The organism is Pelagibacterium sp. 26DY04 (genome assembly GCF_031202305.1).
Classification (GTDB): Bacteria; Pseudomonadota; Alphaproteobacteria; order Rhizobiales; family Devosiaceae; genus Pelagibacterium.
This window is the reverse complement of the sequence record NZ_CP101731.1, coordinates 1,026,408-1,137,613: the sequence shown is the minus strand read 5'-3', so window position 1 is coordinate 1,137,613 and position 111,206 is coordinate 1,026,408. Positions and strand designations below refer to the sequence as shown.

Genomic DNA, 111,206 nt, shown 5'->3' with positions numbered 1-111,206 from the left:
GATCTCTCCGACAACGAGGTCGCCAAGCTCCACATCCGCTACATGGTCGGCGGCCGCGTCGAGGGGCTGGAAAACGAACTGCTCTTCCGCTTCGAATTCCCCGAACGCCCCGGCGCGCTGCTCAAATTCCTAGAAGGCCTCGCGCCGGACTGGAACATCTCCCTGTTCCACTACCGCAACCACGGCTCCGACTATGGCCGCGTCCTTGTCGGTGTCCAGGTCCCGCCTACCGAACGCGACGCGTTCGAAGCCTATCTTGACACCCTGGGCTATCCCCACTGGGACGAAAGCGAAAACCCCGCCTACGCCATGTTCCTGGCGCCCGCCTGATCCGGCAGCCGCCAAGGCCCCTCAGGCAATGGCGAGGATTTCAAGCTCGTGCTCGCCGAGCGCCACCACGTCCCCCACGGCCTTGCCCATCAATGCCGCGGCGACCGGCGACACATAGGAAATCGAGCCCGTCGCCGGGTCGGCCTCGTCCTCTCCGACGATGCGGAAGCTCTGCCGCCGGCCGTCCTCGCGCTCATAGGTCACCCTATGCCCGAACGCCACCACATCATTGGTGTCGGGAGCCGGAACGAGCTGCGCCGTGCGCACGCGTTCGGCGAAATATCGGGCATCGCGCAACGGCACCGCGGCCTGCCGTCGCCGCTCGTTGATGTCGTCGAGCCCATTGGCCGCCTCCAGCGCCGCCTGGGCCTCGGCCAGTTCCTTGTTCAGCCGCGCCAGCCCCTCCTGGGTCACCAGGTTGGGATAGATGGAAATCGGACGGTCGGGCAGGACGGTTTCCGACGCCGCTTCCGCGCTTTCTTCCTTGACGAATGCCACGCTCATTTCAGTGCCATAATCCTTTTAGCTCGTCCCAAACGGCCCGAAACATCACCCATCGCCGATTTCCGGCCCTGCTCACAACCGGCCATATCCTCATGGGTTCCCTGCCGCACCGCGTATATGGGATTTCTTGATCGCAATGACGAGAGCCCTTTACGACTGCCTGCCCGGCGCGCCAAAGCCTCGCGGTCGCTGCGCTGCTCCCGACCGCCGCCTTTCATGAACTTTCAATGACATAACCCCCCCGCCCCTTGCCAGCGCCGACCCTTTTGACGCACACATCGCCTGCACAGGGGAGACGCCGATGACCGGGCACACCGACGATCCATCCAGACCAGCCGGCAACGCCGTCGAAGTTCTCCTTGCCTTCCTCAAGCTCGGGCTCACCGCCTTCGGCGGGCCCATTGCCCATCTTGGGTATTTTCGTGACGAGTTCGTCACTCGCCGCCGCTGGCTTACCGAGGCGGCCTATGCCGATCTCGTCGCGCTCTGTCAGTTCCTTCCCGGTCCCGCCTCCAGCCAGGTCGGCTTCGGCCTGGGGCTGATGCGCGCCGGTCCCTTGGGTGCTCTCGCCGCCTTCCTGGCCTTCACCTTGCCTTCGGCCCTCCTCATGGTCGCCTTCGCATTCGGCGCCGCCATGATCGATGGCCCGATCGGCTCGGGCATCCTCACCGGGCTCAAGATCGTCGCCGTCGCCATCGTCGCCCAGGCCGTTTGGGGCATGGCGAAATCGCTCACGCCCGACCGCCAGCGCGCCACCATCGCCGTCCTCGCCGTCCTTCTGGTGGTCGCGCTCGGCGGCTCTGCCGGCCAGATCGCCGCCATCGTCTTCGGCGCCGTCGCAGGTTACACGGTCTGCCGCGATCTCCCCTTGCCCGAAGCCGGCCCGGTCGCCTTTCCGGTCAGCCAGCTGGCCGGGTTCATAGCGCTCGCGCTGTTCTTCGTCCTCCTTTTCGCCCTCCCGCTCCTTTCGGCCACCAGCCAGCCCCTCGCCATGTTCGATGCCTTCTACCGCTCCGGCTCGCTGGTTTTTGGCGGCGGTCATGTGGTGCTGCCGCTGCTGCAAGCGGAAACCGTCGCGCCCGGCTGGGTCAGAGAGGATGCGTTCCTGGCCGGCTATGGCGCCGCCCAGGCCATGCCCGGCCCGCTCTTTACCTTCGCCGCCTATCTCGGCGCCGTCCTCGGCCCCGAACCGAACGGGGTTGCCGGCGCAGCCATCGCGCTCGCCGCCATCTTCCTTCCCGGCTTCCTGCTGCTGGTCGGCATCCTGCCGTTCTGGAACCAACTCAGCGCCCGCCCCTGGGCCCGCGCCGCCATGGCCGGCACCAATGCCGCCGTGGTCGGCATCCTGGGCGCCGCACTCTATGATCCGGTCTTTACCTCGGCCATCACCAGCCCCGGCGCTTTCGCGCTGGCGCTGGTGTGCTTTGCATTGCTGATGGTGTGGAAAGCCCCACCCTGGCTGGTCGTCATCGTCGCAGCCCTGGGCGGGATTTTGATCTAGCTCCCAATCAACCTGCGCAGCTTGCCCAACGCCGTCTCGGACCCTTCCTCATAGGCGATGGTGCCGAAGAAATCGCCGTTCTCGTCGAGCAGGAACACCGAGGCTGTGTGGTTGACGTTGTACCCGCCGCCCTCGAGCGGCTCGCGCTCGGCCATGACGCCCCAGGCATCAACCATCTTCTCGATGTCGGCCGGCTCACCCGTAAGACCCGTGATGCGGTCGGAAACCCAGCTCACATATTCGCCCAGCACCTCGGGGGTATCGCGTTCGGGATCGACGCTGACGAAATAGGCATCGACCTTGTCGGCATCCGCGCCCAGTTCGGCATACCAGTGCTGCATGTCGCCGAGCGTGGTCGGGCATACGTCAGGACAATGGGTGAAGCCGAAAAACACCATGGACGGTTTGCCCACGAACACGCTGTCGTCCACCGCCTCGCCCTCATGGGTCACGAGCTGGTAGTCGCCGGCTCCGTACCGCCCCTGGGCACCGGCCAGCGCCTGAGTCACCGAACCGCCCTGCTGCCCCGCACCACCGGGTCCCGATGGCGAGGTGTACCAGATCCAGCCCGCGCCCACCGCCGCTACGGCAACCAGCGTCCACAAAACAGTGCGTATCGTCTTGAGCATGGTCAGTGCCCCTCATGTCCGGAACTCATGCCCGAGGCGCCAAACGCCTGGACCGCAAGTTCGATTTCAACGTCTCCGGCCCGCTCGAAGCTCAGCGTCACCGGCACGGTTTCCCCTTCCACGAAGGGCTGCGAGATATCCATGAACATCAGATGCAGTCCGCCCGGCTCCAGCGTCACCGTCTCGCCCGCTGGGATTTCCAGCCCATCGGGCAGTTGCGACATCTGCATCACGTCGTTAACCACCGCCATTTCGTGAATCTGCACGTCCGGCGAGAACGAGGATTGCGCATCGAGCAGCCGGTCGGCCTCGTCGCCAGTGTTGGTGATGGTGACATAGCCGCCGCCGACCGGCGCGTTGGGCAGCGTCGCGCGGGTAAATGCCCCGGAGATCATGAGATCCCCCACGGTCACGCCGTCCTGCGCATGCGCATGAGCATCCGCCCCCCCTTCGCCCAGGCTCACCACCGGATCCCAGCCAAGGGCCACGTCGCCGCAATATTGCTCGACCGGGAAGACGATATCGGCGTCGGGCGCGTCCTCGGCGAAGGTGCCGGTAAAGGCGAAGGTCTCCACCGCGTCATCGGCAACCGAACCGCCCGACCATTCGATATGGCCTTCGCCCGCGTCCAGGGTCCAGCCCTCCTTGGCTTCGGCCTGCACATCGGCAAAGCCCTGGGGGATATTGACGCGCACCCTGTCGGTCGGCGCGCCGTCGCAGCCATGGGGCAGGATGAGCACGCCGCGGAAGCTTTCGCCCGGCGCCGAGGTGCCGTTCTGGAAGGTCATATGGGCGAAGGCCGGGGCCGCGAATACGGAAACGGTGGCTGCCGCCAGGGCAGCGCGGGAAAGAATGCTGATCATTTCGATCTCCAGCAAGAATGTGGTCTGAAAAGCTTTGGGATTCAGACCAGTGCCGGCGGCGCTCGCGGATTGGCCGAAGAATAGGCCTGCTGGAGAACGACGAGATCGTCGGAAAGCTCGAATCCCGCCTCCCCGAGCGCCACATAGGCAGGCTCGGCCACGCAGGGCGCCGGCGGCAGATCGGCGATGCCGGCGCGGCACGCATGACAGGGTGCATGTCCCGCATCCCCGTCATCGGGCCCCGACCCGCAGAAGGAAAGATCGGCCACCGCCCATTGCGGCCCGTCATCGACCTGGGCAACGGCAACCGGCTGATGCGCGAACGAGAGGAACACCAGCGCCAACACCGCCAGCGCCTTTACGATTTCCCCGCCGATGTCGCGCACAAGGCCCATGGCCCGGCATCCTTCGGTTTCTGCGTCGCGAGCCTTTTACACCATTCCGCCCCCAGGCCAATGCGTCATCTTGCTTGCGCGGCCGCAGCCCTGACGTCAGCGCCGTGCTCCCGGCTGTGCGGCACCCTGCCCTCGCAGCCATTCCAGGATCGCCCGGTTGGTTTCTTCCGGCCGTTCCTGCTGAATCCAGTGACCGCAATCGAAGCTGATGGCATCCACGTTGGGCACGAATTGCTGCAGGTTTCCAGATTTCGCGACCGTATCCCGGTCGCCATAGATCATCAGCGTGGGCTGCTGGATGACCGGATCGGCGTCCGCCAGCAGATGCCAGTTGCGGTCAAGGTTCCGATACCAGTTTATGCTGCCGGTAAATCCCGAGGCTTCAAAGGCGGAAACCAAGACAGCCAGTTCACCGTCGCTCATCACTGGCTCTCCCGAGGGTGTTTCGGCCTTGGCGAGGTTGATCATCGTCATTCCCGGTGCCGGCTCCGCAGGCGGCACGTTCTTGCGGTAGAGATTGCGTAGGAACCGGAACGCGTTCGCGTCCAGGATGGCGTCCGCCACACCGGGATATCGGTTGAAATGAACGAAGTAGAAATCGTCGCCAAGGACCCGTTCCATGCTCTCGATCCATGGAACTGCGCCGCGCTCCTGGTATGGCAGGCTCAAATTGATTACCCTGCTGACCCGCGCTGGATGAAGCAGGGTCAGACCCCAGACAACCATTGCGCCCCAATCGTGGCCGACAAAAATGGCATCGTCGTATCCATAGTGATCGAGGAGCGCGACAAGATCGCCCGACAAATGCTCGATGTCATAGTCCGTCACCTCGGTTGGACGGGACGATTTGCCATAACCGCGCTGGTTGGGGACGATGACGTGGTAGCCCGCCGAGGCAAGGGCGGGCACTTGGTAACGCCAGGAGAAGGCATGCTCGGGCCAACCATGGCAGAGCACGATGGGTTTTCCCCGGTTCTCCCGACCTGCCTCGAAGACTTCGAGGACCACCCCGTTGACCGGGACAAGGCTGGGTTTGGGAAAGTCGATCATATTGGGCATGGTTCGTTCTCCTTGCTGACAGGTGAGACCACTGCCTAGGGTCCAATGGTGACAAACTTTGACACCATTCCGTAGCAGCATTGCCCAATGACATCCCGCATTAGACAAGACGCCATCGTGCGCAGCCTGCGCCGTACGGGCACCGCGACAGTCGCTGACCTCGCCGAAGCGGTCGGCGCGTCGAGGCGCACCGTGTTGCGCGACATCGGTGCACTGCGCGATATGGGTTTTGTCATTCATTCCGAACCCGGGCGCGGCGGCGGGCTGCAACTCGATCCGCAATCGGTTCAGACCACGGCACGGCTCTCGGTCGCCGAGGTTTTCGCGCTCCTCATCAGCGTTGCATCCATGCGCGCTGCCGGAATCCTGCCCTTCTCGAGCCTAGCCGATGCCGGACTGTCCAAGATCGAGCAGGCCCTGCCCCCGGACAAGCTGCGCGACCTGCGCCGGTTTCTCGATTGCCTCTATGTCGGGCAACTTTCGCCGCTGGTCGACATCTCGGATTTGGGCCCGATCGACCCGGCGCTGCTCCCGGCTTTCGAGACCGCCTTCCTTCAGCGGCGGCAATTGCGATTGCGGTATCGCGATGCAAAAGGGGCGGTGACCAACAGGATTGTCGAACCGCAAGCCATGCTGATCCTGCCGCCGCTTTGGTATCTTGTGGCCTGGGATCCGGCGCGCCAGGCTTTCCGACATTTTCGGATGGACCGGATCAGCAAGCCGGCAATAGACGAGGGTGCCACATTCCGGCGCCGCCACGTGCCGTTCGAAGATCACGTCCGCCCGGTTCGCGACCTGTCCCGCTGACCTTCCGGCCAGAGTGATCGAGCCCGCACGGCAAAATCGCGAGCTGCGGGGTCCGATAAACCCGTAACCGTTTAGTCATACTTATGTGCACGCGGGAAGCCTCCGAGCCCTGCGGCCTGCGGTTTCCACATGCCGTGCCGAGCCCTTGGCAACAATCCCATATGGCACGGCGTTGAGTTGCCCCAACCACACCACAACCTCAGCCTGCCATCATCCCGAGAGGCTTGCCCCCAACCGCCCCCAATTCCCCCGCCAGTCATTCCGGGACTTGCTCCCGGACTCCAGCAACAGCGCCAGCCAAACCGCACCACCCTCCACGCTTGGCCCCCAACACTCCCCCCCTCCATCCCTTTCCACACCCTCCTCACACCAACTTTCCGCCTTTACATATAGTAATACTATATGCAATTGTTCCCTCCGCGAGCCGGAACGGAGGGAGGCTTCGGGACCGGCGCCAAAGGAGGAAAATCAATGAAATTCTTAAAGCAGCTCGCGCTGGGCGTGAGCACTGTCGCCATGATGGGCTCGGCGGCGATCGCCCAGGACGGCCTTTCCGGCATGACCATCGGCTTTTCGCAGATCGGCTCGGAATCGGGCTGGCGCGCCGCCGAAACCTCGGTCACACGTGCCGAAGCCGAGGAACGCGGTATCAATCTGCAGTTCTCCGATGCCCAGCAGCGCCAGGAAAACCAGATCCGCGCCATCCGCTCCTTCATCGCCCAGGGCGTCGATGCCATCCTGCTCGCACCGGTCGTCGCCACTGGCTGGGAAGAGGTTCTGACCGAGGCGCGCGATGCCGAAATCCCCGTCGTCCTCATGGACCGTGGCATCGACGCGCCCGATGACCTCTACCTCACCGCAGTCATGTCCGATCAGGTCCTCGAAGGCCGCGTGGCCGGCGAGTGGCTGGTCGAAACCGTGGGCGAGGAGGAATGCCGCGTCGTCGAACTCCAGGGCACCGTCGGCTCCTCCCCGGCCATCAACCGCAAGCAGGGTTTTGAGGAAGCCATCGCCAACTCCCCCAATATCGAGATCGTCCGCTCCCAAACCGGCGACTTCACCCGCGCGCTCGGCAAGCAGGTGATGGAAGGGTTCCTGCGCGCCGAAGGCGGCGGCCAGGACATCTGCGCCCTTTACGCGCACAATGACGATATGGCCGTGGGCGCCATCCAGGCCATCAAGGAAGCCGGCCTCCAGCCGGGCGAGGATATCCTGGTGGTCTCCATCGACGCCGTGCCCGACATCTTCACCGCCATGGCCGCCGGCGAAGCCAACGCCACAGTGGAGCTGACCCCCAACATGGCCGGCCCGAGCTTCGATGCGCTGGAAGCCTATCTCGTCGACGGCGTCGAGCCCGAAAAGCTCATCATCACCGAATCCACCCTCTACACCCAGGAGGACGATCCCGAAGGCGAAGCCGAACGCCGCCGCGATCTGGGGTATTGATCAAAGGATAGCAACGCCTGCCCAAGGCCCCTCTCCGCTCAAGGGAGAGGGGTCGGGGCTTCTCCGACTCTTGCGGCCCAAGGCTCTTGCCGAAACGCTGCCACAGACTACCCTTCTCCCCCGGTGGGAGAAGGTGGCCGCGAAGCGGTCGGATGAGGGGGCGCTGAGATTGCGCCGAGCGCCTCACCCGCCGCAAATCGCCAATTGCTCGAACCGCGACGAAGATTGAAACAATGCCCGAACCCAGCCCCCTCCTCGCCGCCGCGCAAATCGACAAGTCCTTCCTCTCCCATAAGGTTCTCGACAATGTCGGCATCGAGCTCTATCCCGGCGAGGTCCACGCGCTGCTGGGCGAAAACGGCGCCGGCAAATCAACCCTCATCAAGATTCTCACCGGCGCCTACACCCACGATGCCGGCACCATCACGCTCGAGGGCAGGCCCATCCATCCACGCGACACCCGCCACGCGCAGGAGCTGGGCATCGGCACGGTCTATCAGGAGGTCAACCTCCTCCCCAACATGACCGTCGCCGAAAACCTCTATATCGGTCGCCAGCCCATGCGGATGGGCTTCGTCGACACCCGCAGGATGGAGCGCGACGCCCGCGACCTCCTTTCCCGCTACGATCTCGATATCGATGTTGGCGCCCAGCTTGACACCTATTCGGTCGCCATCCAGCAGATCGTCGCCATCGCTCGCGCCGTCGACATTTCCGGCAAGGTGCTGATCCTGGACGAACCCACCGCGAGCCTCGACAGCCACGAGGTGGAAATCCTCTTTTCCATCATCCGCCAGCTCAAAACGCGCGGGCTGGCGGTCGTCTTCATCACCCACTTCCTCGATCAGGTCTATGAGATCTCCGACCGCGTCACCGTGCTTCGCAACGGCCGCCGCGTCGGCTCGCGCCCCATCGCCGGGCTCTCGCGCATGGATCTAGTCACCATGATGCTGGGCGAAGCGCTCGAGCACGAGGACGCCATGCGCATCGGCGCCACCCGCCAGCCCGGCGAGCTATACGCCGCGTTTCGCAATTATTCCCTCGCCGGCAAGGCCGCGCCTTTCGATCTCGACCTTCACAAGGGCGAAATCGTCGGTGTTGCCGGTCTCCTGGGTTCCGGCCGCACCGAAATGGCCCGGCTGCTGTTCGGCATCGACAAACCCGATACGGGCGAATTGACCGTCGCGGGCAAGCCCGCCCGCCTCAACGAGCCGCGCGACGCCATCGCGCTCGATTTCGCCTTCGCCCCGGAAGACCGCAAGCTCGACGGCATTGTGGGCGATCTCTCGGTGCGCGAGAACATCATGTTGGCGCTGCAGGCCCATCGCGGCTGGATGCGCCCCATGTCGGGCGCCGAGCAGGCCGAACTCGCCGACCGCTTCATCAAGGCCCTCGATATCCGCTGCACCGGCCCGGAACAGCCGGTCAAATTCCTCTCGGGCGGCAACCAGCAGAAGGTCGTCCTCGCCCGCTGGTTGGCCACCAATCCCAAGCTGCTGATCCTGGATGAACCCACGCGCGGCATCGATGTGGGCGCCCATGCCGAGATCATCCGCATGATCAACCGCCTGTGCGACGAGGGCATGAGCCTGTTCGTCATCTCGTCCGAGCTTGAAGAGATCACCGCCTATTCCTCCCGCGTCCTCGTCCTGCGCGACCGCGCCATCGCAGGCGAGTTGACGGGCGAAGCCATCAACACCACCGCCATCATGGAAATGATCGCCAGCGAGCCGGAGGCCGCCCAATGACTCGCTCGCTCATCAAGCCGCAATTCATCGCCCTCGCCGCGATCCTGCTGATCAACTGGGTTCTCTTTCCCGGCTTTTTCAATCTCTTCATCCGCGACGGCCGCATCTACGGCTCGCTGATCGACGTCCTCAATCGCGGCGCCCCGGTCGCCATCCTCGCCATCGGCATGACGGCGGTGATCGCCACGCGCGGCGTCGATCTGTCCGTGGGCGCGGTGATGGCCATTTCCGGCGCCGTCGCCGCCACCATGGTCCAGGGCGATGGCAACGCGCTGATCCTGGTGATCCTCGCCGCGCTCGGAGTGGGCCTTCTCTGCGGGCTGTGGAACGGCGTCCTCGTCTCGGTCCTCGATCTGCAACCGATCATCGCCACTCTGATCCTCATGGTTGCCGGGCGCGGCATCGCGCAAACCATCACCGAGGGCTTCATCGTCACCTTCAACGATCCGGGCCTGATCTTTTTGGGCTCGGGCTCCATCCTGGGCCTACCCACTCCCATCATCATCATGGTCGTGCTCGCCGCCGTCACCACCGCCGTGATGCGCATGACCGCGCTGGGCCTGTTCATCGAATCGGTGGGCATCAACCGCTCGGCCTCCTCCTATGCCGGCCTGCGTGCCCGCTCACTGCTCGTCGGCGTCTATGCCTTCGCCGGCTTTTGCGCCGCCATTTCCGGTATCATCGCCGCTGCCGACATCCGTGGCGCCGATGCCAACAATGTGGGCCTCTGGCTCGAGCTCGACGCCATCCTCGCCGTGGTGATCGGAGGCACATCGCTCATGGGCGGGCGGTTCTCGATTCCCATGTCGGTCATCGGCGCGCTCATCATCCAGGCCATGAACACCGGCATCCTGGTTTCCGGCTTCCCGCCAGAATTCAATCTGCTGGTCAAGGCGGCGCTGATCATCGTCATCCTTATCGTCCAGTCGCCTCTCGCCAGCCGCATCTGGCATTTCGCCACCCGCTCCCGCGCCCCGCGCCCTGCGGCCAAGCCTTCGGAGGCCAGCCCAAGATGAATCCGCGCTACTGGCCGCTCGTCGCCACCATCACCATCTTCGTCCTCGCCTATGGGCTGGCGGTGATGCAGTTCCCGGCCCTGTTCTCCACCCGCGTCCTGGGCAACCTTCTGACCGACAACGCCTTCCTCGGCGTCGCGGCGGTCGGCATGACCTTCGTGATCCTTTCGGGCGGCATCGACCTTTCGGTGGGCTCGGTCATCGCCTTTTCCTCGGTGCTGATCGCCGTGCTGGTGACGCAAGCCGGCATCCATCCGCTGCCCGCCTTTGCGCTAACGCTGCTGGTCACCACCGCCTTCGGCGCCACCATGGGCGCCATGATCCACTACCTCGAAGTGCCGCCCTTCATCGTCACCCTCGCAGGCATGTTCCTGGCGCGCGGCGCGACATTCCTGCTCACCCAGGATTCCATCTCGGTCGATCACGAATTCTACGATTGGATCCGCCAGCTCTATTACGTCATGCCCGGCGGCGGACGCCTCACCTTCAACGGCGTTCTGATGCTGGTCGTGTTCCTGGTCGGCACCATCGTCTGCCACCGCACCCGCTTCGGGTCCTATGTCTATGCGCTTGGCGGCAATCCGCAGTCCGCCGCCCTGCTCGGGGTCCCCGTCGCCCGCACCACCATCGGCATATACGCTGTTTCGAGCTTCCTCGCCGGCGTTTCGGGGATCGTCTATTCCCTCTACACCTCCTCGGGCTACCCTCTGGCCGCCGTCGGGGTCGAGCTCGACACCATCGCCGCCGTGGTCATCGGCGGAACGCTGCTTTCGGGCGGTTTTGGCTTCATGCTCGGTTCGCTGGTCGGAGTGTTCATCCAGGGGATGATCCAGACCTATATCGTCTTCGACGGAACGCTCTCGAGCTGGTGGACCAAGATCGTCATCGGCGGCCTGCTGTTCGGCTTCATCGTCATGCAGCGCGTCATCGTCGCCGCATCCAAGCGCCGCTGGCGGCGGGGAAGCCCCGCCGCCGCCTGAGCCGCCCTCAGGCGCTGTTCAAATGCAGGATGTTGCCGTCCGGGTCCTTGAACCAGGCCATGCGGAAATTGTCGGCCTTGTGGATGCCATCGGCATAGTCGGCGCCCATCTCCGGGTAGTGCTCGAAGCGCACGCCCTTGCCGCGCAGATCGGCAACGATCGCTTCGATATCCTCGCCGCAATCCCACACCACCGCATTGGCCTTGTTGGTCCCCGCGAAGTCGGACGGATAGACCAGCAGATAGGTCGAGCCGGTCCTGTAGACCAGCACGCCGCCCATACCGTCCTCTTCGAGTTCGAGTCCCAGCGTGTCGCTGTAGAACGCCCTGGCCCGGTCGATATCGCTGACGGCGACCATGGCGGAGGAGGCCTTGTCCTTGAGTGTACTCATGATGGTTCTCCTTGTGCTTGACCCCACAAGGACGCACCCGCACCCCCAGTTCCGACACCGCACCAAAAAAAGAGGCCGGATACGCTCCCGCCTCTTTCAGAACTCGCAACTATTTCCCAGCGATCAGCGCGCGGCAGCAACCTGTTCGGTGGTCAGAACACCGAAATCATTGCCCCAATTGTTGCGGATGAAGGTGCCGATCTGGGCGATGTCGTCGTCGCTGAGCTGATTGCCGAAGGCCGGCATGTAGCCAAAGCCGTGGACGATCGTGTTGGCGACGAATTCGGCATCGGCCAGTTCGCCATTGCCGGCGAGCACCGCGCCCGCGCCGCCCTGGCCGGCAGGGCCGTGGCACATGGCGCAGTTGGCGGCATATTTCGGGGCACCGAGATTGGCCACTTCGGTCACGTCGGACTCTTCGGTCACGCCAGCAGCGGCGGCTTCGTCACCAGCGGCCTCTTCGCCTTCGGCGGGAGCCTCGTTGCCGGTGTTGGGGTCTTCCCATTCCTGCACGTTCTCGCCACCGCCGGTCGCCGTGGCGCCCGCATAGTTGCCCGTGGTCACGCCCAGCGAACCGCCCTCTTCACCATAGGTGAACATCAGGATCGAGCCGGGGTTGTGCAGCACCGAAGTGTTGAGCCCTTCGCCGAACTTCTGGGCCGCCGAACCGAAGGCGTCGGTCGCGATGAACACCGTGCGCCCGTCGGGCGAAACGATGACGTCACGATAACGGTTCTGGGTCGAAAGCCAGGCTTCGGGCAGCCCATCGGCTTCCTGGCCGTCTTCGGTCAGGTGCTGCACATAGAGCGTGCCGTGCTTCAAAGTCGGGATCAGGATCGAATTGTCCCATTCGGCAATGCCGTCTTCCCCGGCCTCGTAATAGAGCACCGAGGAGGGCGCGACGGTGGGATCGCAGATATAGCCGCAGATCTGGCCGAACTCATACCCATCCTCGACTGTGAAATAGGTCGCGATCGGATCGACCATCTCGCCCTCGAAATCGCTTTCGGCGAATTGCGGCACATCGTCGGGCAGCGGATCGGTGTTGGTGTCCACGCCTTCGGGCGCCTCGCTCCAGTTGATATAGGTGTAGGCCTGGTCGTCGATGAACCCGGCGACATTGGGCCAGCCATAATTGCCGCCCGGCTGGATGATGTTGAACTCGTCGTCCGAGGCCGGACCGTGTTCGACTTCATAGAGCGTGCCGTCCGGCCCGAAGTTGATGCCCTGCGGGTTGCGGTGACCATAGCTATAGACATGGCTCTGGACGCCCTCGATCTCGGGATTGTCCTCGGGGATCGAACCGTCGAGTTCCATGCGCAGGATCTTGCCCGAATAGGTGTGCCAATCCTGGGCTTCGACCTCTTCGGCGGTCGGCAGAACCTGAGCCATGTTCGGACGGCGCAGATTGCGGCCGAAATTGGCGCCCTGCTCACCGATCGAATAATAGAGCTTCATGTCAGGCCCGATCACGACGCGCCCGGCATTGTGGTCGTTCCAGGCCGGCAGGCCCTCGATCACGATCTGCGGGTCGACGAGCTGCTGGAGAGTGTTATCCCAGGTATAGCGCACGATCTGCGCGGAAGGATCGGGTTCCTCGGCGGTGCCGTTGTTCACCGTATAGGACAGGTAGATATAATCGTTGCCGGTGTCCTGGAGCAGTTCGGGGTGCAGCGCCAGGCCGAGCAGGCCCTCGTGCTGGGGACCGGTATAGACGTCCTCGATGGTGAGAAGAAGCTGCTGTGCGCCGGTCGTCGGATCGATCCGCGTCACTTCCCCGCTGGTGCGCTCGGTCACCCAGACCTGGTTATCGGGCCCCCAGCGCATTGCCCAGGGGTTGGACAAGGCAGTGGTCAAAACGCGAGAGGAGAAGAGGTCGTTCTGCCCCTGGGGAACCTCGACCGGGGTCACCTGCGCCGTTGCGAGACTCGTTGAGAGCATGAGAGCGGCCGCGACGGCGCCCCCGGCAATGATCCGTGCAATCGAAGCCCGGCCCGCGTCTGATTTGTACCGCGTCGCCATGAGCAATCTCCTATCGAAAATGGATTTAGTCTGTGAGGAATCGCCGTCGCGGAGGCAACGGCGATCGCTTTGTAACGCCGCTGAACCGTTCGGTGTTCCTCAATCTTATAGACCCACTGTCAAACTAATGTGAAGCAATCTTATACCCCGCAGGCGTCCCGCACCGGCTCGATCGCCGCCTCGATTCCTTCCATCAGAAAGCTGATGGTCACCGACCGCTGGGCCTGGGGCGTGGCGCGCACATAGAGCCTTTCGGTCTGCAGCAATTGGTCGATCACCGCCCGCGCCGCGTCGGGCTCGTAGAACCCGATCGCCATGCGGTCGGGGCTCAATTGAAGTGATTGGCTGCGCGGCGGCTGGCGGTCGTATTGCAGCGTGATCGTCCCGCTCTGGGAGGTGGGTGTGCCCATGAACTGGCCGGCAAAGGCGAACTGAACCACCGGCGCATCGTCCTGGCAAAGGATCGTCAGCCGCGCCGGCGCCCGCCCGCGCGGCATGGCCGGGATAAGCTGTTCCGATTGCAGTGTGGCAAAGGGCAGCTCCGTCCCCTCGATCTGGGACACTTCCACACCGCTCGCCCACATGCCCTGGGCGGGCGTATCCTCGGTCTCGTCCCCTCCCGTGAACTGATCGGACCGGAACAGGGAATCATAGCATGCCAGCCGTTCGGTGGCCGGCCCGATGGCCGCGCAGCGCTCGGGCGAAGGCTGGGCAATTGCCGCCATGGGCGCCACTGCTCCCGTCAGCGCCATCAGGGTTGCGACCAGCCGTCGTCCCGCCATACTCTCACGCTCCCACTTTTTGCATTGCCCACAATGTGATGGCCGGGGCGGCCCAAGTCCATACAGTTTCACGATGTTGTTTGCGTTCACCGTGGCAGCCGGCGTGCATTCCTCTGCCCCCGTTTCACACTTAGATAAAAGCTTACGCTTGCGGTTAGGGTTCTGCTCGCCAGATCGGTTGTACTCCAATCAGGCGATCGCTCCGCGCCCCTCGGTTATCGGACCGGGACAAGGAATTGGATTCCGGCACAGCATGCAACTCGACTTCGTTACCCTGTACGTCATCATCCTGCTCAACTCGGCAAGCTTTGCCGTCGTTTGGCTGCTCTTCGCTTACAAACATCCCTCCATAAAGGCCGCCCGCTATTGGCTCGCCGGATTGCTGATGAGTTGCTGCAGCGGGCCATTGCTCTTTCTGGGAGGTGCGGGCGGCCTGGCCAACATGGGCTTGGCCCTCGTCGCCGGCAGCTTTGCCATCATGTGGCAGGGACTCGAGGTTTTTTACGGCCGGCGCTTCAGCGCCGCCGTGGTCGGCGCAGTTCTTGCAACCACATGGGCCGCCTTGGCCGCATTCGGATACAGCCAGATCACGATCAACATCATCGCCGCGATCAGCCAAATCGTCCCGCTGGCGATGGCGGTCGCCACCCTCTGGCGTCATGGCAGGGGTTCGGCGGGAGCAAGCGTGGCTATCGCAGCCCCGGCGATCGCCATCCTCGGGCAAAGTGGGGAAGCGGTTTCCAATACGTTGCGCCTTTTCGGCCTGCTTTCGACGGACTCCTATTATGATTTCGCCGCATGGTTTCTGGTTTGCGCCATCATCGGCGGCAGCATCTGGCATCTGGGCTTCCTTCTCATGGTGGTCGATCAGATGAGATCGAACCTCATCAAGCTCGCCACCAGCGACGATCTGACCGGCCTGCCCAACCGGCGCGGCCTGCGCGAAAAAATGTTGATCTGCGAGAAATCGGCGCGGCACACGAACACCGGCGCAGTGCTGATGATGATCGACCTGGACAAGTTCAAGTCGATCAACGACCGGTACGGCCATGCAGCAGGCGACGCCGCCCTGATCCATATCGCCAATCTCACCCGCGACCTTTTGCGCGCCGATGACATCCTTGCCAGGCTGGGAGGCGACGAGTTTTGCGCCCTGCTTCCCGATATCGACCGCAGCGAGGCGGTACGGATCGCCCAACGGTTCACAGACACCCTTGCCGATACGCCTCTCAAGTGGAAAGGTCGGGACGTACCGGTATCGGCGAGCGTGGGCATCACCGAATGGCGCCCCGGTGGCCGGTTGAGCTTGCCGGAGAGTCTCGAGCGGGCCGATGAGCGCATGTTCGGCATCAAGCGCAGCAATCATGCCGCGCTGGCGCTGAGCGCCTAGAAGCGAGGACTTGTCGCGTGTCCGAACCGCAGAACCGTGCCCATTCCCGGCCAAGCCGAGGACATGCTTTTTGCTGGACACGTTTTAGCTGCGCCTTCAGCACCATTGTGCCGGTTGCCTTGTCTTTAATTTAACGAAGTTGCTCCACGTTGCGCCGCGGGGGAGGCTCGCGGGGTTCGGCGGGCCAGCTTCGGTCGACATCGTCGTCCGAGGCCATCGGTCGAACTCCAATCTTCGTTCGGAGCCATACGGCTCATTTATAGAGTTTGACTATGCTCAAGATCGTCACCGGCAGCATCGGCCGCCGCATGTCGTTTTTGCTCGTAATGTTTGTCGTCGGCCTCGTCGCACTTGCGAGCTTCCAGCTTTCCAGCACCCACCGCAATCTGATCGAGCTTAAAAAGCAGGAGATCCAGAGCGTCGTCCAGGCGAGCGTTTCCATGCTCGATAGCTTCAACGCCCGTGTCCAATCCGGCGAATTGACGCTTGAGGAGGCCCAGACGCAGGCCAAGGCCGCTCTGACCGCGATCAACTATTCGGGCGACGACTACGTCTTCGCCGTGACCCACGACTACATCATGGTGGTCAACCAGAACCCCGACGTCGTGGACACCAACATGCGCGACCGCACCGATTCCAACGGCAAGCGGTTCATCGAGGAATATACCGACGGCGCCCGTCTCAACGGCTCGATCTTCACGACCTTCGGTTTCTCCGGCAACGGCGAGATCGGTGAAGTGGACAAGCTCACCTATGTGCAGAATTACGCGCCCTGGGAATGGGCCATCGGCACCGGCGTCCTCCAGACCGACATCGACGCGATCTACACCAACAACGTGATCACGAGCGGCGGCATCGCCATTGCGATCATCGCCTTCCTCTCGGTTGCCGGCTGGCTACTCTCGCGCAGCCTCACAAAGCCCATCAACGCGCTCAACGCCCAGATGGTCCAGATCGCCGACAACCAGTTCGACGTGGAAGTGACCGGCACCGGTCGTGCCGACGAACTGGGCACCATGGCCCGTGCCGTCGAGGTGTTCCGCGAGAACGGCAAGAAAGTCGCCGAGATGACCGAGGCCGAAGCCGCCCGCATCTTCGCCGACCAGAAGGCCCGCACCGAAATGATGGCCGAGCTGCAGCAGGCTTTCGGCGATGTTGTCGATGCCGCCATCGCCGGCGATTTCTCCAAGCGCGTTCCGGCCAAGTTCCCCGATGCCGAGCTCAACGCGCTCGCCGGCTCGGTCAACACCCTGGTCGAGACCGTCGATGAGGGCCTTGACGAAACCAGCCAGGTTCTGGGCGCCCTCGCCAATACCGACCTCACCCGCCGCATGGAAGGGAACTATCAGGGCGCCTTCTCCAAGCTCAAATCCGACATCAACTCGGTGGCCGACAAGCTCGGCGAGATCGTCGGCCAGCTCCGCGAGACCTCCAACGCCCTGAAACTGGCGACCAGCGAGATCCTCTCGGGCGCCAACGACCTCTCCGAGCGCACCATCAAGCAAGCGGCGACCATCGAGGAAACCTCGGCCGCCATGGAGCAGCTCGCCACCACCGTGGTCGACAACGCCAAGAAGGCCGGCAATGCCAGCGAGAAGGCCAACGCCGTCTCCCGCGCCGCCGAGGAAGGCGGTCAGGTGATGACCGACGCCAACCACGCCATGGAGCGCATCACCACCTCTTCGGCCAAGATCTCCAACATCATCGGCATGATCGACGACATCGCCTTCCAGACCAACCTCCTGGCCCTCAACGCTTCGGTCGAAGCGGCACGCGCCGGTGAGGCGGGCAAGGGCTTTGCCGTGGTGGCCGTGGAAGTGCGGCGCCTCGCCCAGTCCTCGGCGGAAGCCTCCAGCGAGGTCAAGGCGCTGATCGACCAGAGCGCCATGGAGGTCAATGCCGGCACCAAGCTCGTGGCCGAAGCTGCCGGTAAGCTCTCGACCATGCTCGAAGCTATCCGCGCCACCAACACGCTGATGGACGGCATCGCCCGCGACAGCCAGGAACAGGCCGCCGCCATCGAGCAGGTCAATGTCGCGGTCCGGCAGATGGACGAGATGACCCAGCACAACGCAGCCCTGGTCGAAGAGATCAACGCCTCGATCGAGCAGACCGAACGCCAGGCGGTCGAACTCGACCGTGTGGTCGATGTCTTCACGCTCACCGAAACCCGCCGCCAGGCCGAGCCCGAACCGGCTCCGGCCGCCGGCGCCAAGAGCCTGCAGCAGAACGTGCGCACCGCCGCCAAGACCTACCTCAGTCACGGCAACGCGGCCGTCAAGGACGACGACTGGTCCGAGTTCTGATCCAACCTTTAAAGGGCGCCCACCAGGCGCCCTTTTTCAATGGGCGGGCACCGACACGCAGACCAGCTCGGTATCGGCCTCCACCGCCACCTCCCCCGGCGTATCCGCCGGCACGTGAAGCACCTCCCCCGCCCCGGCCGTGAACGTTTCCCCGCCCGAGTGGAGGGTGAGCGCGCCGCTCATCACCACCCATATTTCAGCGTAGGGGACGGGCAGATCGGCGGTTTCGTCCTTGCCGAGCCTTGCAAAATACGCGCTGAGGTCACCGCCGTCCTCCTCGGCGACCGCTTGGGCAATGGCAATGGCCTTGCCTGGAAACGACTGCCAATCAAGGCGATCGGCGGTGAATTTGCGCAGTTTGGACATCATTGCTCTCCCCGAGGGTCTTCGATCCAGTAGCGCGGTCCCGAGCCGCCCTGGAATGCGGCATCGTCGGGATTGAGCACCTTGCACGATTTGAGCGACAGGCAGCCGCAGCCGATGCAGGTGGAAAGCCCCTCCTTGAGGCGCTTGAGCTGGGCGATCTGCGCATCGATCCGGCACGTCCAGGGCTCGGACAGCCGCGACCAGTCGCGGCCGGTGGGAACGTGATCTGTCGGCAGCTTGTCGAGTTCGGCCTTTATCTCGTCGAGCGTCATGCCGAGCTTTTGCGCGAAGACAATGAAGGCCAGCCGCCGCAGGGTATGGCGCGGAAAGCGGCGGTTGCCGCTCCCGATGCGTTCGGCGGCGATCAGCCCGCGTTCCTCATAATAGCGCAGCGCCGAGGCCGCGACGCCGGAGCGCCGCGAAACTTGGGTGATGGTGAGAACGTCTTCGGGCATGCTCCCCTCTCCTTCAACCAGCCGGCGCGTTGTCGAGCCGTACGTTTCGCAGCCCTCCCAACGTTACGGCGATAAAGCCGAGATAGAGAACTATGGCATAGAGATAGACCGTATAGGTGGCGTCGGTGAAGGCATGCCGCGCTGCTTTGAGCAACGCCCGTCCCTCGGCGCCGGGCAGGGTTTGGGCCAGCGCCACGGCCCGACCCACGCTTTCGATTGCTTCCCGTGCGTCCGGCCCGACCGTCAGCGACGCCTGATAGACGATCACCGCCAGGCTCCCGCCCACCGCCAACCCCAGCGCATTGCCGAGGCTGCCCGCCACCTCCTGCGCGCCGCTCGCCGCACCCGTGCGATTAACGGGAGCGCTGGCGATGATGATTCCGGCGCTGAGCGCAAAGATCGGACCGCCGCCCACCGAGGTTATCGATTCCCCCAGCACCAGAACCACGCTCGCCACCTCGCGCGGCAGCGACATACCGACCAGAACGATGATGGCGCCGGCAAGAGCGAGCACCGCCCCGCCGGCAATGGCGGTCGCCGGCCGCATCCAGTCGAGCAGGCGCGGCGCCAGAACTGTCGACGCGACCTGCAGCGCTGCCGGAATGGTCAGCAGCACTCCCGCCTCCAGCGGAGAAAAGCCCAGCACCGATTGCAGGTATTGCGCGAACTGCATGTAGCAGGCGCCCAGCGCCATCAGGAACAGCAGCAGCATCGTCAGCGCCGCCGCAAAGCCCGGATTGGCGAAAAGGCGCATGTCGAACATGGGTTCGGAAAGCTTCAGTTGCCGCCGCACGAATACCGCGCCGATCAACACCGCGGTCGCGATCATCAGCGCGTAGGACCAGGCAAAACCCGCCGCCGCCATTTCCTGCAATCCATAAACCAGAAGCGCGATGGCCGCGAGCGAGAGGCCTACACTCAAGAGATCTATGGGTCCGCCTTTGCCCGTTCCGATCGCGGGCAGAAGCGGCATCGCCGCCAGGACAAGGATGCTTACCGGCACGTTGGCCAGGAAGATGGCGCCCCAGGAGAAATGTTCGAGCAACACTCCGCCAATGGGCGGCCCGAATGCGGCGCCTCCCGAAAACGCGGCCATGAACACCGCCACTGCCGTCGCGAGCTGCCGGTCGGTTGGGAAAGCATGGCGCAACAGCACCATGGTTGCCGGCGCAACGGTGACCGCGGCGATCCCGATCAGCCCGCGCGCCAGGATCAGGGTCTCTGCGTTGGGCGAAAACGCCGCCAGCAGCGAAAAACTGCCATAGGCGATCATGCCGATTGCCAAAAGCCGGCGCGGCCCGATCCGATCCGCCAGCGTGCCCGCCGTAAGGACGAGCGAGGCACTCAAGAGGTCGCCGATATGGAGCGTCCAGAGTTGCTGTGTCGCCGTGGGCGCCAGATCGGCGGCAATCGATGGCAGCGCAAGAAACAGCACCGACATGTCGATGGCGACCATGAAAATCGGCACGGTGAGGACAGCCAGCGCGAGCCAGGCACGCGCATCCGGTCCCTGCTGGGTGAGGGTTTCATTTGGTTCTGTAACGGACATAAGGCGCTCCGGTTTTTACCAAGGAGCAGCCTTATAAAAGTTCAAGTCCACTTGAGATCAAGCGGTTTCCAATCGCAGCACTACGCCGCCTCGGTATGGGCGCCGTCCCCGGCCTCAGCCTGCCGCAACGGCTTGAGGGCCGCCGCCCATTTATGAAGCTCCTCGAGCATGCCTGCGGCCCCTTCCTCCATCGGCTGGTTGGGACGGAACACCCCGTCCTCCCCGATGAACTCGGCAAAGTTCGGAATCGGCACCATCTGCGCCAGGGCGTGCACGTTGACGTTGCCCAGAAGCTGGCGCAGTGCCTGGGCCGACCGCAAGCCGGCCGAGATCCCGCCATAGCTCACGATCCCGGCCGGCTTGCGCCCCCATTCGGCCAGCAGCACCTGGATGGCGTTCACAAGGCTGGCGGGCGGGAAAAAATTATACTCAGGTGTGACGAAGACGAACGCATCGGCCTGCGAAACAATCGTGCTCCAGCGTTTGGTATGCTCATGCTGGTACTGCCCGAAAAACGGTATTGCCGCTTCGTCCAGCAGCGGCAGCCCGACCTCCGCCAGATCGACGAGTTCGACGTCGAATTGTTCCCGTTCCGAAGCGAACGCTTCCACCCAGCGCGCGATTGTCGGGCCGACGCGTCCGGGCCGCGTGCTGCCGATGATGATCTTGAGATTGACGGTCATTTGGTCCTTTCCGGCGCGAGCGAACACACCCGCGCAAACAGGCACGTTTTCATCTTTGCTCTCGCCATGAGTGCTTGTATCGGTTGGCAACTGTGGTATCGATTGGATACCACACCCTAGGTACAGCATGTAATCGCCGACGCAAGACGGCACTTTTTCGATACCGAGGTATCCTTGGCGAAACCGATCCATCTCGACGGAGCACATCCCGACTGCCGCGCGGCACGGGACCTGCTCATCATCATTGGCAGCAAATGGGCCGTCCTGGTTGTGTCCATGCTGGCGATCCGCCCCATGCGCTTTTCCGAACTCAAGCGCGAGATCGGCGACATCACCCAGAAATCGCTCACCGCCGTACTGCGGGAGCTGGAAAAGGACGGCATCGTCGAGCGCACCGTCACCCCCATCATCCCGCCTCGCGTCGATTACGGCCTCACCGATCTAGGCAAATCCCTCCTCGGCCCCATCAACGCGCTGGCCGACTGGGCCGCCGAAAACCAGTCAGCCGTTGCCGAGGCAAGGGCCAGGTTCGAACAAGCCTGAGGGCCAAACCGACAGTCTCCTCATCAATAGCCTGCCGATGGAGTACGGGACTTGCTCCCTGAATCCAGCGGTAGCCCCGGCCAGAGCCACCAGCCTCAATGCAAACCCACGACTCACCGCAGCAATAGGTCGAGGATATCGTCGTGGATATCCCGCCACTGGTCCTCGCCGATGGGATGGAAATCGAAGCCGCGCAAAAGGAATGCGCCCTCGGCGGCCAGGAGCGCCAGCCGCACCTTCCGTCCGCGCGGCGTGGACGTATCGAGCTGCCCCAGCAGCTTGCCGTAATATTCGTTGGCGCTGGCCCGGTATTGCGGCGAACGCATGAAATTGACGATCAGCGCGATGCTGCGCTCGGTCATGGTGTCGGCGGCGTCCCGGCTGGCCTCCACATACCCCCTTATGCGGGCTTCGGGCGTGTCGCCCGAGCGCGCCACCACCGCCTCGGCGATCCTGTCGCCGGCCGCGAAGACGCGGTCGAACATGGCGTCGATCAGCGCATCCTTGGTGGGAAACGCATATAAAACCCCGCCCTTGGAGACCCTCGCTTCGGCCGCCACCCCGTCGATGGTCAGTTGCCCCGCGCCTTCCCTCATCACCACGCGTTCGGCCGCGTCCAGCAACGCGCCTCGGTCGATTGTCTGCCTTCTGCCCATTTCGCCTCTTTTCAATCCGTCTGGACGGTTTTATATACCCCGCAGTCCGACAATGCAAATCGCTACCGCTTAGAGGTTCTCATGTCTGCCCCCCGCAATCGATGGCTGGTTCTCCTTGCCGTGATGCTGGCCTTTATCCCGGTGGTCATCGATATGACCATCCTGCACATCGCCGTTCCCTCCCTCACCCTGGCGCTGGGCGCCACCGGCACGGAGATCCTGTGGATCATCGACATCTATCCGCTGATGATGGCCGGCCTGCTCGTCCCCATGGGCACGCTGGCCGATCGCATCGGCCACCGCCGCATGCTGCTCACCGGCCTTGCCGTCTTCCTGGTCGCCTCCGCCACCGCCGCCTTCGCGCCCTCGGCTGCAGCGCTCATCGGCGCACGGGTCTTCCTGGCGATCGGCGCCGCGATGATCATGCCCAACATTCTCGCCATCATCCGCCAGAGTTTCGAGGATGAGAAGGAGCGCGGCATCGCGTTCGGGCTGTGGGGCACGGTCGGGGCCGCCGGCGCCGCCATCGGTCCGTTGACCGGCGGGTTCCTGCTCGAGCATTTCTGGTGGGGCTCGGTGTTCCTCGTCAACGTGCCGATCATGCTGCTGGTTTGGCCGCTTGCCTATTTCACGGTGCCGCGCACCGCGCCGCAAGGCCGGGGCCGCTGGAGCATCGGGCAGGCCCTTGTGCTGATCGCCGGCCTCATCGCCACGGTCTATGCCATCAAGTCCGGCTTCAAGCCGTCGGGTGATCTGCTCGTCACCTTCGCCAGCCTTGCCGCCGGTCTCGCCCTGCTCGGCTGGTTCGCCCGCCAGCAGATGCGCTCGCGCCAGCCGATGCTGGATCTGGGGCTCTTCGCCCGGCCAGCCATCACCATGGGCATCGTCATGGCCATCGTCGTTTCCGGCGCGCTCGCCGGCGTCGAGTTGACCATCGCTCAGGAGCTCCAGTTCGTTGTCGGTCGCTCACCGCTCGAGGCGGGCCTGTTCATGATGCCGCTGGTTGCTGCCACCGCCATCGGCGGCCCCATCGCCGGATATATCACGGCGACCCTGGGCCTGCGGTCGGTGGCGTCCTTCTCACTGCTCGTTGCCGCCGCAAGCCTCGCCGGTCTGGGGCTGAGCGATTTTCACAATCCCGGCTGGGAGGTGATCGCGCTCATGGCTGTGCTCGGCCTCGCACTCAGCATTGGGCTTACCGCCTCGTCCATCGCCATCATGAGCGGCGCCCCGGCCGAAAAGGCCGGTGCCGCCGGGGCGCTGGAAAGCACCGGCTATGAATTGGGCGCTGGGCTCGGCATCTCCATTTTTGGGGTCCTGCTCTCTTCGGTCTACGCCAATGCCATACGCATCCCCGCCGTCCTGGCCGATCGTGTGGAGGCAGGCGCGGCCAATTCCATCGGCGAAACCATGATCGCCGCCGAGCGCCTGGGCGCCGATGGCGAGTTGCTGGTCCAGGCCGGCCGCGCCGCCTTCTCCGATGCCCATGGCATCGTGCTGCTCACCGCCGCCGCGATCATCGCCCTGCTCGCGGTCGTCGTCTTTCTCGCCCTACGCAACCATCGCGCCGCAAATGCCTCGGCTGCCGCTCACTGAGCGGCAGCGCCTTGGCAACGCCATGCAGGGCTCTTAAGTGTTAGCGACACATCCCGCCAAAGAGGAGCCCGTCATGCCCCATCACGCCGCTTTCGACCTTTTGACCGAAGAACAGATCGGGGAGGTCAACGCGCTGGCGCGGCTCTACCGGCACAAAAAGACCGGGGCGGAAGTGCTCTCGCTCATCGCCGATGACGAGAACAAGGTGTTCGGTGTCTCCTTTGCCACCCCGCCCGAGGATTCCACCGGCCTGCCGCATATCCTCGAGCATTCGGTGCTCTGCGGCTCGGAAAAATTCCCGGTCAAGAAGCCCTTCGTCGAAATGCTCAAGGGCTCGCTGCACACGTTCCTCAACGCCATGACCTTCCCGGACAAGACCGTCTATCCGGTGGCGTCGCAGAACCTTGCCGATTTCTACAACCTCACCGAAGTCTATCTCGACGCGGTGTTCTTCCCCCTGCTCTCGCGCGAGACCTTCCAGCAGGAGGGTTGGCATTACGAGGTCGAGAACCCGGCCGAGCCGATGATCTTTAAAGGCGTGGTCTTCAACGAGATGAAGGGCGCCATGTCCTCGCCCGACCAGGTCAACTACGCCTATGCCCTGCAGTCGCTCTTTCCCGACACCACTTACGCCAATTATTCCGGCGGTGATCCAAGGGTGATGCCCGACCTCACCTATGAGCAGTTCAAGGCTTTCCACACCCGCTATTATCATCCGTCCAACGCCCAGATCGTTTTCTATGGCGACGACGATCCGGCCAAGCGCCTCGAACTGCTCGACGCCGTGCTTTCGCGTTTCGAGCGCGGCGAGAGGGCGCCCGCCATTCCGCCCCAGCCGCGCTTTGCCGAGCCGCGCCACATCGAAAAGACCTATCCTTCCGACACGGAAAATCCACGTTCGAGCTTCGTCACCCTCAACTGGATGCTCGAGCCCAGTGGCGATATCGAAACCCAGCTCGCCCGCACGGTCATGCGCCGCGCGTTGGTCGGCAATTCCGCCGCGCCGCTCCATAAGGCCCTGACCGAATCCGGGCTGGGCGAAGCGGTGATCTCGACCGGCATGGAATTGGCCCAGCCCGTCCTCAATTTCGGCCTGCGCAACACCTCTGCCGAAGACGCCGAAAAGGTCGAAACCCTGATCCTCAACACGCTCGCCCATCTGGCCGAGCATGGCATCGACGACGCCACCATCGAAGCCACCCTCAACTCCCTCGAATTCGAGCTGCGCGAAAAGAACACCGGCGGCCAGCCGCGCGGGCTGATCTATTTCTTCGGCGCGCTTTCCGAATGGCTCTATGGCCGCAATCCGCTTGACGGCCTGCGCTTTGAAGACGCGCTTTCCTCTCTCAAGGCGCGCATCGCGTCGGGCGAAAAGGTCATCGAAGCGATGATCCGGTCCGAACTGCTCGACAACACCCACCGCACCACCCTCGTGCTGCGCCCAGACCGCGAGCAGGCCGAGCGCGAGGATGCCGCCGAGCGCTCGCGCCTCGACGCCGCCCGCACCGCGATGAACGACAACGACATAGCGGCCGCCGTCGAAACCACGCGCAAGCTCAAGCAACTCCAGAACGCCGCCGACAGGCCCGAGGATCTGGCGAAGATCCCGACCCTCACCGTCGGCGACCTGCCGCGCCAGGGCGCGACCATTCCCACCGAGGAGCTGGCCGTCGAGGGCGTGCGCACCCTGTTCCACGACCTTGCCACCAATGGCATCGTCTATCTCGATCTCGGCTTCGATCTCAAAACCCTGCCGCGCGAGCTGCTGCCCTATCTCCCGATCTTCTCGCGGGCACTGAAACAGACCGGCACCTCCAGCCAAGATTTCGTCGCCCTCACCCAACGCATCGGGCGTTCTACGGGCGGGGTCGCGGTCTCGCGCCTCACCTCCCCCATCCTGGGGAGCAATGAAGCCGCTGCCTATCTGCTGGTCCGCGCCAAGGCGGTAAGCGACAAGACCGGCGAGATGCTGGCCATCGTCAATGACATTTTGACCGACGCCCGCCTCGACAATCGCGACCGCATCCGCCAGATCGTCGCCGAAGACAAGGCCCGCGCCGAAGCCTCGCTGGTTCCGGCCGGTCATCAATACGTCTTCGCCCGCCTCCGCTCGACGCTGCACGAAGCCGACTGGCTGGGCGAGCAGACTGGCGGCATCACCCAACTCCTGTTCCTGCGCGATCTCGCCGCGCGGATCGAAACCGATTGGCCCTCGGTCCAATCGGCCCTCGAAGACATCCGCAAGCACCTGGTCAACGCCGGCGCCGCCATCGTCAACGTCACCACCGACGGTTCGGCCTGGCCGGCCTTCGCCGGGGAACTCGAATCCTTCCTCAAGGGGCTTCCTCGTCACGCCTTCACCCGCGCCGACTGGTCGCCGCTCCCCGCCCCGGCCAATGAGGGCCTGACCATCCCCGCGCAGGTCAATTACGTCGCCAAGGGGGTGAACCTCAAAAAGCTCGGGCACGAACCTTCGGGGGCGCTGTCGGTGGTCACCAAGTTCCTGGGCACCTCCTATCTCTGGGACAAGGTGCGTGTGCAAGGCGGTGCTTATGGTGGGTTCGCGAGCTTCAATCCCCTGTCGGACACATACGCATTCGGCTCCTACCGCGACCCGAATCTGGTGGCGACGCTCGACGTCTACGACGCCGCGCCGGCCTTCTTGCGCAAGGGTGTCAGCAAGTCCGATATAGAGCGGTCGATCATCGGCACAATCGGCGATCTCGACCCGTATATGCTACCTGATGCGAAGGGGTATACCGCGCTCGTCCGCACTCTCACCGGGGTCACCGACGAGTACCGCCAGGCCCGGCGGGAGCAGGTTTTGTCGGCGTCGCAGGCCGATTTTTCGGCGGCTGCGGACCTCCTCGAGGAGGTGGCGCGGAATGGGCATGTGGTGGCGATGGGGTCGGAGAAATCCATTACGGCGGCCAATCGGGAGCGCAATGGATTTCTCAATGTTTCCAAGGTGTTGTAGCGGCTAACCGGCGGCTATCCAGCGAATACCGTAGGGTTCAAGTTCAATCTCGAGGCGGCCTGCCTCGAGGTTGAACACGCCCTCACCCAGCACCACTTCGGCGTGGCCATAGCGCGCGGTATCGAGAGCGATATCAAGGGCTTGCACGTTGCCCGAGAGGTTGTGCAGCATCAGGATTCCGCTCTGTGCGGCCCCATAACGATGGGCCAGAACCGCATTTGTTCCGGTGTCGATGAACTCACAGCGTTCAGACCCCAATTCACGGTATTGAACGCGCAGTTGAGCCAAGCGTTTAATGTGGTTGAGCAATGATTTGGAATCCTGCCGCTGAGCCTCGACGTTCACCTTGCCGTAGCCATAAGGTCCATCCGCAATTGTCCTGACGCCGAGCTTGCTCGGAGCGGCCGAGGAGAACCCGCCATTCTTGCCGCTCGACCACTGCATCGCGGTCCGCACCGCCTCGCGCTCGGGCAGCTCGAGATCGTCGCCCATGCCGATCTCGTCGCCATAGGGGATGACCGGCACCCCAGGCATCGAGAACAATAGCGAATATGCCATTTTCAACCGGTCAACATTGCCCTTGAACATCGGCGCCAGGCGCCGCCTGATGCCCCGGCCATAAATGCGCATCGCCATCTGCGGCGCGAACCGGGCCAGGACATCCTCCATTTCCTCGTCTTCGAGCCGCTCGAGATCGGCTTCGTCGAGATTGCGCAGGAAATTGGCCCATTGCCCATTGGCCGGCGGGCGCGGCAGGGAATTTATGGCGTGGCTGACCGGCCGCGCATCCTCACGCGCCAGGGCAAGCAGCAGATAGTTGTCGAGATAGAAATTGAACATCATGTTCAATTGCTCGCCGTCGAAGAAGGACGCCAATTGTCCCGGATCTTCATCGACTTCGCCCATCAGGACGACATCGGGCTTGCGCTCGGTGGTGTGCTTGTAGATGTGCCGCAGCGTGGCATGGGTGGGATCGATCTGGTTCTCGGTATCGAGCGGCCGCTCGATCAGGTGCGATGCGGCATCGATGCGGAAACCCGAGATCCCGAAGCTGCACCAGAAATCGATGATCCTTTCGACCTCGTCGCGGACCGCCGGGTTCTCGTGGTTGAGGCCGGGCTGAAAATCGTAGAACCGGTGATGGTAATAGGCCCCGCCGATCTCGTCGTAGGTCCACACCCCTGTTTCGGTGCCCGGAAACATCGGGCCGCGTCCAGGCGGGGTGGCGGGCGGATGATCGGTCCAGATGTAATAGTTGCGGAACGGGGACTGCTTGTCGTGCCGCGCCGACCGGAACCAGGGATGCTCGATGGAGGTGTGCTGAACCACCAGGTCGGTGATGACTCTTATCCCCTGCTCTCCAGCCGCGCGTATAAAGGCGATGAAGTCGTCAAAACTGCCGTAGCGAGGGTCGATGGAGAAATAGTCGGTGACGTCGTAGCCGTTGTCGCGATTGGTGGAGGGATAGAAGGGGAGGAGCCAAAGGCAGGTGACACCAAGCTCCCCCAGATAGGGGAGCTTTTCGGTCAGCCCCGGAAAGTCGCCGATGCCGTCTCCATTGCCATCGCAGAACCGCTCCACATCCACCGCATAGAAAACGGCATCCTTCCACCAGTCTTTCATGACCACCTCGTCTCGTTCATCGGTCGGGAACGATGGTGGTTGAGCTTGGTTCCCGCTATGCCGGCGTGACGCGCCAGACGACATGTCCGACGTCGTCGGCAACCAGAAGCGCACCGTCACCGGAGATGGTGACGCCCACCGGGCGGCCATTGGAGTATTTTTCGTCCGCGGAGAGGAAACCGGTCAGAACATCGATCGGATCACCGGCCGGGCGCCCCTCCTGGAACGGGACGAGGATCACCTTGTAGCCCGAGAGCTTGGACCGGTTCCACGATCCGTGCTGGCCGATCACCATGCCGGCGGGCAGCCCCGGCAAGCGGCCTGCATCGAGCCAGCACAGGCCAAGCGATGCCGTGTGGCCGCCCAGCGCATAGTCGGGCGCGATGGTTTTTTCGACGAGATCGGCGCGCTGGGGCTGCACGCGGTCGTCCACGATGTCGCCCCAATAGGCATAGGGCCATCCGTAAAATCCCCCGTCGCGCACCGAAGTCAGGTAATCGGGCGGCGTTTCGTCCCCCAGCCCGTCGCGTTCATTGACGACGGTCCAGAGCTTCCCATCATGCCAGGCCATGCCGACCGGGTTGCGCAGGCCACCGGCAAACTCCCGGTTCTGCTCGGTTTCAAGATCGATCTCGACGATGCAGGCCCGCCCTTCCTCGGCCTCGAACCCCTCGTCGGCGATATTGGAGAGCGAGCCAATCGCGACATAGAGCTTGCTGCCATCGGCGCTGGCGATGAGGTTGCGCGTCCAGTGGCCGCCATCCTTCATCGTAAAGATGGTCCGGCCCTTGGCGGTGATGCTGGTCTGCCCCTCTTCATAGGGGAACGCCACGACGCTATCGGAATTGCCGACATAGAGCGTCGAGCCGACAAGCGCCATGCCGAAGGGCTGGTGAAGGCCAGAGAGGAAGATTTCCCGCACTTCGGGAATCCCGTCCCCATCCGCATCGCGCAGGAGGGTGATCTGGTTGGCGCTGGGGTAAGTGGCCCCGGCCCGCTTCATGGTGCGGTTGGTGGCGTAATCCATAAAGCCCCGCACCTTGCGCGGGATCGTCGCGGACTCGGCCACCAGCACGTCGCCATTGGGCAGAACGTAGATCCAGCGCGGATGCTTGAGGTTTTCGGCAAAGGCCGCAACCTTGAGGCCCGTGGCCACCTCGGGCTTAGCCCCATGCTGCCAGCCACGCGCCGTGGGCATCTTGAGCATGGGAATGGCGCCCTGGGGCTGCGGTTCGGGGATGGCCGGCGTCGTCCCGAATTGCGGGGTCCGCGTTTTGACCCGAATGTTCCACCAAAGAATCCCGCCCCCGATTGCGACGACGATAACCGCAACCAGTACCAGGAGTGCCGTTAGCCAAGACATGAAGACCTCCGCCCCACTTAAAAGATAGAGCATTCCGCTTTATCCGAGTCGCGCGGAATGCTCCTAATGCGTATGTGATGCCTATGGCTGCACAGGCCAGTCGTCGGCGGGCCAATCGCGAGAGGTGTGAATGACGCGGACGATCACGATGGTTTCCCTAGCCGCCATATTCCGCAGTTCATAGGCGATGATAAAGGGAAGACGGTCGAGGGATTTTTCATAGGTTCCGCTCACCCGCCCCGGCCTCCCGGTCGCAAAGTCACCGAGCTTGTTTCCGGCGTCTTCGATCGCATCCACCACTCGTTCGGCGGCAAGTGGATTGTCCTCGGCGATATAGCGCAAGATTTCGAGGTTATCCTTCAGCGCCTCGATCGACCAGACAACTGGCCTCATTCGCGCGCAGCTTTCCTGCGCTTTGCGTCCTCGATAACCTCACGCATCCCCTCAACAGCCTGCGCATGGGGGATCACCCGGCCGGCCGCAGCATCATCCATGCCGCGTTTGATCCCGTCGATAATCTCAAGCTCGCGATCCACATAGGCTGCGACGGCCTCACCAGCCAGAAACGATCTGCTGCGCTGTGTGTCGGCTGCGATCCGGTCGAGCTTTTCCTTGACGTCGGGCCGAACCCGAATTGTCATTGTGGTGCTGGCTGACATGAAAGCTCCTGTATCGATATGTACACAAGATAACACACCCATCCCTCGCTCGCAATGAATGGAGATCTGCCGCAGGCCACAACCGTACCGGGCGTTACGGTTTGTGTTTACATCGGGCGACAGGAGGCGTAGACATAGGGAAACGAGGATGCCCCACCGCTATGGAGCGGCAAGGAGCGCATCCACCGGCCGAGCGAAACGGCCCGGATTTCAATGACTTTCGCCGACAGGTGACCTCATGCCCGCATATCGTTCGAGAACCACTACCCACGGCCGCAACATGGCCGGTGCCCGCGGCCTCTGGCGCGCGACCGGCATGAAGGACGGCGACTTCGGCAAGCCGATCATTGCCGTTGTCAACTCCTTCACCCAGTTCGTGCCGGGACACGTGCACCTTAAAGACCTGGGGCAGATGGTGGCGCGCGAGATCGAGCGGGCCGGTGGCGTTGCCAAGGAATTCAACACGATAGCCGTCGATGACGGCATCGCCATGGGCCATGACGGGATGCTCTATTCCCTGCCCAGCCGCGAAGTCATCGCCGATAGCGTCGAATACATGGTCAACGCGCACTGCGCCGACGCCATGGTCTGCATTTCGAACTGCGACAAGATCACGCCGGGCATGCTCAACGCCGCCATGCGGCTCAACATTCCCGTGGTGTTCGTCTCGGGCGGACCGATGGAAGCGGGCAAGGTGGTCCATCGCGACAAGCTGCAGGCGCTCGACCTCGTCGACGCCATGGTGGTCGCCGCCGACGACAGCTATACGGACGCAGAAGTCCAGGCCATTGAGGAAGCCGCCTGCCCCACCTGCGGGTCGTGCTCGGGCATGTTCACCGCAAATTCCATGAACTGCCTAACCGAAGCGCTGGGACTTTCCCTGCCGGGGAACGGCTCCACCCTCGCCACCCATGCCGACCGCAAGCGCCTGTTCCTCGAAGCCGGCCACCTGATCGTCGACCTGGCCCGCCGCTATTACGAGCAGGACGACGAAAGCGTTTTGCCGCGCTCGATCGTCACCAAGGAAGCGTTCGAAAACGCGATGGCGCTCGACATCGCCATGGGCGGTTCGACCAATACAGTTCTGCACATCCTCGCCGCCGCCTATGAAGGCGATGTCGATTTCACCATGGACGATATCGACCGGCTTTCCCGCAGGGTTCCGGTACTCTGCAAGGTCGCGCCGGCCAAGCAGGACGTGCACATGGAAGACGTCCACCGCGCCGGCGGCATCATGAGCATCCTCGGCCAGCTCGACCGCGCCAACCTGCTGCACCGCGAACTGCCCACCGTTCACAGCGCCACCATCGGCGATGCGCTGGACCGCTGGGACATCTCGCGCACCAATTCGGAAAGCGTGCGCCAGTTCTACATGGCCGCACCGGGCGGCGTGCGCACCACGGAAGCGTTTTCGACCCAGAACCGCTGGACTGAACTCGATCTCGACCGCAAGGAAGGGGTCATCCGCTCGGCCGAACACGCCTTTTCCAAGGATGGCGGGCTGGCGGTGCTCAAGGGCAATATCGCCATCGACGGGTGCGTGGTGAAGACCGCCGGGGTCGATGACTCGATCCTCAAATTCACCGGCAAGGCCGTGGTCTATGAAAGCCAGGACGATGCGGTTTCGGGCATTTTGACCGGCAAGGTCAAGGAAGGCGACGTGGTCGTCATCCGCTATGAAGGCCCCAAGGGCGGACCGGGCATGCAGGAGATGCTCTATCCCACCAGCTACCTCAAATCCAAGGGGCTGGGCAAAGCCTGCGCACTTCTGACCGACGGGCGCTTCTCGGGCGGCACCTCGGGCCTGTCGATCGGGCATGTTTCGCCCGAAGCGGCCAATGGCGGGGCAATCGGGCTGGTGGAACAGGGCGATACGATCGAGATCGACATCCCCAATCGCACCATCAACCTCCTGGTCCCGGACGCCGAGATGGCGCGCCGCCGCGCCGCCGTGGAGGCCAAGGGCGAAGCGGCCTGGAAGCCGGCAGCCCCGCGCAAGCGCAAGGTGACCACCGCACTCAAGGCCTATGCCGCCTTTGCCTCCAGCGCCGACCGCGGCGCGGTGCGCATCCTGCCCGAATAAACCAATCTTTAGCGCCGCTCCCCTATTGGCGGAGCGGCATTCTCTCGTTTCGAAAGCCCCACCATGTCCAGTCCGGCCACCGGGCACCAGGATCGCCGCCTTTTCGCCATTGGGCTGGTACTGACCACCTATGTCTTTTTCGCCATCTGCGACACCTGCGCCAAATGGATGGCGGTGTCGGGGATGCCGCCGGCGCAGGTGGCGTTCGGGCGCTATGCGCTGCAATTTGCCTTCATGGCCGGATTGCTGCTGCCCCGGTTCGGGCTCGCGAGCTTTCGTACGGGCCGTCCGGTCCTGCAGATATTGCGCGGGTTCGGCCTGCTCGGGATGACGGCGTTCAACTTCTTTGCCGTGCTCTACCTGCCCCTCACCGTAACCTCATCGATCATGTTCGGCATGCCGCTGCTGATCACCGCGCTTTCGGTGCCGTTCCTGGGCGAGCAGGTGGGCTGGCGGCGCTGGCTGGCCATCGTCATCGGGTTTTTGGGCATCCTGATCATCGTGCAGCCATGGGGCGCCGATTTCCACTGGGCCGTGTTCCTCTCGCTGGGCAGCATCGTTTCGGCCGGGTTCTACTTCATCCTCACGCGCAAGCTGACGGCAACCGAAACCACCAACAGCCTTCAGCTTTATGCGGGGCTGGTCGGCACGCTGTGCCTGCTGCCTTTCGCGCTGGCCAATTGGACATGGCCGGAGGGGCCAGTGGCCTGGCTGATCTTTCTGGGCGTCGGCGCGGCGGCAATGACCGGGCATCAGATTTCGATCATCGCGCATCGCTATGCCCCGGCCTCGGTTCTGGCGCCGTTCGCCTACAGCCAGATCATCTGGATGACGCTGTCGAGCTGGCTGATCTTCTCCCAGCCGCCAACCGTCTGGCTGTTCGTGGGCGGCCCGATCGTCATCGGATCGGGGCTCTATATCTGGCTGCGCGAGCGGGAACTGGCCAAGGCATCGGTGAGCCCCACATCGAGTGTGGAGGCCGAACAGCGGACCGACGTGGCGCCGGCCAAGGTGTAACCGAGGCTCGAGTGACTTTTTCGTGATCGGAGGACTTGGCGAAGCGAAATCTCTTCGCTATAAGGCTCGTCCCTTCTCTCGAACTCACGGAGGCGTTGCATTGTCATCATTGATCGCGCCCTCCATGGGTAGTGCACTGGATTTCCCGCGCTAAGTCTTTGTTTTTCGCGCTTCCGAACCGCAAAACCGGTTTCCATCCCCGGCCAAGCCGGGGACATGCTTTTGCTGGAAGCGCTCTGGGAAACCCCGCACCCGCCGACGTCCCCGCACCGGCGATATCGGCCCTATTTTCCCTTTTATGATTCGGACAACGGACGCCTGAGGCCGTTGCCACACCTTAAGGACCAGTGCGCCCGAACGCCTGGCATTCGCAATGACTTCGAGAAAAAAGCTTTCGCGGAGCAATGTCTTCCGCTCGGTTTTCGTCTTCGTGTGGCGCTATTGGCGCCGGCAGCCGGTTCGGCTGACGCTGATCAGCGTGCTGATCGTGGCGGCGACCCTCGCCGACGTTCTGACGCCCTATTACGCCGGCCAGATCGTCGATGCCGTCGCCAGCGGCACGACCGGCGACGAGGCCTCGCTCGCCTCCGCGCTTTCGGCATTTGCCATACTGCTCGCGCTCGGGCTGGGCGCCCTGATCCTGCGGTTCTTCTTTTTCCGCGGCATCATCACCTTCACGCTTTCGATGATGAAGGAGATCGTGGGCGAATCATTCTTCCGGGTGCAGCGGTTCTCGACCGACTGGCACGCCAACACCTTCGCCGGCTCGACGGTGCGCAAGATGTCGCGCGGCATGTGGGCGGTCGACCTGTTCAACGACACGATCCTGATGGCCATGCTGCCCTCGATCGTGATGCTGGTGGGCACCACCGTGCTGCTGGCCGCGTTCTGGCCGCTGATGGGGCTGGTGATCGGGCTGGGTTCGCTCGCCTATATCGTGCTCACGGCAGTGCTGACGGTGACTTTCGTCGCCCCGGCCGCGACGCTTTCCAATAGCTGGGACACGCGGACCGGCGGCGCGCTAGCGGACGCGGTGAGTTGCAATGCCGTGGTCAAGGCGTTCGGCGCCGAAGCGCGCGAAGAAGCCCGGCTCGACTGGGTGGTCAACAAATGGCGCTCGCGCACCAGCCGCACATGGAACCGGGGCAACATCAACGGCACCGTGCAGGTGGCGACGCTTCTGGTGCTGCGCGCGGCCATTCTGGCCGTGGGGCTGATCCTCTGGCAGCAGGGAGCGGCGAGCGCGGGCGATATCGCATTCGTTCTGACCTCGTTCTTCGTGCTCCAGGCCTATCTGCAGGACGTGGGCATGCATATCCGCAACCTGCAGCGCTCGGTCAACGACATGGAAGAGCTGGTGGAGATGGACGGGCAGGCCTACGGCATTGCCGACAAGCCCGGCGCCGACCCCATCCGCATCGGAGATGGCGCGATCGCGTTCGATAACGTCACCTTCCGTTATGGGGGCCACACGACGCCGCTCTACAAGGACTTTTCGGTCGATATCGCTTCGGGCGAGAAAGTCGGGCTTGTGGGGCATTCGGGATCGGGCAAGACGACGTTCGTCAAGCTCATCCAGCGCCTGCATGACGTCAATGGCGGCCGGATCCTGATCGACGGGCAGAATATCGCCGACCACACGCAGTCGAGCCTTCGGAGCCAGATCGCCATCGTGCAGCAGGAGCCGATCCTGTTCCACCGCACGCTGGCGGACAACATCGCCTATGCGCGGCCTCATGCGAGCCGGGCCGAGGTGATCGAGGCGGCGAAGATGGCCAACGCTCACGACTTCATCGTCACGCTGCCCAAGGGGTACGAGACGCTGGTGGGCGAGCGCGGGGTCAAGCTTTCGGGCGGGGAGCGCCAGCGCGTGGCGATTGCACGGGCGTTCCTTGCCAACGCGCCGATCCTGATCCTGGACGAAGCGACCTCGAGCCTGGATTCGGAGAGCGAGTTGCTGATCCAGCAGGCGATCGAGCGGTTGATGACCGGGCGCACGACGCTGGTAATCGCTCACCGGCTGTCGACGGTACGCGCGCTCGACCGGATCCTGGTGTTCGACAAGGGCAAGATCGTCGAGGAAGGCGATCACACAGCGCTCATCCGGCGCGAAGGCGGCATCTACCGGCGGCTGTTCGAAAAGCAGGCGCTGGAACTGACCAAGGGACTGGTCGCTTAAGGCCGTCCGAACCGCTCGGCCTCCTCATCGGGGGTGAGCGGGGCGCCGGCGCCCACGGAATCAAGGTAGGCGTCGATGCTGGCCGAGATACGGTCGGAGGCGGCGACAAAGCCATCGCCCGAGGCGCCGGCGATGGTCATTTCCACCGCATAGCCTGCCCCTCTGTCGCAGGCGACGCCGCTCAAGGGGTTTTCTCCCTCCAGCGCAAAGCTGCGGCACAGGCCCTCTTCGATGGGATAAGAGCCGAGAACCATCATCTCGCCGCCGTCCAGCGAAGTCGGCGTTCCGGCGGGCGCTGTCGCTATCGCCGAGGCAAGGGCGGCATAGGGGTCGGCGGGCTCGACCGAACGTCCGAACAGATAGCCACCTCCGGCGCCGATCGCCAGCAACAGGCATGCGGCGAGCGGCAGCGCTGCCCGAACCCAGGAGCGGCGCGGGAAAGCGATAACGGCAGCGGGGGCAGCATCTTTCCGTGCGGCCGCGAGGAGACCGGCGGGCGGCGGGGCGGCAAGGACATCGGCAAAGGCCGACTGTGCAGCTTCGGCACTCGCGCGGAACAGGTCGGCGCGTTCGGCGAGAGCCGGATCGGCGGCAATGGCGGCGGCGACGGATGCACCGGTTTGGGCGTCGAGCTCTCCATCGACATAGGCCATCAGCATTTCATCGGTCACTTCTTGAGGTTTCATCGTCCTGTTTCCGCCGTTCTTGCGGCCACGGCGCCAGGCCGGGCCAGGTCCTCGGCCAATCGCATGCGTGCCCGGGCCAGCCGGCTCATGACTGTTCCGACGGGAATATCGAGAATTTCCGCCGTATCGCGATAGCTCAGGCCCTCCACGCACACCAGGGTCAGGACGCTGCGCTGCTCCTCGGGCATGGCGGCGATGAGCCCCCATGTGCGCGAGAGTTCGGAGCGGCTTTCGACAAGGGTTCTGCCATCCTCGCCTGGCTTGTCGTTTTCCGGGTCGCTGACGTCCTGGAGAACCTCGCGGCGGCGCTTGCGATAGGTATCGACCCAAAGATTGTGGATGATGCGCATCATCCACGCATCGAGCCGCGTGCCGGGCGTGTAGCTCTCCCTGGCGCGCAAGGCCCGCTCGCATGCCGCCTGCACCATGTCGTCCGCATCGGGCAGCGAGCGGGCGAGCGAAAGCGCAAAGGCGCGCAGCCGAGGCAGAATCGCAACGATCTGATCGCCGATATCGGCCGACACGGATATCTCCCGCCTGGGTTCATCGATGCGCAAACGCAATGGAACGGGACTTATTCCATCGCCGGTTCACTTTTCTCACATCCGCATGAATAATTGCCTGCGCGGGCCGTTATCGCCGCACATCCGTTTTCGCAAGTGAGGCTCAATGTCTTCCCGCCTTTTTCTCCTGCTGCTTGTCCTCTCGCTCTTCTGGCTCCAGCCCCTCGCGCCTGCCATCTGGAACGGATCGGGCTTCATCTCCGCCGCCATGGCTCAGGAGGACGATGATGACGATGATGATGATGACGACGACGACGACGATGACGATGACGATGACGATGACGATGACGATGACCGCGACGATGACGACGATGACGACGATGACGACGTCATCCGGCGCGTGATCGTCGCCCCGGCTCCGGTCCCTGCCCCACCCCCCGCCCCGGTGGTGCCGGTCGCGCCCCCGTCTCCGCCGAGCCGCCCGGAACCGGATCCCGAATTCCTGATCTCCCTGCCGCAGGACGTATCGTTCGAGGAGATCGAGGCGCTGGGGTTCACCGTGCTTTCGACCAGTGAGGTCGGATTGATAGCCCGCAGCGTGACCCGCCTGGGCCTGCCCGAAGACATGCCGATCGAGGAGGCTCGCGCCAGTCTGAACAATCTCATCGCCGAAGCGGCGCCGGTCGAAAACACGCTTTACTCGCTGCAGTCCCTGCCCTGCACCGAGGATGGCTGCGCGGCGCTGGAGATGGTGGGGTGGAGCGGCACCGGAATGTGCGAAGCGGCGCCGCGCATCGGAATGATCGACACGCCGGTCGATCACTCGCTCGCCCATTTCGATGGCGGCCGGATCGAGGTTTTCTCCGCGCTTTCGCCGGATCGCCAGCCGGCTCCGGCCGATCACGGCAGCGCGGTCGCCGCGCTGATGGTCGGGCAGCCGGGCAGCGCGACTCCCGGACCGTTGCCGCAGGCCGAACTGATCGCGGCGGGAGCGTTTCATCGGGGAGAGTTCGGCGCCATTTCGGCCGATGCCTTCGACGTGATCCGCGCCATCGATGCCATGTCACAGCGCGAAATCGACGTGCTCAACATGAGCCTGGCGGGCGAAGAGAATGCCTTGGTTGCCGAAGCGCTCGAGGCGCTGATGGCGCAGGGCGTCGCCGTGGTTGCGGCGGTCGGCAATCGCGGCCCCGCCGCTCCGCCGCAATTTCCGGCAGCCCAGGAGGGGGTGATCGGGGTCACCGCGATCGATGTGGAATGGCAAGTCTACAGGCAGGCCGTCCATGGCGAACATGTGGATTTTGCAGCGCCCGGCGTGGAGCTATGGACGGCAACGCCGGAGGGCGGCACGCCGCAATCGGGAACCTCGTTTGCCTCCCCACTGGTGACGGCGGCCATTGCACTGGCCGATGCCCCCGACGATCTGATCGATACCGTCATCGATCTGGGCGCTCCGGGACGCGACCCGGTGTTCGGACACGGTCTCGTTCAATTCCCCAATTGCTAGAGCCGGATACGAAAAGGCCCTCCCGTTGTGACGGGAGGGCCGACCCGGTGATCAGCGACGATCAATCCTCGTCGTCGTCGTCGTCATCATCATCATCGTCGTCATCGTCGTCATCGTCGTCGTCATCATCATCATCATCATCATCGTCGTCGTCGTCGTCGTCGTCGTCATCGCGATCATCCCGGTCATCGTCATCATCATCGTCATCGCGCCAGTCATCATCGCGATCATCATCATCGTCGTCGTCATCATCATCGCGATCGTCCCAATCGTCATCGCGGTCATCCCAGTCGTCATCGCCGCGATCATCCCAATCGTCGTCGAAGCCGCGATCATCGCAGAAATCGTCGGCGGCCCTGGCATTGGTGCCGAACAGGGCCTGTGCATTGCCCTGGCTGGGATTGCTTGCGAAGCTTTCGCAGGCGCGGCGAATGTCGGAGCTCGACTGGGCCTGCACGGGCAGCGCCAACAGCGAAACGCCGGCAAGTAGGGAAGCACTCAAAAGAAGACGGGTTTTCATCTCAACCTCCTGTGGGGTGGCTGGCCATTGGCCGTTTACACCCAGCGAACGGATGAGATTTCGGTTTATTCCCCTGCCCCGATAAAGATTACATCCGGCTGAGCACCATCGCCTCGAAAACGGCGATCAGGTGCAGCGTTGCACCCACCACCACGAAGGCATGCCAGAGCACGTTCTGGAATTGCAGCCGCTCCCAGAGCAGGAACACGATGCCGGCCGAATAAGCGATGCCGCCCGCGACGATGAGCCAGAGCGCCGTAACCGGCAACGCAGCGCCCAGTGCGTGGAAGGCGACCACCCCGCTCCAGCCGATGGCGAGATAAAAGGGGATGGCGAGACGGCCAAAATGCTGGGGAACGAGGAGTTTGAGCGCCATGCCCACCAGCGCGGCGCCCCAGACGAAGATCAGCAGCCTGTCGGCGATTGGCACATCGCCAAGGGCTGTCAAGAACGGCGTATAGGTGCCGGCGATGAACAGAAAGATCGCCGCCTGGTCTATGCGGGCCAGCCAAGCCTTGAGTGGACCGGTCGGGCACAGGTTGAAGGCCATGGACGCGGTGAGGAGGATGACGAAGGAACCGACATAAACCGAGAGGGCAAGAGCCTGATCGGGCGCGGTGTGCATGATCGCCATTGTCAAAAGGGCAGATCCCGCGCCCAGGGCCACGGCCAGCCCCACCCCGTGAACAATGCCATCGGCGATCAGTTCGGCGAGCGTAAAGGCCCGCCTGTGACGCAGGACGTAAGCCTTGGCGTTGCGGCCCGGTTTTGCGCCCATGCCACACTCCCTCGGGCTTTGGTTGAGCCTCAAATTTATACGCCAGGTGAGGCGAAACCATGAAGCCCGCAGGGCGGCGGGCCAGCCGGACCAAAGAGTGCTTTTAATGTAAACGGGGGGTTACCCGTTCGGTCGGTTCGGCGGTGCCGGGGAAACTGCCGGGTTTGGCTGGCTGCGCAAACGTCACGCAATTGCGCCCGGCCTGCTTGGATCCGTAAAGGGCGATATCGGCCTGGGCGAACCATTGGACGGCGGAGCGCAGTGCCGGCGCCAGCGGCGCGATGCCGAAACTTGCGGTTACCGACAGAACGCCGCCGGAATGGCGGAAACGGAGCCGTTCGATTTCCTCGCGCAGCCGCTCCGCGCATTGGCTCGCTTCATAGGCGAGGGTTTCGGGCAAGAGGATACCGAACTCCTCCCCCGCGATCCGACCGAAGGTATCCACCGAGCGCAGGCTTTCGGCGGCGCGGTTGGCTACCGATTTGAGCACTTCTTCGGCCATCTCCGCGCCCAGGGCGGTGTTGACGTCCCCGAACCCGTCGATATCGAGGAACATCAGGGCGGCAGGACGTTCATAGCGGGTGGCGCGTACGAATTCGCGCTCCACTTCGGCCTGGAAGCGATGCCGGGTCAGCGCGCCGGTCAAGAAATCGACCTCCTGGGGCTGGTGCGAAACCAGGTGGGACATGGCGAGCCGAGCAAGATTGACGGCGATCGCCAGCTCGTGGTCGCTAAATTCCCGCGGCTGAGTGTCCATGATGGAGAGCGCGCCGATATTGTAACCATCGATCGTTTCGAGCGGAACGCCGAGATAAGCGCGCGAACGACCGTCCAGGCCGGAGGAGCGTCCGGCGGCGCGGACATCGGCCAGGGCATCGGCGATGACCAGCGGATCATGGCTCTCGATGGCCAAAGCGGCCAGGGAGTTGCTTCGAGCAACGGATTTGGATGACCAGCCGCATGCGGCCAGCACGGTTTCTGTCTCGCGATCGAGAACGGAAATGGTGACCATGGGCACGTCGATTGCCGCCTGAGCAATCCGGGCGATGCGCTCAAGGGGCTCGAAATCCCACGCCCGCAGCAGGCCAAGCCGATAAAGGGCGCCAAGCCGCCCTTCCTCATCGTTCAGCGTGTCCACAACCATGGGATATCCCCTGCGTCATCTCTCGCTACGCCTTTATTCCGTCGCGTGTCCGAACCGCAAAACGGTTTCCACTTTGCTGGACACGCCCCAGGGGGACAAGTGTAACGCGTAAGCCGCCGTTACGGGATTTCACTGAGTCCTATGGTTACGCAGTCCTAACCCGATCAAGCACTTAGCGGAGTGCGGAAAGCAACGCGCCCGAGGCATGCCCATCGGCCAAAAGGCCAGCCGAGCGCTGGAAGGCGATGATCCCCGAGCGGGTCTTGGGCCCGATTACCCCGTCGGGCGTTCCCACATTGAAGCCCCGGCGATTGAGCAGGGCCTGCAATTCCTCGCGCTGGCTGCGGGTAAGCCCGACCTCGTTGGCAGGGAACGGCCGCGCGAACGGACCAACACCCAGGATGCGATCGGCAAGGTGGCCGACTGCAAGGGCGTAGTTGTCGGAATTGTTGTAGCGCTTGATGACATCGAAATTGTGCAGCAGCAGGAAAACCGGCCCGCTGCCGCCCGCCGGCATGAAAATCCTGCCATTGTCGGACGGACGCGGGAAGGTGCGCCCGCCGGTGCGCCGCACGCCCATGGCCTCCCACGCTCCCAGCGATTGCCGGCCCACATCCCAGGCGCGGCCATAATCGAAATTGCCGGGGAGCTGGACTTCGTATCCCCAGGTCTCGCCGGGGCGCCAGCCATGGGATTTGAGGTAATTGGCGGCCGATGCCAGGGCATCGGGCACCGAGTTCCAGATGTCGCGCCTGCCATTGCCGTTATAGTCGACGGCATAGGCCATAAAGCTCGACGGCATGAACTGGGTGTGCCCCATGGCGCCAGCCCACGATCCCACCATCTGGGCCGGGGCGACGTGCCCGGCCTGCAGAATCTGCAGAGCGGTCAGCAGCTCGTTCTTGAAGAAATCATACCGGTAATTGCCGTGGGTGAGCGTGGCGAGCGCATGCACCACATTGTTGCCGCCCATATAGGAGCCGTAATTGGTTTCCATGCCCCAGATGCCCAGGACGACTTCCGGCTGGACGCCCCAGTTCTGCTGCACGACGCCCAGGGTCTGGGCCCATTCTCCGCGCATGCTCCGGCCGGTGGAGATGCGGGTGGAACTCACCGCATCGGACACATATTGGCCGGTGGTCTTGACCATTTCGGGCTGGCTGCGCGTCAGGTCCATGATGCGGCTCGAGGGAGCAAACCCGGCGAAGGCCTGATCGAAAATAGCGCGCGAGACGCCGCGCGCGGAAGCCTCGGACCAGATGGAGGCCACGAAATTCTGCACATTGGCCTGCGCCGGACGCGGCAGCAGGGCGCTCGTTCCCGCGGCCAGCGACAGCGCAAGCAGGCTGCGGCGCGACAAGGTGGGCATGTTGGCTGAAAGGGCTCTGTTACGCATGGACGGACCTTCTCCGGTTCCAATCGCCGGCCCACCCTGCCACAACTTTATGGCAAGACGCTGTCCTCGCCCCCCTGGGACAGCCTGATGTGCCTGCGCTACTCAACTCGATGCGCCATAAAATGCAGCAAGGACTTTAAGAGCGCGTTAAGCACGTTGGCTTATCGGCATCCGGCGCTTAAGCTGGCGTTCACTCTCTCGTGAGCGCCGCGATGTTCCTCTCCCGATCCGACCTTTCCTCCGACCTTCGCAACCTTGGCCTCGGCGATGGCGACATCGTCATGGTTCATGCCGCGGTGAGCGCCGTGGGCGAGATGATCAATGGGCCCGACACGCTGATCGATGCTTTGCGCGAAGCCGGTGGCGAGGCGGGCACGGTGATGGCCTATACCGACTGGGACGCGCGATACGAGGCGCTGCTCGACGAGGGCGGGCGGGTGCCGGAGGAATGGCGCGACAAGGTTGGCGGGTACGACGCCCGACGGTCGCGCACGGTGCGGGACAATGGGATATTTCCCGAATTTCTGCGGACCACGCCGGGTGCCGTGCGCAGCGCCAATCCCGGCGCCTCGATGACGGCGATCGGCGCGCGGGCCGACTGGCTGACCAAGGACCATCCGCTCGACTATGGTTATGGTCCGGGATCGCCGCTTGCGAAACTGGTCGAGGCGGGGGGCAAGGTGCTGATGATCGGCGCGCCGCTCGATACCATGACGCTGATCCATCACGCCGAGCATCTGGCGCAATTGCCCGACAAGCGGATCAAACGGTGCGAGGTGCCGTTTGCGACGGCGGGGGGCGTGGTCTGGCGGATGAGCGAGGAGTTCGATACGGCCGATGCCGTTTGCCCGCAGCTCGATGGCGTCGACTATTTCACCATCATCGTCACCACTTACCTGGAAGGCGGCCGGGGGCGTGAGGGGTTCGTGGGAGATGCACGGTGCGTGCTCGTGGATGCCAAAGGCATGCTCGAGCACGCTGTGACGTGGATCGAGCATGCCGTTAGAGCCGTTCAGGATTCAAATCCTGGGCTCTAACGTTTATTTTGTCGTGCGATCGAACCGGAAAAGTCTGCAACTTTCCTGATCGCACTCTGGATTGATCACAGCGTCTTGGCGAGGGCCTCGAGCTGGTCGGCGCAGATGCCCCAGCCTTCGTGGAAGCCCATCTTCTCGTGCTCCTCTTTGGCCTCGACCGTCCAGTGCTTGGCGCGGGCGATGTAGCGTGTCTTGCCGCCTTCGTCGGTGAAGGTCAGCTCGCAGGTGAAGAAGGCCCTGTCGGTCGGTTCCCAGCCGGCGCTGAATGCGTCGGTGAAGACGAGCTTCTCGTTGGGCACGACTTCGAGATAGATGCCGGGATTGGGGTATTCGTTGCCGTCGGGATCGGCCATGGTGACGGTGCACGATCCGCCGGGGCGGACGTCGAAATCGGCGCGCGGGGTGGTCCAGGGCGCGGGCGCGAACCATTTGGTGACGAGTTCGGGATCGGTCCAGCAGCGATAGACCTTATCGCGCGGGGCATCGATCAGCCGGTCGAGAACCAGTTCCTTGTCGTTGGCGGGTTGGGCGGTCATGTCTGTCTCCTCAGATGAGCGTGTTGATGCTGCTAGGACGGCGGCGGGCCGACCATACCGACAACCGCTATCGATTTTCTACCGGGTCGAACATTGACATTTGGCGCGCAATTCAATAACCATTAAGCTATCAAACTTCACGGTTATATTATGACGGATTCCGAACGCCTCGATGCCACCTTCATAGCGCTTGCCGATCCGACCCGGCGCGCGATGCTGGCCCGTTTGCTCGAAGGCGAAGCGACGGTCACCGAATTGGCCGAGCCGTTCGAGATGAGCCAGCCGGCCATTTCCAAGCACATCAAGATGCTCGAACGCGCCGGACTCGTGTCGCGCAGCCGCGATGCGCAGCGGCGTCCGGTCAAGATCGAGGGGCTGGCGCTCAAGGAGGCAACGGACTGGCTTGAGAAATACCGCCAGGTCTGGGAGGCTAACTTTTCCCGGCTCGACAACCTGCTCGAAGAACTCAAAAGCCAGCGTAAAAGGGAACGGAACTGATGAGCTTTGCGACCAGCCTGACAGTCTCGACGCCGACCGATCTTGAAATCGTCGTCGAGCGCATCTTCGATGCCCCGGTCGACCTTGTCTTTGACTGTTACACGACGCCCGATCTGGTGCGGCGGTGGTTGACGGGCGCGGAGGGGTGGTCACTCGCTACATGCGAAATCGACCTCAGGGCTGGCGGGGTCTATCGCTATGTGTGGTCGGGGCCAGATGGCGCGAGCATGGGCATGACGGGCACGTTTCACGAGGTTCAGCCGCCGTCCCGGCTCATGTCGACCGAAACCTTCGATGACGATTTCGGCATGGGAAAGATGCTGGTGACCATCGCTTTCCATCCCGATGGCGACCGGACCAGCATGCATCAGACAATTCTCTTCGAATCCAAAGCCCAGCGCGACTCGGCGGTTGAGACCGGCATGGCCGAGGGCATGGGGATCAGCTTCATGGCGCTCGACAAGCTGCTGGCGGATTTGACGAGCCCATTATGAGCAGCCCCACCGCAGAAGCGTTCAAGGCGGTTCTGGCGACGCTGCAGTCGGACGCGGAAAAGGAGAAGTACAAGCGCTACTTCAAGACCGGCGAAGGGCAGTATGGCGAGGGCGATATCTTCATGGGCGTGCGCATGGGGCATGTCTTCGATACCGCCAAGCAGTTCATCGACATGGATCCGGCCGAGATCGAAATCCTGCTCGAAAGCGATATTCACGAGCATCGGGCCGGGGCCGTGTCGATCATGGCCAAGCAGTACCGGGCTAAAAAAACCAGCGAGGAGCGGCGGCAGGCGTTATATGACCTTTACCTGCGCCGTCACGACAGGATCAACAATTGGGACCTTGTCGACCTGGGCGCCTGGAACGTGGTCGGCGAGCATCTGGTCGATCGGCCGCGCGACATCCTTTACCAATTGGCGCGCTCACCGGTGATCTGGGAGCGGCGCACGGCGATGCTTGCCACCTTCGCCTTTATCCGGCGCAAGGACTTCGACGATGCGCTGGCCATTGCCGAAATTCTGATCGAGGACCCCGAGGATTTGATCCACAAGGCCTGCGGATGGATGCTGCGTGCCATCGGTGCGGATACCCCGCAGCTTCTGGCTTTTCTCGACCGACATGCGGCGGTGATGCCGCGCGCCATGCTGCGCGCGACGCTGGAGAACTTCGACCCCGAAAGCCGGGCGAAATACATGGCCGCCAAGGGCAAATAGCCTACCAGCCGAAAACGAAGCCGAGACCGGACTGACCGCCGCTCTGGCGGACATGGGCGGAAGTGCCCTCACCAAACTGGAACAATCCATAGCTGTTGCCGCCGCCCTGCTGGTCGAGCGTGCCGTTATGGCCGTTGCCTTCCTGATGCACGATGCCGAGATTGTTGCCGCCGCCCTGCATGATACCGGCGATATTGCCGATGCCGTTCTGGCGGATAGAGCCGCTTTCGATTTCATTGACCAGTGCGTAAAGGCCGAGCCCTGCCTGCAACATGCGGTGCTGTTCGGCATCGCGGGGCGCGAGATTGATGGAAATCTGCCCCGCCTGGACGGGAACCGCCGTGGAGGTGAGGGCGATAGCCAGGGCGATGCCGGCGAGAATCTTGTTGCGTGCCATGTTCGTGCTCCATCTGGTTAATCGACGCTTGAGCGCCATTGACAACAGATTGGCGCCTGGGCGCTGAACCGACACGGAAGGCGGCGTTTATCTGGCGTTAAGATTGCGGCGGAGGCCGTAACGGAGGCTTGAGGGAACTCTGGCCCTGCGTCGCTTGTTGTCCGTGTCGGGAACCGATTCACGCCTGGCCCTCACTTACCCATTAGCCCCGCGCGGCAAAAAGGATTTGCTATGGATGATACCGAAGCCACTGCCCCCAAACGCAACTCCCTGGTGCTGGTCCTCGGCGGATTGGCCGTGGTCGGCTGGCTGGCCTTCCTGGTGCTCTGGCTCACCTCTTCCACCAACAGCGGAAGCCTGCAGAACGCGGTCAACGCGCTGACCTCCGAACGCGATCAACTGGCCAGCGACCTCGCCGCCATGGAAGAATCCGGGGCGACGCTGGACGAACTGAGAACCGAGATTGCGACGCTGACCGAAGAACGGGATGCGCTTGCCAGCGAGCGCGATGCCATCGTGAGCGAGAGCGAAGACGCGCAACAGGCGCTCGAAACCGCCAACACCGAATTGCAAACCGCGACCGACGCGCTTGCCGAGAGGCAGGGCCGGATCGAGGAGTTGCAAGCCAATCTGGCGGAAGCCGAGCAATCGTTCTCGGAGGTTCAGGACCGGATCGCGCAAAGCACCGCCGAGCTTGCCGATGTGGGCAGCAGGTTGGAAACGGCGCGGGCCGAAGAGGCGCAATTGCGCCAGACGGCAGCCCAGCTCACCCAGGAAGCGGCGGACGCAACGAGCGCGGCTTCGGAAATCGAGGCGGAAGTTCAGGCGGCCCGCGAAGCCCAGGCCGCCGCCCAGAACCAGCTGGCCGAACTTCGCGCCAGCCAAGCCGAATTCGAGGAACAGCGCGAAAGCCTTGAAACGGAGGTCGCCGATCTCGAAGCCCAACGCGCGCAATTGCAATCCCAGATCGAAAGCGCCCAAGCCCAGCGCGACGAATTGCAGGCCCAGGCTTCTTCGCTGGCCGATACGCTATCGGATCGCGGCGAGGAGGTTGCGGCGCTCGAGGCACAGATCACCGAGCTTCAGGAGCAAGGCGATGCCGCGGCAAGGGCGGCTACCGAGGGATTGGCGCCGGGCCGATATGTCGCCCAGAGCGAGGGACCGCAGGTCCTGACGTTCCTCTTCGGGGAGGACGGATCGTTTGCAGCCTGGCCGAGCCTGGTTCTTGACGCATCGGCGTCCGACCCGGCGATGAGCGGCACCTATTCTGCCGGCGAGGCTTCGCTGGTGATCGAGGAGATCGATGGCAACAGCAGCATCGAGACGCCGATTTCCTGCGACTTCGCGCCGGGGAACGCGGGACTCGTGCTCGAGGGCGATTGCATTCTCAGCGGACTGACATTGCGTCAGCTTCAATAGACGAAAGGCTCCGGGACCATCCGGAGCCTTTTTTCATATCCACTGCCCATTGGGGCTGAGGCAATTGAATGTCTGGCCGTCGACTTCGACAGTCAGGGAGATGTCGTAGCTGGGCGCATTGCCGACGCTCACGCGTCCGAGCGAGATGGGGCCGGCCGTCTGCGCAGAAAAGCCACCGCCCTGATTGATATTGGTACTACCGGCACCGCCAACGGTTTTGACCGAAAAACGGTAGGTGCCGCTGACGGGCCCCTGGGCGTTGTAGATCGCTTCAAGGCTTGTTCCGCCGCCGGTTTCCGTTGCCACGACTTCGCAAGGTACGGGCCGAGTGGTTCCGGCGGCGCTGTCGGCGGAACCGGCATAGCTGGCGGTGCCGATGGCAGCGATTGCGACAAAGGCGGCGGCGGAGAGCATATAAATCCTGTTACGTGTGATGGTGCCGATCATGGGCTCCTCCTTTTCCCGCCGGCCGGGCCGAAGGCCCGATCCGGCTGCGGAGATTTCAGCTTAAATCAAGGGCAGACCTGAACAAAGGCCGCGACATTGCCCGAACCGTACTGATCGACATTGGCCGAGCAGCCATTGCCGACCTGAACGCCGGCGGCGACATTGCCATTGCCGTCCTGGGTCAGGATCGAGGTGTGGTTGGAGCCGAACTGGCCGACGCCGGCCTGGTTGTTGTTGCCATACTGCCAGGTTTCGGCGCTGTTCCGGCGGCCCTCCTGGCCGGTGGCGGCGGTGTTGCCGTGGCCGTACTGGTTGTTGGACGTGGAATTGCGCCAGCCGTTCTGGTGGATGCCGATCTTGTTGCCCCAGCCTGACTGATGGCCGCCGGCGGAGTGATTCCAGCCCCACTGATTGATGAAGATATCGTTGGCCGCGGCAGGTGCGGCGACAGCGCCGAAGCTGGCGGCGGCGAGGGTGGCTGCGATAACGAATTTCCTGATCATGTTCCGTCTCCTGGTTGACTGGCGGGTGTTGCTGCCGCCGGATGTCTCTTGCAGGATCAGGTTTAGAACCGGGCGTTGGAACCGGCCCTGAATCGAATGTTCAGAAAGCATTCATCGCGCACGACCGTGCATATCGGCGTCGAGACCGGCCAATGTGCGGATGATCGACACGTCTATATGGCGATCACCGACATGCTCGTGCGAAAGCCTATTCTTCGGGCTCCCAATCGACCCAATCGATGATGTGACTCTCCCAATCGTCGGTGCTGGCATCCTCTTCGGCAACCGTACGATTGCGTATGGAAATACCCGCTGCATGGACGGTGTTGGGATCGCCCGACACGAGCGGATGCCACCAGGCGAGCCCCCTGCCCTCGGCGATGCGGCGATAGGCGCAGCTTTTGGGAATCCAGGCGATCTGCTCGACCTTTTCAGGCGTGAGCTTGATGCAATCGGGAACCTTGGCCTGGCGGTTGGGATAATCGGAACAGGCGCAGGTCTCACCGTCGAGCAGCTTGCAGCGCACATTGGCGGCGTAGATCTGACCGGTGTCCTCATCCTCGAGCTTCAAAAGACAGCAGCGGCCGCAACCATCGCAGAGTGCTTCCCACTCTTCGGTGGTCATCGCTTCGAGCGGCTTTTCATCCCAGAAGGCCATGGGCGAAACCCACTCCACTTCATTTCATCCGGCCGCGCCTGACTAAGCGGGCCTTAACTCAATTGGAAGGCTTTACACAAAATTGTGGTGCCGATCCGCAACGATAGCCATACAATACAACCGCTCCGGGATCGAGCGCGCCCGGACGCGCGTTGACGAGCGAGCAAAACCGAAGGGCCCACGGTGCAAGACCCGTTTTACAGCAAACAGAAGCGCTCCAGGGGCAAGAACCGGCTGCTCGAGGCCGACGCCTGGCTCGACTCGTTCCTTTATGACGGCATGCGGTCCACAGGCCGGGTCTATACCAAGATCCAGGACTTCTTCTCGCTGTTCTCGGTTCGCGGCATAAGCCGGTTTCTGGTCGAAATTGCGTCGGATGCGCTCAGCTTCGGCGCAATGGGCGCCGTGCTGATGGTGGCGCTGGCGCTTTCGGCCATGGATGCGACCGCTTCGGGCGAATTCAACCGGGCCGAGGACTATTCGGTGATCTTCCTCGACCGCTACGGCAACGAGATCGGGCGTCGCGGCATCCGGGCCGACGATTCGGTGGCGCTGTCGGAAATCCCCGATTTTCTGATCCGGGCGACGCTGGCGACCGAGGACCGGCGGTTTTACGAGCATTTCGGGATCGACGTCTGGGGCACGGTCCGGGCCCTTCTCTCCAACGCCGAAGGCGATTCGAGCCTGCAGGGCGGCTCCTCGATCACCCAGCAACTGGCCAAGAACCTGTTCCTTTCCAACGAGCGCACCATCGAGCGCAAGATCAAGGAACTGTTCCTCTCCTTCTGGCTGGAAGCCAATTATTCCAAGGACGAAATCCTAAAGCTCTATCTCGACCGCGCCTATATGGGCGGCGGCAATTTCGGGGTGGTGGCGGCGGCCGAATATTACTTCGGCAAGCAGATCCAGGATATCGACCTTGCCGAAGCGGCCATGCTGGCGGGGCTCTACAAGGCGCCGACGCGCTTTGCCCCGCATGTGGACATCGCGGCGGCGCGCGGGCGGGCCAATGTGGTGCTCACCAACATGGTCAACGCCGGCTTCCTGACCGAAGGCCAGGTCACCGCCGCGCGCCGGCGCCCGGCCGAGCCGGTGGACCGGTCCGAAGAGGTCAATTCGCCCAACTATTTCCTCGACTGGGCTTTCCTCGAAACCAAGCGGATCGTCGGCGACAGCCCCGAACTGGGCTTTGTGGTGCGCACCACCATCGATCCGGACCTCCAGACCCATGCCGAGGACGCCATTATCTCGGTGCTGCGCGAACAGGGCGCGGCCTACAATGTGAGCCAGGGCGCCATGGTGGTGATGGAGCACAATGGGGCGGTGCGGGCCATGGTGGGCGGCACCGATTACGGCCAGAGCCAGTTCAACCGCGCCACCGCGCCCAACCGGCAGCCGGGATCGGCTTTCAAGCCTTTCGTTTACGCCACCGCGTTCGAGATGCTCGGGATGACGCCGCGCGATGCCATTTCGGACGCTCCGGTCTGTATCGGCAATTGGTGTCCGCAGAACTATGGCCGCTCCTATCGCGGCTCGACGACCATCCGCGCGGCGGTCGCCTCCTCGATCAACACCGTTCCGGTGCGGCTGTCGATCGAAACCGGCCGCCAGCCGATCGCCGACATGGCGCACCGGCTGGGCATTCGGAACGAATTTCCGGTGACCCGCTCGCTGGCCCTGGGCGTGGCCTCGGTGAGCGCGCTCGACATGGCATCCTCCTATGCGGTGTTCGCCAATGGCGGCTACAGGGCCACTGGGTTCGGCATCACGCGCATCACCACGCTGCGGGGCGAAGTGGTCTATGAAGCCAATCCCGACCAGGGCCGCGAGCGCGTGCTGGACGAGCAGGTGGTGCTGGCGATGAACGACGTGCTCAATGCCGTCAATTACGAGGGCACCGGCGGGCGGGCCGTGGTCGAAGGCGTGCCCAGCGCAGGCAAGACGGGCACGACCAGTTCATATCGCGACGCCTGGTATGTGGGATATACCGGCAATTATGTCGCTTCGGTCTGGTACGGAAACGACAATTACGAGGCAATGAACAACCTTACCGGCGGCACCTTGCCGGCGATGAGCTGGCAGAAATTCATGGCCTATGCGCACTCCAACATCGAGGTCAAACCGCTGTTCGGCGTGGACATGGAACCGCGGCCGCTGGTGATTGCCGATGCCGAGGGCGGCGAAGGGGAAGAGACCGCGCCCGAACGCGCACCGACCCTGGCACCGGCTGCCGCGATCAAGCTCCTTGATCTGTCCGAGAAAATGCGCGAGGCACTGGCCAATGGCGCCGGCGGCGCGCTCAACCAGGCCGCCCTGCCCTCGAATAACGAAAGTCTCTGACGTCTTGGGGTTGTTGTTCCGACTTCTGGTGGGCCTCGCTGTGGCGATTGCCGTGGGGTTCGGCGCGAGCTATTACGCGCTGACCGATGGCCGGCTGTTCGCGGCGGTGCGGGTGGGGCCGTGGGCCGCATGGCCGCAGGTGGGCCAGCCGCTGCCCGACCCTTATACGCGGGCCTATCTCGCCCGATCCGGCCATCTCCAGCTCGGCTATGCCGAGGGCATCCAGTTTGTCGCCCTGACCGACGACGCGGGCCAACCGCTCAACGCGAACTGCCATTACCGGGTGAGCGGGCGCGTACCGGGGGCGAGCTTCTGGACACTGGCGGCGACCGATCTCGCGGGGGCCAATATCGCGGCTTCGCCCGAGCTGACGGCGCTGCACAGTGAGCGGGTGGCCCGCAGCGGGGATGGCGCGCTGGTGGCCAGCATCAGCCCTGAACTGGCGCCGCAGAACTGGCTGGAAATCGAGCCCGGCGGGCCGTTTCAGCTTCAGTTGACGCTTTACGACGCCGTGGTGTTTTCGGGCGGCAACACGACGGTGGATGCCATGCCATCGATCGAGAGAGTCGGGTGTCCATGAGCCGGCTGTTTTTCTGGATCATCGGCGGATTGGTGCTGGGGGGCGTGATCCATCTGATCGTCATCCTCACCCTGCCCAATGCGGCCACGCACGACATCTGGAACCGGCTCGAGGAGGCCGCGCCGCTCGAAACGCTGGTGGTGCTCGACGATTTGGCGCCGGGGGAGCCCAATCCTCTCGGGCTCGACCCGGAACTGCTCTATGCGGTGTGCCGGCTCGACCTGGAGGATGGTCCGGGGATCGTCAACGGGCAATTGCCCCTCGCCTTCTGGTCAGTGGCGGTTTTCAACCGGCAGGGGCATGTCATCTATTCGACCACCAACCGGTCGGGATCGGGTGCGCTGCTGGACATGGGGCTGTTCAATCCGGCACAGACGCGGCTGCTGGCGGAACAGCGCTTCGAGATCGACGAAGGGCTGTTGATCGTGGAGGCCGGTGGAAACGACGCCGCCGTGGTGGTGCGGCTGGCCCCGCCGCATCCAGCCATGCGCGAGCGCTATCGCGAGGCGCTGGCGGCGTTGGATTGCGGGACGATCCGGTAGGGACGCACTTCTGCTGAGTCCTTGGGAAACCTCGCGGGTCTCCGGGTCGCGCCCGAAGACGACGAGGTGGGGAGGGTACGGCAAGAGTCGAAGGCGGTGCGCATACCTTGCCCCGGGTCAAGCCCGGGGTGACACGGTGGGGGGGGAAGCGCTGTGGCTGGGTTTCGGAAGCGAGCGCGGCGGAATGATGGGTGGGGTGGTAGGCGGTATTGGTTATTTGCGGACGAGTGCGGCGGGTTGGGGCAGTTGGTAGCGGGAAGGGAGGCCCGTGTCCTTGAAGACCATTCCTCCGCTACCGGTGAGGCAAAAATCGCCGACGCGGGCGCGGGTGACGTAGGGTTCCATGCGCGCGAGCTGGGCATCGACGATGCGGGCTTCCTCGTGCGGGGTTTCGACCAGGAGGCGTTCGAGCGCGGTCGAATAGGATGCGTAGCGATAGGCCAGAGCGCGGGTGAACCAGGCGATCTTTTGCTGGTTCTCCCATCGGCGCGCCTCGACCTCGGCGGGCGCATCGGGAGCGGCGAGGGATACGTTCGCGACCGCGATGGCGCGCTGGCGATCGACCTCGAGCACCCGGCAGATGGCAGCGAAGGTTCCGGGGATCGTGGCGATATCGATTTCGATATCGTTGGCGACCCTGCTGTAGCGCACGCGGGAGGATTGGAAATCCGTGCCGCGCAGATAGGCGTAGTACCGATCGACGACGAATTGCGTATCGAGATTGGCGCCCAGCCGGGTGCGCTGGATTTCGACGGCGCTGTCGTAGAACCAGTCATGGGTGTGAGGCGCGATGAGGAAACGCCAGACGCGATCGTGCATCTCGCGTTCCTGGTCGGTGAGGTTGAAATCGGAAACCGGCTCGCCCCGGTACGCAGCGGCCCTCTGGCCGATGGCCGGCAGGATCTCGTCATGAAGCACGCCGGGCTGGGCGCGGCCGAAATCGCCCGTGGGACGCGTGGTGCAGGCGGCAAGCAAAACAAGCGCCGTGGCGGCCAGAGCGCCGCGAATCAACCAGTGTTTCAACGCCCTCAGCCCTTGCGTGTCCGCTTCAATCTACGGGTCGGCTTGGGTGTGGTGGCGGCGGCGCCGCGCTCATAGCGCACGCCGGTGAACAAGATGACCTCCGCGGGCCCGCACGCCGGCGCTACCGACAGCGGACGCGGGACCTTGGGGCTGAAGTGTAACAGCGTACCCATCGATGGCCTCGTTTTTCCGTTCGTCCCCGGTCGAGCCCCCAAGCGACCCTATGCCGTTCCGGGCGATCCGAACAGGGCCCATTAAGACTTCGTCAAGGTTAACAGTCCGCTAACGAATCTGGATCAATGTGGGACACATGACTGTGGACCGGGGGAACGAGTCGACCAAATGATCGGCTTTCAGCCATATGAGACCTTCCAGTTGCTGATCGAGACGGGTGGAACCGAGCGGGCCAACACCCTTTTGATCGCGGCGTGCGACGCCTATGCCCGGCGGGCCAAGCCGCTGGCGGCCGAAGCCGAGCAGTTCGAGGCGCTGGCCAAGCGGCTGTTTCCCACGGCGACGCCCGAGGCGCGGACCAAAGCGGCGGGCATTCTCGCCAGCGCGCAAAATCTCACCCCGTCGCTGGAAATCCTCGTTTACGAAAACCTCGGCACCGGGCTGATCACGCATCTGGAAAGCGCGCCCACGCTCTCGGACGACCTGCTGTTCCGGCTGATCGAAAAGGGCAATATCGACGTGATCGCCGCCATCGCGCGGCGGCCGCGCCTCTCCGGCGCCGTTCTGGCGCGCCTGTTTCCGATCAACAGCCGCAAGGTTTATCGCGCGCTGGCGGGCAACACCGCGATCGCGCCGCGCGGGGCGTATCTGACGGCGCTCACCCGTTCGGCGGAGATGGACCACGAAGTCGCCGCCATCCTGGCCGGGCGGGACGATTTCGATGCGGCGCTTTTGACGGGTGTGTTCTTCGACCTGCCCGAAGAGGGGCGAATCAACGTGCTCAAGGCCTATGGCAGGCGCAACCTGCCGCACGTGCCCATGATGCGCACATTCGAGCAGATATCGGTGGCGACCGAGGAGTTCACCGGCGCGCTGATGAAGCTGTTTTCGGATAACCGGCGGCCCAAGATCACCCGGCTGCTGCACCAGATCACCGGGCTCGATGAGCTGCGCTGCGCCGAAATCGCCCACGACACCAGCGGGGCGGCGCTGTTCGTGGTGCTGCGGGCGTTCGGGTGCACGTCCTATGACGGGCTCAAGGTGCTGATCCACGCGACCAGCCATGACGAGCACCGATCCAAGACGCTTGCCGGGTTTGCGAGGCTGTTCGAGGACGTATCGGTGTCCGCGATGGTCTATGTGATGAGCGTGTGGCGCGGGGACGCCAAGGCCGGCGAACTCAGCAAGCCCGAATACGGCCGTGTCACCGAGCCGAGCCGGCGGACGCCTGCCGCCCAGCGCGGCGGAGGCGTGGGCGAACGGGCGCTGGAAGCGCTGGACAGGCTGAAATCGAGCCGCAAGGCGGGCTAACGGCCATCGGGGCTGTGCCGGGCCGGCGCGTTACCGGATCAAAGATCCTAGACCACATCCACCCCGATATCCTCGCCGCGCAGGTCGAGCGAGAGCACCCAGAGGTCTTGGTCGAACTCTATTTCACGGGAAATGCGGTCCTTGACCGTGAGGGAATCGGTGCGGCTGAAGCGCTTCTGAAAAACGCGATCGGCGGGCGGGGAATCGAGCAGCGCGCCGGGCGCGGGGGTGAAGAGCGAGACGGTGCCATCGAGGTGATCGACCTCGATCCAAACCTGTCCGGCGATGGCGTCGCCGCGCCGGGAGACGACACAGAAATTGCCCTGGTCGTTGTGGCGCCGCACGAAGGCGGCGCACCAGATGTCTGACCGCAATTGCTGCATGGTCCCTCACCTACCCGGATTAGAGGTAGGCGCCCGCTTCGACCAGCATCTGGCGGAGCATGGGAGAAACCTCCCCGGTGGGCCGGTAATTATTGAAGATCTGGAACTGGCGGATGGCGCGGGCCGTGGCCTCGTCGGCGACGCCGTTGACCGGAGCCTGCAGGAAACCAAGGCGGCTGAGGCCGCGCTGGATGTCGCTGACCAGATCACGATCGAGCGCCGGAGGAACGTCCGGATCGCCGGTTTCGGCGGGGGCCGGTGCCGGGGCGGGGACATCGGGCGAGATATCGGCGACCGTCTGGCGCTCCTGGGTCGGCTGGGCGGCGGGCTCGGCGGGCGCTGAGGCCGCTTCTTCCTGCATCCGGGCAACGAGCGGTGCGATCTCATCGGTCGTGGGTTCGGCGGCCACCGAGGGCGAGGGCGCCGGGGCCGGCGCCTCGGAAGTCTGGAGCGGCGCGTTGCGCACGGCTTCGATGACCTGCGGGGTGGCGGCGCCGGTGCGCGGGAGATTGAAGCGCGCTTCGAAGGCGCGGATGGCATCGGCGGTGTTGGGGCCGTAATAGCCATCGACCGTGCCGTTGAACAAGCCGAGCGCCTGTAGTTTTTCCTGCAGTTCGGCAATGTCCTGATTGCCGATGGCCGGAGCTTGGGCCTGGGCGGCGGGTTCGGGCTCCGCCGAGGCTTCGGGCTGTGGCTGAGGCGCGGGTTCTGCTGGAGTGCGCTCGGCGGTCGGTTCGGGCGCGGGGCGCTGGGGAATGGATTCGGGCTCGACCACGACGGGGCGGATCGGGGCCGAATTTGCGGCGCCGGAGACAAAGAGCGGCGCGGGGTGGCGCTCCTCCTGCAGGAACACGGCATTGGTGGCGGCCATTAGCGTCAGGCCGGACACCAGGATGAGCCCCGTGGCAGCGACCGGCGAACGCAGGAACTGGTTTGCGCTCCAGACAGCGGCGCGGCTTGCCAGCCCCGCCGCGCTGGCGCCGACTGCCAAGGGAATCTGGGCAAGAGCTGACGTCATTGTGCTACGCTTCTTCTTTCGTCTTCGAGCCATTTTTCTTCGTCGCTGTCACGCCTGGTCTTGTAGAGGTGCTCGATGGTCGCCGTGCGCATGGCGCGCGAGGGACCATCGATGGGCAGCAGCACGCTGACCGTGGTGCCCACGCCCGGTTCGGAGACCACTTCCAGCCGCCCTTCATGCAGGGACACCAGGCCCTTCACGATCGAGAGGCCCAGCCCGGTCCCCTCATAGCGCCGCGACAGGGTGTCCTGGGCCTGGAGGAACGGTTCGCCGATGCGCTCGACCGTCTCACGATGCATGCCTATGCCCGAATCGGTGACCGAAATGTTGAGCATCCGGCCCTGGCGCTTGAGAGAAAGGGAGACACTGGCGCCATCGTGGCTGAATTTGACGGCGTTGGACAGCAGGTTGATGAGAATCTGACGGCAGGCGCGCTCGTCGCCCACGATCTGGGGCAGCCGCTCGGGGATGGCGGTTTCGATGGTGATCGCCCGATCCCGGCCAAGCTTTTCCACCATCTGCAGACAGGGTTCGATCAGGTCATGGGGGGCGAAGAGTTCGGCCTGGACCTCGAACTTGCCCGCTTCGATCTTGGACATATCGAGCAGCATGTTGACCACGTCGAGCAGGTGATGCCCGCTGCGGCTGATATGGCCGGCGTATTCGGCATGGGTGGGCGAAAGCGTGCCGCCAATGCCTTCGGACATCATGTCGGAAAAGCCGACGATGGCATTGAGCGGGGTGCGCAACTCGTGCCCGATGGTGGCGAGGAACCGCGACTTGGCTTGCGAGGCATCCTCGGCCTGCTTGCGGGCGGTTTCGAGCTGGCGCTCGGCATCCTTGCGGGCGCTGATATCACGCAGGACGCCCAGCACTTCGCAAGGCGCGGACGCCTCGGGGGCGACGAGCAGTGGGGCGAGCGAAAGTTCGATCCAGAGATAGCGCGCGCTAGCGCCCGGCTCGGCGGTATCGCGGCGCAGGCGCAGCTCGATCGTTGCCGGCGCGGCACCGTTGGCGGCATCGGAAATAGCCTTGCGATAGGCCGGCCGATCCATGACGTGGACGCGCTCGAAAAGGCCGGAGCCATCGAGTTCGAAGCGGCGGCAACCGAGCAATTTGCCCGCTGAGGCGGAAACGAAAGCGGGTACGCCCTCCGCATCGTAGCGGATCACCGCGCCGAACATGGTTTCGGCCAAGGCGGCGAGGCTTTGCGTCTGGTTGCGCGGCGGGGTCGCGAACATGCCAAAGCGGATGGCGACGAGCGCGGCAATGGCAAGGGTGGTAGCGATGGCACAAATGAGCGGAACCAGGCCGGCGCCGAGCAACAGGCCGATGGACAAGGGAGCGGCCAGAGCAAGCGCGGCGGCCAGGACAAGTGTGATGCGTTTGCGGCGTGCGTCGCCCGCACCATCGGCCGGACGTCCCGATAGCGCCCACTGGCTCGCGACACTCAAAACTGCAAACGGATTACGCATGAACGCTCTACTCTTGGGGCCACGATACGCTGTGACCAGGCTTTGGGGAGATGTTCCCCGCCGCTTGCGCCACACTTCCACCCAAGCCCTAAAACACCCTTAAGTCCCAAGGCGTTTGGCAGCAGGGAGCGGGGAATCAGGCAATGCGCGAGGGCGATTTCTGGGGGTAGCGTAAACAGAGTGTTGCTTAACGCGACCGTGCCCGAACCGGCGGCATTTGCTTAAAATTTTAGCCAAGTTTTCCAATAATGCTTCACATCGCAGCGCTAGGCTGTTTCCCTAAGCTGTCCTGAACAAAAGGACGACCAAGGGTATTCGGCATGTTCCTGATCCGCTCAGCTTTCTGGCTTTCCGCCGCCTTCATCGTCATGGCGCCGACCGTGGGGATGGACGTGGGCGAAGCCGCGCGCTCGACGGGCGAGCAGCTCGTGAGCCAGGGCGCCCAGACCGCCAGCCAAGTGCTGCTGCCCGAAAGCTGCGACACGCTCGAATGCACCGTGGGAAGGTCGGTGCTGACGCGGGTTGCCGCTGCGCCGGCGCCTGTAGAGATCGTCGAGACGCCGGCACCGCAATCTTCCGGCACAGCGGCGTTCCCCCCGCCCCGCCCCGAGTGGGCGTATTAGCCCCTGCCCCTTTCATTGCCGCGCCGCAGGGTCTAAAGAGCGGGCATGAACAAGACGACGCCTGCCTTTGATGAGATCGCCGAGAACCTCTCTTTCCTCGATGACTGGGAGGACCGGTATCGCTACATCATCGAGCTCGGCCAGGGATTGGCTCCGCTGACCGATGAAGAGCGGTCGGCCGACAACAAGGTGCATGGGTGTGCATCGCAGGTTTGGCTGGTGACTGAAAGCGCGCCGGGCGATGCCGGCACGATCCTCACCTTCCGTGGCGATTCCGACGCGATGATCGTCAAAGGGCTGATCGCCATCGTGCTGGCGCTCTATTCGGGCCGCACCGCCGCCGATATCGCGGCGACCGATGCCATGCCGGTCCTCGATTCGATCGGGCTGCGCGAGCATCTTTCCACGCAGCGCTCCAACGGGCTGGCGGCAATGGTGGCGCGGTTGCGCGCCGATGCGCAGGCGACGGCGCAGGCCAGCTAGGGCGTTTGCCGAGACATTCCGGGGCGCCTTGCATGAGTTCGGGGAGACACTTCCGCTGAGGGTGCGGACGCCTTGCGGGTCTCCGGGTAAAGCCCGAAGACGACGAGGGGTGGGGGGATAGCCGGATCGCGTTCGGGTCTAGCCGAACTCGTTGGGGCGGGCGCCCTCGGCGAGCCAGGAGCGGCTGCGGGTGGTGGCAACGCCGGTGGCGATCGGGGTGAGGCCGAAGTGCCGGGCGGCCGCTTCCAGGGCGATGCGCAGCACGAGCTTGGCGCTGCGACGCGGCCAGCCGCGCTCGGTCTCAACCTCCTGCAGCCCTTTTTCAAAGCCGCAGATGTCGATGACAAGATCGGCGCAATCAGGCGGAAGGGCACGATAGAGACCGGCCAACTGCCGGCGGGCGTCGACGGCCATATCGCCGATGTCGTTGGCATGGCCGCCACCGCTACCCACGCGCGGCCCGTAATGCACGGTGGTGCGCGGGCGCAATCGGCTTCTTTCGAACAACGTCTGCACGCGACGGGCCGCCTCGAGATGATGCGAGTCGAGATAGGCCGGTTCACTTCCCCTGCCCCGTCCTAAGAGAGCCAGGGCGGCGTTTTCCTGGTCACGCATGGGCATGGTGCACCTCGCTTGCCTGGCGGACACCCGCACCGCACATCCGAGTGATCTCGGCTTCAAGGGCCAGGATGCGGGCATCGGCGGGGCTGCCTTCGTCGCGGCCATCCTCGACCTGCTTGCAGGCGTGGGCGACTGTGGTGCGGTCGCGGCCGAAGAACTGGCCCACCTGGGTCAGCGTCAGCCCCAGGAGCGTGTGACACAGATACATGGCCAATTGTCGGGCGCTGGCCGTGTGCAGGCGCATGCGCGAACGGGCGAAGAAATCGCAATAGCGAACGCCGGTCGCGGAGGCCACCGTCAGCACCACCAGCCGGCAATCGCGCCGCAGTGCTGGTGAAAGCAGCTCCCGATGATGCCGTGCGGCGTTGGAAATCCAGATTGTCATAGGACCACCCTCTCATATATAGGATATAATTCCTATAACGGAGAGTGCGGACGCGGGGATAAGTTGCGGCCGACTATTTTACGTCAGTTCTGCCGGGCGGGGACAACAAGGCGCTGGGTAAAAGAAAAGGGCCGCGGATGCGGCCCCTGAAAAACAACAGTCTGCGGAGAACCGATCAGCCGGCCTTGCGGCCCAGCCCGTTGTCCTTGGCAAGCTTGGAGCGGGTCGCCGAATAGGACGGCGCAACCATCGGATAATCGGCCGGCAGGCCCCACTTCTCGCGGTATTCTTCGGGCGAGAGATTGTAGTGGGTGCGCAGGTGCCGCTTGAGCGACTTGAACTTCTTACCGTCTTCCAGGCAGACGATGTAATCGGGGGTCACCGATTTGCGGACCGGAACAGCGGGCTTTTTTTCTTCGGCCGGCGCCGCGACTTCTTCGGTGCCCAGCGCCTTAAGGGCGGCATGGACATCCGCGATCAGGCGCGGAAGATCAGTCGGGCTAATGGCATTATGGCTTACATAAGCCGCAACGATATCTGTACTGTATTCGACAAGGTCAAGCTCGACCTTGTTCTCGGCGGGGGCCAGAGCGGTCATCGCAAATCCCTTCTTGCGTATGAGGGCTAATTAATCGGTCTCCGGACAATTCCCGGATGATCCATTCTGGATCACTTACTGTTGTTCTTTACCGTTTGCAAGCATTGGCGCACAACTTGGCAAAATTTAGGGTAAAACATCATTTACTTGGCAATTCGCCACTTTTTTCCAGTTCATCCACAGAGAAACCGGCCGAAGGCCGATAACCGGCAATATAGGCGGCCCGTGCAAGCAGGTGCGCCGAGATGGGCGCGGTGAGCATGAAGAACACGATGCCCAGCAGCGCGCGCAGGATCACAGCTCCATCGAAACTGACCAGGGCGATGGCCAGCAAGGCCAGGCCCGAGCCGACCGCCCCGGCCTTGGACGCCGAGTGCATCCGCGTATAGAGATCGGGCAGCCGCACGATGCCGAAAGCCGCGAGAAAGCTGAAGATCGCGCCGACGATGAGCATGATTCCGGCAAGATAATAAAGGCCCTCGACGATCATTTCCGCGCCTCCTCGAGATGGTCTTCACGCGACATCTTATCGATCTCCCAACGCTGCAGGACGAAGCGGGCAAACGCGACGGTGGAGAGAAAGCCCACCAACCCCAGGGCAATGGCGATATCGAGATAAAGGGTGAATCCCGTGCGCAAGGCGATGACCACGATATAGCCGATCGCCACAGCGATGAGCATGTCGAGGGCCAGAATACGGTCGGGAAGACTGGGACCGACGATGATGCGGTAAATTGTCACAAGTAATGCGAGACTGAGAATCCCCAGAGATATCGTTGTCGCCAGATGCAGGAACTCAGGACCTGAGATCATTGGAATACCTCGATGATCCGGGCCTCAAACCCGTTCTTGATTGACGCGATGACCTCATCGCGGTCGTGCATTTCCAGGACGTGGATGTAGAGCACGCTGCGGTCCTCCGAGACGTCGACGCTAAGCGTGCCCGGCGTGAGCGTGATGAGGTTGGCGAGCAGCGTGATTTCGACGTCCCTGGTCACGGTGAGAGGATAGGCAATGATCGATGGGGCAAGGCGCTTGTGCATGTTGGGGGAGATCACGAGGATCGCCACCCTCCAGGCCGCCAGCGCCAGTTCGGCGATAAACAGCAGGGCCAGCGAGAGAATGCGGCCGAACCGGCTGGCCAGGTGCGGCCGACCAATGCGATCACGGATGAAAAGCGCGGCTATGGCGCCCACAAAGGCGCCCAGCAGCAGATTGAGAACCGTGAAGCCTCCCGTGACGGCGGCCCAGACGATCGAAAGCGTGACGACGAGAAAAACGAAGGTCATGGCTGCGGCACCTCGGCGAATACAGCTTCGACATAGCGTTCGGGCGCAAGCATATCACGCGCCGCGATGCCCGAGGCGCTGAACAGCCAGTTGGGGAAAAGGCCCAGCACCACGATGACCGCCATGAGCGCCATGGTGGGCACAAGGCCAAAGACGGATTCTTCCCGCTCGAGGGGGTGCAGATCGGGATTGGGCTGTTCGGAACGCTCGCCCTCCTGGCCATTGCGCCAGAAGATGTGAGCCCAAAGCCGGCTGGCCGCGATCAGCGTCAGGAAGGAATTGGCGAGCAGGGCGAAAACCAGCCACCAATTGTCGGCGCGCGCTCCACCTTCCACCAGAAGTATCTTGGGCCAGAGCCCGAGGAAGGGCGGCATGCCCGAAATGATGAACACCATCGCAATGAACAGGATCGAGACCGGCGCGCTGGCGGCGTAGATGCCGCCCATCTTGCGGATATCGGTGGTGCCGGTCATCTGCTCGATCAGGCCGGCGAGGAGATAGAACGCGGTGATGGCCAGCATCGAGTGGACGGCGTAAAAGACCGCGCCGCCGATGCCGTGCATGGTGCCCAGCGCGAAGCCGGCAAAGATGGCACCGATGCCGCCAATGACCAGGAAGCCGATGGCGCGGCGCAGATTGACCTGCGCGAGGGCGCCCAACGGGCCCAGGATGAGCGTGGCGAAGGCGACAACGGCGATCAGCCATTGGAAATTGGCGTGCCCGTCAGGCATGACCATGACGAGAATGCGGATGGCGGCATAGGCGCCGACCTTGGTGAGCAGACCACCAAAGATCGCCGACACCGAGACCGCCGGCGTATGATAGGAGGCGGGGAGCCAGGCATTGGCGGGAAAGGCGGCGGCCTTGACGCCGAAAGCAAAGAGGAACAGCAGCGCAACAGCGGTCAACGGACCGATGGGGATATCGGCGGCCTTGGCGACCAGATCGGCAAAGTTCAGCGTGCCGGTCAGGCCATAGAGATAGGCGATTGCGATCAGGAAAAAGGTGGTCGCGAGGAAGTTGAGGAAGCCGTATTTGATGGCGCCATCGAGTTGAAGCCGGCGTCCGCCCAGGATCAGCATGCCGAAGGACGCAATCAACATCACCTCGAACCAGACATAGAGGTTGAAGATGTCGCCGGTCAAAAACGAGCCGCTGACGCCGCAGAGCAGCAAGAGCAGCATGGGATAAAACCCGAAGCGGTGACCGCGCTCGGTCAATTCGGTCTGAGCGTAGAAGGCAACGATCAGTGCGGCGAAGGACGCGGTGAGCGCGAAGACGGCACTGGTCATATCGGCGGCAAAGGTGATGCCGAAGGGCGGCAGCCATTTGCCCATGGTCATGGCCACCGGACCTGTCTCGAAGATCCGGACCAGGAGATAGAGATTGGAGACCATGATCGCCAGGATCACCGCCACGGCGAAAGGGAGCTGAATGCCGCGCTGGCCGCGCAGCATGACCAGGAACCCCGCGCCGAACAGGGCCAAGGCAACGGGCCAGACCACCACCCAATCGGCGGCCGAGGTTGCCGCCTCGATCATGGCGGGCGGGAGTTCGAGGGAATCGTATGAGGTACCGGCTGTCGCCATCTATCCAACCTGCCTAGCGCCGTTCAGAATTTGATTGCATCAAATCCTTGGGCCTAATCCTTTGTTTTGTCGCGTTTCCGAACCGCAAAACCGTTTCCATCTCCGGCCAAGCCGGGGATATGCTTTTGCTGGATACGCACTAATAGCTCAGGGGCGGCCGCGGAGCGTCTTCGGGCTCGGCGATACGCATGTTGTCGGTGTTGTCGGCATCGAGCTCCTGATAGGCGCGATAACCCAGCACCAGCAGGAACGAGAGCAGCGCAAAGCTGATCACGATGGCGGTGAGGATCAGGGCCTGGGGGAGCGGGTTCGCCGACCCTTCGAGCGGCACGTATTGGCCGTCGGGAACGATGGGGGGTACTTCGGCGGTGAGACGGCCAACGGTAAAGATCAAAAGATTGACGCCATTGCCCAGGATGGCCACGCCCAGCAGCATGCGGATGATGGCTTTCGAGAGCAGCAGATAGGCGGCGATGGTGAAGAACAGGCCGATGAGGCCGGCGAGCGCAACTTCCATCAGTCTTCTCCCTCATCGCCTTCGAGCGCCAGCCCGATGGTGCCGAAGGCTCCCACCACGACAGCATAGACACCGATGTCGAAAATCAGCGGGGTCGAGAGCGCGATTTCCGAACCGTCGACCTCGAAGATCCACCAGAGCCCGGTGAGGAACGGAACATCGACCGCCAGCGACATCAGCCCCGAAATCGCGGCCAGGACGACACCCAGGCCAGCAAGAGACAGGGGGTGCACCCGCAGGGCCTTGCGGGTGGCCTCGACGCCCATGGCGATGCCATAGATCAGAAGGCCGGAGGCGCCGATGAGCCCGCCGATAAAGCCGCCACCGGGCTCATTGTGGCCGCGCAGAAGGACGAACACGGAAAACACCAGCATGAGTGCCGTCAACACGGGCGCGGCGGTGCGGAAGATGACGGTATTCATGTCGTGCTCCCTTTCTTGCGTCGGCGGGGGGCGAGATGCTCGGTGCCGCTGGACCGGGCGCGCAGCCTGATCAGCGCCAGAATGGCAAGGCCAGCCGCCATCACCACGGAAATCTCACCCAGGGTATCGATGGCGCGATAGTCGACGAGGATGACGTTGACGATGTTGCGCCCGTGGGCGATCGGCGTACTGGTTGCCCGGAAGAGCTCGGAGAGCGCCAGATCGAGGTCGCTCTGGAGGACGACCAGCAAAAGCAGGGTGATGCCCGCACCCACCGCCAGCGCAACGGCGCCGTCGCGAATGGCGGTTTCGAGATCGCGGCGATCGGACTGATCGAGGTGCAGTCGGGTCATGACCAGGGCGATGATGATCACTGTCAGCGTTTCAACCATGAACTGGGTGAAGCTGAGATCAGGCGCGCCGAACAGCATGAAGATCACGGCGACGGCGAAGCCCTGGATGCCGAGGGCGACGATTGCCGTGACGCGGGATTTGGCCCCGAGCACCGTCACCAGACCGATGGCGGCAATAGCGATGATGCCCCATTCGTAGAACGCAAGGGTCGGCCATTGCGGGATCGGAGGGAGGCTGTCGGTTATGATCAACGGCGCCGAAAGCGAGACGGCCAGCACCACGAACATCACCAGGATATACCATTCCAGGCGGCCGTGATGGAGGAAACGGGTCACCCGATCGGCGAAACGGACGAGGCCGAACATGGCGGCATCGAACCCGATATCGAAGGTCCAGCCGATCGCCTCGCCGGTGCGGCGCAAGGTGGAGCGGACCGCGTCGGCTTGCCAGAAGATCAGGGCACCGAGCGTCCAGGTGACGATGGACGCCCATACGGCGGGGTTGGTGAGGTCGAACGCCAGGTAAATATGGGCATCGACATCGGCATTATAGATCGAGCCGCCGGTCGGGTTGAGGACGGCGAGGTTCAGCCAATCGGTGAAGAGGCCCGCAATGACGCCCAGGACCGCAAGCACCACAGGGCCGATGAACAGGCTGAGCGAGCCTTCATGCGGCGTATGGGGCGTGGGGCGGAGATCGCCCAGGAACGGCTTGAAGGCGACGATGAGGCCGACGACCATCATCAGGGCATTGCCGATGACCAGCACCGCGAGGAACAGCAGATCAGGCCAGACACCGCCTGTCAGCGCCAGATACATCTCCTCCTTGGCGAGAAAGCCGATGGCGATGGGAAAGCCCGCCATGGAGATGGCAGCCAGAATGGCGGCGACGAACGTTATCGGCATGGCTTCCCTGAGCCCGCCCAGCACGGTGATGTCGCGCGTTCCGGTGCCGTGATCGATGGTGCCGGCGATCATGAACATGGCGCCCTTGAACAGCGAATGGGCGCATAGGTACAGGATGGCGCCCAGGATCGCCTCCTTGGTGCCGAAGCCGATGAGCAGAACGAGAAGGCCGAGGGAACCCAGCGTGGTATAGGCCAGCATCTGCTTGAGATCGGTCTGGCGCACGGCCAGAAAGCCCCCCATCAGCAGCGTCGCTCCACCGAAGAGAGTCAGAATCCAGAACCAGGGCTCGGTGCCACCGAGCACGGGATTCATGCGCGCCAGCAGATAAACACCGGCCTTCACCATGGTTGCCGAGTGGAGATAGGCTGAAACCGGGGTCGGCGCCTCCATCGCGTTGGGAAGCCAGAAATGCAGCGGCACCTGGGCCGATTTGGCGAAGGCGCCGGCGATGACCAGCAACAGGGCCACCATATAGAACGGACTTTCCTGCACCGTTCCCGCCGTGGTCAGCATGCCCACGAGGCTGTTCTGGCCTGTGATGAGGGCGAGAACGATCAGCCCGGCCAGAAGCGCCAGCCCGCCGCCGCCGGTTACGACCAGCGCCTGAATTGCGGCGCGGCGCGCGGCCTGGCGGGTATGATCGAACCCGATCAGAAGGAACGAGGTGATCGAAGTCAGTTCCCAGAAGACGAACAGGGTGAAGACGTTATCGGCCAGAACCAGGCCGAGCATCGAGCCCATGAACATCAGGATATAAGAAAAGAACCGCCCCTGATGCGGGTGCCCGGCGAGATAACCGCCTGAATAGATGACGATGAAGGTGCCAATACCCGAGATCAGCACGCCGAAAACAAGGCTCAAGCCATCGACGAAGAACGAAAAATTGATGCCGTAGGCGGGAATCCATTCGAACCCGGCGCGGATCACCGACATTTCCGAAATAGGGCCGATGAAGCTCAGGAACGTCACGAAGATCGCGGCGGGGACGATCGCGAGGATCCAGCCCGCCAACGGTCCGGTGAACGTCTTGATCCAGGGCGCAAACAGCGCCGCAACGAAGGGCGCGACCGCAATCAGCGCAACGATGACATCAAGACTTGGTCCCAAACGAGCCCCCAGACTGTATGCGTTTCCAATCCCCAGCGAGAATCAGTGAGCAAACACTAACGTCCCTCACTGCAAGCTCAACCAAAACCGGACATGGGAACGCAGTGTTGACCCTATAAGTTGTGATAACCACATGGGACCAGGCCCGTTATAGTGGCAAAGTTCACACCGATAAGGATGGCGCACGATGAACGACACGCTCAAAACATCCAACAGCGAATGGCGCGATAAATTGACGCCCGAACAATATCACGTCACCCGCGAGCACGGCACCGAACGCGCCTTTTCGCACGCCTATAATGTGGAAAAGCGCGACGGCATCTATCATTGCGTATGCTGCGGCGTGCCGCTTTTCACCTCGGAAGCCAAATATGAATCGGGTTCGGGCTGGCCAAGCTTCTTCCAGCCGGTTTCCGAAGACGCGATCAAGGAAGTGGACGACCGCAGCCATTTCATGCGCCGCACGGAAATCCGCTGCGCCAATTGCGATGCTCATCTCGGGCACGTTTTCCCCGACGGCCCGGCGCCTACGGGATTGCGCTATTGCACCAATGGGCTTGCGCTGGATTTCAAGCCGGAGGAGTGAGGCGGGCGCCAGCATATCAACAGCCACCGTGGTGATTGCTGAGGCTCAGCGCCCCTCATCCGCCCCTTCGGGGCACCTTCTCCCACCAGGGAGAAGGGGAGCTTGAGGCAGCATCGCGACAAGGCTTCGACTCCGCCAAGTGAGCCCCCTCTCCCCTTGAGGGAGAGGGCCGGGGTGAGGGGTGAGGGGTGCGCTGGGCTTCGGCGGGAGCGAGGGCGTGTGAGCAAGCTCGGCGCACCCCTCATCCGACCGCTTCGCGGCCACCTTCTCCCTCAAGGGGAGAAGGGTAAGGAGCAAACGCGAGGGCAGAGCTTGTGAATGCCCTCGGCGCTCCCCCAGGAGCCCGCCTCTCCGCTGGTGGAGAAGGGTAGCCTTTGGCGAGTGGCTGTTGCTTACTGCGGGCGTACAGTTCGATGAGTCGTCATCTCCCCGGAGGAGATGATCGGGACTTGAACCCAAGAATGGATCCAAAGGCTATTTCATGAACGACAACGCGCCAGTTGCCGCGCTTCGCGACCATTCCGATACACGGCATGGGATAACCCGAAACGATCCCTACCACTGGCTGCGGGCCGACAATTGGCGCGATGTGATGGCCGATCCGGCTGTCCTGCCGCAGGACATCAGGGATTATCTCGAAGCCGAGAATGCCTGGTACGAGCGCGGGTTGGGCGAACCCACCGAGGCGCTGCGCGAGACGATCTACAAGGAAATCCGGGGCCGGATCAAAGAAGACGACGCCTCGGTCCCCTCCCCCGACGGGCCGTTCGCCTACGCCTCGCGGACGCGGGAGGGGGATCAATATCCACTGATCGTCCGCACGCCGCGCGAGGGTGGCGAAGAGACCGTGCTGCTGGACTGCAACGCCGAAGCGGGCGAAGGATATTTCGGGTTCGGCGGGGCCGAACATTCGCCCTGCCATACGATGGTTGCCTGGGCGGCGGACCGGAATGGGTCGGAATATTACACAATCTATATCCGTGACGTCGCAACCGGCGCCGACCGGGAGGAGCGGATCGAGAAATCGGGCAGCGGCGCGGTGTGGGCCAATGATTCGAGCCGGTTCTACTATGTGGAGCTCGACGAGAACCACCGTCCCTTCCGGGTGCGCGAGCATGTGCTGGGAACGGCGCAGGCGGACGACAAGATCGTCTATGAGGAAAAGGACCCCGGCTTTTTCGTCGGCGTGGACATGACGCAATCACGCCGGTTCCTCACCATTTCGGCGCACGACCACCAGACTTCGGAAATCTGGCTGATCGATGCGGAAAAGGGCGGCGCGCCGTTCTGCGTGGAAAAGCGCCACGAGAACACCGAATATTCGCTCGAGGAACGCGGCGGCACGCTTTATATCCTCACCAATGACGACGAGGCCGAGGACTTCAAGATCGTCACCGCGCCGGCCTCCGATCCGGGGGTCGATAACTGGACCGATCTCGTGCCTCACGAGGCGGGCCGGCTGATCCTCGATATCGAGCTGCTGGCCAACCACCTCATCCGGCTCGAACGCAAGGATGGGCTGCCGCGCATCGTGGTGCGAGACCTGCGCGATGGCAAAGAGGAGACGATCGCGTTTCCCGAAGAGGCCTATTCGCTCGGGCTGATCGGAGGATATGAGTTCGAGACCGCCACCATCCGGTTCTCCTATTCCTCGCCGACCACGCCCTCGCAGGTTTTCGACATGGATCTCGAAACCGGCGAGCGGGTGCTGCGCAAGGAGCAGGAAATTCCCTCGGGGCACGATCCGGCACAGTATGAAACGCGCCGGCTGTTCGCCACCGCGCCCGATGGCGAGGAGGTGCCTGTCACCCTGCTTCACCGCAAGGGGCTGGCGCTCGACGGCAGCGCGCCGTGCCTGCTTTATGGGTATGGCGCCTATGGCCATTCCATGCCGGCGGGATTTTCGGTGTCGGTGCTCTCGCTTGTCGATCGCGGCTTCGTCTATGCGATCGCCCATATTCGCGGCGGCATGGACAAGGGCTATCGCTGGTACAAGAACGGGCGCGCGGCGCACAAGACCAACACCTTCACCGACTTTATCGCCGCAGCCGAAATGCTGATCGAGAAGGGCTATACGGCCAAGGGGCGGATCGTTGCCGAGGGCGGATCGGCCGGCGGCATGCTGATGGGGGCCATCGCCAATATGCGGCCCGACCTCTGGGGCGGCGTGGTGGCCGTGGTGCCGTTCGTGGACGTGCTCAACACCATGCTGGACGACACGCTGCCGCTGACCCCGCCCGAATGGCCCGAGTGGGGCAATCCGATCACCTCGGAAGAGGAATATAAGCGCATTGCATCCTATTCGCCTTACGACAATGTGGAGGCCAAGGACTATCCGCCGATCCTGGCACTGGCGGGATTGACCGACCCGCGCGTCACCTATTGGGAGCCGGCCAAATGGGTGGCGAAGCTGCGTGCAACCAAGACGGACGGCAATCCATTGTATCTGCGAACCAACATGGACGCAGGACATGGCGGCGCTTCGGGACGCTTCGAGCGGATCAAGGAGACCGCAATCGTCTATGCTTTTGCGTTGCGCTGCGCCCGATTGGCATAAGTTTCCACTCCCTGCCGTTGCGCGCTGGATCGCGGGGCGGTATATAAGAAGCATTGGCTTGGAAAATTCGCCAAGCTTACTGAATTTTCACTGAGACTAAGGAGGCCCTCCCATGAGTTTTTCGCTCCCCGACCTGCCCTATGCCTATGATGCCCTTGCGCCCTATATGTCGGCGGAAACGCTGGAATTTCACCACGACAAGCACCACCAGGCCTATGTGACCAACGGCAACAAGCTGCTCGAAGCCTCGGGCCTCGAGGGCAAGAGCCTCGAAGACATCGTCAAGGAGAGCCATGGCAAGAACCAGGGCCTCTTCAACAATGCGGGCCAGCACTACAACCACATCCATTTCTGGAAGTGGATGAAGCCCAATGGCGGCGGACGCTCGCTGCCGGGCAAGCTGCAGGCGGCGATCGATTCCGACTTGGGCGGGTTCGACAAGTTCCGCGAGGATTTCATCGCGGCAGCCGGCGGGCAGTTCGGTTCGGGCTGGGGCTGGCTGGCCATTAAGGACGGCAAGCTCGAAGTGACCAAGACCCCCAACGGGGAAAACCCGCTGGTCCATGGCGGCGTGCCGCTTCTGGGTGTTGATGTGTGGGAACACTCTTACTACATCGACTATCGCAACGCGCGTCCGAAATATCTGGAAGCCTGGTTCGACAACCTGGTCAACTGGGACTATGTCGCCGAGCTTTACGAAGCCAATTCGTAAAACAAATACAATAGGTTGCTCTTGTTTATGGCCCGCCTGTCCACAGGCGGGCCATATGCCTTAAGGTTACCTCCGCGCCCGCCTTCCGACTCCCAAACCGCTATGTTAAGTCTCCGGTAACCATCGAGTTTTGCCCATGGAGACGAGCACGCGTGCTGCCTGTTCCCACCATCGCCGTTCTTTCGAGCAGCCCTGCGCTGGCCTCCGTGCTCGGCGCCACGCTGCGGCGGGGGCACCGCTGGCGGGTGCGCGAATTTTGCGACAGCCGGGCGCTGAGGGACTACATGCGCATCGCGCCGCTGGCCCTGCTGGTCACCGATTATCAACTCGAGCGTACGGACGCCGCGCAAGTGGCGCTGGCCATCCGCAGCGATAGCGAACTGGTGTCGCGCCGCGTGCAGGTCATCGCCATGACCCGAACCGTAGATCCGGATATGCGGCGGCGCTGCGTACAGGCGGGGATCGACGAGGTGATCGTCAAGCCCATGAGCCCGCTCTATCTCGAAGAGCGAATCGCGGCGCGGCTGGAGAGCGGGACGTCGAGCTATGTTTCGGCGCTTCCCCATTATGTCGGCCCAGAGCGTCGAGGCCGCGTGACGATGGACGATGGGCGCGCTATCCCGATCGAGCGGCGGGGCGCGAACATCGTTTCGTTTCTCGCGCACAAGGCGCTGCGCGAGCGGGAAGATAGGCCGCTTTAGAGCTACTAGACCAGACGCGAGAGGCGGTTCCAGAGGTCGTCGAAGGTTTCGGCGACCTGGATCAAGCCATCGATATTGCCGCGCCCGACCGAGGCGACATCGCCGGCAAACCCCTTTACCACCTCAAAGGCCCGGTTGTGGTTGAGCAGGCCCACGGGACGGTTGCTCTGCGCGCCGCCGGCGGACGCCCAGGCGGCATAGAGGGCGCCGGCCGTATCGATGCCGCCAGGCATGCCGATCACCACCTGCGATGCCTGGATGATCCGAATGGCTGCGGCCTGGTCGGACGCCTCGTTGAGCACGGTGACACCCTGGGAGACGGTCAATCCGCGCGGCGCGGGTCCGGTGGCGACGGTTACGCGGCCGCCGGAGGCCAGGGCGGAATCGATCAGCGCGCGCGGCCATTGGCCGTTGCGGGCGGCGCAATGGAGGTGCGCGCCATGGCGGGCGATGGTTTCACCGGCCTGGCGGTAAAGCGCCTGATGCGCGGTGGCGCCGCAATCGGCGAAGATGGCGACGCTGGTGATCCTGCCCATCGTTACTTTCCGCGCGTGAGCGAGCCGAGAATGCCCCGGACAAGGGATTCCCCGGCCCGCCGCGCGACGGTGCGCGCGAAGCTCTTGAACGCGGCCTCCATGGGGGTCTGGCGCGTGGAGCGGCGCGGGGCTGAGCGGGTCCGTTCCTTTTCGAGGGCTTCCCGTGCCTCTTCGATCTCGGCGTCGCGCAGGGCCTGGGCGGCGCGGACCTCCAGGATCTCATAGGCGGATTCGCGGTCCTTGGCCGCCTCATAGCGTCCAGCGAGCGGGCTCGCCGCCAGCACCGAAGCGCGTTCGTCGATGGTCAGCGGCCCCATGCGCGAGGACGGCGGGCGGATCAGGGTGCGGCCGACCACCGAGGGAATGCCCTTTTCCTCAAGCACGGAAACGAGCGCTTCGCCGGTGCCGAGCTGGGTGATGACCTCGGCGGTATCGAATTCGGGATTGGGACGGAAGCTTTCGGCTGCGATGCGGACGGCCTTCTGCTCCTTTGGCGTATAGGCGCGCAGGGCGTGCTGGATGCGATTGCCGAGTTGGGCGAGGACCGGCTCGGGGATGTCGGCGGGGTTCTGCGTCACGAAATAAACGCCGACGCCTTTCGAGCGCACGAGCTTGACGACCTGCTCGATCTTGTCGAGCAGCGCGGCGGGCGCCTCGTCAAAAAGCAGATGGGCTTCATCGAAGAAGAAGACGAGCTTGGGTTTGTCGGGGTTACCCACTTCGGGAAGCTGCTCGAAGAGTTCGGACAGAAGCCAGAGCAGGAAGATGGCGTAAAGGCGCGGGGAGCGCATGAGCTCGTCGGCGGCAAGGATCGAGATGTATCCCCTGGCCTGCGCGTCGGTACGCATGAGATCGGCGATGTCGAGCGCGGGTTCGCCGAAGAAGTTCTCGGCCCCCTGCTGCTCGAGCACCAGGAGGGCGCGCTGGATGGCGCCGACCGAGGCGGTGGAGATGTTGCCGTAGCGGGCGGACAGCTCGGCGCGGCGCTCGGCGACGTGGGTCAGAAGCGCCCGTAAGTCCTTGAAATCAAGGAGAAGAAGTCCTTCGTCATCGGCCAATTTGAAGGTGGCGTTGAGGATGCCTTCCTGGGTGTCGTTGAGCTCGAGCATGCGCGAGAGCAGGAGCGGCCCCATTTCGGAAACCGTGGTGCGCACCGGGTGCCCCTGGCGGCCGAAGAGGTCCCAGAAGATGGTTGGGAAACCCTCGAAGGCGTAATCGGAAAAGCCGATCTTTTCGGCGCGTTCGGCCAGGAAATCCTGGGCTTCGCCGGCCTTGGCGAGGCCGGCGACATCGCCCTTGATGTCGGCGCAAAAGACGGGAACCCCGGCGCGGGAGAAGCCCTCGGACAGGATTTGCAGCGTCACCGTCTTGCCGGTGCCGGTGGCGCCGGTGATCAGGCCGTGGCGGTTGCCATATTCGAGGTGGAGATATTCGGGCCGCGTGCTGGTTCCGAGGTAGACGGCGTCGCTGACGAGCATGGGCAAGTTCCGATTCAACTCAAGGAGCTCATCTATAGCGGGCACAAAGCGGGGAGGACAAGGATTCACCCTAAGGATGAAAATTGCTGGTATTGAAGCGCAGATTGACTGCTGTGTTGATGGAAACGGAGCGGACCATGAACATCACGCGGCGCAGGGTCATGATTTGGGGGGCGATGGGGGCGGTTTCGGGCCTGCTTGCCCCCGTAAAAATACTGGCGCAGGACGTCGGTTTGGTCGCCGACGCCGAGTTCGACCAGACCGAGCGGTTGCAGGCGGCGATCGAGGCCGGACCGGGGCATCTGTTCCTGCCCGCCGGGCGCTATCGGGTGGGGCAGTTGCGGCTGCCATCGGGGCTCATGCTCTCGGGCGTTCCCGGCGCGACGATATTGGTTCACGCCGGAGCCGACCCGCTGCTGCTGGCGGAGGGGCAGTCTGACATTTCCCTCGTGGGTCTGGCGCTCGATGGCGATGGCGCGGGGGGAGAGCTGTGGCACGGGGGGCTGGTGCATGTCTCGGGCTGCGAGAACGTCACGATCCGGGACTGCACTATCGGCAATACGGGGCTCAACGGGATAACGTTGATGGCCAGTTCGGGGCGGGTTGAGAATTGCCGGGTGAGCGGATCGGCCTACACCGGGATTTTCGTTCATGACGCCGCCGGAGTGTCGATCAGTGGCAATACGGTGACCGATTGCGCCAATGGCGGGATCAGGGTGTGGCGCGGGGAAGCGGGAGCCGATGGCACGATCGTTTCTGGCAACCGGATCAGCGGGATCGACTGGACCGATGGCGGCAACGGGCAGAACGGGAACGGGATCAACATTTTCCAGGCCGACGAGGTGATCGTCGCGGACAATCATATTTCCGACTGCGCCTTTTCGGCCATCAGGCTCAACGCCACCAACAACACCCAGATCACCGGCAATACCTGCCTTTCGAGCGGCGAGGTGGCGATTTTTTCGGAATTCGCCTTCACCGGCTCGGTCATCGCCAACAACATCATCGACGGCGCGGCGGCGGGCATTTCGATGACCAATTTCAACGATGGCGGGCGGCTGGCGTCGTGCACGGGCAATATCGTGCGCAATCTCTACGAGCGGTCTGAGGTCAATCCCGACCTCGACAGCCCCTACGGCATCGCGGCGGAGGCCGACGCGATCATTGCGGGCAATGTCATCGAGAACGTGCCGGGAACGGGCGTCGTCGCCGGTTGGGGCCCCTATCTGCGCGACGTGACGATCAGCGGCAACCTAGTGCGGGAGGTCGAATTCGGGATCGTGGTCAGCGTCGCCGACCAGGCGGGCGCGGCCACGGTGGTGGGCAACACGATCGCCGATGCGGCGCAAGGGGCGATCACCGGCAATGCCTGGTGGGATGTCATTTCGGGCGATCTCGCCGCCGAAGCCGAGCGCTATCCGCAGGTCACGGTGCGCGACAACCGGGTGCTATAGGGATAACCGCGCCTCGGGCGTCGCTTCGAGATATCCGACCTCGATGCCGGTCCAGTTGCGCTGGCGCTGGCGGGCGCGGCGCTCGAGGATTTCGGCCTGTTGCGGGGTGGGTTCGGCGATGGACAGCAACAGGGCGGCGGCCATGGCCGTGGCGGCGGGCACCGAACCGTCGTCGCATTTGAGCGCGAAGCCGATGCCACTATCGCGCAGGGCGCCGCAATAGACGCCATCGGCGCCGAATTTGAGCATCAGCCGACCGCTAAAGGCTTCCATGGCTTCGGTGTCGAACGAACCCGTGCCACCCACGAGGAAGGGATGGCGGGTGGCGGCATCGAAGATTTCGCTGGCGGCCTTGGCCGTCTCCGGGCTCAGCCCCTCCCCTGTCGCCATGCGGGCAAAGCCCTTGGCAAAGGCGCGGATGGGAGCGGCCCAGGTGGGGATGGAGCAGCCATCGGTGCCGCATTTGCCTTCGGTCAGCGGATGGTCGAGCACCTCTTCGACGGCGCGGCGCACACGTTGCTGGACGGCGTGCTCGGGCCTGGAATACCCCTTGGGCTCCTCGCCCAAAGCCCGGGCGACGGCCAGCATGCCCGAATGCTTGCCGGAGCAGGCGTTGTGGAGCTGGCTGGGCTTTCCGCCCTGCGCGAACAGGGCCTTGCGGGCCACCGGATCGATGGGCGGATGCGCGCCGCATTCGAGCGCGGTTTCATCGAGATCGATGGCGGCGAGCATTGAAGCGGCCAGCTCGGTATGGGCCGGTTCGCCATTGTGGGACGCGCAACTCAATGCAATGGCGGGCGAGCCGAGGCCGAAGCTGGCATTGGCACCGGTGGCGAAAACCGGCAGGGCCTGCATGGCCTTTATGGCCGAACGGGGGAAGATTTCGGCCGAGACATCACCCACTGAAGCCAGGATGGTGCCCTTTGCGTCGGAAACGCAGATGGCGCCGCGATGGCGGTTTTCCACCCAGTTTCCGCGCACCGATTGCGCCAGCACAGGATTGGCAATCATAAAAAATCCCCACGAATGCGTGCCTTGATGGACCGCAGGACGTGGGAAAGTCAAGGAGGAGGTCAGAGGAGAAAGAGGTCTGGTCAGCGCGGGGACAGATAACGCGAGTTGACCCAACCCCGGGTCGGGCCGCGCTGGACAAGGCACCAATCGGAGGAATTGTCCACTTCGATGCAGCGCTCGACCCATACCGATGTCCAGGGCCGGAGCTGACCGACCAGCGCCGAATAATGCGCCGGCCAGCGGCGGACATTGAGGTGGTCCCAGGACGCAACGCCCGTCACCTGGGCTGGCGTTTCAACGGTATAACCGCGCGCCTGAGCGGGAGGTGCAAAGACGCCCGAAGCAAAAACGAGGAAGATTCCGCCGATAACGGCCGGCAGGGTAAGACGGGACGACAGCGACATTTTCAATACCCCTTACGGTGTCCGAATTGCCTGATGCAGCTAGACAATTAGTCGATACCGCTTGAATGCACTCTGATTTGAGCATTCAGCCGCTGTTCATCAGGAAGAAAGCCTAGTAACTCTTAGTAATCAACTGCCCGCGGGCCCTGGAGGGACCCGGCAAAAGAGGCGGGGGGCAAAGCCCGAAAGGGCAACTGGGAGGAATAGACCATGTCGGCAACTCGCCTTTTGGTTCTCGCCTTCGTGCGGGCGCATCGTCGCGCGCACGGATATCTGGTCGGCCAGGAATTGATGGCCTGGGACGCGGACAAATGGGCCAACACCAAGACCGGATCGATCTACCACGCCTTGCGGCAGCTCGGTAAGGAAGGGCTGCTCGAGGAATTCGAAGTGCCCGCGACAGAGGCCGCACCGGCACGAACCGATTATGCCATCACCGATGCGGGAGACGCCGAATTCTATCGGCTTATGGAAAAGGCGCTGACGGTTCCCGAAATGCGGCCCGACATGCTGTGCGCTGGGCTGGTTCTGATGTCGGCGCTACCGCGAGCGACCGTGCTCAAGCATTTGCGCGTGCGGCTGGATAAACTCGCCGCCCAGCGCGCCGATGTGGAACATGCCAACAGCACGGCGCGTTTCGTCGGCGACCGCGCTCTGCCTCCGCATGTGGAGGCATTGCTGAGCTTTTGGACGAGCAACACCGCCTGTAACTACGATTGGCTCGCAGAGCTGATCGGCAAGATCGAGGGCGGTGCTTATGCCTTCGCCGATGAGGACGAAAACGCCTTCGGCTCGCCGAGCGCGCCGATGGTGCTGCCTTAAGGTCGGGGATCAATCGGCATTCGCGGTGCTGGCAACTGCTGCTGGATTCCGGGGACATGCCCCGGAATGACAGGCGGGGGGCGGGTATCGACGATGCCAACCCGCCGTGTCACCGGGACGTCTTCCCCAGCAATACGCCCTAGCTTTCGGCGTGCGTGTGCCGGGGCGGGCGCGCCTCCTCAATAAAGGCGTCGATGGCCGCCGTGGCCCGATTGCGGCAGGCGTGTTCGCCTTCGGCCCGGCTGGCCCGCACGCGCTCGATCAGCCGCGCCGGCCGGAGCGGCGGCCAAACCTTGATCTGCCAATGTTTGTCGAAAATGGTCCTGACGCGAAAGCCGCGGTATTCGAACTCTGCCATGGCATCCTCCGCTGTGGCATTCCTCCCTGACGCCGAGGATGTTTTTATAATGTCCCTACGACGCCGATGTGACTACGCCTGGCACTAGAGCTTTGATCGTGCGTTTCGAACCGGGGACGTTTACCGTCCCGCGTTGTTCTCGAAAGCACTCCAAGCGCTCAATCCGTCTCCGGAAATCGTGGTCCCATCAGGGCCAAGAAATGGCAAACCACAAAAAAGTTGCAGCGGGGCCGGAAAATTAACGTGCAGCAATCCGCTTAGTTGAGCGTCGGCCGCTGCGGCAGGCTCTGGATGAAGGCGAGGATGATTTCGCTGAGCATTTCGGGCTGTTCGACACAAGGAATGTGCCCGGCGCCCTTGATGATCTCCAGGCGCGAGCCGGGGATCGATTTGGCCAGTTCGGTCACCGTATCGACCGGGGTGGAACCATCCTCCTCGCCCACCACGCACAGGGTTGGAACCCCGATCTGGCGGGCCCGATCGCGCAAATCGGCATCGCGCAACGCGGCGCAACTGGCGATGTATCCGGCGGGCGACTGGCGTTCGAGCATGGTGCGGTAGCCGGCGAGTTCGTCGGTCCGGGTGGAGCGGAAATCGGCGGTGAACCAGCGGGGCATGATGCCGTCCGAAAGCGCGGCGATGCCGTTGGCTTCGACGGCGGCGATGCGCTGGTTCCACAGATCCGCATCGCCGATTTTGCCGGCGGTGTCGCAAAGGATGAGCGCCGAGACGAGATCGCGGCGATCGGCATAGAGCTGTTGGGCGATGAGCCCGCCGATCGAGAGGCCGCAGACGATGGCCGAACCTATGCCGGCGGCATCCATGATGGCCGCCAGGTCTTCGGCGTGGCGGGTGATGGTGACCGGCCCCTCGCCGGTTTGCGACAGGCCGTGGCCGCGCTTGTCATAGGTGAGGATCGTGAACCTGCCGGCTAGACGCACGATCACGTCGCGCCAGATGCGGAAATCTGTGCCCAGCGCATTGGCGAAGACGATCGCCGGCGCGCCTTCGGGGCCGCCGATCACCTGATAATGCAGGACGGCATCGTCGACTTTGAGAAACTGCATGGCGCTGCCCTTCTGTTCGGTTCAGCGCCAGCATAGCCGGATTCGTGGAGCGTTGCGCAAACCTAGCCGAATTGCGGCTTGCGCTTTTCGAGGAAGGCGCGAAGGCCTTCCTCGGCGTCCGGGCCGGTCTGGCTGAGCGCGGCGGTGAGGCTTTCGGCGTAAAGCCCGGCCTCGGGCGGCATGGCGCCGATGCGGGCGATGGCGTTGACGATCATCGTGTTGATGGTGGGGGAATTTTCGGCGATGCGTTCGGCCAGTTCGAAGGCCTTGGCCAATGCCAGGCCTTCGGGCACCGCATAATGGGCGAGCCCCAGGCGTTCGCCGTCGGCGCCGGAATAGGTGCGGCCGGTGAGCATCATTTCGGTCAAACGATCGCCGCCGATCAGCTTGGCGATGCGGACCGAGCCGCCGCCGCCCACGAAAATGCCGCGCAGGCCTTCGGGCATGCGGAACTGGACGGTTTCCTCAGCGACGCGGACGTGGCAGGCGGCGCCGAATTCGAGCCCGCCGCCCATCACGGCGCCGGTCATGGCGGCGACGACGGGGACGCGGCAGTATTGGACGAGCTCCATCACCCGGTGCCAATTGCGCGAATGGGCCATGACCTCGAGGGGCTGGCGCTTGACCTGTTCGGACAGGTCGAGGCCGGAGGAGAAATGACCGCCGGCGCCGCTGACGACGACCACGCGGGCGGTTTCCGGCACGGCGGAGAAGAAGGCGTCGAGCGCTTCGATGGTGGCGTCGTTGAGCGCGTTGCGCTTTTCGGGGCGGTTGAGGGTCAAATGGGCGATCTTGCCCTTCTGCTCGACCGTCATCACCTCGTCGGAAAAACTCATCGCGGCGTCCTTTCTTGCTGGCTCAGCACCGCCCGGACGACGTCGGGGATCGGCAGGGATTTGATCTTTTCGGGGTTCTCCGGGTCGCGACCGACCCAGACGCGCTTTTCATGCGCCTCGATGGCGGGTTCGCCATCGTTGAAGAGGGTGTGGCGGACCGAAAAGCTGGAGCGTCCGAGATCGGTGATTTCGGAGCGGATTTCGACCACGTCGCCGAAGCGCGAGGGCTTTGAAAATTTCGCGCCGGTATCGACCATGGGGATGCCGAGAATGGAATGCTTTTCGATCCAGTGGCGCTTGTGCATCTTGAACGCAGCAGAGAGCAGCGCGGCTGTGGCGTTGTCGAAGAAGCGGAAATAGTTCGGGTAATAGACGATGCCGGCGGGGTCGCAATCGCCGAACTGGATTTCGATTTTTGTGGTGTTCGAAAACATCACCGCTAAAATTCCTTTGTTGTCGCGCTTCCGACCGAAAAAGTGGTGCCCACTTTTTCTGGAAGCCCTCCTTATTTCGGCTGCATGCGCAGGGCGCCGTCGAGGCGGACGACTTCGCCGTTGAGATAGTCGTTGCCGACCATGGCGAGGACGAGATTGGCGAATTCCTCGGGCTTGCCGAGGCGGGCGGGATTGGGGATGGAGGCGCCGAGGGCCTGGATGGCTTCGTCGGGGAGTTCTTCGAGCAGCGGGGTCATAAACAACCCCGGCGCGATGGTCAGAACGCGGACGCCGAAGCGGGCGAACTCGCGGGCGGCGGGGAGGGTCAGCGAGACGATGCCGCCCTTGGAGGCCGCATAGGCGGCCTGGCCGATCTGGCCCTCATAGGCGGCGACGGAGGCGGTAGAGATGACGACGCCCCGCTGGCCGTTGGTGTCGGGATCGAGCGCCTGCATGGCGGTGGCGACCAGGCGCATCATGTTGAAGCTGCCGACCAGGTTGACGCGGATGACCTTCTCGAAGGCGTCGAGCGGCATGGGGCCGTCGCGGCCGACGATGCGGGCGGCGGTGCCGATACCGGCGCAGTTGACGAGGACCGAGGGCGTGCCGAGAGCGGCGATGGCGGCATCGATGGCGGTCTGGGCGCCGGTGGGGTCGGCGACGTCGCAGGCGAAGGCCTGGCCGCCGGTTTCGGAGGCGACGGCGTTTGCCTTGTCGGCGTTGCGGTCGAAGATGGCGACCTTGGCGCCGGCGGATGCAAGGGCGCGGGCGGTGGCGGCTCCGAGGCCCGAGGCGGCGCCGGTGACGATGGCGGTCTTGCCGGAAATGTCCATCACTTGGCCTCCGGGTTTTCGATGAGCAGGGCGATGCCCTGCCCGCCGCCGATGCAGGCCGAGGCTATGCCGTAGCGTTCACCGGACCGGGCGAGTTCGTTGGCCAGCGTCAGGGCAAGGCGGATGCCGGTGGCGCCGAGGGGATGGCCGATGGCGATGGCGCCGCCATTGACGTTGAGCCGGCCCTCATCGAGCCCGAGTTCCTCGACGCAGGCGAGAACCTGGGCGCCGAAGGCTTCGTTGATCTCGATACGGGCGATCTGGTCGAGCGTCATGCCGGCGGTCTCGAGCACGGCGCGGATGGCGGGCGCGGGGCCGATGCCCATGATCTGCGGCGGCACGCCGACGGCGGCAGAGGCGAGGATGCGGGCCTTGGGGGTGAGGCTATTGGCCTTTGCGTAGGCCGAGGAGGCGACGAGGACGGCCCCTGCCCCATCGACGATGGCCGAGGAATTGCCGCCGGTCTGGACGCCGCCGAAGGCGGGGCGGAGCTTGGCAAGGACTTCGTAGGGGGATGGGCGGATGTGGCTGTCAACGTCCACCGACTCGACGCCGCGCGGGAGCTTGATGCCGCGCTTGTCGAGGTTTTCCGCTTCGAAGATTTCGGAGATGACCGGGACGATCTCTTCGGCCAGCGCTTCGCGGGCGGCGATGGCGCGCTCGAAGCTGCGGGCGGCATAGCGGTCGACGCGCTCGCGATCGATGCCGTATTGCCTGGCGAGGTTTTCGGCGGTGTCGCCCATGGTGACGCAGCCGGCGGGGTCGTAGAGGGCTTCCCAGAGGAAGTCCTTGAACTCGACCTTGCCCATGGAAAAGCCATTGCGGTGCGTATAGGCAGCGATGGGGTTGCGGCTCATCGACTCGGTGCCGGCGGCGAGAGCGAGGGATGCGCGGCCGAGCGAGACGGCATCTGCCGCCTGGGCGATGACCTCGAGGCCGGTGCCGCAGATGCGCTGGACCAGATGGGCCGGGGCATCCTGGGGCGCGCCGGCGTAGAGGCCGATGTGGCGCGGGGTCATATAGGCGTCGAAGGAGGCCTGGGCCATGGAGCCGGCGACGGTTGTTTCGATATCGGCGGGTTTGACGCCGGTGCGTTCGATGGCGGCGCGGGCGGCCTTGATGCCGAGGTCGATGGGCGAGATGTCGGCCAGGGCACCGCGGTAATCGACGAATGGCGTGCGGGCGCCGCCGAGCAGCCAGGCGTCATCGAAATTGAGGCGCAATCCCTTGCTCATTGTCACTTTCCTTTGCGGGGCAGATCGAGGACGTCGGCGGGGACCGGGTCGGCATAGAGCGCTTCAAGCAGATCCTTGCGGGCGGCGAGGACGGCGCGCTGATTGATGGAACCCTTGTCGGTCACCTCGCCCTTGTCGATATCCGGGGCGACGGCCATGATTTGGGCGCGGGCGACATGGTTGGAACTGCCGGTTGCCCGATGAGCGAGGTCGCGGAGGCTTTGGGCGAATTTGTCGGCGACTGCGGGGTGGGCGAGGATGGTTGCAGCGTCGGTGCCGACCGGGAGGCCGGCGTGGCGGGCGCAGGCTTCGAGATCGGGGAAGATCAGGGCCCCGAGATGATTGCGGTCGGCGCCGGTGAGGACGACGTCCCGGATCAGCGGCGCGCAGGCGGAGATCACCGATTTGCGCACATTGGCGAAATTGACCCATGTGCCGGTCGAGAGCTTGAAATCCTCGCTGACGCGGCCGTCGAAGACGAAGCCCTTGGAGAGATCTTGGGGACTGGCGGGTTTGATGGCATCGCCGATGCAGTAGAAGCCTTCTTCATCGAAGGCCTCGGCAGTCTTTTCGGCATCGCGCCAATAGCCGGGCGTGACATTGGGCCCCTTTAAGCGCAGTTCCTGCTTGTCGCCATTGGGGACCAGCTTGACCTCGATGCCGGCGGCGGGGAGGCCGATATGGCCGGCCTCTTCCACCGGCCAGGTGGTGGTGAAGGCGAAGGGGGCGGTTTCGGTCGAGCCGTAACCGGTGATGATCATCACGCGCTGGCCAAGTTCGGCGCGGGCCGAGCGGTCGAGGCCTTCAAAGACGTGCTGCGAGAGGCTGGCGCCGGCATATTGGACCAACTTCATCTTCGCGAAGAAGTTGCGGCGGATTTCCGGGTCTTCGTCGAAGGCGGCGACGAGGAATTCATAGCCCTTGGGGACATTGGTTGAAATCGTGGGCTGGACGTCGCGCAGGTTGCGGAGCGTCCTGCCGATCTTTTCGGGCGTTGGCTGGCCGTCATCGATATAGAAGCTGCCGCCATTGTAAAACGCGATGCCAGTGTTGTGACTGGAGCCGGCGACGTGATTCCACGGCATCCAATCGAGCAATACCGGCGGCTCGTCCTTCAAGAACGCCAGTGCCGTGCGGATCATCTCCTGATTGCAGGCCATCATACGGTTGGTGGTGATGACGCCCTTGGGCATGCCGGTCGAACCGGAGGTGAAAAGCACCTTGGCGACCGTATCGGGGGTGATGTTCTCGTGCGCGGCGGCGACGGCGGGGGTGACGGAGGTGTTCGCCAGATCGGAAAAGAGGCGCGTGTTGGCACGGGCGGGCGGGTTGGATTTGACGACGAGGGGCACATCTTCGGCAAAGACCGCTGCTACGGCCGGGGCGAAGCGGGCCCCATCGGAAACGTAGATCATGCCCGGCGTGAGGAGCCCCGCAATGTGCCTGAGCTTGCCGTAATCGGTGGAGATCAGCGAATAGGCCGGAGAGATGGGGGAATACGGAATGCCGACCCAGATGGAAGCCAGGCCGAGCAGAAGATGCTCGATCTCATTGCCCGAGAGGATGACCAGCGGACGTTCGGGCGAAAGACTGGCGTCGAGCAGCGCCTGGGCGAGCGGCGGAATGGCTTCCATAACCTCCCCATAGGACAGCCGGCGCCAATTCTCGCCGCCGTCGCGATCGGCAACCATCAAAGCGTCCGGGGTTTTTTCCGCCCACTGAGCGATCGCATCCACAATGGAGCGCGGATAGGCCGCCAGTGTTTCGTCGGAACGGATCAGCACGCTGCCGTCGGAACGCGGATGAGCATGCGCGGTCATCGTTCCCATCCGAACCGGACGAATCGACACGGCCTGAGCGTTCATGATTCTCCTCCCATAATGTGGTTATGTTATATAACATAACTAACGAGAGAACAAGCGGCACGTCCTTAGTCGAGGCAGCGACGTGGAATTATGCCTATAGCGATTGATCGGCGCTGGGGGCCTTGAGGAATTCGATGATGGCCTCGGCTTCCTCCTCTGGGACACCGCCAAAATACATGCGGCTGTCGGGAACCACGGCTTCAGGGGCCATGATGAAGGCCTTGAGGGTTTCTTCGTCCCAGACGAGAGCGGCATCCTGCATGGCCTGGGAATAGGGGTAGTCGCCATTGGCGGCGGGCTTGCCCAGGATGGCGTTGAGGACCGGGCCGGTGGAGTTTTTCGCCCCCTCGCCCACCTGATGGCAATGGGCGCAGGGCTCGAACACCGGGGCGAAGGTTTCCGCCGGCGGCTGGACGGCGACTTTCTCAACGGCTGGAGGCGGAGCGGCGGGTTCGGGGCGAGACTGCTGCACGACGACCGGCTCGTAAAAGATGTTCAGCAACACCCCGCCCACGAGCACGGCGCCACCGACAAGGATCGGAACCATCTTGTGCATCGGCTTGCCCCTTTCGCATGGCTGCGTTCAAGGGGTTCTCGCTTGGGCCGGCGCGCAAATGAATGCGCCTTGAGGCCGCATGCGGAGAAATCCCCCGCTCCCAAGGCTGGGAACGGGGGGCTTTGGAGGTTCGTAAGCGGCCTAGAACGATCCGGTCAGGCCCACATAGAAGGAGCGGCCAGGTTCGTTGAAGGTGTTGGCACCTTCTCCAGTGCGGTAGAGCTGGGTGTGGAACAGATTGTTCACCCCGGCGGTGAGGCGGGCGTTGTCGTTGATCTGGTAGTCGAGCGCGAAATTGACGACGCCATAGGGATCGCGGCCGATCTGCTCTTCCTCGGGAATGGGATCGTTGTTGTGGTCGACCGTACGGGGCTGGATCTCCCCATAATAGGTGCCCGACAGCGTGAGCCCCAGATTCTCCATGGCTTCCCAGCGTAGCGAGCTGTTGATGGTGTAATCGGGGATGAGCGAGAGCGGCTGGTCGTATTCGTGCTCACGCGATTCGAGCATGGCGGTGAAGTTGGTCGACCAGCTCACCGTCTCGTGCAGGGGAACGACGAGGTTGCCTTCAAGCCCCCGGACGGTGGCCGAGCCGGAATTGCCCCAGCGGAACAAGCTGCCCGGATAGGAAGGGTCGTCGACGTAGACGGCTTCGATACGGTTGTCGAACTCGTTATGGAAATAGGTGAGGCTCGCCTGCCAGCCATCGACATTGGCGTAGGCCACGCCGACTTCCATGTTGAGCGAGTGTTCCGGCTCGAGATCGGGATTGCCGAACACGTCGCAGGGGCCCGAGAAGCCGGTGGGGCACCCCCTGCCCCGGGTCGACCAGGCATAGAGCGGGTTGAGCTGGTAGACGGTGGGCGCCTTGAAGGCCCTGGCGATGCCGGCCTTGACGGTGATTTCGTCGGTCATGGCGTAGGAGACATTGAGGCTGGGCGAATAGTTGGTGCCGAAGCTGTCATGGACGTCCAGGCGCAGGCCGGGGGTAACGGTCAACTGGTCGGTGACCAGGATGTTGTCTTCGACATAGAGGCCGAGCATGTGGGCTTCCTGGTAGCGGCCTTCGAAATCCTCGATCGTGCCGTCGGCAAGCTCGGTATAGGATTCGAGGAATTCGCCGCGATATTCGGCGCCCAGCGTTATGGTCTGGTCGCGCAGGACAAAGAGCGGAATGTCCCATTCGGTCTTGGCGATGATGTTGTCGAGGATACCGACGCGGTAATCTTCCTCCGTGTTGATGGCGCCCTCGCCCCCGCCCGCGGTTCCTTCGCTGAGGCGCCGGTTGAAGGTGTTTTCCCACTGGATGAAGCTTTCGGACACGCCGAAATCATAGGTGCCCGAATGGGTCAGCGCGACCGAGGTGCGCTCCATTGTGTTCGTTTCGGCTCCGTCTTCGGCCAGGGCGTCGGTGAGATCCGTGGGGCTGCTTAAAAGCGTATCACCGGCAAAGATGTTTGACTGGCGACTCCAGGAAACGTCGAGATCGACGCTGTGATTGGCATCGAGCTGGGCGCTCCAGAGGGCACCGAAATCATAGGTCACGACGCCTTCGCGGCCAGCCGGAGCGTCTTCGTCCTCGGCGGCCTCCTCGTTGATGTCGGGAGAATCGGGATCGGTCCAGCTCGCCCCGGCGGTCAGCCGGTAAGACAGCATGTCATTGACCGGGCCGGCCAGCAGCGCGTTGACGCGGCGCGAGCCGCCTTCATCGGAATCCTCGGGGATCTGCAGGAAAGTGGAGACCTGCATGGCCAATTGCTCGGGCTGGCGGGTGATGATGTTGACCACGCCGCCGGCCGCGCCCGAACCGTAGCGGGCGGCGGCGGGGCCGCGAATGACCTCGATGCGCTCGATGAGTTCGGGCGGAATCCAGCCGGCATCGCCACGCGTGTCGCGCTCGCCTCGGCGGCCGGGGCGGACGGCGTTGCGCGAAAGGACGGGACGGCCATCGATGAGGATCAGGGTGTTTTCCGGCCCCATGCCGCGCAGGTCTATCTGGCGCTGATTGCCGCGCTGGCCGGTGGAGGTGTTTCCGCTCAGATTGACACCGGGCATGGTGCGGACGATTTCGGAAATGTCGCGGGCCACGGGCCGGTTGAGCAGGTCTTCGGAGGTGATGTTGGACACGCCCAGGGCCTGGCGCAACTCATCGGAAGCGGCCTGGACGACCAGCATGTCGAGAATGGTTCCCTCATCGAGAAGAATGTCCTGCTGCTCTTGCGCATAGGCGGGGAGAGCCGAGACCAGCACGAGGGCCGTGAGGCACCCGCCCAGCGTGACAGAGTGTGTTTTCATTGCAGCAACATCCAGTCGGTTTTGTGTCGCCGAAGTTGCTATTTAATTCTGACTTCAAGAGTCAACAAATTTTTTGTCGCAAGTTATCAATGGCTTGCTCTTGACACATTGTCGCGTTGAGTTTTTATGAACAAAAGAGTCATGTTTTGGATCGCCTTCCGAATCCATCGAACGGCACAAGGAATGAACGCAATGAACAGAAGCTGTCTGGCGTTGGCTGTGGCCGCGCTCGCGGCGATGGCCGCGCCGGTTCAGGCGCAAACGGGAACCCTGTCCCTGGACCTCAACGCCACCGAAGCCGCCGAGAACGGATGCCGCGCCACCTTCGTCGGTCAGAACGGGCTCGATGCACCGATCGAAAGGCTGAGCTTCGAGGTCGTGCTGTTTGACGGCCAAGGGCTGGTCACGCGCATGCTGGCGCTCGATTTCGGGGAGATGGCGACCGGACGCACCAAGGTGCTGCAATTCACCCTGCCGGGCGAGGGCTGCCAGGATATCGGGCGGGTGCTGATCAACGATGTCGCGGCTTGCGAGGGCCCCGAGGACGCTTCGATCTGCCTTGATGCACTCACGACCGAAAGCCGCTCGGGCATCACGTTCGGACTTTGACCATGGAAAACCAACTCAACGACGCCATCGATGCCATCTGGGGCATTCTCGCACTCGGCGGGCCGGTGGTCGCGCTGCTGCTGGCGCTATCGGTCTTCGCGGTGGCGCTGATCGCGCTCAAACTGTTCCAGTTCTGGCGGCGCGGCCTGGGCCGGCTCGGGCGCGCGGAAAACGCAGTCACGCTCTGGCGGGCCGGGCGGCATGGGGATGCGCTGGCGGCTTGCGCGGACTCGCGCTCGATCATTTCGCGCTCGCTCGAAGCGGGCATGACCGCCAAGCTCGATGGCGCCGACGCGCAAACCGTCGAGAGCGAAGCCACCCGCGTGGCGGGGCGCGAACTGCACGACCTGCAAAAGGGCTTCCGCACGCTCGACGCGATCGCGCAGATTTCGCCGCTGCTGGGGCTGTTCGGCACGGTGCTGGGCATGATCGAGGCGTTTCAGGCCATGCAATCGGCAGGCGCGGCGGTCGACCCGTCGGTTCTGGCCGGCGGCATCTGGGTAGCGCTTCTGACCACGGCCGTGGGGCTTGCGGTGGCCATGCCGGTCTCGATCGTCCTCACCATGCTCGAAACGCGGGTGGACAATGAGCGGGCGGCATTGGAAGACCTCGTCACCCAATGGCTGAACGAGATTGCCGAAACCGGTTCGGTGACGGTTGCCGCGCTTCATGCCGAGGGCCGTGCGGGGGCACCAGCCAAGCTCGCCCATGCGCATTGAACGCGGAGTCGGCAGGCGCAGGCCATTGTCGCTGACCTCGCTCATCGACGTCATTTTCCTGCTGCTGCTGTTTTTCATGCTCAGCTCGACCTTTTCGCGCTTTTCGGAAATCGAGCTGCAGGGCGGGCGCGCCGGGGCATCGGCCAGTGCGGCGGCGCCGGGCATCCTGGTACGGATCGATGAGGCCGGAGGCTGGAACATCAACGGCGAGGCGACCGCGCCCGGCGAAGTCGAGGCGCGGCTGAAGCGATTTGCGGGGCTGGGCGCCGAAGCCATCACCCTGTTGCCCCGGAGCGGGGTTTCCACCCAGCAGCTCGTCGATGCGCTGGAGCATCTGCGGCGGGTGACCGCCCTGCCGGTCAATATTGCACGCTGAGCCATGAAAATCAGTCAACCCAAGCGCCCCACCGAGCGCGAAAGCACCATACCGCTGATCAACGTGGTGTTTTTGATGCTGATCTTCTTTCTGGTGGCGGGAACCGTCGCGCCGCCGATGGATGGGGATGTGAACCTTTCGACCACCGAGGAAGCGCCGCAATCGCCGCCCACCGCTGCGCTTTATGCCGATGCCGAGGGGGCGCTGACGTGGAACGGCGCGGCGATTTCGGCCGAGGCTTTCGCGCAAAACCACGGGCCGGCTGAAGGCGAGCCGGTGCGGCTGGGCGCCGATCGCGATTTGCCGGCAGAGATGCTGATCGACCTGCTCGGGGAGTTGCGGGCGCTGGGGCTTGCCGATGTGGTGCTCGTTACCGAGAGGGCGCAATAGTGTCGATCCGCGCCTGGACAATCGCCATCGTCTTTTCGGTTCTGGTGCATCTTGCGCTGCTGTTTGCGCTGACCAGCCGGACCGGGGAAATCGAAATCGCAGGAGGAGCGATGGGAGATGCCGCCGTGCTGGGGAACGCGTTCGAGACGGCGATGTCGGCGGGTGGGCCGGAGGCGGTGCTGACGGCGGAGACCGAGGAGGTCGTGGACGAACTGACGCCCGAGCCCGTGACCGCCCCGGCGCCTATCGAGCCGGTCGAAGCGCTTGAGCCGGCCGAAACGGAAATGGCCGAGGGACTGCCCGCAGAAGCGGTGGAGCCCGATATGGTGGTGGTGGCGCTCGAGAGCGAGACGGCAGAGCCGGTCGCACCGGAAGAGGTCGAGGTTCAAGCCATCGAGCCGGAGATGGTCGAGGCGCTGGAGCCGGAAACACTGACCGCCGAGCTTTCCGAACCGGTTGAGGCGAGGGAAACCGAAGTCCTCGAGCCCGAAACCGCCGTCGAGGCCCCGCCCACGCCGCCGCAGCGGCCCGAGGGGCTGGTTGCCCCGCCGCGCCCGCAGCCCCAGCCCCAGCCGCCTTCTTCGGCGGGCAATGGCGGGACGGAACAGGCGGACACCACGCAAGGCGCGGCGCAGGGCAGCCAGACGGGCACCTCCACAGCGACAGGCGGGGGAACAGCGAGCCAAGCCGGGAACGCCGCCGTTTCCAACTACCCCGGACAGGTGGCTTCCGCACTCTCGCGTGCGTTCCGCTACCCGCCCAATGGGCGCGGAGCGACGGGGGAAGCAATTGTCCGGTTCACCGTGCTGGCCAACGGACAGGTGGCGGGTGCTACCGTGGTGCGGAGCACCGGGAATGCCGTACTGGATCAGGCGGCGCTGGCGACGGTGAGCCGCGCGGCGCCCTTCCCGCCCATTCCGCCGGCGGCGGGACGGAGCGAGTGGACCTTTACGCTGCCGCTTGGGTTCGTGCGCTAGTCCTTCCGGGCGGCCCTTGCTACTGCCGCCTGGGCCTCGAAGGCACGTTGGAAGGCGGGGCGGGCTTCGCCGCGCGCGACATAGGCGAAAAGGTTCGGGAACTCCTCGAGGAGCCCCGAGCCGTTCAGGCGGCGCAGCACCATGACCATCATCAGATCGCCGGCGCTGAACGTGCCTTCGAGCCATTCGGCGTCCCCCAGCCGGGCGGAAAAATCGGCAAGGCGAATGCGGACGCGATCATCGAGGAAGGCGAGGCGTTCCGCGTTGAACCAACTCTGGCCGCGTTCGACATAAGGCGCCTGTTCGCGCTCGACGATGGGCGGTTCGACCGTGTTGAGGGCGCAGAACAGCCAGGCGACGGCGCGGGCCTGGGCGTTTGCGTCGTCCGGCAGCAGGCCGGGGTGGTTGCGGGCGATGTGGAGGACGATGGCGCCGGATTCGAAGAGGGTCAGATCGCCGTCCTGGTAGGTCGGGATCTGGCCGAAGGGCTGGAGGGAGCGGTGCGGCGATTGCTTGAGCGCCTCGAAAGAGACGAGGCGCACATCATAGGGCTGGCCCACTTCCTCGAGCGCCCAGCGGACGCGCATATCGCGGGCGTGGCCCTGGCCGCCGTCGGGCGAGTTTTCAAACGCGGTGATGGTGGGGACCATGACGGAGGCTCCGGGGTTGAGGGTACATCATATCCCGAGGACGCACGGGGTGCGCCGCTCCCGACAAGGGTGTCATCGCATCGTTACCGAGGGGGGCTAAACGCCGCCCATCGGCGCCGTACCCGACTCAAGCGGTGCCATTTTGCTGGAGACAGATATGCGCGCAATCATCACCGCCGGCCTGATGCTGGCGACCGCCCTTACCCCCGCCATGGCTCAGGAAGGCCGCCTGGTTCTCTATACCAGCCAGCCCCAGACCGACGCGCAGCAGACCGCTGACGCGTTCATGGAGCAATACCCCGACATCACCGTCGAGTGGGTGCGCGACGGAACCACCCAGATCATGGCGCGCTTCCGCTCGGAACTGGAAGCGGGAACGCCGCAGGCCGACGTGCTGCTGATCGCGGACGTCGTGACCATGGAAGGGCTCAAGGCCGAGGGCCTGCTGCTCAACTACCCCGAAGCCGATGTCAGCGCCTATCCCGAAGGGCTGCATGACGAAGACGGCGCCTATTTCTCGACCAAGCTGATCACCACCGGCATCGTCTACAACACCGCCGCCACCATGATCCCGGAAAGCTGGTACGACCTGACCAAGCCCGAAGCGCAGGGCCAGATCGCCATGCCGAGCCCGCTGACCTCGGGCGCGGCGCTGATCCACACGGTGACGCTCACTGAGAACCTGCCCGAAGGCTGGGACTTTTACACGGCGCTCGCCGAGAACGGCGCCCAGGCTTCGGGCGGCAATGGCGGCGTGCTGACGGCGGTGTCGGGCGGCGAAAAGCTCTATGGCATGATCGTCGACTACATGCCGATCCGTGAAGCGGCCAATGGTGCGCCGGTGGAATTCGTGTTCCCCACCGAAGGCGTTTCGGCGGTGACCGAGCCGGCGGCGATCCTGGCGTCCTCGCAGAACCAGGAAAACGCCAAGCTGTTCATCGACTTCCTGCTTTCCGAAGAAGGCCAGGAACTGGCGGTGAGCCAGGGCTACATCCCGGCTAGGGACGGCATGGCGCTGCCCGAGGGCTATCCGGACCGTTCGGAAATCAACGTGCTGAACTATGACGCGGCCAATGCTTTGGCCAACGAACAGGCCAACCGCGACCGCTTCGGCGAAATCTTCGGCCAGTAAGCCGGTTGGACCTGCCGCTGACACATAGAGCTGCCCGGCCGGCAACGGCCGGGCGCATTGCCGGGGTGGCGCGGTTCGCGCCCGTCGCGCTCGCCATCGTGGCCGTCGGGGTTCTGGCGGCGCTGCCGCTGGGGCGGCTGATGGCGACGGCGCTGGTGGGGAATGCGGGGCTCGATTTCGCCCCGCTGATCGAGCGGCTGATGCGCGGCTCGACCCAGCGCGCCATGTTCAACACCCTCGATACCGCCGTGATGGGGGCCATTCTGGCGCTGCTGATCGGCACGCCGTTCGCGTTTTTCGTGGCGCTCACCGATGTGCCGTTCCGGCGGCTGCAAGGCTTCATGCTGCTGCTACCGCTGATGATCGCGCCGCAGGTCACGGCGCTGGCCTATATGCAGCTTCTGGGCCCGTCGAGCGCGCTGCTGGGAACGCTCGGGCTGGCGCCGGCGCCGGGAACGCCCAATCCGCTGCTGGGGCGCGGTGGGATCATCCTGCTTTACGGCATCCAGCATGCGCCCATCGTCTTCATCACCCTGCGGGCCGGGCTGACCGCCCTGCCCCGCGACTATTTCGAGGCGGCGCGGGCGGCGGGGGCCGGGCCCTGGCGTGTGCTGGCAACAGTGACGCTGCCGCTGATGCGCCCCTATTTCATCGCCGCGCTGGCGCTGGCTTTCGTTTCAGGCGTGGGCAATTTCGGCATCCCCGCTTTCCTGGGCCTGCCGGTCAACTATCTGACACTGGCGACGCTGATCTACCAGCAATTGGCCAGCAACGGGCCGACGGTTCTGGCCCAGACCGCCATGCTGTCGCTGCTGATCGCCGCGATCGCCATCGTGGGGATCGCCATTCAATCGCTGGCGCAAAAGCGCGAGAGCTTTGCCATCACGCGCGGCGCGCCGCTGCGGTTGAGCCTTGGCGGGTGGCGGTGGCCGGTCGCAGGTATCGGCCTGCTGCTGATCGGGGTGATGCTGGTACTGCCGATGCTGGCGCTGCTGACCACCTCGCTGGTGCCCACCTATGGGGTTCGGCTGAGCTTCGATACGATAACGCTGGACAATTATGTGGAGGTGCTGGCGCGGCAGGCCTCCACGATCCGGGCATTCACCAATTCGTTCTACCTTTCGGGACTCGCGGCGCTGATCCTGGCGCTGCTTGCCGTGCCGGTGGCGCTGGGATTGCGCGGCATACCGATGCGGACGCGGCAGGCGCTGCACGGGCTGCTCGACCTGCCTTATGCGCTGCCGGGGATCGTGCTGGCCATCGCCTGCATCCTGTTGTTCCTGCGGCCGCTGCCGCTGATCGGCAGCCTCTACAACACGCCCTGGATCATTCTCGTTGCCTATCTGATGCGCTTTGCGGCGCTGGCGGTGCGGCCCGTCGATGCGGCGCTGGGGCAGATACCGCCGCAATTGGGAGAAGCTGCCGCGGCGGCGGGGGCCGGCGGGATGCGGCGGCTTCTGACCATCACCCTGCCGCTGGCGGCTCCGGCGGCGACCGCCGGAGCGCTGCTGGTGTTCATGAGCGCCTTCAACGAGCTGACAGTTTCGGCATTGCTCTGGTCGAGCCGCAACGAGACGCTGGGCGTGATCCTGTTTTCGCTCGATGAGGCCGGGCTTTCGGCGCAGGCCTCGGCCGTGGCGGTGGTTACCATCGCCGTGGTGGTGATGCTGCTTTTGGCCCTGGATCGGCTGGCGCCGCGCCTGCCGGCCGGAGTGCTGCCCTGGCGTTAGGTGGGAACCACCCAGGCGTCGGAAATCGAGAGCCTGGCGACAGTGCTGGGATCGAGGCGCTCGGGGAGGTCGGCGACGATCCTGTCGCCTGAGCCCAGAACGAGCGTCGTCTCGTAGTTGGCGCCGGTGAAGCGGACGCGCTGGACGGTGGCGGCGAGGCCGGAATCGGCCAGGTGCACGGCCTCGGGACGGATTAGCAGCCTGGCCGGGCCGTTGCCGCCGCCGCGCACAGGAATGGTGGCGTCGCCGATGCGGGCGAGGTCGTCGCGCAATTGGGCATCAACGAGGGTGCCGCGCCCCACGAAGCTGGCGACCATGGCGCTGGCCGGGCGAGCATAGATTTCCTGAGGTGAGCCGATTTGCTGCACCCTGCCCCGGTCGAGCACCACTATGGTATCGGCCAGGGCCAGGGCCTCGGACTGGTCGTGGGTGACAAAGACGATGGTGGCGCCGGTGCGCTGGTGGATATCGGCAAAGATATCGAGCATGGCGGCGCGCAAATGCACGTCGAGATTGGCCAACGGCTCATCGAGCAGGATGATGCTCGTGCCCGTCACCAGGCAGCGCGCCAGGGCGACGCGCTGGCGCTGGCCGCCCGAAAGCGCATCGACGCTGCGGCCGGCATAGCCATCGAGCGCGACCATGGAGAGGGCATCGGCGACGCGGCTTTCGATTTCGGCGCGGCCCAGCCCACGGCCCTTGAGCGGATAGGCGACATTGGCCGCGACATCCATGTGCGGCCAGAGGGCATAGGACTGAAAGACGATGCCCAGATTGCGCTTTTCGGGCGGGACCATGGTGGACTGGTCGGCCATGGTGACACCGTCGAACCCGACGCTGCCGGCGGTCGGCTGCTCAAAGCCGGCGATGAGGCGCAAAAGCGTGGTCTTGCCGCACCCCGAGGGACCGAGAAGCGCGGTGAAGGATCGGCTGGGAAGATTGAGCGTGACGTCCTTTACCGCAGCGGCATCGCCGAACGTCTTGCTCAGATTGTGAAGGAAAATCGAAGTCATGGCGCCCCATACGGAGCGGACATGACAATATCGAGACAATGGGGCGGGCTATGCTTCCCCTCTGTCCTGCCTTATTCTTCCTCGGCCGGGCCGGCGTATTGGTCGGTGGCGCCGGCCATTTGGAGCATCAGGGTTTCCATGGAAATCGAGGTCGGCCCGTAGGGGTAGAAATCGGACTTGTCGCCCTTTTCCCATTTCTCCCGCAGTTCGGGTTGCGTGATGTCCCAATCGGCATAGGTGTTTTTGGCCAGTTCGCGCAGGTCGGCGTGGAGTTCGGCCATGGCGGGGCGGCCCCAGTAGTAGTAGCCGTTATAGATCTTGAAGACCTCGAGGTTGCGGCCCAGGACGATGGTGTGGGGGATCATCACGTCATAGGAGGTATCGGTGTATTCCTTGATGTCGAGATCCTTCTGCACGATCCGCTGCTGGTCGTAGAGGAAGGGCCAGGGTGCGGCGGTCTGCTGGCGGTAGTTGTTTGTCGTGTGCCAATCGTCGGTCGTGATGGTGACCAATTGGGTATAGCCAACCACGAACTGGGGGTGGAACCGCACGAGTTCGAGCATGTGCTGGCGGTCCTTGGGGCAGAAGGAGCCGCGGGTGAGGATGACGACCATGAGTTGGTCGCCCTGCAGATCGGAAAGGCGGCGCGGCGTCTTGGTGTGGTCGGGGAGGACGAAATCGGGAAATCGGGCACCGGGCACGACATCGCGTCTCATGGGAGGCTCCTGCGCTTGAGGTGGCTTTCCCGTCAACCGGAGCAGAGCGGCGAACGTTCCCCGGCTCGGGCATGGTGCTCTTGTGTTAACGCGGGCGCGTGCCCTCGCCTTGCGGATCGGGGAGCTTGTCGATCAGCTTATCGAGGGTGATGGGATAGTCCCGGACGCGGATGCGGACGGCGTTGTAGATCGCGTTGGAGATCGCCGCGCCGGCGCCCGAAATCCCCAATTCTCCGATGCCCTTGGCGAGCAGCGGATTGGCTGCATAGTCGCGCTCTTCAAGAAACCTGACCTTGAGCTGGGGCACGTCGGCGTTGACCGGAACATGGTATTCGGCGAGATCGCGATTGGCGATCTGGCCGAAGCGCTTGTCATACATGAGCTCTTCGGTGAGCGCCGCCCCGATGCCGAACACCATGCCGCCGATACATTGGGAGGTGGCGGTTTTTTCGTTGAGGATGCGGCCAGCCGCGAAGGTCGACTCCATGCGCCGCACACGGGTTTCGCCGGTATAGCCATTGACGGCGACCTCGGTGAAATGGGCACCAAACGCGGCCTGGACGAACGCCTTGCCGGTTTCTCCCGGCTCGATGATCCCCATGGCCTCGAGCGGAGTTGCGGCCAATTCGCCCAAGGGATGGGAGACGTTGCCCGAACGCGCCATGCCGTCCGAGAGCACCAGGCTCTCGGGCGTGCAGCCGAGCTTTCCGGCGATGGTCTGGCGCAGTTTTTCGCAGGCGAGATAGACCGCAGAGCCCGAACTTGCGGCGCCGACGCTGCCGCCTGAACCGGGGGCGGGCGGAAGGGCTGTGTCGCCCAGATGGACGTCGACCTTGTCGACGTCCAGGCCCAGAAGTTCGGCGGCAATCTGGGCGAGGATGGTGTAGGACCCCGTTCCGATATCGGTCATGTCGGTTTCCACCACCGCCCTGCCCTCGGGCCTCAGGGTCACGCGGGCGCTCGATTTGCGCAATATGTTGGAGCGAGCGGCGGCGGCCATGCCCATGCCGATCCACCATTCGCCCTCGCGCCGGCTCGCCGGCTGGGGATTGCGGGCCGACCAGCCGAATTCGGCGGCGCCGATATCGAGGCATTCGGCAAGCGAGCGGCTGGAATAGGGAATGTCGTTGACCGGGTGGCGATCGGGGATATTGCGCTTGCGCAAGTCGACCGGGTCGAGCCCAAGCTTTTCGGCCAATTCGTCCATGGCGCATTCGAGGGCCAGCATTCCGGCGGCTTCACCGGGCGCCCGCATGGAGGCGGAAAGCACCTGGTCCATGCGCACGATGTAATTGCCGAACCGTCTCGCCTCGCCGCCATAGAGGAATTGCGTGGAAGCGCTGGCGGGCTCGGAGAAATTCTCGCCATCGAGATTGGCTGTCCAGGTTTCGTGGCCTACAGCCGTCAGCTTCCCATTCCGGTCGGCGGCCAGGCGTACGCGTTGTTCGGTGTTGGAGCGGCGGACCGTGGCGTCATAGACCTGCTGGCGGGTCATCACCACCCGCACCGGGCGGCCGAGCTGCCGGGCAGCGAGCGCCGCGGCGACGCTTTCGGCACTGATGCCGAGCTTGGAGCCGAACCCGCCGCCGATGTAATGGGCGATGATCCGCACCTTTTCGGGATCGAGCCCCAGCGCATCGGCAAGCTGCTCGCGGTCGCTGGCCAGCATCTGGTAGGAACCATAGAGGGTGAGGTTATCTCCCTCCCAGAACGCGGTGCTGGCGTGCGGCTCCATGGCGGACGCATTCTGGGACGGCGTGGTCCAGATGCCGTCGATCCTGGCGGGGGCGGCCTCCATCGCGGCTTCGATATCGCCCTGGCTCTGGTCGGTCCCTTCCTTGAGTTCGCCGGTATCGCGCCGGGCGGCGAAATCGAAACGTCCCGGCACTGTCGCGTACTGGACATCGATGGCCAGTGCGCCGTGGCGGGCCGCCTCGAAGCTTTCGGCCACGACCAACGCGATGGGCTGGCCGAAATGGCTGATCTCTCGCACGCCCTGGGCGGGCGCTTCGGTGGCCAGACCCTGGGCCGGGTTGCGCAGAAACGTCTCGAAATCGACGATCACCTTGACCACGCCCGGGAGCTGTTCGGCGGCGGCCGTATCGATCGCGGTCACAGTACCCTTGCCGATCGACGCGCTCACCAGCACGCCATGGAGCATGCCGTCGAACTTGAACTCGGCGGTATAACGTGCCGTGCCGGTGACCTTGAGCGGGCCTTCGATCCGGTCGATCGGGCTTGAGATGATGTTCCGGCCGGTCTTGTCGAGAAGGCTATCGGCGACCGGCGCATCCATTTTGTGCGTCATTTCCATCTCAGCGCCCTCCGCTACAGGCCTGGTCGAGAACGGCGGCGAGCGTCCGTCGCGCCAGAGCGAGCTTGAAGTCGTTCTCGCCGTAACCTCGGGCGTCGGCGAGCAGGGTATCGGCGGCTTGGTCCCATAGCGCATCGGAGGGCGCTTTGCCGCGCAGCAGGTCTTCGATATCGCGGTCGCGCCAGGGCATCGGCGCCAAACCGCCAAAGGCCAGCCGTATGTCACGGATCGTCGTGCCATCGAAATCGACGATGGCGGCAATCGAGGTCAGCGCGAAGGCGTAGGAGGCGCGGTCGCGCACCTTGCGGTAGCTGTGCCGGCCGGGAATGGGCGCCGGGAGCACGACGGCGGTGATGAGGTCGCCCGGCTCGAGCACGGTTTCGATATGCGGGGTATTGCCGGGGAGACGATAGAATTGTTCGAGCGCGATCGTTCTTTGCGTGCCGCCGCCGAGGATTTCGACCTCCGCTTCAAGCGCCATCATGGCGACGGCCATGTCGGAGGGGTGGGTGGCGATGCAGTGTTCGCTTGCGCCCAGGATGGCGTGGATGCGGTTGTGTCCTTCCAGCGCGCCGCAACCGGAACCCGGCTCGCGCTTGTTGCAGGGCATGGCGGGGTTGTAGAAATAATAGCAGCGGGTGCGCTGCAGCAGATTGCCAGCCGTCGTCGCCTTGTTGCGCAATTGGCCCGAGGCACCGGCCAGGAGCGCGCGAGAGAGCACGGGATAATCGCGGCGCACGCGGTGGTCGGCGGCCAGATCCGCATTGGTGACCAGCGCGCCGATGCGCAACCGTCCATCGTCGGCCTCCTCGATGGTGTCGAGGGGCAGACGGGAGATGTCGATCAGCATTTGGGGCGTTTCGATCTCCAGCTTCATCAAATCGAGAAGATTGGTGCCGCCGGCGATGAAGCGGGCGTTGCGGGCATCTCGGGCCAGGCCGGCGGCGGCGCCGATGCTTTCGGCGCGCTGGTAATCAAACGGCATCATCGCGGCTGCCTCCCACTTGGCGAATGGCATCGACGATGTTGGGATAGGCCGAGCAGCGGCAGATATTGCCGCTCATGCGCTCGGAAATCTCCGCTTCGGTCAGCTCGGGATCGGCCAGCAGGTCCTCGCTGACATGGCTGGGCCAGCCCGCTTCGATCTCCCCGAGCATGGCGGTGGCCGAGCAGATCTGGCCCGGCGTGCAATAGCCGCACTGATAGCCGTCATGGGTGACAAAGGCGGCCTGGAGCGGCGACATCGCCTCGGGCGTGCCCAATCCCTCGATGGTGGTGATGTCGTCGCCCTCATGCATCACCGCCAGCGTGAGGCAGGAATTGATGCGGCGGCCATTGACCAGGATGGTGCAGGCGCCGCATTGGCCGTGGTCGCAACCCTTCTTGGTGCCGGTAAGGTCGAGATGGTCGCGAAGGGCGTCTAGAAGGCTGGTGCGCGGATCAAGATCGAGCGCGCGGTCCTGTCCGTTCACGGTGAGGGTAAGAGTCATGTGAGGCCTCGGGAGATGGGTGTTCACTCCCAATGCCTCGACCTTGGCTAACGTTCCTCATCAGATGCAGACTCGCATTCTCGCTGGCGCACTCAATCTTTGGATTTAGTGAGCGCCGGAGTCTGTTTCTTTCCCCGATTGAATATGGTTTACTCCTTATTAAACATAAAACACGTCCGGTAATCATGCTTGCTTGAGGGGCGAAGTTGAAATGCAAAACTTTCCCCTTTTTACGGGCGTTTTGCTGCTGAGCTTTTTGTTTATCGCAAGTTCGTGCACGCCGCTGGCAACGGTCATGCGAACGGGGACGCCTGCGGCGCAAGCGCCCGTAACGGCGGCCAACGTCCCGGCGCAAAGTCCGCCATCGGCGTCTGGAAGCCCCCTGGCCGGGCCGATCAGCGGCGGGACCGGATGGGTCCGGGTGTTCTCCGATGAGTTCGGCACGGGCCGGCTAGACGGCTCAAAATGGACCCATTGCTATTGGTGGGAGGATGGCGGCTGCACCAATCTGGGTAACCAGAACCACCAGTGGTACACAGCCGCCAACATTGCAGGGCGCAACGGCGCACTGGAGTTGACGGCCCGCGAACAATCGGTGCGCGGGATCGATGATCGTATATTTGATTATACTTCGGGAATTATTACGACGGGCCGCTATTACGAGGAGCGCCCCGGCCCGGATCGGTTCTCATTCACCTACGGCTATGTCGAGGTGCGCGCGCACATTCCGGCCGGACAGGGCCTATGGCCGGCCATATGGCTTTTGCCTTCCACGCATCGCTCGCTGCCAGAAATCGACATCATGGAGGTGCTGGGGCACCGTCCCAACGTGGTCGAAATGCACCTTCACTATCAGGACGGCAGCGGGGAGAGACGCAGCGTCAACCGATCCCGCACGGTGAGCGATCTGTCGCAAGGCTACCACGTCTATGGGCTTGAATGGTCTGCGGACGCGATCGTCTGGTATCTCGACGGGGTCGAACTCTGGCGGTTCACCGACGCGTCCGTCATTCCAAGGGAACCAATGTATCTGCTCGTCAACCTGGCCGTCGGGGGCACCTGGCCCGGCGCGCCCGACGAAACCACTCGCTTTCCCGCTCGGTTCCTGATCGACTACGTCCGAATTTGGCAAAGGGGGCAATGATGCCCCGGCCCGGCATTCAGCGCGAAACCGGCGAGAGAGCGCTGCTGACTGCCATATCCGAGCGCCTTTTCCACATGTTTGACGCGGTCATGGCTTCGTCCCTGGCCCGCAATGCCTATGCCCTGATGACGAGCATCGTGGTGACCTCGGCGCTTGGCCTTTTGTTCTGGCTGCTTGCCGGACGCCTGCTCGACCAGGCAGCGGTCGGTATCGGCAGCGTGCTGATCAATACCGCCATGACTATCTCCGTCATCACGCGGCTGAGCCTCAACAATGTCCTGCAGCGCTTTCTACCCGGCACCGGACCGGGTTCCGAGCGCCTGGTGCTCGGAGCCCTGGCCATCGGTGCCATTCCGGGGGCTCTGGCGGGCTTGATATTTGCCCGGACTGCCGGCTGGTTCATCGAGGAGCTCGCACTTCTTTCAGCGTCCTGGGCGCTCTCGGTGTTCTTTGCCGTGATCGTTGCCGCATGGGCTGTTTATTCACTGCTCGAAAGCACCTTGAGCGCGTTGCGGGCCGCGCATTGGGTTCCGGTCTTTTCCATCAGTTCGTCTGCTCTCAAGATCGGCGCGCTGGCCGGCGCATCGCTGTTTGCCGCAAATGGCCTGGGCCTTCTTACCGCCTGGATCATTCCCGTCATCCCGGCGGTCGTCGTGGGGAGCTATCTGGTCTTTGCAAAGCTGCTGCCCAAACGAGCGGCCAAGGGAAGGCCGCTGCCCACGCTCGGGGCGATGGCGCGCTTCTATAGCGTCGACTATCTCGCCGGCCTTGCCCCCACCATCGCCATCGCCGCGGCGCCGCTGATCGTCCTCGACCACGCCGGACCGGAAACCACCGCACAGTATTATATCGGCTGGTTGATCGCATATTCGATCTACATGATGGGGCACTCGATGGGCATATCGCTGCTGGCCGAGAGCGTGGTCGCAGGCGAACGGATCGCATCGCTGGCCGGACAAGCCATCGCCCAGGCGGTGCTCCCGATAACGGTCGTTTCGGTCGCCATCGCTCTACTGGCGCCGGGCCTGATGTCGCTTTTCGGGCCCGGATACCAGGGCCAAGGGACCGTCATCCTTCAGCTTCTGGCGCTCTCGTGCATTCCCTGGACGTTGGAGACGATCTTCCTTGCCGTGGCGCGCGCCAAGGATTGGCTGCCCGCGATGCTGGGCGTGCAGTGGCTGAACCTTGTGCTTGCCCTTTCGCTCGGGCTTTTCCTGGTGCCGGAAATGGGCGGAGCCGGCATGGCAATGGCCTGGCTTCTGGCCCAGACGGCATCGGTTCTCGTTATCCTTGTCGGCATCATCTCGAAATTCGGGTTGAACCGGGCGCTCAACGTGGCGGTCGTCCTCTCGGGCGGGTTGGGTCGGATCGTTCGCGGCATGATCGGCACGCCGAACAGGGTGACCGCTATCGAGGGTAGGGCAAGCGCGGCGCTCGATGGTGAAAAGGAAAATCTCGGCCTGCTTCATTCCGATCCTCGCCTCTCGCGGCTGAAGCACCTGCTTCCGCCTGCGCCGGGATCCGGTTGGCATGCCGGGACGGAACGGTTGACTCTGGCGGATCTGCTCGAACAGGACGATCCGTCTCCCGGCCTGGCGACGGCGGCGCGGGCTATCGGGCGGATTCATGCAGCGACGGCCTCGCTGGAGAGCGTTTCGGTGGCCTGGACGGACTCCTGGATCCGCCGCCCGCTGGCAACGATCCGGCGTCTGGAGCGCCGGCATCGCACTCGAGCCGACATGGCGCTGGCAGCGCTCGAAGCCCATATGCTCGAATTCTGGTCCAGCCGGCAGCTTCATCTGGGTGTCGCCCATTGCAATCTGGTCCCCGAAAGCTTTCTGCTCGAAACCGGCGCATCCGATCGGCCACATGTGTGCAGGATTGTGGGCTGGTCGCATATGCGCCGGGACGCCCCTGCGGGCCTCGACATCTGCCACCTGGCGCTCACGACGCGCATGATGGTCCGCGATCAGGAGCTGGGGCCGGTCGTCCATGATCTTTTGAACGGCGGCGCGTGGTCGGCCGGTGAGCGTGACTGGCTTGCCGCCGGAGGGACGGGCGGGCACTGGCTGCAGCAGGACGACCTCAGGGGCGAGATGGTGCTGCTGGCCTGGATCCATCATTTGGCGCGGAACCTTGATTGTGACGCTGCCTACGCAACCAACCATGCCTGGCGCGCGGTCAACCTCGATTGGCCCCTCCAGCAGGTCAAGCGATACCTGGAGGCACGATGAGCAGCGCTTCTCACGGCCCCTCCCTGCCATTTTCAGGCGCACGGCAAACCTTCGGGTTCAACGACGGGGCCGCATTGGCCGGAACCTTGCTGCCTTGGGCATGCCTGCTGGCGGCGATGGTTCTGTGGGCAATCGGCCTGCCGGAGATTTCGGTGGACGAGATCGGCGGGCTTGGGCTGATAACCGCCCTGTCCTGGACCATGGCCCTATCGGTGGGATTGATCGCGGGCGGGTTCGTGATCGCGCTGGGGGAAAAACCCGGCCGGCGCCTCACGCCGCTGGCCCTGATCCTGATGCTTGTCGTTCTGCTGCACGGAACGCCGGCGCTGGTTTACGACAATTTGCGCTACCCTTGGGCATGGAAGCATCTGGGCGTCATCGAATACATCCAGCGCACCGGCTCGATCGATCCGTGGTCGCGCTATCTTGCCGCCTATCACAATTGGCCGGGATTTTTTCTCGTTTTTGCCGGGCTCGGAAAGCTGTTCGGGCTCGATCCGATCGCCATGTCGCAGATCGGCCGCTTCTTCCCGCTGGGCCTCAATCTGCTCTACGCTTTGGTCCTGCCTTACATCTTTCGGTGCCTGTCAACCGATCTCCGCCTTGTCTGGACGGCAACGGCCATTTTCGTGGTCGGCAATTGGGTCGGGCAGGATTATTTTTCCCCTCAAGGCACGGCGTTTCTGCTGCTGCTCATCGCCCTGGCGCTGTGTCTGGGCCCCCTTGCCGCCATTCCTCCCAGGCCCTCGCCTCACGCGCCGGCCTTGCATTTTGATATGTGGAGGCTGAGGCTTTGGGCAACGCGCCGCATGCCGGTGCTGCCCCGAGCGCTTTCCCCGGCCATGAAAGCGACGGCCATCGGGGTGGTGCTCTCGCTGATCGTTGCCATCGTCGCCAGCCATCAGCTCACGCCAATCCTTTTGATCGCGATGTTGTCAGGGCTTTTCCTGCTCGGTCGCCTTGCTATCGGGTTTGCCCTGTTTGCAATTGCCGCCGAGGTCCTGTGGCTGGTTTTCGTGGCCGATCCGTTCATGGGGCAAATGCTCTCCATGCTTGTCGCCGAGTTCGGAGCGGTCGGCGAGGACACGTTCGGCGCCGTGATCGATTGGAACAGTGTCAGTGAAAGCCAACGCCTGGTATCACTGGCCGGCCGGGCCATCGTCGCCACCATCGGCCTTGCGGCGATCGCCGGTTGCGTCATCCGCTTTCATCGCGGGTATCGGGACGGGATTGCCGCGATGCTGGCCCTGGCGCCATTGCCGCTGGCCATCGCTACGTCATATGGCGGGGAGGTTCTGTTTCGCGTCTATTTCTTCGCCCTGCCGTTCCTGAGTTTTTTCGCCGCTGCACTCGTTTTTCCCGCGCCCAAAAGCCGGTTGCAGCCATTCAAGGCTCTCGCCTTGGCACTGCTGCTGATGGGTGGATCTGCAGCCTTCATTCTCGCCAACAATGGCAAGGACGCTCAGTACCGGTTTTCCGACAGCGAGGTTGCCGCCGCCCGATGGCTCTATGAGACCTCCGAGCCCAATACCCTCTTGATCGAAGGCGCGAGTACCTATCCGAGGCAGCTACAGAACTACGAGAACATGATCTACGTGCCGCTTCCCGAGGAACTGCCAGCCATTGCGGCCGCGCTCAGCTCGGACCCGGCGGGACTTCTGGCAGACTGGCTGCACGATCACGACGGCCCGGCCTATGCCATTTTCACGCGCAGCCAGAACGCCTATTTCGAGGCGATGAACCCGCTGCCCGACTCCGATCTCTCCGATGTGGTGGAGGCGCTTCTCGCCTCGCCCGATGTCGAGATCGCTTTCGTCGGTCCCGACGCCATCGTGTTTCAGCCTTCCACGGAGAGGGCCGCGCCGCCGCGCTGAGGTTTATCGCCTTCCCGGCAGGCGGGCGAGACGTTCGCGGACCATCGAGGCAAACGAGGTGCGTTCCGGCTTGGTGTCGACAAGGGCGACGAGCATTTCTTCCCCACTCCGGTCGCGGCCGTTGGACATGCGCTGGACAAGCCCGTCGATCTCGGACTTCAAACGCGCAAGTTCATCATGCAGTTTCGCTTCGCGCTCATGCGTCTGGGATTGGTCCGGCGCAGCCTTCAATTCGGCGAGTTCGCGCTCGGTCCGCTCCCATGACTGGACCAGCTCCTGCCACTCTTCAAAGACCGCATCATTGAAAATCTTGGCCACGGATCGCCACTTGAGGGTCGTGTCATCGCGATATGGTTATACAGCAGATATCAGATCCGCAAAAGTGTGCGCGTGGGGATGGGTGCAAAGCAGCAATGGAAGGTATGCCGCCGGTCTGGCAAGGCCTTGTATCCGCCGCACCAGGCGCCAGGCGCGGATGGGGAGGCTGTCGCTTGGGGGCGCGTAACCGATTTCCTGCCCGCGCAGCATTCTTTCAAGTGCCGGCTGGTCGATGCGTTCGGTCATGATGATCCTGGCAAGAGCATAGGGATCTTCCTCCCGCCGGCTCAGGGCATGGGCAACCCGGCAGGCGGAAGAAAAGCCCGCCTGGGCGACGATCTCGCGAACCGGCTGCGTGTAATATCCGTGGGGATAGGCGAAACTCCTGGGCATCGAACCCAGCCAATCGCCAAGCAGGTCCCGACTGGTCAGCACTTCGCGGGAAGCGGCCGCGGGATCGAGCAGGTCCAATTGCGGATGAGTATGGCTGTGCGCCCCGCATTCGATGCCTGAACGGGCAAGGGCCTGTATATCGGACTTGGCCAGCATCGGGCGGTCACCTTCCCCGAGCCCGGCAAGCCAGCGGGCGGTTTCACCCACATAGCCGGTGGTGACGAACAGGGTTGCCGGCACCCCCAGCCGCTCGAGAACAGGCACGGCACCGGATAGGAAATCTGCAAGGCCGTCATCGAACGTGACGGCAGCGAGACGATGCCCGTAAAGGCCTCCATTCCGCCTGATATGGGCCAGCTCCCTGATGGTGACAAATCGATAGCCGAGCGAGCGAACGGCCCTGAGCTGGCTTTCCAGCCGATCAGGCGTAACCATCCAGCGCCGATAGCCCGCCGAACAGTCGTTTCCAATGCTGTGGTACATCAGGATCGGGACTGTCACTGATCCTCCTCAAGCACTGCGTTGCGACATCAGGGGCGGTTGACGTTCGCGGCCTGCGCGCCGGGCCACGGCGCGGCGGCTGCGGAAATAGGCGGCAAAGCCCGCGACCATTCCCCGGCGCTCCGCCCATTTGAGAGCCGATGGGTAATCCGAAGGCAGCCGCGCATTCTTGGACGATCCGGGTCCGAGGATGTGGACGAGGGCTGCGGGAAGCCCGAGAGCATAGGCCAATGCCGAAGAGGGGTGATCGAACAGGGTCTTGGTGAGATACGCGCCCAAACCTACTCCATAGCCATAAGCCTGCCCTGCAATACCCTCCTCGGTGCGCCGATGATGGTGCCAGACGATGGCTCCCGGTTCGTAGGCGAGTTGGAATCCTGCAAGGATCGTCGCGGTGAAGGCAGCCAGGTCATCGCCTCCACGCGCCAACGTCCCCGCACCCAATGCCGGGTCAAAACCGCCAATGGCATCGAGCGCAGCCCGGGAAAACGCCATGTTGGCTCCCGAACCGAAAGCACCTGGGGCATAGGGAAAGAGGCTTCCCTTGGGACGGTTGAACTCGAGATCGAAAAGCCTGGGCGTGAAGCCCTTGTTGAAGCCCCCATGCGCCTCGGTCCACCACTGGGCGCGGGTTTCGAGTTCGGCCGGCAGGATAAGGCCGGTGACACACCCGATACGTGCATCGCGGGCAAAGGCGTTGCCGATGACAGCGAGCCAGTTGCGATCGACGAGAACATCGTCATCTGTGAACGCCAAGATCTCGGCCCGGGCTCCGGCGATCCCCCGGTTATGCGCCAAGCCGAGCCCCGGATTGGCTTCGTGCCTGTAGCAAATATTGGTCCCCGCATATCTCTGCGCGATCAACTCGCGGGTTGCGCTGCTCGCCGGGGCGCTATCGACCACATGAATCTCGAACTGGCGATAGGCCTGGACCAGCAGGCTATCGAGGCATCTCACCAGCATCCCGGGCCTGTCGCGGGTGGCGACGACGACGCGGGCGGTCGGCGGTTGGGACAGGACTTTCGCCGGCCGGACCGCAGCCTCATCGCCGGCGCGCGCTTGCTGCAAGAGCACGGAAAACTCCCTTGCCTCGACGGGGCGGCCATGGGTAGCAAATTTCGCGATACCGAGCGGCCGGTCATGTTCGCGCACGAGGCAGAAGGCACCTCCATAAATTCGCCCGTTTCCGGGGTCGTCAGACGCAAGCTCGCCGATCGGTTCGGCAAGGTCGAACTGAGCGACCTTGATGGGGGCAAAAGGGGGTGCTTCCGCTTCGGCTTTGCTCCGCGTTCGGCGCGGGAGAGCATAGGCCGTGGCGGTGATGGCAAATCCCGCGATGATGGCGCCGGCCCGGAGAAATCCGTCCCATCCGCCGGCCAATCCCTTGAGGACGCCCGCGGGCAGGACGCGCCTGACGTAACGGGTTTCGGTCTTCAAGCCCTGGCCACCGCCCAGCCGAGCAGCAAGAAGCGCTTTCGAGCGTCCTTCCGCACGGCACCGCTTGACAAAATAGCGCCAGCTCACGCGCTCGGGATCGATCCGGTGCCTGACGCGGACGGCGGGATCATAAAGTATGCGGCTCAACGGAAATGCCGACTGGGCCCGGATGCAGAGCTCGGTTTCCTCGCATCCGCCACCATCGGCACCGACGCGTCCCAAGGTTTCGGAAAAACCGCCGCAAACGTCGAATGCCATCCGGCGGAAGGACATGTTGCATCCGATGAGATTTCGCACCGAAGCCGCCGTCTCGGGCTGGCCGCGATAGCTGCATCCCACCACCCAGTCGAATTCCTCCGGCCACCAACTGGGGCGCCCGCCTGGCCAAACCGGCTCGATGTAGCCGCCGACGGCCAAAACATCGCGGGTACGATAGATCTCAAGAAGCTTTTCAAGCCAATCGGGGGCGGCCCGCGCGTCATCGTCGATAAAGGCAATGATATCGCCGGTGGCCGCCGCGACGCCGCAATTGCGCGCGCTCGACAAGCCTTGGGGGCCGGTATTCGGGATCACCCGGACATTGGTGTCATCGGACGCCAGGGCGTCCGCCACTGTCTGATTATGATCGACAACGACGATGATTTCATGGGCTGGGCGCGTTTGGATCTGAACCGATGCCAACGCATCGCGCACAAGTGGCAGCCTGGAAGTTGAGTGGGTGCAGATGACGACTGAAATCTTCTCCATTTCAGACATCCCCGAGCCCAGCAGTCAGTTCTGTTGAGACTTTGCGACGTCCAGGCCTGGCAGCTCCCTTTGCGGCCGGCTGCTCAACCGCATGATGGTTGTCAGCACGCGCCATCCATCCGGTATTGTACGCAGGTTGCTTTTGCCGTGGATGCGCCGCTGCTCGGTGCTGGCGACCTCGGTGATCTTGAGATTGGAGAGCAGCGCCTGAACGTTCATGCTGGTTTCGATTTCGAATCCCACGGCATCATCGAGCGACATGCGATCGAGAACGTCGCGCCAGAAGGCGGCGTAGCCATAGCAAAGATCGGAAAAATTCCCGCCGAACCGCAGAGATACGAGCTTTACGAGCCCCCAATTGCCCAGCCGCCGGTACCACTCCATGTCCAGCGTGCCACCACCTTGCAAAAAGCGCGAACCCTTGACGAAATCCGCGCCCGAAAGCAGCGCGCCGACGAAGGCCGGTATCTCGCGAGGATCGGTGGAGCCATCCGCGTCGAGCATAACGATGATTTCGCCTCTGGCGGCGCGAAAGCCCGACATCAGCGCGGCACCCTTGCCGGGCCTGTCCTGCCCTACAATAACGATGTCCGGCATCAATCGCTGCGCGACGGCAACGGTGTCGTCTTGCGAGTTTCCATCCACCAGAACGACCTCATCCACCCAACGGGGAATGAGCGGCAAGACATGCGGCAAATTCCTTGCCTCGTTCATCGCAGGAATAACTACAGAAATTACGGGCGTGTTCCTGTGTTTCTGCCTAATGAAGCCAGGATCTGCAGAATTCCTTTTTTGAATACGGTGGTCCAGCTCGATCTTCATTTGAGCCCCTCAGGCAGTCATGTAGAACAGAACAATACTCTTAAGCTTACTACTCGAAGAGCGCGCTCAGCACACCGCAACAGGCGGGCGATTCCATAACAGCCGAGACCGCAGAAGTTAGTTACCTGCACCAGAAATACAGTGGTGAAATAATTTAATATATATAGCAAATGTAAGTAAATATGTTTCTCGATTTAGCTCGTTAGCAGTACATATATACATTTATATCCTCTCTGCCGCCCAGACCGATCCGTCACCTCGCATTTCCGACGAAAACTTGTGACACGGGATGTGAGGCATGAAGAGCCTGCCGCCGCCATACCCCCCCCTTGGCCCGCTTCTTCCCGCCTGTGGCCGCTGCAACATCACGGTTGACTCTCCGGTTCGATTTGTACATTTGTACAAATAAATCGTACGAATGTACGAATGGAGGAACCCTTGTCTCGAGCCAATGTGCGTGAAGCGCTGCTTTCCGCTGCGGTCCGGCTGTTTTCGTCGAACGGCTACAATGCCGTTTCCATGCGCGAGATCGCCAAGGCCGCCGGTGCCAATGTCGGCAGCCTCACCTACCATTTCGGTTCGAAGGCCGTGCTGCTGCGCGAGATTTATCAGCGCCACACCGAACCCATGAACCACCGGCGTATGGAATTGCTGGGCGAAGCCCGCCGCATCCAGGATGCCGACGAGCGCCTCATGGCGATCCTTCGCGCCTATGTGATCCCGGCCTTTTCCTCCTCATCGGATTTCGACGGCGGCGGGGCGGATTTCACCCGCATGCGCGCCGTTCTTTCGGCGGAAGGCAACGAAGATGCCCGCACGATCATCGCCGGCGCCTTCGACGCCACCAGCCGCGCCTTTCTCGATGCCATTGCCGAGTGCCTTCCCGATGCCGATCGCGAGGGCCTTGTCTGGCGCAGCCAGTTTCTGCTCGGAGCGCTCTATTACGCCCTGATCAACCCCGAACGCGTCACCCGCCTTTCAGATGGCGCGGTGGACGGAAACGACCGCGAAGCGGCGGTCAACCAGATCGTGGAAGCCAGCTTTGCCAGCTTCCGCGCTCTGGCCAAGCACGGCCACGACCAGAAATCGGGCCACGCGGCATAGTGCCACCATCATTGAACTTGGGAGGTTCTCCTAAAATGCAGTTAGTCAAAATGCTCGCTGGCGTCGGGCTCACGCTTGGCCTGATGGCCACGCCCACCCTCGCCCAGGAGCGTATTTCCATCGGCACCGGGGGCACCGGCGGGCTGTTTTACATCATCGGGGCCGGTATGGCCGAGGTGATTAACCAGAATATGGAAAACGCCACGGCGCGCGCCGAAGTGACCGGGGCTTCGGTGGAAAACATCCGCCGCGTGACCGCCGACCAGATGACCTTCGGGTTCTCCTCGTCTTCGACGCTCTATGAAGCGAGCGTTGGCGAAGGTCCGTTCGAAGCGCCCTTGCCCGTCGCGGCCATGGCCTATCTCTACCCGGCCGTGCTCCAGATCGCGACGACGGCCGACACCGGCATCGAAACCATGGCTGAACTCGCCGGCAAGCGCGTCAATATGGGCCCTCCGGGCTCCAACTCGGCCGTGCTGATGCAGCGTCTGATGGAAGCCTACGGCGTTTTCGATCCGGCCAACGCGCAGTTCCTCTCCTACACTGAAGGCACGGCTGCGCTCATGAACGGCCAGCTCGACGCCACCGTGGTGCTGGCCGGTGCCCCGACCGCGGCCCTGATCGATCTGGGCTCCCAGCGCGACATGAAGCTGATCCCGATCGAAGAGGAAACCGTCGGCGCAATGCTGGCGGAATTCCCCTTCTATCAGGTCTACGAGATGCCGGCGGGCACCTATGAGGACCAGGCCGAACCGGTGCTGGTGATCAACGATCCCGCCACGCTCTTTACCAGCCAGTTCGCGACCGACGAACAGGTCTACGCCATCACCAAGGCGCTGTTCGACAATCTCGACCAGCTCGCGCAGGTTCACCCCGAGGCGGCCAATATCAGCGTTGAAACCGCGGTCAACACGCCGATCCCGCTTCATCAGGGCGCTCAGCTCTATTTCGACGAGCTGGCACAGTAATTCCGCCACTCAATCGCGCTTGCGAAGGGCAAAAGCGGTGCGCCGCTTTTGCCTGAATCTCACCGGGAGTAACATCCATGTCGTTCCTGTCCGACGTCCACAACAAGCTCGCGCTGCCGAACGAGCATGGAACAGGGAAAGAAGCGGCGATCGTTTCCTTCCTCTACGCCGTGCTCGCGGTGGGCGTAACGGCGCTGGTCATTCACGGCGCCTATTTCGGGAGCATCACGGCGCTGATCCTGCGCGCCACGTTCTTTTCACTGGCCGCTTCGGCCGGCCTGTTGGCTGTGGCATTGCAGATCCGATCCGCCCTTGGACGCGCCGCGCTCTACCTCCTTGCGCTCATCGCGCTGATTCCGGGTCCGCATCTGTGGACCTCCTATTACGACATCATCATGCGCGGCGCGATGTCGACGCCCATAGACCAGTACATCTTCCTCGGGCTGCTCGCGGTCACCCTCGTCCTCGTGCGCAAGACGCTGGGCTGGGCCCTGCTGATCCTTTCGGTCGTGGCGCTGATCTACGCCTATTTCGGCTATGTCATCCCCGGCAAATACGGCCATGGCGGTTATGACCTCGCCCGCCTGACCTCGACGCTGTTCCTTTCCACCGAAGGCTTCTTCGGCGTGCCGATGGGCGTTGCCGTCGAATACATCTTCCTTTTCGCCCTTCTGGGCATGATCCTGATGAAAATGGGCACCGGCGAGGTGTTCGTGAACATCGCGCGCGGGCTGACCGGACGCGTGCAGGGTGGCCCTGGGCTTTCTGCTGCCGTTTCGAGCACGTTGATGGGGACCATCAACGGCAGCGCAGTCGCCAATGTGGTGACCACGGGCACGTTCACCATTCCGCTCATGAAACGGGTGGGGTATTCGGCCAAGCTGGCTGGCGCGATCGAAGCCGCGG

Annotated in this window: 112 protein-coding genes (2 of these 112 cut by a window edge); 46 read left to right on the top strand and 66 right to left on the bottom strand. The window is 63.6% G+C overall.

Annotation, left to right across the window (positions count from 1 at the left end; genetic code table 11):
* Positions 1-330, top strand: the end of a protein-coding gene (gene ilvA, locus NO932_RS05395) for a threonine ammonia-lyase, biosynthetic (protein ID WP_309210071.1). 1,185 nt of this gene lie to the left of the window's left edge; only the last 330 of its 1,515 coding nucleotides appear in the window; the start codon falls outside the window, past its left edge; the stop codon is at positions 328-330.
* Positions 331-351: 21 nt separating this feature from the next.
* Here ilvA and greA read toward each other — a convergent pair whose 3' ends face one another.
* Positions 352-834 carry a transcription elongation factor GreA gene (gene greA / locus NO932_RS05390; RefSeq protein WP_309162110.1) on the bottom strand — a complete coding sequence of 161 codons (483 nt, stop codon included), beginning with the start codon at positions 832-834 and terminating at the stop codon, positions 352-354.
* A gap of 301 nt (positions 835-1,135) precedes the next feature.
* Between greA and chrA the strand changes: the two genes are divergently transcribed.
* Positions 1,136-2,335, top strand: a complete 1,200-nt coding sequence (gene chrA, locus NO932_RS05385; protein WP_309210070.1) for a chromate efflux transporter — start codon at positions 1,136-1,138, stop codon at positions 2,333-2,335.
* Here the strand turns inward: chrA and NO932_RS05380 are convergent.
* The 4 genes from NO932_RS05380 to NO932_RS05365 form a co-directional block, all read right to left on the bottom strand.
* Positions 2,332-2,964 carry an SCO family protein gene (locus NO932_RS05380; protein ID WP_309162112.1) on the bottom strand — a complete coding sequence of 211 codons (633 nt, stop codon included), beginning with the start codon at positions 2,962-2,964 and terminating at the stop codon, positions 2,332-2,334. The two genes, chrA and NO932_RS05380, sit on opposite strands and share 4 nt — an antisense overlap.
* A 2-nt stretch (positions 2,965-2,966) precedes the next feature.
* Positions 2,967-3,827, bottom strand: a complete 861-nt coding sequence (locus NO932_RS05375) for a copper chaperone PCu(A)C (protein ID WP_309210069.1) — start codon at positions 3,825-3,827, stop codon at positions 2,967-2,969.
* 41 nt (positions 3,828-3,868) lie between these two features.
* Positions 3,869-4,222, bottom strand: coding sequence for a hypothetical protein (locus tag NO932_RS05370; protein WP_309210068.1), 354 nt, complete (start codon positions 4,220-4,222; stop codon positions 3,869-3,871).
* Positions 4,223-4,318: 96 nt separating this feature from the next.
* Positions 4,319-5,281 carry an alpha/beta hydrolase gene (locus NO932_RS05365; RefSeq protein ID WP_309210067.1) on the bottom strand — a complete coding sequence of 321 codons (963 nt, stop codon included), beginning with the start codon at positions 5,279-5,281 and terminating at the stop codon, positions 4,319-4,321.
* Positions 5,282-5,368: 87 nt separating this feature from the next.
* Here NO932_RS05365 and NO932_RS05360 point away from each other — a divergent pair, with 87 nt between their 5' ends.
* The 5 genes from NO932_RS05360 (at position 5,369) to yjfF (ending at position 11,278) form a co-directional block, all read left to right on the top strand.
* Positions 5,369-6,088 (top strand): WYL domain-containing protein, encoded by a 720-nt coding sequence (locus tag NO932_RS05360; protein WP_309210065.1) that lies wholly within the window; start codon positions 5,369-5,371, stop codon positions 6,086-6,088.
* A 471-nt stretch (positions 6,089-6,559) separates the two neighbouring features.
* Entirely contained in the window at positions 6,560-7,534 is a 975-nt protein-coding gene (gene ytfQ, locus NO932_RS05355; protein ID WP_309162117.1) for a galactofuranose ABC transporter, galactofuranose-binding protein YtfQ, read from the top strand.
* A gap of 233 nt (positions 7,535-7,767) precedes the next feature.
* The gene (locus tag NO932_RS05350) at positions 7,768-9,282 is read left to right on the top strand and encodes a sugar ABC transporter ATP-binding protein (RefSeq protein ID WP_309210064.1); all 1,515 of its coding nucleotides are present in this window, start codon (positions 7,768-7,770) and stop codon (positions 9,280-9,282) included.
* The gene (locus NO932_RS05345) at positions 9,279-10,298 is read left to right on the top strand and encodes an ABC transporter permease (RefSeq protein ID WP_309210063.1); all 1,020 of its coding nucleotides are present in this window, start codon (positions 9,279-9,281) and stop codon (positions 10,296-10,298) included. Before NO932_RS05350 ends, NO932_RS05345 begins: the two co-directional genes overlap by 4 nt.
* Positions 10,295-11,278 carry a galactofuranose ABC transporter, permease protein YjfF gene (yjfF, locus tag NO932_RS05340; protein WP_309210062.1) on the top strand — a complete coding sequence of 328 codons (984 nt, stop codon included), beginning with the start codon at positions 10,295-10,297 and terminating at the stop codon, positions 11,276-11,278. Before NO932_RS05345 ends, yjfF begins: the two co-directional genes overlap by 4 nt.
* Before the next feature lie 7 nt (positions 11,279-11,285).
* Here yjfF and NO932_RS05335 read toward each other — a convergent pair whose 3' ends face one another.
* From NO932_RS05335 to NO932_RS05325, 3 genes are all read right to left on the bottom strand, one after another.
* A complete protein-coding gene (locus NO932_RS05335) occupies positions 11,286-11,669 on the bottom strand; it encodes a VOC family protein (protein WP_309210061.1) in 384 nt (127 codons plus the stop codon).
* Between the two features lie 123 nt (positions 11,670-11,792).
* Entirely contained in the window at positions 11,793-13,691 is a 1,899-nt protein-coding gene (locus NO932_RS05330) for a glucose/sorbosone family PQQ-dependent dehydrogenase (protein WP_309210060.1), read from the bottom strand.
* A gap of 140 nt (positions 13,692-13,831) precedes the next feature.
* Complete coding sequence (locus NO932_RS05325; RefSeq protein ID WP_309210058.1) at positions 13,832-14,473, bottom strand: type VI secretion system-associated protein TagO; 642 nt, start codon at positions 14,471-14,473, stop codon at positions 13,832-13,834.
* Positions 14,474-14,726: 253 nt separating this feature from the next.
* On the opposite strand from NO932_RS05325, the gene NO932_RS05320 reads away from it, so the two are divergent.
* Together NO932_RS05320 and NO932_RS05315 are read left to right on the top strand one after the other, a co-directional pair.
* On the top strand, positions 14,727-15,863 hold the full coding sequence (locus NO932_RS05320; protein ID WP_309210056.1) for a GGDEF domain-containing protein: 1,137 nt from the start codon (positions 14,727-14,729) through the stop codon (positions 15,861-15,863).
* A gap of 272 nt (positions 15,864-16,135) precedes the next feature.
* Complete coding sequence (locus NO932_RS05315) at positions 16,136-18,169, top strand: methyl-accepting chemotaxis protein (protein WP_309210055.1); 2,034 nt, start codon at positions 16,136-16,138, stop codon at positions 18,167-18,169.
* A gap of 36 nt (positions 18,170-18,205) precedes the next feature.
* Here NO932_RS05315 and NO932_RS05310 read toward each other — a convergent pair whose 3' ends face one another.
* The 4 genes from NO932_RS05310 to NO932_RS05295 all read right to left on the bottom strand — a co-directional run bounded on the left by NO932_RS05310 (position 18,206) and on the right by NO932_RS05295 (position 21,222).
* Entirely contained in the window at positions 18,206-18,538 is a 333-nt protein-coding gene (locus NO932_RS05310) for a cupin domain-containing protein (RefSeq protein ID WP_309210054.1), read from the bottom strand.
* Positions 18,535-18,990, bottom strand: a complete 456-nt coding sequence (soxR, locus tag NO932_RS05305; RefSeq protein ID WP_309162131.1) for a redox-sensitive transcriptional activator SoxR — start codon at positions 18,988-18,990, stop codon at positions 18,535-18,537. The genes NO932_RS05310 and soxR overlap by 4 nt, the downstream gene beginning before the upstream one ends.
* A gap of 13 nt (positions 18,991-19,003) precedes the next feature.
* Entirely contained in the window at positions 19,004-20,539 is a 1,536-nt protein-coding gene (locus NO932_RS05300; protein WP_309210052.1) for an MFS transporter, read from the bottom strand.
* Between the two features lie 80 nt (positions 20,540-20,619).
* Positions 20,620-21,222, bottom strand: a complete 603-nt coding sequence (locus NO932_RS05295; protein ID WP_309162134.1) for an NAD(P)H-dependent oxidoreductase — start codon at positions 21,220-21,222, stop codon at positions 20,620-20,622.
* 174 nt (positions 21,223-21,396) lie between these two features.
* On the opposite strand from NO932_RS05295, the gene NO932_RS05290 reads away from it, so the two are divergent.
* Positions 21,397-21,765, top strand: coding sequence for a helix-turn-helix domain-containing protein (locus NO932_RS05290; RefSeq protein WP_309162135.1), 369 nt, complete (start codon positions 21,397-21,399; stop codon positions 21,763-21,765).
* A gap of 113 nt (positions 21,766-21,878) precedes the next feature.
* Here the strand turns inward: NO932_RS05290 and NO932_RS05285 are convergent, their stop codons facing one another.
* Positions 21,879-22,421 (bottom strand): TetR/AcrR family transcriptional regulator, encoded by a 543-nt coding sequence (locus NO932_RS05285; protein WP_309210051.1) that lies wholly within the window; start codon positions 22,419-22,421, stop codon positions 21,879-21,881.
* An 81-nt stretch (positions 22,422-22,502) separates the two neighbouring features.
* Here NO932_RS05285 and NO932_RS05280 point away from each other — a divergent pair, with 81 nt between their 5' ends.
* Positions 22,503-24,017: an MFS transporter gene (locus NO932_RS05280; protein ID WP_309210050.1), complete on the top strand. Its 1,515-nt coding sequence runs from the start codon at positions 22,503-22,505 to the stop codon at positions 24,015-24,017.
* Positions 24,018-24,090: 73 nt separating this feature from the next.
* Positions 24,091-26,994 carry an insulinase family protein gene (locus tag NO932_RS05275; RefSeq protein WP_309210049.1) on the top strand — a complete coding sequence of 968 codons (2,904 nt, stop codon included), beginning with the start codon at positions 24,091-24,093 and terminating at the stop codon, positions 26,992-26,994.
* Positions 26,995-26,997: 3 nt separating this feature from the next.
* Here the strand turns inward: NO932_RS05275 and NO932_RS05270 are convergent, their stop codons facing one another.
* The 4 genes from NO932_RS05270 to NO932_RS05255 all read right to left on the bottom strand — a co-directional run bounded on the left by NO932_RS05270 (position 26,998) and on the right by NO932_RS05255 (position 30,639).
* On the bottom strand, positions 26,998-28,617 hold the full coding sequence (locus NO932_RS05270; RefSeq protein WP_309210048.1) for an alpha-amylase family protein: 1,620 nt from the start codon (positions 28,615-28,617) through the stop codon (positions 26,998-27,000).
* A gap of 55 nt (positions 28,618-28,672) precedes the next feature.
* Positions 28,673-29,980, bottom strand: a complete 1,308-nt coding sequence (locus tag NO932_RS05265; RefSeq protein WP_309210047.1) for a sorbosone dehydrogenase family protein — start codon at positions 29,978-29,980, stop codon at positions 28,673-28,675.
* 81 nt (positions 29,981-30,061) lie between these two features.
* Positions 30,062-30,373 carry a type II toxin-antitoxin system RelE/ParE family toxin gene (locus tag NO932_RS05260; protein WP_309210046.1) on the bottom strand — a complete coding sequence of 104 codons (312 nt, stop codon included), beginning with the start codon at positions 30,371-30,373 and terminating at the stop codon, positions 30,062-30,064.
* Entirely contained in the window at positions 30,370-30,639 is a 270-nt protein-coding gene (locus NO932_RS05255) for a CopG family ribbon-helix-helix protein (protein WP_309210045.1), read from the bottom strand. The genes NO932_RS05260 and NO932_RS05255 overlap by 4 nt, the downstream gene beginning before the upstream one ends.
* A gap of 238 nt (positions 30,640-30,877) precedes the next feature.
* On the opposite strand from NO932_RS05255, the gene ilvD reads away from it, so the two are divergent.
* From ilvD to NO932_RS05240, 3 genes are all read left to right on the top strand, one after another.
* Positions 30,878-32,722 carry a dihydroxy-acid dehydratase gene (gene ilvD, locus NO932_RS05250; protein ID WP_309210044.1) on the top strand — a complete coding sequence of 615 codons (1,845 nt, stop codon included), beginning with the start codon at positions 30,878-30,880 and terminating at the stop codon, positions 32,720-32,722.
* Between the two features lie 63 nt (positions 32,723-32,785).
* A complete protein-coding gene (locus tag NO932_RS05245; protein WP_309210043.1) occupies positions 32,786-33,739 on the top strand; it encodes a DMT family transporter in 954 nt (317 codons plus the stop codon).
* 373 nt (positions 33,740-34,112) lie between these two features.
* Complete coding sequence (locus NO932_RS05240) at positions 34,113-35,918, top strand: ABC transporter ATP-binding protein (protein ID WP_309210042.1); 1,806 nt, start codon at positions 34,113-34,115, stop codon at positions 35,916-35,918.
* Here NO932_RS05240 and NO932_RS05235 read toward each other — a convergent pair.
* Together NO932_RS05235 and NO932_RS05230 are read right to left on the bottom strand one after the other, a co-directional pair.
* Entirely contained in the window at positions 35,915-36,604 is a 690-nt protein-coding gene (locus NO932_RS05235) for a hypothetical protein (RefSeq protein ID WP_309210041.1), read from the bottom strand. The genes NO932_RS05240 and NO932_RS05235 overlap by 4 nt on opposite strands.
* A complete protein-coding gene (locus tag NO932_RS05230; RefSeq protein WP_309210040.1) occupies positions 36,601-37,128 on the bottom strand; it encodes an RNA polymerase sigma factor in 528 nt (175 codons plus the stop codon). The genes NO932_RS05235 and NO932_RS05230 overlap by 4 nt, the downstream gene beginning before the upstream one ends.
* Positions 37,129-37,273: 145 nt before the next feature.
* On the opposite strand from NO932_RS05230, the gene NO932_RS05225 reads away from it, so the two are divergent.
* A complete protein-coding gene (locus NO932_RS05225) occupies positions 37,274-38,614 on the top strand; it encodes a S8 family serine peptidase (RefSeq protein WP_309210039.1) in 1,341 nt (446 codons plus the stop codon).
* Positions 38,615-38,675: 61 nt separating this feature from the next.
* Here the strand turns inward: NO932_RS05225 and NO932_RS05220 are convergent, their stop codons facing one another.
* From NO932_RS05220 to NO932_RS05205, 4 genes are all read right to left on the bottom strand, one after another.
* Complete coding sequence (locus tag NO932_RS05220) at positions 38,676-39,134, bottom strand: hypothetical protein (RefSeq protein WP_309210038.1); 459 nt, start codon at positions 39,132-39,134, stop codon at positions 38,676-38,678.
* Between the two features lie 88 nt (positions 39,135-39,222).
* On the bottom strand, positions 39,223-39,912 hold the full coding sequence (locus tag NO932_RS05215) for a hemolysin III family protein (protein WP_309162155.1): 690 nt from the start codon (positions 39,910-39,912) through the stop codon (positions 39,223-39,225).
* Between the two features lie 103 nt (positions 39,913-40,015).
* Complete coding sequence (locus NO932_RS05210; RefSeq protein WP_309210037.1) at positions 40,016-41,056, bottom strand: sensor domain-containing diguanylate cyclase; 1,041 nt, start codon at positions 41,054-41,056, stop codon at positions 40,016-40,018.
* A gap of 172 nt (positions 41,057-41,228) precedes the next feature.
* A complete protein-coding gene (locus NO932_RS05205) occupies positions 41,229-42,452 on the bottom strand; it encodes a lytic murein transglycosylase (RefSeq protein WP_309210036.1) in 1,224 nt (407 codons plus the stop codon).
* Between the two features lie 212 nt (positions 42,453-42,664).
* Between NO932_RS05205 and aac(3) the strand changes: the two genes are divergently transcribed.
* Positions 42,665-43,489, top strand: coding sequence for an aminoglycoside 3-N-acetyltransferase (gene aac(3), locus NO932_RS05200; protein ID WP_309210984.1), 825 nt, complete (start codon positions 42,665-42,667; stop codon positions 43,487-43,489).
* Positions 43,490-43,554: 65 nt separating this feature from the next.
* On the opposite strand, the gene NO932_RS05195 is transcribed toward aac(3), so the two are convergent.
* Positions 43,555-44,025, bottom strand: a complete 471-nt coding sequence (locus NO932_RS05195) for an SRPBCC family protein (RefSeq protein WP_309210035.1) — start codon at positions 44,023-44,025, stop codon at positions 43,555-43,557.
* Between the two features lie 150 nt (positions 44,026-44,175).
* Here NO932_RS05195 and NO932_RS05190 point away from each other — a divergent pair, with 150 nt between their 5' ends.
* Genes NO932_RS05190 through NO932_RS05180 form a run of 3 tightly spaced genes read left to right on the top strand, consistent with a single transcriptional unit; the run spans position 44,176 to position 45,733 of the window.
* Positions 44,176-44,523 carry a metalloregulator ArsR/SmtB family transcription factor gene (locus NO932_RS05190; RefSeq protein WP_309162161.1) on the top strand — a complete coding sequence of 116 codons (348 nt, stop codon included), beginning with the start codon at positions 44,176-44,178 and terminating at the stop codon, positions 44,521-44,523.
* A complete protein-coding gene (locus NO932_RS05185; protein ID WP_309210034.1) occupies positions 44,523-45,017 on the top strand; it encodes an SRPBCC family protein in 495 nt (164 codons plus the stop codon). Before NO932_RS05190 ends, NO932_RS05185 begins: the two co-directional genes overlap by 1 nt.
* Positions 45,014-45,733 (top strand): DNA alkylation repair protein, encoded by a 720-nt coding sequence (locus tag NO932_RS05180; RefSeq protein WP_309210033.1) that lies wholly within the window; start codon positions 45,014-45,016, stop codon positions 45,731-45,733. The genes NO932_RS05185 and NO932_RS05180 overlap by 4 nt, the downstream gene beginning before the upstream one ends.
* 1 nt (position 45,734) lies before the next feature.
* Here the strand turns inward: NO932_RS05180 and NO932_RS05175 are convergent, their stop codons facing one another.
* Positions 45,735-46,130, bottom strand: coding sequence for a curlin (locus NO932_RS05175; protein ID WP_309210032.1), 396 nt, complete (start codon positions 46,128-46,130; stop codon positions 45,735-45,737).
* A 231-nt stretch (positions 46,131-46,361) separates the two neighbouring features.
* On the opposite strand from NO932_RS05175, the gene NO932_RS05170 reads away from it, so the two are divergent.
* Complete coding sequence (locus tag NO932_RS05170) at positions 46,362-47,549, top strand: hypothetical protein (protein WP_309210030.1); 1,188 nt, start codon at positions 46,362-46,364, stop codon at positions 47,547-47,549.
* A gap of 33 nt (positions 47,550-47,582) precedes the next feature.
* On the opposite strand, the gene csgH is transcribed toward NO932_RS05170, so the two are convergent.
* The 3 genes from csgH to NO932_RS05155 form a co-directional block, all read right to left on the bottom strand.
* Positions 47,583-47,996: a curli-like amyloid fiber formation chaperone CsgH gene (csgH, locus tag NO932_RS05165; RefSeq protein ID WP_309210029.1), complete on the bottom strand. Its 414-nt coding sequence runs from the start codon at positions 47,994-47,996 to the stop codon at positions 47,583-47,585.
* Positions 47,997-48,061: 65 nt separating this feature from the next.
* The gene (locus tag NO932_RS05160) at positions 48,062-48,499 is read right to left on the bottom strand and encodes a curlin (RefSeq protein WP_309162171.1); all 438 of its coding nucleotides are present in this window, start codon (positions 48,497-48,499) and stop codon (positions 48,062-48,064) included.
* A 208-nt stretch (positions 48,500-48,707) separates the two neighbouring features.
* A complete protein-coding gene (locus NO932_RS05155; RefSeq protein WP_309210027.1) occupies positions 48,708-49,157 on the bottom strand; it encodes a YcgN family cysteine cluster protein in 450 nt (149 codons plus the stop codon).
* Positions 49,158-49,340: 183 nt separating this feature from the next.
* Here NO932_RS05155 and NO932_RS05150 point away from each other — a divergent pair, with 183 nt between their 5' ends.
* The 3 genes from NO932_RS05150 to NO932_RS05140 are packed head-to-tail and all read left to right on the top strand — an operon-like array spanning position 49,341 to position 52,619.
* The gene (locus NO932_RS05150; RefSeq protein WP_309210026.1) at positions 49,341-51,497 is read left to right on the top strand and encodes a PBP1A family penicillin-binding protein; all 2,157 of its coding nucleotides are present in this window, start codon (positions 49,341-49,343) and stop codon (positions 51,495-51,497) included.
* Positions 51,498-51,510: 13 nt separating this feature from the next.
* Positions 51,511-52,077, top strand: a complete 567-nt coding sequence (locus tag NO932_RS05145; RefSeq protein WP_309210025.1) for a DUF1214 domain-containing protein — start codon at positions 51,511-51,513, stop codon at positions 52,075-52,077.
* A complete protein-coding gene (locus NO932_RS05140) occupies positions 52,074-52,619 on the top strand; it encodes a hypothetical protein (protein WP_309210024.1) in 546 nt (181 codons plus the stop codon). Before NO932_RS05145 ends, NO932_RS05140 begins: the two co-directional genes overlap by 4 nt.
* Positions 52,620-52,832: 213 nt before the next feature.
* Here NO932_RS05140 and NO932_RS05135 read toward each other — a convergent pair whose 3' ends face one another.
* Positions 52,833-53,642: a hypothetical protein gene (locus tag NO932_RS05135; protein ID WP_309210023.1), complete on the bottom strand. Its 810-nt coding sequence runs from the start codon at positions 53,640-53,642 to the stop codon at positions 52,833-52,835.
* Positions 53,643-53,647: 5 nt separating this feature from the next.
* On the bottom strand, positions 53,648-53,815 hold the full coding sequence (locus NO932_RS05130; protein ID WP_309210021.1) for a hypothetical protein: 168 nt from the start codon (positions 53,813-53,815) through the stop codon (positions 53,648-53,650).
* Positions 53,816-53,984: 169 nt separating this feature from the next.
* On the opposite strand from NO932_RS05130, the gene NO932_RS05125 reads away from it, so the two are divergent.
* Positions 53,985-55,127: a DUF2336 domain-containing protein gene (locus tag NO932_RS05125; RefSeq protein WP_309210020.1), complete on the top strand. Its 1,143-nt coding sequence runs from the start codon at positions 53,985-53,987 to the stop codon at positions 55,125-55,127.
* Positions 55,128-55,174: 47 nt separating this feature from the next.
* On the opposite strand, the gene NO932_RS05120 is transcribed toward NO932_RS05125, so the two are convergent.
* From NO932_RS05120 to NO932_RS05110, 3 genes are read right to left on the bottom strand one after another with little or no spacing between them, the layout of a single operon-like run.
* A complete protein-coding gene (locus NO932_RS05120; RefSeq protein ID WP_309210018.1) occupies positions 55,175-55,510 on the bottom strand; it encodes a DUF1491 family protein in 336 nt (111 codons plus the stop codon).
* A gap of 19 nt (positions 55,511-55,529) precedes the next feature.
* Positions 55,530-56,528 carry a peptidoglycan-binding domain-containing protein gene (locus NO932_RS05115; RefSeq protein WP_309210017.1) on the bottom strand — a complete coding sequence of 333 codons (999 nt, stop codon included), beginning with the start codon at positions 56,526-56,528 and terminating at the stop codon, positions 55,530-55,532.
* Positions 56,525-58,003, bottom strand: a complete 1,479-nt coding sequence (locus NO932_RS05110; protein WP_309210016.1) for a PAS domain-containing sensor histidine kinase — start codon at positions 58,001-58,003, stop codon at positions 56,525-56,527. The genes NO932_RS05115 and NO932_RS05110 overlap by 4 nt, the downstream gene beginning before the upstream one ends.
* A 320-nt stretch (positions 58,004-58,323) precedes the next feature.
* Between NO932_RS05110 and NO932_RS05105 the strand changes: the two genes are divergently transcribed.
* Positions 58,324-58,626 (top strand): hypothetical protein, encoded by a 303-nt coding sequence (locus NO932_RS05105; protein ID WP_309210015.1) that lies wholly within the window; start codon positions 58,324-58,326, stop codon positions 58,624-58,626.
* Between the two features lie 45 nt (positions 58,627-58,671).
* Positions 58,672-59,109, top strand: a complete 438-nt coding sequence (locus NO932_RS05100) for a SufE family protein (protein ID WP_309210014.1) — start codon at positions 58,672-58,674, stop codon at positions 59,107-59,109.
* A 138-nt stretch (positions 59,110-59,247) separates the two neighbouring features.
* Here the strand turns inward: NO932_RS05100 and NO932_RS05095 are convergent, their stop codons facing one another.
* The 10 genes from NO932_RS05095 to NO932_RS05050 all read right to left on the bottom strand — a co-directional run bounded on the left by NO932_RS05095 (position 59,248) and on the right by NO932_RS05050 (position 66,899).
* The gene (locus tag NO932_RS05095) at positions 59,248-59,730 is read right to left on the bottom strand and encodes a DUF6456 domain-containing protein (protein ID WP_309210013.1); all 483 of its coding nucleotides are present in this window, start codon (positions 59,728-59,730) and stop codon (positions 59,248-59,250) included.
* Complete coding sequence (locus NO932_RS05090) at positions 59,717-60,115, bottom strand: helix-turn-helix domain-containing protein (RefSeq protein ID WP_309162186.1); 399 nt, start codon at positions 60,113-60,115, stop codon at positions 59,717-59,719. Before NO932_RS05090 ends, NO932_RS05095 begins: the two co-directional genes overlap by 14 nt.
* A gap of 175 nt (positions 60,116-60,290) precedes the next feature.
* Complete coding sequence (locus tag NO932_RS05085) at positions 60,291-60,713, bottom strand: MucR family transcriptional regulator (RefSeq protein WP_309162187.1); 423 nt, start codon at positions 60,711-60,713, stop codon at positions 60,291-60,293.
* A 139-nt stretch (positions 60,714-60,852) separates the two neighbouring features.
* Entirely contained in the window at positions 60,853-61,203 is a 351-nt protein-coding gene (gene mnhG, locus NO932_RS05080; protein ID WP_309162188.1) for a monovalent cation/H(+) antiporter subunit G, read from the bottom strand.
* Positions 61,200-61,526: a cation:proton antiporter gene (locus NO932_RS05075; RefSeq protein WP_309162190.1), complete on the bottom strand. Its 327-nt coding sequence runs from the start codon at positions 61,524-61,526 to the stop codon at positions 61,200-61,202. The genes mnhG and NO932_RS05075 overlap by 4 nt, the downstream gene beginning before the upstream one ends.
* Positions 61,523-62,002, bottom strand: a complete 480-nt coding sequence (locus tag NO932_RS05070; protein WP_309162191.1) for a Na+/H+ antiporter subunit E — start codon at positions 62,000-62,002, stop codon at positions 61,523-61,525. Before NO932_RS05070 ends, NO932_RS05075 begins: the two co-directional genes overlap by 4 nt.
* On the bottom strand, positions 61,999-63,591 hold the full coding sequence (locus tag NO932_RS05065) for a proton-conducting transporter membrane subunit (protein ID WP_309210012.1): 1,593 nt from the start codon (positions 63,589-63,591) through the stop codon (positions 61,999-62,001). The genes NO932_RS05070 and NO932_RS05065 overlap by 4 nt, the downstream gene beginning before the upstream one ends.
* Positions 63,592-63,730: 139 nt before the next feature.
* A complete protein-coding gene (locus NO932_RS05060; protein ID WP_309210011.1) occupies positions 63,731-64,108 on the bottom strand; it encodes a Na+/H+ antiporter subunit C in 378 nt (125 codons plus the stop codon).
* Positions 64,108-64,530 carry a Na+/H+ antiporter subunit B gene (locus tag NO932_RS05055; RefSeq protein ID WP_309210010.1) on the bottom strand — a complete coding sequence of 141 codons (423 nt, stop codon included), beginning with the start codon at positions 64,528-64,530 and terminating at the stop codon, positions 64,108-64,110. Before NO932_RS05055 ends, NO932_RS05060 begins: the two co-directional genes overlap by 1 nt.
* Positions 64,527-66,899, bottom strand: a complete 2,373-nt coding sequence (locus NO932_RS05050; RefSeq protein WP_309210009.1) for a putative monovalent cation/H+ antiporter subunit A — start codon at positions 66,897-66,899, stop codon at positions 64,527-64,529. Before NO932_RS05050 ends, NO932_RS05055 begins: the two co-directional genes overlap by 4 nt.
* Before the next feature lie 187 nt (positions 66,900-67,086).
* Here NO932_RS05050 and msrB point away from each other — a divergent pair, with 187 nt between their 5' ends.
* The 4 genes from msrB to NO932_RS05030 all read left to right on the top strand — a co-directional run bounded on the left by msrB (position 67,087) and on the right by NO932_RS05030 (position 71,455).
* Complete coding sequence (gene msrB / locus NO932_RS05045) at positions 67,087-67,485, top strand: peptide-methionine (R)-S-oxide reductase MsrB (protein ID WP_309210008.1); 399 nt, start codon at positions 67,087-67,089, stop codon at positions 67,483-67,485.
* A 481-nt stretch (positions 67,486-67,966) separates the two neighbouring features.
* Complete coding sequence (locus tag NO932_RS05040; RefSeq protein WP_309210006.1) at positions 67,967-70,042, top strand: S9 family peptidase; 2,076 nt, start codon at positions 67,967-67,969, stop codon at positions 70,040-70,042.
* Between the two features lie 112 nt (positions 70,043-70,154).
* Complete coding sequence (locus tag NO932_RS05035) at positions 70,155-70,754, top strand: superoxide dismutase (RefSeq protein ID WP_309210005.1); 600 nt, start codon at positions 70,155-70,157, stop codon at positions 70,752-70,754.
* Positions 70,755-70,906: 152 nt separating this feature from the next.
* The gene (locus NO932_RS05030) at positions 70,907-71,455 is read left to right on the top strand and encodes a response regulator (protein WP_309210004.1); all 549 of its coding nucleotides are present in this window, start codon (positions 70,907-70,909) and stop codon (positions 71,453-71,455) included.
* 5 nt (positions 71,456-71,460) lie between these two features.
* On the opposite strand, the gene NO932_RS05025 is transcribed toward NO932_RS05030, so the two are convergent.
* Both NO932_RS05025 and NO932_RS05020 read right to left on the bottom strand, forming a co-directional pair.
* Positions 71,461-71,991 (bottom strand): hypothetical protein, encoded by a 531-nt coding sequence (locus NO932_RS05025; RefSeq protein ID WP_309210003.1) that lies wholly within the window; start codon positions 71,989-71,991, stop codon positions 71,461-71,463.
* 2 nt (positions 71,992-71,993) lie between these two features.
* Positions 71,994-73,469, bottom strand: coding sequence for a DUF853 domain-containing protein (locus NO932_RS05020; protein ID WP_309210002.1), 1,476 nt, complete (start codon positions 73,467-73,469; stop codon positions 71,994-71,996).
* Between the two features lie 137 nt (positions 73,470-73,606).
* On the opposite strand from NO932_RS05020, the gene NO932_RS05015 reads away from it, so the two are divergent.
* Complete coding sequence (locus tag NO932_RS05015; RefSeq protein ID WP_309210001.1) at positions 73,607-74,923, top strand: TIGR03808 family TAT-translocated repetitive protein; 1,317 nt, start codon at positions 73,607-73,609, stop codon at positions 74,921-74,923.
* On the opposite strand, the gene NO932_RS05010 is transcribed toward NO932_RS05015, so the two are convergent.
* Together NO932_RS05010 and NO932_RS05005 are read right to left on the bottom strand one after the other, a co-directional pair.
* Positions 74,918-75,934, bottom strand: coding sequence for an asparaginase (locus NO932_RS05010; RefSeq protein ID WP_309210000.1), 1,017 nt, complete (start codon positions 75,932-75,934; stop codon positions 74,918-74,920). The genes NO932_RS05015 and NO932_RS05010 overlap by 6 nt on opposite strands.
* Positions 75,935-76,017: 83 nt before the next feature.
* Entirely contained in the window at positions 76,018-76,341 is a 324-nt protein-coding gene (locus tag NO932_RS05005; RefSeq protein WP_309209998.1) for a hypothetical protein, read from the bottom strand.
* A gap of 210 nt (positions 76,342-76,551) precedes the next feature.
* Here NO932_RS05005 and NO932_RS05000 point away from each other — a divergent pair, with 210 nt between their 5' ends.
* Positions 76,552-77,163, top strand: coding sequence for a PadR family transcriptional regulator (locus NO932_RS05000; RefSeq protein WP_309209997.1), 612 nt, complete (start codon positions 76,552-76,554; stop codon positions 77,161-77,163).
* 139 nt (positions 77,164-77,302) lie between these two features.
* On the opposite strand, the gene NO932_RS04995 is transcribed toward NO932_RS05000, so the two are convergent.
* The 9 genes from NO932_RS04995 to NO932_RS04955 form a co-directional block, all read right to left on the bottom strand.
* Positions 77,303-77,521, bottom strand: coding sequence for a hypothetical protein (locus NO932_RS04995; protein ID WP_309209995.1), 219 nt, complete (start codon positions 77,519-77,521; stop codon positions 77,303-77,305).
* A 257-nt stretch (positions 77,522-77,778) separates the two neighbouring features.
* A complete protein-coding gene (gene pcaD / locus NO932_RS04990; protein WP_309209994.1) occupies positions 77,779-78,588 on the bottom strand; it encodes a 3-oxoadipate enol-lactonase in 810 nt (269 codons plus the stop codon).
* A 62-nt stretch (positions 78,589-78,650) separates the two neighbouring features.
* Positions 78,651-79,424 carry a crotonase/enoyl-CoA hydratase family protein gene (locus NO932_RS04985; RefSeq protein ID WP_309209993.1) on the bottom strand — a complete coding sequence of 258 codons (774 nt, stop codon included), beginning with the start codon at positions 79,422-79,424 and terminating at the stop codon, positions 78,651-78,653.
* Positions 79,421-79,858 (bottom strand): thioesterase family protein, encoded by a 438-nt coding sequence (locus tag NO932_RS04980; RefSeq protein WP_309209992.1) that lies wholly within the window; start codon positions 79,856-79,858, stop codon positions 79,421-79,423. The genes NO932_RS04985 and NO932_RS04980 overlap by 4 nt, the downstream gene beginning before the upstream one ends.
* Before the next feature lie 71 nt (positions 79,859-79,929).
* On the bottom strand, positions 79,930-80,691 hold the full coding sequence (locus tag NO932_RS04975; RefSeq protein ID WP_309209991.1) for an SDR family NAD(P)-dependent oxidoreductase: 762 nt from the start codon (positions 80,689-80,691) through the stop codon (positions 79,930-79,932).
* On the bottom strand, positions 80,691-81,926 hold the full coding sequence (locus NO932_RS04970; protein ID WP_309209990.1) for a thiolase family protein: 1,236 nt from the start codon (positions 81,924-81,926) through the stop codon (positions 80,691-80,693). Before NO932_RS04970 ends, NO932_RS04975 begins: the two co-directional genes overlap by 1 nt.
* 2 nt (positions 81,927-81,928) lie before the next feature.
* A complete protein-coding gene (locus NO932_RS04965; protein WP_309209988.1) occupies positions 81,929-83,791 on the bottom strand; it encodes a feruloyl-CoA synthase in 1,863 nt (620 codons plus the stop codon).
* Between the two features lie 94 nt (positions 83,792-83,885).
* The gene (locus NO932_RS04960) at positions 83,886-84,347 is read right to left on the bottom strand and encodes a c-type cytochrome (protein ID WP_309209987.1); all 462 of its coding nucleotides are present in this window, start codon (positions 84,345-84,347) and stop codon (positions 83,886-83,888) included.
* A gap of 141 nt (positions 84,348-84,488) precedes the next feature.
* Entirely contained in the window at positions 84,489-86,642 is a 2,154-nt protein-coding gene (locus NO932_RS04955) for a FepA family TonB-dependent siderophore receptor (RefSeq protein WP_309209986.1), read from the bottom strand.
* A gap of 192 nt (positions 86,643-86,834) precedes the next feature.
* On the opposite strand from NO932_RS04955, the gene NO932_RS04950 reads away from it, so the two are divergent.
* Genes NO932_RS04950 through NO932_RS04930 form a run of 5 tightly spaced genes read left to right on the top strand, consistent with a single transcriptional unit; the run spans position 86,835 to position 89,713 of the window.
* Entirely contained in the window at positions 86,835-87,251 is a 417-nt protein-coding gene (locus NO932_RS04950; RefSeq protein WP_309209985.1) for a hypothetical protein, read from the top strand.
* Between the two features lie 2 nt (positions 87,252-87,253).
* On the top strand, positions 87,254-87,970 hold the full coding sequence (locus tag NO932_RS04945; protein ID WP_309209984.1) for a MotA/TolQ/ExbB proton channel family protein: 717 nt from the start codon (positions 87,254-87,256) through the stop codon (positions 87,968-87,970).
* A gap of 25 nt (positions 87,971-87,995) precedes the next feature.
* Entirely contained in the window at positions 87,996-88,346 is a 351-nt protein-coding gene (locus NO932_RS04940; protein WP_309209983.1) for a biopolymer transporter ExbD, read from the top strand.
* 3 nt (positions 88,347-88,349) lie between these two features.
* Positions 88,350-88,736, top strand: coding sequence for a biopolymer transporter ExbD (locus tag NO932_RS04935; protein ID WP_309209982.1), 387 nt, complete (start codon positions 88,350-88,352; stop codon positions 88,734-88,736).
* Positions 88,736-89,713 carry a TonB family protein gene (locus NO932_RS04930; protein ID WP_309209981.1) on the top strand — a complete coding sequence of 326 codons (978 nt, stop codon included), beginning with the start codon at positions 88,736-88,738 and terminating at the stop codon, positions 89,711-89,713. Before NO932_RS04935 ends, NO932_RS04930 begins: the two co-directional genes overlap by 1 nt.
* Here NO932_RS04930 and NO932_RS04925 read toward each other — a convergent pair.
* The gene (locus NO932_RS04925; protein WP_309209980.1) at positions 89,710-90,363 is read right to left on the bottom strand and encodes a glutathione S-transferase family protein; all 654 of its coding nucleotides are present in this window, start codon (positions 90,361-90,363) and stop codon (positions 89,710-89,712) included. The genes NO932_RS04930 and NO932_RS04925 overlap by 4 nt on opposite strands.
* Before the next feature lie 157 nt (positions 90,364-90,520).
* Between NO932_RS04925 and NO932_RS04920 the strand changes: the two genes are divergently transcribed.
* The gene (locus tag NO932_RS04920) at positions 90,521-91,495 is read left to right on the top strand and encodes an ABC transporter substrate-binding protein (protein WP_375142848.1); all 975 of its coding nucleotides are present in this window, start codon (positions 90,521-90,523) and stop codon (positions 91,493-91,495) included.
* Between the two features lie 65 nt (positions 91,496-91,560).
* Positions 91,561-93,225, top strand: a complete 1,665-nt coding sequence (locus NO932_RS04915) for an iron ABC transporter permease (protein WP_309209979.1) — start codon at positions 91,561-91,563, stop codon at positions 93,223-93,225.
* Here NO932_RS04915 and NO932_RS04910 read toward each other — a convergent pair.
* The 5 genes from NO932_RS04910 to NO932_RS04890 all read right to left on the bottom strand — a co-directional run bounded on the left by NO932_RS04910 (position 93,222) and on the right by NO932_RS04890 (position 98,758).
* A complete protein-coding gene (locus NO932_RS04910; protein ID WP_309209978.1) occupies positions 93,222-94,238 on the bottom strand; it encodes an ABC transporter ATP-binding protein in 1,017 nt (338 codons plus the stop codon). The two genes, NO932_RS04915 and NO932_RS04910, sit on opposite strands and share 4 nt — an antisense overlap.
* 71 nt (positions 94,239-94,309) lie before the next feature.
* Positions 94,310-94,954, bottom strand: coding sequence for a redoxin domain-containing protein (locus NO932_RS04905; RefSeq protein ID WP_309209977.1), 645 nt, complete (start codon positions 94,952-94,954; stop codon positions 94,310-94,312).
* 85 nt (positions 94,955-95,039) lie between these two features.
* Positions 95,040-97,262: a xanthine dehydrogenase family protein molybdopterin-binding subunit gene (locus NO932_RS04900; protein ID WP_309209976.1), complete on the bottom strand. Its 2,223-nt coding sequence runs from the start codon at positions 97,260-97,262 to the stop codon at positions 95,040-95,042.
* 7 nt (positions 97,263-97,269) lie between these two features.
* Complete coding sequence (locus NO932_RS04895) at positions 97,270-98,256, bottom strand: xanthine dehydrogenase family protein subunit M (protein ID WP_309209975.1); 987 nt, start codon at positions 98,254-98,256, stop codon at positions 97,270-97,272.
* Complete coding sequence (locus NO932_RS04890; RefSeq protein ID WP_309209974.1) at positions 98,243-98,758, bottom strand: 2Fe-2S iron-sulfur cluster-binding protein; 516 nt, start codon at positions 98,756-98,758, stop codon at positions 98,243-98,245. Before NO932_RS04890 ends, NO932_RS04895 begins: the two co-directional genes overlap by 14 nt.
* 211 nt (positions 98,759-98,969) lie before the next feature.
* Between NO932_RS04890 and NO932_RS04885 the strand changes: the two genes are divergently transcribed.
* The 3 genes from NO932_RS04885 to NO932_RS04875 are packed head-to-tail and all read left to right on the top strand — an operon-like array spanning position 98,970 to position 104,010.
* Entirely contained in the window at positions 98,970-99,902 is a 933-nt protein-coding gene (locus NO932_RS04885) for a glycoside hydrolase family 16 protein (protein ID WP_309209973.1), read from the top strand.
* On the top strand, positions 99,899-102,136 hold the full coding sequence (locus NO932_RS04880; protein WP_309209972.1) for a lipopolysaccharide biosynthesis protein: 2,238 nt from the start codon (positions 99,899-99,901) through the stop codon (positions 102,134-102,136). The genes NO932_RS04885 and NO932_RS04880 overlap by 4 nt, the downstream gene beginning before the upstream one ends.
* Positions 102,133-104,010: a hypothetical protein gene (locus tag NO932_RS04875; RefSeq protein WP_309209971.1), complete on the top strand. Its 1,878-nt coding sequence runs from the start codon at positions 102,133-102,135 to the stop codon at positions 104,008-104,010. The genes NO932_RS04880 and NO932_RS04875 overlap by 4 nt, the downstream gene beginning before the upstream one ends.
* A 3-nt stretch (positions 104,011-104,013) precedes the next feature.
* Here the strand turns inward: NO932_RS04875 and NO932_RS04870 are convergent, their stop codons facing one another.
* From NO932_RS04870 to NO932_RS04855, 4 genes are read right to left on the bottom strand one after another with little or no spacing between them, the layout of a single operon-like run.
* Positions 104,014-104,328 carry a hypothetical protein gene (locus NO932_RS04870; RefSeq protein ID WP_309209970.1) on the bottom strand — a complete coding sequence of 105 codons (315 nt, stop codon included), beginning with the start codon at positions 104,326-104,328 and terminating at the stop codon, positions 104,014-104,016.
* A gap of 36 nt (positions 104,329-104,364) precedes the next feature.
* Positions 104,365-105,222 carry a polysaccharide deacetylase family protein gene (locus NO932_RS04865; RefSeq protein ID WP_309209969.1) on the bottom strand — a complete coding sequence of 286 codons (858 nt, stop codon included), beginning with the start codon at positions 105,220-105,222 and terminating at the stop codon, positions 104,365-104,367.
* Positions 105,223-105,231: 9 nt separating this feature from the next.
* A complete protein-coding gene (locus NO932_RS04860; protein ID WP_309209968.1) occupies positions 105,232-107,406 on the bottom strand; it encodes a glycosyltransferase family 2 protein in 2,175 nt (724 codons plus the stop codon).
* A 24-nt stretch (positions 107,407-107,430) separates the two neighbouring features.
* Positions 107,431-108,228 (bottom strand): glycosyltransferase family 2 protein, encoded by a 798-nt coding sequence (locus NO932_RS04855; protein WP_309209967.1) that lies wholly within the window; start codon positions 108,226-108,228, stop codon positions 107,431-107,433.
* A 426-nt stretch (positions 108,229-108,654) separates the two neighbouring features.
* On the opposite strand from NO932_RS04855, the gene NO932_RS04850 reads away from it, so the two are divergent.
* The 3 genes from NO932_RS04850 to NO932_RS04840 all read left to right on the top strand — a co-directional run.
* Positions 108,655-109,332: a TetR/AcrR family transcriptional regulator gene (locus NO932_RS04850; RefSeq protein ID WP_375142847.1), complete on the top strand. Its 678-nt coding sequence runs from the start codon at positions 108,655-108,657 to the stop codon at positions 109,330-109,332.
* A gap of 35 nt (positions 109,333-109,367) precedes the next feature.
* Positions 109,368-110,300 carry a TAXI family TRAP transporter solute-binding subunit gene (locus NO932_RS04845; protein WP_309209964.1) on the top strand — a complete coding sequence of 311 codons (933 nt, stop codon included), beginning with the start codon at positions 109,368-109,370 and terminating at the stop codon, positions 110,298-110,300.
* A gap of 77 nt (positions 110,301-110,377) precedes the next feature.
* Positions 110,378-111,206, top strand: partial view of a TRAP transporter fused permease subunit gene (locus NO932_RS04840; RefSeq protein ID WP_309209963.1) — the 5' portion only. 1,118 nt of this gene lie beyond the right edge of the window; 829 of the gene's 1,947 nt are visible here — the first part of the coding sequence; its start codon is at positions 110,378-110,380; its stop codon lies beyond the right edge, outside the window.

Excerpts from the sequence above, each read along its gene's own strand:
- NO932_RS05300 (WP_309210052.1), bottom strand. The coding sequence starts at position 20,539 with ATGTCCGTTACAGAACCAAATGAAACCCTCACCCAGCAGGGACCGGAT.
- NO932_RS05360 (WP_309210065.1), top strand. The coding sequence starts at position 5,369 with ATGACATCCCGCATTAGACAAGACGCCATCGTGCGCAGCCTGCGCCGT.
- NO932_RS05350 (WP_309210064.1), top strand. The coding sequence starts at position 7,768 with ATGCCCGAACCCAGCCCCCTCCTCGCCGCCGCGCAAATCGACAAGTCC.
- NO932_RS04985 (WP_309209993.1), bottom strand. The coding sequence starts at position 79,424 with ATGAGTTTTTCCGACGAGGTGATGACGGTCGAGCAGAAGGGCAAGATC.
- yjfF (WP_309210062.1), top strand. The coding sequence starts at position 10,295 with ATGAATCCGCGCTACTGGCCGCTCGTCGCCACCATCACCATCTTCGTC.
- NO932_RS05055 (WP_309210010.1), bottom strand. The coding sequence starts at position 64,530 with ATGAATACCGTCATCTTCCGCACCGCCGCGCCCGTGTTGACGGCACTC.
- NO932_RS04945 (WP_309209984.1), top strand. The coding sequence starts at position 87,254 with ATGGAAAACCAACTCAACGACGCCATCGATGCCATCTGGGGCATTCTC.
- NO932_RS05320 (WP_309210056.1), top strand. The coding sequence starts at position 14,727 with ATGCAACTCGACTTCGTTACCCTGTACGTCATCATCCTGCTCAACTCG.
- NO932_RS04965 (WP_309209988.1), bottom strand. The coding sequence starts at position 83,791 with ATGAACGCTCAGGCCGTGTCGATTCGTCCGGTTCGGATGGGAACGATG.
- NO932_RS05280 (WP_309210050.1), top strand. The coding sequence starts at position 22,503 with ATGTCTGCCCCCCGCAATCGATGGCTGGTTCTCCTTGCCGTGATGCTG.
- NO932_RS05225 (WP_309210039.1), top strand. The coding sequence starts at position 37,274 with ATGTCTTCCCGCCTTTTTCTCCTGCTGCTTGTCCTCTCGCTCTTCTGG.
- NO932_RS05260 (WP_309210046.1), bottom strand. The coding sequence starts at position 30,373 with ATGAGGCCAGTTGTCTGGTCGATCGAGGCGCTGAAGGATAACCTCGAA.
- NO932_RS05330 (WP_309210060.1), bottom strand. The coding sequence starts at position 13,691 with ATGGCGACGCGGTACAAATCAGACGCGGGCCGGGCTTCGATTGCACGG.
- NO932_RS05040 (WP_309210006.1), top strand. The coding sequence starts at position 67,967 with ATGAACGACAACGCGCCAGTTGCCGCGCTTCGCGACCATTCCGATACA.
- NO932_RS04975 (WP_309209991.1), bottom strand. The coding sequence starts at position 80,691 with ATGGACATTTCCGGCAAGACCGCCATCGTCACCGGCGCCGCCTCGGGC.
- NO932_RS05020 (WP_309210002.1), bottom strand. The coding sequence starts at position 73,469 with ATGCTCGTCAGCGACGCCGTCTACCTCGGAACCAGCACGCGGCCCGAA.
- csgH (WP_309210029.1), bottom strand. The coding sequence starts at position 47,996 with ATGATCGGCACCATCACACGTAACAGGATTTATATGCTCTCCGCCGCC.
- NO932_RS04935 (WP_309209982.1), top strand. The coding sequence starts at position 88,350 with ATGAAAATCAGTCAACCCAAGCGCCCCACCGAGCGCGAAAGCACCATA.
- NO932_RS05335 (WP_309210061.1), bottom strand. The coding sequence starts at position 11,669 with ATGAGTACACTCAAGGACAAGGCCTCCTCCGCCATGGTCGCCGTCAGC.
- NO932_RS05370 (WP_309210068.1), bottom strand. The coding sequence starts at position 4,222 with ATGGGCCTTGTGCGCGACATCGGCGGGGAAATCGTAAAGGCGCTGGCG.
- NO932_RS04880 (WP_309209972.1), top strand. The coding sequence starts at position 99,899 with ATGATGCCCCGGCCCGGCATTCAGCGCGAAACCGGCGAGAGAGCGCTG.
- NO932_RS05265 (WP_309210047.1), bottom strand. The coding sequence starts at position 29,980 with ATGTCTTGGCTAACGGCACTCCTGGTACTGGTTGCGGTTATCGTCGTC.
- NO932_RS04890 (WP_309209974.1), bottom strand. The coding sequence starts at position 98,758 with ATGACTCTTACCCTCACCGTGAACGGACAGGACCGCGCGCTCGATCTT.
- NO932_RS04995 (WP_309209995.1), bottom strand. The coding sequence starts at position 77,521 with ATGGCAGAGTTCGAATACCGCGGCTTTCGCGTCAGGACCATTTTCGAC.
- NO932_RS04860 (WP_309209968.1), bottom strand. The coding sequence starts at position 107,406 with ATGGAGAAGATTTCAGTCGTCATCTGCACCCACTCAACTTCCAGGCTG.
- msrB (WP_309210008.1), top strand. The coding sequence starts at position 67,087 with ATGAACGACACGCTCAAAACATCCAACAGCGAATGGCGCGATAAATTG.
- soxR (WP_309162131.1), bottom strand. The coding sequence starts at position 18,990 with ATGCCCGAAGACGTTCTCACCATCACCCAAGTTTCGCGGCGCTCCGGC.
- NO932_RS05025 (WP_309210003.1), bottom strand. The coding sequence starts at position 71,991 with ATGGGCAGGATCACCAGCGTCGCCATCTTCGCCGATTGCGGCGCCACC.
- NO932_RS05160 (WP_309162171.1), bottom strand. The coding sequence starts at position 48,499 with ATGATCAGGAAATTCGTTATCGCAGCCACCCTCGCCGCCGCCAGCTTC.
- NO932_RS05375 (WP_309210069.1), bottom strand. The coding sequence starts at position 3,827 with ATGATCAGCATTCTTTCCCGCGCTGCCCTGGCGGCAGCCACCGTTTCC.
- NO932_RS05125 (WP_309210020.1), top strand. The coding sequence starts at position 53,985 with ATGATCGGCTTTCAGCCATATGAGACCTTCCAGTTGCTGATCGAGACG.
- NO932_RS05255 (WP_309210045.1), bottom strand. The coding sequence starts at position 30,639 with ATGTCAGCCAGCACCACAATGACAATTCGGGTTCGGCCCGACGTCAAG.
- ytfQ (WP_309162117.1), top strand. The coding sequence starts at position 6,560 with ATGAAATTCTTAAAGCAGCTCGCGCTGGGCGTGAGCACTGTCGCCATG.
- NO932_RS05220 (WP_309210038.1), bottom strand. The coding sequence starts at position 39,134 with ATGAAAACCCGTCTTCTTTTGAGTGCTTCCCTACTTGCCGGCGTTTCG.
- NO932_RS05070 (WP_309162191.1), bottom strand. The coding sequence starts at position 62,002 with ATGACCTTCGTTTTTCTCGTCGTCACGCTTTCGATCGTCTGGGCCGCC.
- NO932_RS05270 (WP_309210048.1), bottom strand. The coding sequence starts at position 28,617 with ATGAAAGACTGGTGGAAGGATGCCGTTTTCTATGCGGTGGATGTGGAG.
- NO932_RS04845 (WP_309209964.1), top strand. The coding sequence starts at position 109,368 with ATGCAGTTAGTCAAAATGCTCGCTGGCGTCGGGCTCACGCTTGGCCTG.
- NO932_RS05345 (WP_309210063.1), top strand. The coding sequence starts at position 9,279 with ATGACTCGCTCGCTCATCAAGCCGCAATTCATCGCCCTCGCCGCGATC.
- NO932_RS04910 (WP_309209978.1), bottom strand. The coding sequence starts at position 94,238 with ATGACTTCGATTTTCCTTCACAATCTGAGCAAGACGTTCGGCGATGCC.
- NO932_RS04950 (WP_309209985.1), top strand. The coding sequence starts at position 86,835 with ATGAACAGAAGCTGTCTGGCGTTGGCTGTGGCCGCGCTCGCGGCGATG.
- NO932_RS05120 (WP_309210018.1), bottom strand. The coding sequence starts at position 55,510 with ATGCAGCAATTGCGGTCAGACATCTGGTGCGCCGCCTTCGTGCGGCGC.
- ilvD (WP_309210044.1), top strand. The coding sequence starts at position 30,878 with ATGCCCGCATATCGTTCGAGAACCACTACCCACGGCCGCAACATGGCC.
- NO932_RS05065 (WP_309210012.1), bottom strand. The coding sequence starts at position 63,591 with ATGGCGACAGCCGGTACCTCATACGATTCCCTCGAACTCCCGCCCGCC.
- NO932_RS05185 (WP_309210034.1), top strand. The coding sequence starts at position 44,523 with ATGAGCTTTGCGACCAGCCTGACAGTCTCGACGCCGACCGATCTTGAA.
- NO932_RS05175 (WP_309210032.1), bottom strand. The coding sequence starts at position 46,130 with ATGGCACGCAACAAGATTCTCGCCGGCATCGCCCTGGCTATCGCCCTC.
- NO932_RS05365 (WP_309210067.1), bottom strand. The coding sequence starts at position 5,281 with ATGCCCAATATGATCGACTTTCCCAAACCCAGCCTTGTCCCGGTCAAC.
- NO932_RS04885 (WP_309209973.1), top strand. The coding sequence starts at position 98,970 with ATGCAAAACTTTCCCCTTTTTACGGGCGTTTTGCTGCTGAGCTTTTTG.
- mnhG (WP_309162188.1), bottom strand. The coding sequence starts at position 61,203 with ATGATCGTCGAGGGCCTTTATTATCTTGCCGGAATCATGCTCATCGTC.
- NO932_RS05190 (WP_309162161.1), top strand. The coding sequence starts at position 44,176 with ATGACGGATTCCGAACGCCTCGATGCCACCTTCATAGCGCTTGCCGAT.
- NO932_RS04895 (WP_309209975.1), bottom strand. The coding sequence starts at position 98,256 with ATGATGCCGTTTGATTACCAGCGCGCCGAAAGCATCGGCGCCGCCGCC.
- NO932_RS05235 (WP_309210041.1), bottom strand. The coding sequence starts at position 36,604 with ATGAAACCTCAAGAAGTGACCGATGAAATGCTGATGGCCTATGTCGAT.
- NO932_RS05140 (WP_309210024.1), top strand. The coding sequence starts at position 52,074 with ATGAGCCGGCTGTTTTTCTGGATCATCGGCGGATTGGTGCTGGGGGGC.
- NO932_RS05210 (WP_309210037.1), bottom strand. The coding sequence starts at position 41,056 with ATGGTTGTGGACACGCTGAACGATGAGGAAGGGCGGCTTGGCGCCCTT.
- NO932_RS04855 (WP_309209967.1), bottom strand. The coding sequence starts at position 108,228 with ATGAAGATCGAGCTGGACCACCGTATTCAAAAAAGGAATTCTGCAGAT.
- NO932_RS04960 (WP_309209987.1), bottom strand. The coding sequence starts at position 84,347 with ATGCACAAGATGGTTCCGATCCTTGTCGGTGGCGCCGTGCTCGTGGGC.
- NO932_RS05005 (WP_309209998.1), bottom strand. The coding sequence starts at position 76,341 with ATGTCGCTGTCGTCCCGTCTTACCCTGCCGGCCGTTATCGGCGGAATC.
- NO932_RS05130 (WP_309210021.1), bottom strand. The coding sequence starts at position 53,815 with ATGGGTACGCTGTTACACTTCAGCCCCAAGGTCCCGCGTCCGCTGTCG.
- NO932_RS05380 (WP_309162112.1), bottom strand. The coding sequence starts at position 2,964 with ATGCTCAAGACGATACGCACTGTTTTGTGGACGCTGGTTGCCGTAGCG.
- NO932_RS05205 (WP_309210036.1), bottom strand. The coding sequence starts at position 42,452 with ATGCGTAACAGAGCCCTTTCAGCCAACATGCCCACCTTGTCGCGCCGC.
- NO932_RS04850 (WP_375142847.1), top strand. The coding sequence starts at position 108,655 with ATGGAGGAACCCTTGTCTCGAGCCAATGTGCGTGAAGCGCTGCTTTCC.
- NO932_RS05090 (WP_309162186.1), bottom strand. The coding sequence starts at position 60,115 with ATGACAATCTGGATTTCCAACGCCGCACGGCATCATCGGGAGCTGCTT.
- NO932_RS05015 (WP_309210001.1), top strand. The coding sequence starts at position 73,607 with ATGAACATCACGCGGCGCAGGGTCATGATTTGGGGGGCGATGGGGGCG.
- NO932_RS05115 (WP_309210017.1), bottom strand. The coding sequence starts at position 56,528 with ATGACGTCAGCTCTTGCCCAGATTCCCTTGGCAGTCGGCGCCAGCGCG.
- NO932_RS05180 (WP_309210033.1), top strand. The coding sequence starts at position 45,014 with ATGAGCAGCCCCACCGCAGAAGCGTTCAAGGCGGTTCTGGCGACGCTG.
- NO932_RS04905 (WP_309209977.1), bottom strand. The coding sequence starts at position 94,954 with ATGAGACGCGATGTCGTGCCCGGTGCCCGATTTCCCGATTTCGTCCTC.
- NO932_RS05155 (WP_309210027.1), bottom strand. The coding sequence starts at position 49,157 with ATGGCCTTCTGGGATGAAAAGCCGCTCGAAGCGATGACCACCGAAGAG.
- NO932_RS05075 (WP_309162190.1), bottom strand. The coding sequence starts at position 61,526 with ATGATCTCAGGTCCTGAGTTCCTGCATCTGGCGACAACGATATCTCTG.
- NO932_RS05110 (WP_309210016.1), bottom strand. The coding sequence starts at position 58,003 with ATGCGTAATCCGTTTGCAGTTTTGAGTGTCGCGAGCCAGTGGGCGCTA.
- NO932_RS05170 (WP_309210030.1), top strand. The coding sequence starts at position 46,362 with ATGGATGATACCGAAGCCACTGCCCCCAAACGCAACTCCCTGGTGCTG.
- NO932_RS04875 (WP_309209971.1), top strand. The coding sequence starts at position 102,133 with ATGAGCAGCGCTTCTCACGGCCCCTCCCTGCCATTTTCAGGCGCACGG.
- NO932_RS05105 (WP_309210015.1), top strand. The coding sequence starts at position 58,324 with ATGTTCCTGATCCGCTCAGCTTTCTGGCTTTCCGCCGCCTTCATCGTC.
- greA (WP_309162110.1), bottom strand. The coding sequence starts at position 834 with ATGAGCGTGGCATTCGTCAAGGAAGAAAGCGCGGAAGCGGCGTCGGAA.
- NO932_RS05060 (WP_309210011.1), bottom strand. The coding sequence starts at position 64,108 with ATGGAAGTTGCGCTCGCCGGCCTCATCGGCCTGTTCTTCACCATCGCC.
- NO932_RS05240 (WP_309210042.1), top strand. The coding sequence starts at position 34,113 with ATGACTTCGAGAAAAAAGCTTTCGCGGAGCAATGTCTTCCGCTCGGTT.
- NO932_RS05275 (WP_309210049.1), top strand. The coding sequence starts at position 24,091 with ATGCCCCATCACGCCGCTTTCGACCTTTTGACCGAAGAACAGATCGGG.
- NO932_RS05245 (WP_309210043.1), top strand. The coding sequence starts at position 32,786 with ATGTCCAGTCCGGCCACCGGGCACCAGGATCGCCGCCTTTTCGCCATT.
- NO932_RS05315 (WP_309210055.1), top strand. The coding sequence starts at position 16,136 with ATGCTCAAGATCGTCACCGGCAGCATCGGCCGCCGCATGTCGTTTTTG.
- NO932_RS05085 (WP_309162187.1), bottom strand. The coding sequence starts at position 60,713 with ATGACCGCTCTGGCCCCCGCCGAGAACAAGGTCGAGCTTGACCTTGTC.
- NO932_RS05215 (WP_309162155.1), bottom strand. The coding sequence starts at position 39,912 with ATGGGCGCAAAACCGGGCCGCAACGCCAAGGCTTACGTCCTGCGTCAC.
- NO932_RS04900 (WP_309209976.1), bottom strand. The coding sequence starts at position 97,262 with ATGACGCACAAAATGGATGCGCCGGTCGCCGATAGCCTTCTCGACAAG.
- NO932_RS05000 (WP_309209997.1), top strand. The coding sequence starts at position 76,552 with ATGTCGGCAACTCGCCTTTTGGTTCTCGCCTTCGTGCGGGCGCATCGT.
- NO932_RS05100 (WP_309210014.1), top strand. The coding sequence starts at position 58,672 with ATGAACAAGACGACGCCTGCCTTTGATGAGATCGCCGAGAACCTCTCT.
- NO932_RS05325 (WP_309210058.1), bottom strand. The coding sequence starts at position 14,473 with ATGGCGGGACGACGGCTGGTCGCAACCCTGATGGCGCTGACGGGAGCA.
- NO932_RS04925 (WP_309209980.1), bottom strand. The coding sequence starts at position 90,363 with ATGGTCCCCACCATCACCGCGTTTGAAAACTCGCCCGACGGCGGCCAG.
- chrA (WP_309210070.1), top strand. The coding sequence starts at position 1,136 with ATGACCGGGCACACCGACGATCCATCCAGACCAGCCGGCAACGCCGTC.
- NO932_RS05285 (WP_309210051.1), bottom strand. The coding sequence starts at position 22,421 with ATGGGCAGAAGGCAGACAATCGACCGAGGCGCGTTGCTGGACGCGGCC.
- NO932_RS04980 (WP_309209992.1), bottom strand. The coding sequence starts at position 79,858 with ATGTTTTCGAACACCACAAAAATCGAAATCCAGTTCGGCGATTGCGAC.
- NO932_RS04920 (WP_375142848.1), top strand. The coding sequence starts at position 90,521 with ATGCGCGCAATCATCACCGCCGGCCTGATGCTGGCGACCGCCCTTACC.
- NO932_RS05010 (WP_309210000.1), bottom strand. The coding sequence starts at position 75,934 with ATGATTGCCAATCCTGTGCTGGCGCAATCGGTGCGCGGAAACTGGGTG.
- NO932_RS04955 (WP_309209986.1), bottom strand. The coding sequence starts at position 86,642 with ATGAAAACACACTCTGTCACGCTGGGCGGGTGCCTCACGGCCCTCGTG.
- NO932_RS04970 (WP_309209990.1), bottom strand. The coding sequence starts at position 81,926 with ATGAGCAAGGGATTGCGCCTCAATTTCGATGACGCCTGGCTGCTCGGC.
- NO932_RS05295 (WP_309162134.1), bottom strand. The coding sequence starts at position 21,222 with ATGACCGTCAATCTCAAGATCATCATCGGCAGCACGCGGCCCGGACGC.
- NO932_RS05095 (WP_309210013.1), bottom strand. The coding sequence starts at position 59,730 with ATGCCCATGCGTGACCAGGAAAACGCCGCCCTGGCTCTCTTAGGACGG.
- pcaD (WP_309209994.1), bottom strand. The coding sequence starts at position 78,588 with ATGCAGTTTCTCAAAGTCGACGATGCCGTCCTGCATTATCAGGTGATC.
- NO932_RS05195 (WP_309210035.1), bottom strand. The coding sequence starts at position 44,025 with ATGACCGCCCAACCCGCCAACGACAAGGAACTGGTTCTCGACCGGCTG.
- NO932_RS05310 (WP_309210054.1), bottom strand. The coding sequence starts at position 18,538 with ATGATGTCCAAACTGCGCAAATTCACCGCCGATCGCCTTGATTGGCAG.
- NO932_RS05035 (WP_309210005.1), top strand. The coding sequence starts at position 70,155 with ATGAGTTTTTCGCTCCCCGACCTGCCCTATGCCTATGATGCCCTTGCG.